This window comes from Stenotrophomonas sp. YJH_SMC_119, from assembly GCF_059368315.1.
The window spans coordinates 54,858-170,200 of record NZ_JCAFRP010000001.1; the positions used below are offsets into that span (position 1 = coordinate 54,858).

Here is a 115,343-nt window from a genome sequence, read left to right on the forward strand (position 1 = left end):
CATGGCGCGGGCGACGGTCGGCGTGTGCATCGGCCTGTGCGTGGCGATCTCGGTCGCGTTCGTCACCGCGCTGGTGCTGGAGCGGCTGGCGCCGACAGCGGTCGATCGCGGCATCCGCTGGGCCTGCTTCGGCAGTTGGGCGGCCTGTGCGCTGTGGGCCGCGCTGCGACGCCCGGCGCAGGCCGCACGCGAGTTGCTGTGGGCGGCGGCGATCAGTACCGCGCTGGTACCGGTGCTGCACGGCGCACTCAATGGTGACTGGCTGTGGCGCGCCGCCGCGCGTGGCCACTGGCCGCTGTTCTGGGTCGACGCCATCGCGCTGGCCATGGCCTTCGGCTTTGCCCGCCTGGCAGTGGCCAGCCAGCGCCGCGCCCGCAACGGCGATCCCAACAGCGTCTGGGCCAACTGAACCTTCGCCGGGCATGCCCCGGCGCTACCTACCGTTGCGCGCAACGCCCCCTGTAGCGTCGAGCTTGCTCGACAGCTGTTGATTTCGCGCCAAGCACCGTCGAGCAAGCTCGACGCTACCCAAGCAGGATCATGCCTCGCCGGGGTAACGACTCACTTCGATCAGGTTGCCATCCGGGTCGCGGAAATACACCGATTCGATCGGCCCCAGCGCGCCGGTGCGCGCAACCGGCCCCTCCTCCACTGCAACGGACTGCGCCTGCAGGTGGGACAGCACATCGACTGTCGCCATGCGCGTGACCAGGCACAGGTCGGCACTGCCCGGCGTGGGCCGCAGCGCATGCGGCTGCAGCGGAGCACTGGCCGCATGCAGATTGATCTTCTGCTGGCCGAACTGCAGCGCGGTACGACCCGCGCCGAAGCGCACGACCTGCATGCCGAGCACGCGCTGGTAGAAATCACAGCTGCGGTCGATGTCGGCGACGGTGAGGACCAGGTGGTCCAGGCGTTCAAGATGGATCATGCCCGCAGCGTAACGCTGCGGGCGTGGCGATGCTGTGCGGGGTTGGGCCAATGGCGTTGCGGCATTGCGCCGGGCATCGCCTGATGCAGCTCAATCGCCGATGCGCGCCTTCTGCCAGGGGCCCAGCATGGCGTTGAGCAGGCTGGCCTGTTCGTCGTCGCCGGTCAGCTCCCACATGAACACCCCGGCCAGGCCCTGCTCGCGGGCGAACTGCGCACGCAGGCCGATCGAGCGCGGGTCTTCATAGCTGATGAAGATCTTCTGCCCGGCGTTGTACAGCCACGGGCTCTGCGCCTGCGGCTGCCAGTGTTTCGTCCAACCCGGCTGATCGAGATAGCGCGCCTTGATCACCCGCCAGTCGCCGGCATCGGCCGGCGCACTGTAGGACTGGTACAGCCCATCCGCTGCATCGCCGGTGACCTTGAAGCCGCGCCCGTAGAACGGTACGCCCAGCACCAGTTTATCGGCCGGCACGCCGTGCTCGCGGTAGTACTGCACCGCGCCGGCCACGTTGTTCCAGCGCCGCAGCTCCGGGGCCAGCGGATCGGCCGGCACTTCATGCAGCGGCGCATTGAAGGTCGACACCGCCGAGAAACCGGTGCCCATGTCGTAGCTCATCAGGTTGATGAAATCGAACACCTTGGCCAACGCCGGCAGGTCGTAGCTCGCTGCTGGATCGTAGGGGCCATCGGTCTGCAGGCGACCGGCGGCCAGCGCGGCGGTCAGCAGCATCGGCTGTCGCTCCTTGCGCCCGTGCGCGTCGAGTGCGACGCGGAACGCCTGCGCGAGCCGGGTCAGGTTGGCGCGATCCTGCGGGCGGTGCGCCAGCTCCTTCGGTCCGCCACTGACCGGGAACTCCCAGTCGATGTCCACGCCATCGAAGCTGCCGGCATGGCGGTCGAAGAACAGCGCCATGCACGAGTCGACCAGGCGCTTGCGGCTGGCCTCGGTCAGCGCTGCATCGGAGAATCCACCTGCGCCCCATCCACCAATTGAGATCAGCGTGCGCAGATGCGGGTGCGCCTTCTTCAGCTCGGCCAGCGCAGCAAAATTCTTCGGCGCTTCGGCGCCGACCGTGCAGCGGCCGTCCTCGATGGTGGAGAACGCGTAGAACAGATGGGTGAGGCGCTCGGCCGGAATGCTCGACACCGGGTAGCGCTCGGCCGAACCACCGGGGTAGTAGGCACCGAAGATCGGTGGCTGCGCGGGCGCCGCATGCACGGCAATGGGCAAGGCACCGGCAATCAGCACGGCAAGGACAGCCACGGTCTGGCGGAACATGGGATCTCCCGGTTCGAAGGCGCAGCCACGTTAGCAAACGGATGGGGCTGTGGGACGGTTGTCGCGGCATGTCGTCCAGTGGACAGGCACGCCGCATCCCTTGACGACATCGGGGCAGACATGCGATTGCCGTCATGCACTGCAGCAGGACACACACCGACGCCGGTCTCCCATGCATCGGCTAAGGTAGCCGCGGACCTCCAACCGTGCATGGACATGAGCACCGACCACAACGACATTGACGACGGCGACCTGCTGGACGACGAAATCCTCGACGAACACCAGGCACTGGAGGCACGCGCCTACGCCGTCTTCCGCGAGGGCGACCTGCAGCAGGCAGTGGCGCTGTTCGGCGAGCTGATCGCACTCGCTCCCGAAGTGCCGTATCTGCATTACATGCGCGGATTGGCGCACAAATACCTGCGCGACTGGGCTGCCTCGCTGCAGGACAACCGGCAATCAGAACAGCTGCGCGGCGAGTTCGATGAAGCCACCGCGTGGAATGCCGGTATCGCCGCCACCGGCGCCGGTGACTGGGCCGAAGCGCGCCGCCAATGGGCCCGCTGTGGCATCACCCTGCCCGAGGGCGAAGGTCCGATCGAGGGCAACTTCGGCGTGGCCTGTGTGCGCTTGGCACCGTGGTCCGATGCCGAAGTGGTGTATATGAGCCGCATTGATCCGGTGCGTGCACGCATCGACAACGTACCGCTGCCCGAAAGCGGCTTCCGCTTCGGCGACATCGTGCTGCACGACGGCGCATCAACCGGCCATCGCACCTACGGCGAGCGCCAGGTGCCGGTGTTCAACGCGATACAGCGCCTGCAGGCATCGGACATGACGACCTTCACCGTGTTCGTGCAGTGTGATTCGGCCGATGACATCGCTGCCCTGGAGGCCATCACGCTGCCAGGCATCGGCATGGTCGAGGACTGGACGGCCACCGTGCGCCGGCTGTGCCGCCGCTGCAGCTACGGCACGCCGCACCAGCATGGTGATGAGGCGCCAGATGAAGACCAATGGAGACGCGAACGTGACCTCGGCGTGGCCGCACAGGGCCGGGCTGCGGTGGAAAAGCTCATGGCGGTGTGGGGCGCTGCAGCCCCCAGCCGGGTGCTGGAGGCCATCGAACAGCGCGAGCACCCGATGAGCGCCCCGGAGCCAGGCCAGGTCTGGTGGCTGGGGGAGGACGAAGAAGGCGCGTAAGTGCAAGGACCAACGGTCCTCATCCACAGGATTCCAGGCAAAGAAAAAGCGGGCCGAAGCCCGCTTTTTCATTTGCGAAAGCGTGAGGACCAACGGTCCTCACCCACCGCACAATCAGCAATACCGATTATTCGGCGCTGGCGGCGTCGCCTTCTTCCACGGCCTTCATCGACAGGCGGATACGGCCCTGCTTGTCGACTTCCAGCACCTTGACCTTGACCACATCGCCTTCCTTCAGCACGTCGCCGACCTTCTCGACGCGATCGCTGGAGATCTGCGACACGTGGACCAGACCGTCCTTGCCCGGCAGGATGGTGACGAACGCACCGAAGTCCATGATCTTGGCGACCTTGCCTTCATAGATGCGGCCCGGTTCGACGTCCGAGGTGATCTGCTCGATGCGGGCCTTGGCGGCCTGCGCAGCGATGGCGTTGACCGAAGCGATGACGATGGTGCCGTCGTCCTGGATGTCGATCTGGGTGCCGGTTTCCTTGGTGATGGCCTGGATGGTCGAACCACCCTTGCCGATCACTTCGCGGATCTTGTCCGGGTGGATCTTGATGGTCAGCAGGCGCGGCGCGTAGTCCGACAGCTCTTCACGCGGAGCGGTCAGGCCGTGGGCCATTTCGCCCAGGATGTGCAGACGGCCAGCCTTGGCCTGCTGCAGGGCCTGCTTCATGATCTCTTCGGTGATGCCTTCGATCTTGATGTCCATCTGCAGGGCGGAAATGCCCTCAGCGGTACCGGCGACCTTGAAGTCCATGTCGCCCAGGTGATCTTCGTCACCCAGGATGTCGGACAGGACGACGAAGCGCTCGCCTTCCTTGACCAGGCCCATGGCGATACCGGCCACCGGAGCCTTCACCGGCACGCCGGCGTCCATCAGGGCCAGCGACGAGCCGCAGACCGAGGCCATCGACGAGGAACCGTTCGACTCGGTGATTTCCGAGACGACGCGGATGGTGTACGGGAAGGCTTCCAGCGACGGCATGACAGCCAGCACGCCGCGCTTGGCCAGGCGACCGTGGCCGATTTCGCGGCGCTTCGGGCCCATCATGCGGCCGCACTCACCCACCGAGAACGGGGGGAAGTTGTAGTGGAACAGGAAGTTTTCCTTGTACTCACCGGCAACGGCGTCGATGACCTGGCCGTCACGGGCGGTGCCCAGGGTGATGGTCACGATGGCCTGGGTTTCGCCACGGGTGAACAGCGAGGAACCGTGGGTACGCGGCAGCACGCCGGTCTTCACGGCGATCGGGCGGACGGTGTCCAGCGCACGGCCGTCGATACGGACCTTGGTGTCCAGCACCGAGTCACGCATGGTGCGGTATTCCAGCTCGCCGAATTCCTTCGACAGCTCGGCCGGGTTCCAGCCTTCGGCGGCCACGCGGCCAGCCAGGGTTTCGAACACGTCCTTCTTGATTGCCGAGATGGCGTCGCGGCGCTGCAGCTTGTCACGCACCTGGAAGGCTTCGCCCAGGCGCGGGCCGATGGCTTCCTTCAGGGCGGAGATCAGCGCGTCGTTCTTGGCCGGGGCTTCCCAGGTCGACGGCTTGGTGCCGGCTTCGACGGTCAGCTCGTTGATCGCGTTGATGACCTTCTGCATCTCGCGGTGACCGAAGGTCACGGCGCCCAGCATCACTTCCTCGGACAGCAGCGCGGCTTCGGATTCAACCATCAGCACGGCGTTGGAGGTACCGGCGACGACCAGTTCCAGCTGCGAGTCAGCCAGTTCGCTGACGGTCGGGTTCAGGATGTACTCGCCGTTCTTGTAACCGACCTTGGCAGCGCCGATCGGACCCATGAACGGGGTGCCGGCCAGGGCCAGGGCAGCGGAGGCACCGATCAGGGCCGGGATGTCGCCGTCCACGTCCGGGTTCAACGACATGACCGTGGCGATGATCTGCACTTCGTTCTTGTAGTCTTCCGGGAACAGCGGACGGATCGGACGGTCGATCAGACGCGAGATCAGGGTTTCCTTCTCGGTCGCACGGCCTTCACGCTTGAAGAAACCACCCGGGATACGGCCGCCGGCGTAGAACTTTTCCTGATAATCGACGGTCAGCGGGAAGAAGTCCTGGCCTTCGCGCGCGCTCTTGGCGGCGACGGCGGTGACCAGCAGTACGGTGTCGTCCATCTTGACGATGACGGCGCCGCTGGCCTGACGGGCGACTTCGCCGGTCTCAAGCGTGACGGTGTGCTTGCCGTACTGGAAGGTTTTGGTGATTTTTGCCACGGAGGGTGTCCTTGGGGATGCTGTCTGCGAATTTGGACCGTCGGCGACCCTTGCCGCCAGCGGGTGGCCGGATCGTTCCGGCCTGAATCGGGGATTGCGGTACTACAAAACAAAACCGCGGCGCATCGCTGCGCCGCGGGGGATTCGTTGCTTAGCGACGCAGGCCAAGCTTCTCGATCAGGGCCTTGTAGCGCTCGACGTCCTTCTTCTTCAGGTAGTCGAGCAGGCTGCGACGGCGGTTGACCATCTGCAGCAGGCCGCGGCGGCTGTGGTGGTCCTTCTTGTGGGTCTTGAAGTGGCCGGTCAGCAGTTCGATGCGGGCGGTCAGCAGCGCAACCTGGACTTCCGGGGAGCCGGTGTCAGCCGAGCTGCGCTTGTTGTCTTCAATGACCTTCTGGGTGTCGATCGACATTTCTTTTTCTCTGTGATGCGTGGCCGGCAGGAACGCGCTTCGCGCACCGCCAGGCTCGCCGTGGACTACGAGGATGAAACCTGCGCCAGGCAGGCTGCCGGAAAACGGCCGCGAAATTGTAACGGTCGGGGGCTTCCGGGACAAGGACCGGGGCTGAACCGCCCGGGCCCGGTCAGAGGTTGAAACGACGCTGCGGGGCCAACAGGCCGCTCTCGTCGACCTGGCCCAGGCCCTGGACAGCGTCGTCCGGACCAAACACCGCCACCAGGCCACGCGGCCAGGACAGATCGCGCTGGCGCTGGCCGACGCAGAAGCGGTGGGCCTGGTCGGCATCCAGGTCGACCCGCGGGTACTCGGCCAGGCCGGCCGCCAGCGGCAGCAGCAGCGCGTCCATGCCCGCCTCGTCACCCGCCTCGACCATCGCCCGCAGCTGGTCCAGGGTGACCATCGCCGGCTCACGGAACGGCTCGACCCAGAGCCGACGCAGTGCGCTGATGTGGGCACCACAGCCCAGCGCCTCGCCCAGGTCGCGGGCCAGGCTGCGGATGTAGGTGCCGGAGCCGCAGGTCACGCGCAGCCGCAACCGTTCCGGCTGCTGCTCCAGCACCTCGATGGCATGTACCTGCACCTCGCGTTCGGGCGCTTCGATGACATCGCCGCGGCGGGCCTTCACATACAGCGGCTCACCGCCCTGCTTCAGCGCCGAATAGATCGGGGCACGCTGGCGGATGTTGCCGGTCAGCGCCGCCAGTGCGGCCTGCAGCGCTTCGGCACTGATGGCCGGCACCGGGCGCTGGAGCAGCACCTGGCCTTCGGCATCGTCGGTATCGGTGGTCTGGCCCAGCACGATCTCGGCATCGTAGGCCTTGGCCGAGCCGAGCAGCAGGCCGGCGATCTTGGTTGCCTCGCCGAAGCACAGCGGCAGCAGGCCGGTGGCCAGCGGGTCAAGGCTGCCGGTGTGCCCCCCTTTCTCTGCGCGGAACAGGCGGCGGGCTACCTGCAGGGCGGCGTTGGAACTCATGCCGGTCGACTTGTCGAGCAGCAGGATGCCATCCAGGCGGCGGAACTGAATTCGGGTCATGGCAGAATTTTGTAGGGTCGAGCCATGCTCGACTGCCGCAGCGCGGTCTGCATCAGACATCGCGCAGCCGGAATGCAACAACGCCGGGCATGCCCGGCGCCACGCGGTTATTCTTCGTCGCTCTCGCGACGCTTCTCCGCGGCCAGCGTATCGGGCAGGTCGCGCAGGAGGTTGTCGATGTGCTCACCACGGTCGACCGAGTCGTCGTAGTGGAAATGCAGCTCCGGCACGTGGCGCAGCTTCATCGCGCGTGCCAGGTCCATGCGCAGGCGGTAGCCCAGCTCCTTCAGGCCGGCCACGGCTTCGGCCGAACGTTCCGGCATCAGCGCGGTGACGAACACCTTGGCATGGGCCATGTCGCGGGTGATTTCCACGTCGGACACGCTCACCGAGGGCAACCCGTGCTCGCGCACGGCGTTGTGCACCAGGGTGCCGAGTTCACGGCGCAGCTGGGCGGAGACACGGTCGGTTCGATGGAAAGTCTTGGGCACGAGGAGCTCTTCGTTCAGTTGTCGCCCGACCAACGGTCGGGCGCTACCTTTGATTCGATTGTCGCCCGACCAACCGTCGGGCGCTACAGGTCCATGGTGGGGCCCGACCGTTGGTCGGGCCACCTTGCAGCATTACAGGGTGCGCGGCACTTCGATACGCTCGAAGCACTCGATCTGGTCACCCGGCTTGACGTCGTTGTAGGCCTTCACCGCGATACCGCACTCGGTACCGTTGCGGACTTCCTCGACGTTCTCCTTGAAGCGACGCAGCGATTCCAGCTCGCCCTCGAAGATCACCACGCTGTCGCGCAGCACGCGGATCGGCTTGTTGCGCCTGACCACGCCCTCGATGACCATCGAGCCGGCAACGGCGCCCAGCTTGGAGCTGCGGAACACGTCGCGGACCTCGGCGATACCGATGATCTCTTCGCGGATCTCCACGCCCAGCAGACCGGAGGCCACCTGCTTCACCTGATCGATCACGTCATAGATGATCGAGAAGTAGCGCAGGTCCACGCCGTTGGATTCGATGATGCGACGGGCCGAAGCATCCGCACGCACGTTGAAGCCGATGACGGTGGCCTTCGAAGCGGCCGCCGAGTTGGCGTCCGATTCGGTGATGCCGCCCACGCCGGAGTGGATCACGTTGATGCGGATGTCTTCGTTGGACAGCGCCACCAGCGCCTGGCTGAGGGCCTGCACCGAACCCTGCACGTCGGCCTTGATGACCAGGTTGAGGACCTGCTGGCCCTCGCCCTTGCCCAGGGTCGCCATGATGTCTTCCATGCGGCTGCCGGCGGTGGCGACCAGGCGCGATTCACGGCGCTTGGTCTCACGCTGCTGGGCAACGTCCTTGGCCAGGCGCTCGTCCTCGACCACCACGAAGTCGTCACCGGCTTCCGGCACGCCGGACAGGCCCAGGACCTGCACCGGGATGGACGGGCCGGCGAATTCCGGCTGCTTGCCGGTTTCGTCGAACAGTGCACGCACGCGGCCGTACTGGATGCCGCACACCAGGTAGTCGCCCTTCTTCAGGCGGCCCTGCTGCACCAGCACGGTAGCGACCGGGCCGCGGCCCTTGTCCAGCGACGATTCGATCACCACGCCCGAGGCGCGGCCTTCGTCGACGGCCTTCAGTTCCAGCAGTTCGGCCTGGATCGAGATGGCGTCCAGCAAGTCGTCGATGCCCAGGCCGGTCTTGGCCGAGATCTCCACCATCTGGGTGTCACCACCGAAATCTTCGGCCACGACCTGCTCGGACAGCAGTTCGTTCTTGACCCGCATCGGGTCGGCGTCGGACTTGTCGATCTTGTTGATCGCCACGATCAGCGGCACACCCGCCGAACGGGCGTGCTGGATCGCTTCCTTGGTCTGCGGCATGACGCCGTCATCGGCGGCCACGACCAGCACCACGATATCGGTCAGCTTGGCGCCGCGGGCACGCATCGAGGTGAAGGCAGCATGGCCCGGGGTATCCAGGAAGCTGATCACGCCCTTCGGCGTATCAACGTGGTAAGCACCGATGTGCTGGGTGATGCCGCCGGCTTCGCCGGTGGCGACCTTGGTGCGGCGGATGTAATCCAGCAGCGAGGTCTTGCCGTGGTCGACGTGGCCCATGATGGTGACCACCGGCGGACGCTGGGTGGCTTCGCCCTGGTTTTCACCGGTCGAGGCCAGCAGTGCGTCCTCGGCGTCGTTGTCGTTGGCACGGATCGCCTTGTGGCCGAGTTCTTCGGTCACCAGCGCGGCGGTGTCGTGGTCGATGGACTGGGTGATGGTGGCCATCACGCCCATCTTGAACAGCGCCTTGACCACCTCGCCGCCCTTCAGCGCGAGCTTCTGCGCCAGGTCGGCCACGGTGATCGTGTCGCCGATCGCCACTTCACGCACCACCGGTGCGGTCGGACGCTCGAAGGCGTGCGGGCCGGCATTGTTGCCACCGCGCGACATGTCGCGACGGCCACCGGCCTGGTTACGGCCGCCCGGCCGACCACGGGTGTTGCTGTTGTTGCTGTTGCCACGACGCGCACGGTCGGCAGCCGACAGGTGCATCTGGCCGGCGAAACGGTCGCCCGGGCCACGCTCGTTGCGCGGCGCGCTGCGGTTGTTGCGGTCGTCGTTGCGCGGCGGCGGCGGCGCACTGCGCGGCGCAGCCGGAGCGGCGGCCGGCGTGCGCGGCGGACGCGGCGCGGTTTCATCGATCGGAGCGCGCTTGGGCTTGGCGGCCGCCAGTGCCTCGGCAGCCTTGGCGGCGGCCGCAGCTTCCTCGGCAGCCTTCTTCTCGGCCTCTGCGCGTTCCTTGGCCGCAATCTCTTCCTCACGGGCACGGACGATGGCTTCGTCGCGCAGACGATCCTTCTCGGCCAGGGCCTGCTGTTCGGCGAGGTTGCGGGCGCGCGACTCTTCCAGCTTGCGCAGGATGTCGGCGCGCTCTTCGTCCGGCGTCATGGCGCGCGCACCATCCTTGACGTAGGTGCGCTTCTGGCGCACCTCGACATTCACGGTCGTCTTGCTGCGACCGGAATTGACCGTCACTTCCTGCTGCTTCCGGCGGTTGAGCGTGATCTTCTTTGCAGACTGATCGCTCTCTTCCGGGGCCTGCTCGGGCTTGCCGTGCGAACGACGAAGGAAGCCCAGGAGCTTCACCTTCTCGGAGCTGGTCACGACCTGGTCGGGACCGCTGAACTTCATGCCGGCACCGGCCAGCTGTTCCAGCAGTTTTTCGACCGGCGTGTTGACCAGTTCGGCAAGCTTGCGGATGGTGGTTTGCTGCGACATTCGGATCCTATGATCTTGTGGGCGCCCCCCCGCATCTGGAGGTGGCGCGGATTCTACGCCCTGAGCGGCTCAGGGCCCTGTTCATTGCCGGCTCATTCGCCGCGTTCCAGTCGGGCGATCTCTTCGGCACGGGCGGCCAGGATCAGCGCAGCGGCGCGCGCCTGATCCAGTCCTTCGATGCCGAAGTCCATGACCTCGTCGGCGGCCAGGTCGGACAGGTCCTCGCTGGTACGCACGCCGTGGCCGGCCAGCGCATATGCGGTGGCTTCGTCCATGCCCTTCAGGGACAGCAGGTCCTGCGCCGGCTGGCCGTCTTCAAGGCCTTCTTCGACTGCCAGGGCCTCATTGAGCAGCGCATCGCGGGCACGAGCGCGCAGCTCTTCGACGATGTCTTCGTCGAAACCTTCCACGGCCAGCAGTTCGCCGACCGGGACATATGCGATTTCCTCGACGGTGCCGAAGCCTTCGCTGACCAGGATGCCGGCGATTTCCTCGTCCACTTCCAGCTTGTCCATGAACAGCTGGCGGGCCGAAGCCTGCTCGGCCTCCGACTTGGCGGTGACCTGGTCCTGGGTCATCACGTTGAGCTGCCAGCCGGTCAGGCGGCTGGCCAGGCGCACGTTCTGGCCGCCCTTGCCGATCGCCTGGGCCAGGCGGTCTTCGGCAACGGCCAGGTCCATCGAGTGCTTGTCTTCATCGACGATGATCGACTGCACTTCGGCCGGCGCCATCGCGTTGATGACGAAGTTGGCCGGGTTGTCGTTCCACAGCACGATGTCCACGCGCTCGCCATTGAGCTCGTTGGACACGGCCTGCACGCGCGAACCGCGCATGCCGATGCAGGCACCGATCGGATCGGTGCGCTGGTCGTGGGCGAGCACGGCGATCTTGGCGCGGTCGCCCGGATCACGGGCGCAGGCCTTGATTTCCACCAGGCCCTGGCCGACTTCCGGCACTTCCAGCTTGAACAGCTCGATCATGAATTCCGGGGCGGCGCGGCTGATGAACAGCTGCGGGCCACGGGGTTCCGAACGGACTTCGGCCAGGTAGCCGCGCACGCGGTCACCGGCGCGCAGCACGTCGCGCGGAATGCCCTTGTCCTTCGGAATGAAGCCTTCGGCATTGCCACCGAGGTCGACATAGATGTTGCCGCGCTCGGCGCGCTTGACCACACCGGTGATCAGTTCGCCGACGCGATCCTTCCACGCATCCACGACCTGCTGGCGCTCGGCTTCGCGCACGCGCTGGACGATGACCTGCTTGGCGGCCTGGGCGGCGATGCGGCCGAAGTCCGGGTTCTCGATCTGCTCTTCGATGTAGTCGCCGACGTCCACGCCTTCGGCTTCGTCGACGGCGTCCATCAGGCGGATCTGGCGGTCCGGCGATTCCATGACCACGTCGTCGGCCACCACTTCCCAGCGGCGGAAGGTTTCGTAGCTGCCATCCTTGTGGTCGATGACCACGCGGGTCAGCACTTCCTCGTCGGGATAGCGCTTCTTCGCTGCCGAGGCCAGGGCGGCCTCGATGGCATCGAAGATCACTTCACGCGGCACGCCCTTCTCGTTGGCGACCGCGTCGACTACCAGCAACAGTTCCTTGCTCATTGGCTCACTCCGCGCGCGGCTTCTTTGCCGCCGGCTCGTTGGAAGAAGAATTCGTGTTCGGCTTCGGACGCTTCGGCGCCGGACCGGTCGGCTTGCTCGGGGCCAGCCCCAGCGCCACCCAGTCGGGCATGATCCGTGCCTTGTCGATGTTGTCGGCCGACACCACCACTTCGGTCTTGTCGACGATGAAGGTGATGGTGCCTGCGGCCTCGTCGGTTGCCTCGATACGGCCCTGCAGGCGACGACGGTTGTCCTGCGGCAGCTTCAGCGTGACCTTGGCCGATTCACCCTGGTGGCGAGCGAACTGCTCCAGGTTGAACAGCGGGCGATCCACGCCCGGCGAGGACACTTCCAGCGTGTAATTGCCGCTGATCGGGTCTTCGACGTCCAGCTGCGCCGACACTTCGCGGCTGACCCGCTCGCAGTCGTCGACATTGATGATGCGCTCGGGCTGTTCAGCCAGCGGCACGTCGATGTAAAGGCGCAGGGTCGCACCGCCGGGGGCCGGCAGATACTCAACGCCCAGCAGCTCCAGGCCCAGCGACACAACGGTCGGGGCGAGCAGATTCGCGATGTCGGTTGCCTTGTCGCTCACAGCCTGCCTTGATCTCTTGGTTGGGTGCCGGCTTTGGCCGGCGTGAAAACATGACGCCCCGGAAACGACAAAGGGCCCGCTGGGCCCCTTTTCCGGAAAGACTCCGGTGACTGGATTCCGGTTGCAACCTGCAGTGCCTGCCGGTTGCGGCCCTCCTTCCGGGTCCGGACTCCCGCCGGGAGGCCGCCTTCAGGGGTACTGCTAGGCCGCTGATGATAGCGGCTGCACCGCGCTGGTGCAAGGTGCGGACCTGGGGTCAGATCCCTTTCCCGCGGAAAAGGGATCTGACCCCGATCACGCAGAAACGACGCAGCCACCCAAAGAAAAACGCCTTCGAAGCAGGACTTCGAAGGCGATCTCTTTACTTGCTCTTTACTTGGTAGCGGGGGCAGGATTTGAACCTGCGACCTTCGGGTTATGAGCCCGACGAGCTGCCAGACTGCTCCACCCCGCATCAGAAGCGGAATTATGAGCGTTGGCTCCAAAAAATGCAAGCTTTCCCTCATTCATCAAACCGGTTGGCGCCGATCTGAAGCTGGTAGCGGGGGCAGGATTTGAACCTGCGACCTTCGGGTTATGAGCCCGACGAGCTGCCAGACTGCTCCACCCCGCACCGGAAGTGTTTGAACTGTTGCCCTACTCTCTTTCGAGGAGGGCTACCGCAACGATGTTCTGGCTGAACCGCTGCAGTGACAACTCAGGCTGCGCATATTACACGAATCGCGCAGCTTTGTGTCAACTTTTATGCAAGATGCGCAAATGCCTGCTGGCACCAGACCATGATCGGGTTCCAGGCCAGGCCCAGCGCCAGCAGCGCCAGCGCGTTCACGCCCAGCACCAGGCCCAGCACGCGGTCGTTGCTGCGCGGCATGGCCTCGCCCACCGGCTCATCGAAGTACATGACCTTGATGACGCGCAGGTAGTAGAAGCAGCCGACCACTGCACACAGCACGCCGAGGATGGCCAGCCACAGCAGGCCCCCGTTGACGGCCGCGCCCAGCACCGCCAGCTTGGTCCAGAAGCCCAGGAACGGCGGAATGCCGGCCAGCGACGCCATGATGCACAGCACCAGGCCGGCCATCCACGGGTTGCGGGCATTGAGGCCCTTGAAGTCCTCGATGTTCTCGGCTTCGAAACCGGCACGCGACAGCGCGATGATCGCGCCGAAGGCGGCGGTGGACATGATGGCGTAGGCCAGTGCGTAGAACAGCGCGGCGGCATAGCCCTGCGCGCCACCACCGGCGATGCCCATCAGCAGGAAGCCGATGTGCGAGACGGTGGAGAACGCCAGCATGCGCTTGAGGTTGCTCTGCGCGATGGCCATCAGGTTGCCGATGACCAGCGAGACCGCGGCCAGGCCGGCGATCAGCAGCTGCAGTTCAGTCGACAGCGGACCCACGCCCATTTCCAGCAGGCGGTAGGCCATGCCGAAGGCGGCCAGCTTCGGCGCCGAGCTGATGAACAGCGCGATCGGTGCCGGGGCACCCTGGTACACGTCCGGCAGCCACATGTGGAACGGTGCGGCACCCAGCTTGAAGGCGACGCCGGCGATCATGAACACCGCACCGGTGATCAGCAGCACGCGCTCTTCCGAGTGCGGGATGGCGTCACGGATGACGTCCAGGTGCAGGCTGCCGGTGGAGCCGTAGATCAGCGACATGCCGTACAGCAGCAGGCCCGAGGCCAGCGAACCCAGCACGATGTACTTCATCGCCGCTTCCGAGGCCAGACCGTTCTCACGGTTGCTGGCAACCAGTGCGTAGGAGCACAGCGCCAGCAGTTCCAGGCCCAGGTAGACCATCAGCAGGCTGCCGGCCGAGACCAGAATCATCATGCCGGCGGTGCCGAACAGGATCAGCACCGGGATCTCGCCCTGGAACAGGTTGCGGTCACGCAGGTAGCGCCAGCCGTAGACCAGGGTCAGGCCGCTGAGCAGCACGATCCCGGTCTTCATCACGTCCGCGGCGGTATCGCGCACGAACATGCCATGGAAGACCTCGCCCTGCCCGCCCACGCCGGTGGCCAGCATGAACAGCACCACGGCCAGCGCAGCGAGCGAGAACAGGTGGGTGAAGATCTTGTTCCGGTTGCTGACGAACAGGTCGAGGATCATCAGGGCGAAGGCGCTGCCGATCAGCACCAGCTCGGGAGCGAGCGGTGGCAGGTCAGCGGCGGTCAATGGCAGCAGCGGCGAGGTGGTCATCATCAAATCCTGGAATTACAGCAGCTTGCTGGATGCGATCTGCATCGCCAGCTTCGCGATCGAGGGCTCCATCAGGTCGGTCAGCGGCTTGGGGTAGATGCCCAGGGCCAGCACGCCGATGGCGAACACGCCCAGCACCAGCCATTCGCGGCCGTTGATGTCCTTCAGTTCGGCCACGTGGCTATTGGCCACTTCGCCGAAGAAGATGCGCTTGTACAGCCACAGGGTGTAGGCGGCGCCGATGATCAGGGTGGTGGCCGCGCCCAGTGCGATCCACGGATTACGCTGGAAGGCCGACAGGATGACCATGAACTCGCCGACGAAACCGCTGGTGCCCGGCAGGCCCGCATTGGCCATGAAGAACAGCATGGCGAAGGTGGCGAACCACGGCATCACATTGACCACGCCGCCGTAATCGGCGATGCGGCGGCTGTGCATGCGGTCGTACAGCACGCCGACACAGGAGAACATCGCACCGGACACGAAGCCGTGCGAGATCATCTGCACCATGGCGCCCTGCAGGCCCAGGCGGGCAGCATCGGCGTTGCCGGCTTCACGCACCAGCCACAGGGCGATGAAGGTGCCCAGGGTGACGAAGCCCATGTGCGCGATCGACGAATAGGCGATCAGCTTCTTCATGTCGTCCTGCACCAGGGCGACCAGGCCGACGTAGATCACCGCGATCAGCGACAGCGCGATCACCAGCCAGGCCCATTCCTGCGACGCGTCCGGGACGATCGGCAGGTTGAAGCGCAGGAAGCCGTAGCCACCGATCTTCAGGGCGATGGCGGCCAGGATCACCGAACCGGCGGTCGGCGCTTCCACGTGGGCGTCCGGCAGCCAGGTGTGGACCGGGAACATCGGCACCTTGACCGCGAAGGCGATCAGGAAGGCGAAGAAGATCCAGGTCTGTTCTTTGGCCGACAGCGGCAGCGCGTACAGGTCGGCCAGCTGGAAGCTGCCGCCCTTCATGTACAGGTAGATCAGCGCCACCAGCATCAGCACCGAGCCGAGGAAGGTGTACAGGAAGAACTTCAGTGCTGCGTAGATGCGGCGCGGGCCACCCCAGACACCGATGATCAGGAACATCGGGATCAGCATGGCTTCGAAGAACACGTAGAACAGCATCGCGTCCGTCGCGGCGAAGATGCCGACGGTGACGCCTTCCAGGATCAGGAAGGCCGCCACGTACTGGTTGACGCGCTTGTCGATGGCGCTCCAGGCGCCGATCAGGGCAAGCACGCTGACCAGGGTCGTCAGCAGGATCAGCGCCACGGCAATGCCGTCCACGCCCAGGTTGTAGCCGATCTTGTACGCCGGGATCCAGGCATGGGTCTCGACGAACTGCAGGCCGTCGATGCCCGCGTTGTAGCCGCTCAGCAGCGAGAGGCTTGCAACGAAGGTGAGCACCGCGACGCCCAGCGACGCCCAGCGGGCAGTCTGTGCATCACGGATCGCAAGGATCAGGGCGCCACCGATGATCGGCAGCCAGATGAGGACACTGAGTAGAGGCCAGTTCGACACGTCTTCTTATTCCGTACAGGTCATCAACGCAGGTAATGCATCAGCACGCCCAGCAGGGCAATCAGGCCGATGATCATCGCGAAGGCGTAGTGATAGAGGAAACCGGATTGGGTACGACGCAGCACGCCGGCTGCAACGTCCACAACACGTGCCGAGAGATTGACCACACCGTCGACGATGTTGCTGTCGATCCAGCGCGAGACCTTGCCCAGCTTGACGCTGCCACCGGCAAAGCCATCGATCCACAGCTTGTCGAAGCCGTACTTGTTTTCCAGCACCGAAACGATCGGGGCGAAGGTCTTGCGTGCCTTGCCCGAGAGGTCCGGCTTCCACAGGTAGAACAGCGCAGCCAGCAGGAAGCCCGCCAGGGTCAGCCAGAACGGCGGCAGCATCATGCCGTGCAGCGCGAACGCGACCGGGCCATGGAACTCTTCACCCAGGAACGCGACGGTGTTCTTGGCCGGATCGTAGAAGTCGACGATGCCGGTGAAGAACGTCTGTGCCTGGCCCTTGATCGCCTCGTGCGCATGGTTGCCGGCCCAGTCGGTGCCGTGCAGCATCGGACCGATGCTGAAGAAACCGATGGCGATCGACGGGATGGCCAGCAGGATCAGCGGCAGGGTCACCACCCACGGGGTTTCATGCGGTTCATGCGGACCGTGGCCATGGCCGTGGTCGTCATGGGCATCGCCATGGTGGGCATCGGCGGCGTGGTGATCGTCATGGCCGTGGCCATGATCGTCGTGCGCGTCGCGGAAACGCTCCTTGCCGTGGAAGGTCATGAACAGCAGGCGGAAGCTGTAGAAGCTGGTCACCAGCACGCCACCCAGCACCGCCCAGTAGCCATAGGTGGCCACCCAGCTGTTCTGCATGTGGGCGTGGATCTCGGCCGCCTCGATGATCGTGTCCTTCGAGTAGAAGCCGGAGAAGAACGGCGTACCAACCAGGGCCAGCGTACCGATCCACATGGTGATGAAGGTGATCGGCATGTACTTGCGCAGGCCGCCCATCTTGCGCATGTCCTGCTCGTGGTGCATCGCGATGATGACCGAGCCGGCGCCCAGGAACAGCAGGGCCTTGAAGAAGGCGTGGGTCATCAGGTGGAACACGGCGGCCGAGTAGGCCGACACGCCCAGGGCGACGGTCATGTAGCCCAGCTGCGACAGCGTGGAGTACGCGACGACGCGCTTGATGTCGTTCTGCACGATGCCGATCAGGCCGGTGAAGAACGCGGTGGTGGCACCGATGAACAGCACGAAGTTCAGCGCCGTCTGCGACAGCTCGAACAGCGGCGACATGCGGGTGACCATGAAGATACCGGCGGTCACCATCGTCGCGGCGTGGATCAGTGCCGAGATCGGGGTCGGGCCTTCCATCGAGTCCGGCAGCCACACGTGCAGCGGGACCTGGGCCGACTTGCCCATGGCGCCGATGAACAGGCAGATGCAGATGACGGTGGCGATCGACCAGATCACCGGCTCGTTCAGCAGCTGCATGCCCAGGATCGTGCCGTCCCAGATCTGCAGCTGGGCGCGCGGGTCAGCCAGCATGCCGGCCTGCGAGAACACCTGCGAATAGTCCAGGGTGCCGAACACCCACAGCACGCCGGCGATGCCCAGCAGGAAGCCGAAGTCACCGACGCGGTTGACCAGGAACGCCTTCATGTTGGCGAAGATCGCGGTCGGGCGCTTGAACCAGAAGCCGATCAGCAGGTACGACACCAGGCCCACCGCTTCCCAGCCGAAGAACAGCTGCAGGAAGTTGTTGCTCATCACCAGGGTGAGCATCGAGAAGGTGAACAGCGAGATGTAGCTGAAGAACCGCTGGTAGCCCGGGTCGTCCTGCATGTAGCCGATCGTGTAGATGTGGACCAGCAGCGACACGAAGGTCACCACCACCATCATCATCGCGGTCAGCTTGTCGACCATGAAGCCGACGTGCGCCGAATACTGGCCGACTTCGAAGAACGTGTAGATGTTCTGGTTGAACGGCTGCGCGCCGCCCCACATCAGCTGGTAGAACGTGTACATCGACAGGCCGCAGGCTACCGCGACGCCGAGGATGGTGATGGTCTGCGCGCCGAAGCGCTTGACCTGGCGACCGAACAGGCCGGCGATGATGCTGCCGAACAGCGGTGCAAGCACCACTGCGATCAACAGACTCTTGGAGAGAGTGATTTCCATCTGTGGATCAGCCCTTCAACGAATCGACTTCGCCGACATTGATCGTGCGGCGGGTACGGAACAGGGTCACCAGGATCGCCAGGCCGATGGCGGCTTCCGCGGCGGCGACGGTCAGGATGAAGAACACGAACAGCTGGCCGGACGGATCGCCCAGCTGACGCGAGAAGCCGACGAAATTGATGTTCACCGACAGCAGCATCAGCTCGATCGACATCAGCAGGACGATGACGTTCTTCCGGTTGAGGAAGATGCCGGCCAGGCTGATGGCGAACAGCACCGCGCCAAGCGCAAGCATGTGGCCAAGGGTAATCACGGCTGGGTCTCCTCGCCGGTGGCCGGCTTGCTGTTGCTGTGCACGACCGGTGCTTCGGCGCCCATCTTGACCATGCGCAGGCGCTGGCCGGCCTTGACCATGGTCTGCTCACCCGGGTTCTGGCTCTTCACGCCGGTACGGCGACGCAGGGTCAGCATCACGGCGGCGACCACGGCCACGGTCAGGATGACGGCGGCGAACTCGAACGGCAGCAGGTATTCGGTGAACAGCGTGCGCGCCAGCCAGGTGACGTTGGAGCTGTCGGCAGCGACCGCAGCGGCGTTGTCGGCCGGGAACGGAGTGACCGCCCTGCCCTTCACGCCGATCAGGATCAGCATCTGCACCAGCATCGCCACTGCCACGATCAGGCCGACCGGCAGGTAGCGCACCCAGCCCTCACGCATCTTGGTGGGATCGATGTCCAGCATCATCACCACGAACAGGAACAGCACCATCACCGCGCCGACGTAGACCAGCACCAGCGCCACGCCGAGGAACTCGGCGCCCACCAGCAGCCACACGCAGGCAATGGAGAAGAAGGTCAGCACCAGGCACAGCACTGCATGCACCGGGTTGCGCACGCTGATCACCGCACCGGCCGAAACCGTTGCCGCGATGGCGAACACCCAGAAAGCGATATTTACCCAATCCATCTCTCGACCTCAGCGGTAAGCGGCATCGGCGGCACGACGCTCGGCGATCTCGTTTTCGAGACGATCGCCAAGGGCCAGCAGCTGCGGCTTGGTAACGATGTTTTCGCCACGGTTCTCGAAGTGGTACTCGAGGATGTGGGTTTCGACGATCGAGTCCACCGGGCAGCTTTCTTCGCAGAAGCCGCAGAAGATGCACTTGAACAGGTCGATGTCGTAGCGGGTGGTGCGGCGGGTGCCGTCCTCGCGCTTGGCCGAGTCGATGGTGATGGCCAGGGCCGGGCACACCGCTTCGCACAGCTTGCAGGCAATGCAGCGCTCTTCGCCGTTGGGGTAACGGCGCAGCGCGTGCAGGCCACGGAAGCGCGGCGACTGCGGGAACTTCTCCATCGGGTACATCATCGTGTACTTCGGCTTGAAGCTGTACTTCAGCGTCAGCCAGAGGCCCGCCAGCAGTTCGAGCAGCAGCAGGCTCTTGAAGTAATGGGTAATCCTGTTCATCACTTTAGACGCCCTTTTGAATCACGCCGAAGAACACCATGACGGCGGTAACCGCGATCCACAGAATGGCCAGCGGGATGAAGACCTTCCAGCCCAGGCGCATGATCTGGTCGTAGCGGAAGCGCGGGAAGCTGGCACGGAACCAGATGTAGGCACTGGCGAAGAAGAACACCTTGACGAACAGCCACGGTGCACCGCCCTTCCAGATCCAGTCGACCAGCGGCGAGACATCGCCGAAGTTGACCCAGCCCTGGACCGGGCTCAGCCAGCCGCCGAGGAAGAAGATCGAGATCAGGAAGCTGATCAGGATCATGTTCGCGTATTCGGCCAGGAAGAACAGCGCGAAGGCACCGCCGGAGTATTCGACCATGTGGCCGGCGACGATTTCCGATTCGCCTTCCACCACGTCGAACGGCGCGCGGTTGGTTTCAGCCACGCCCGACACCCAGTAGATGACGAACAGCGGGAACAGCGGCAGCAGGAACCAGTCGAAGAAGCCGGAGCTGCCGGCCTGCGCCATCACGATATTGCTCAGGTTCAGGCTGCCAGCGGCGATCATCACGCCGACCAGGGCGAAGCCCATGGCGATTTCGTAGCTGATCATCTGCGCCGAGGCGCGCATGGCACCCAGGAACGCGTACTTCGAGTTGGACGCCCAACCGGCCAGGATGATGCCGTAGATGCCCAGCGAGGTCATCGCCAGCAGGTACAGCAGGCCGGCGTTGGCATTGGACAGCACGATCTGCGAATCGAAGGGGACCACCGACCAGGCCGCGAAGGCCGGGGCCAGGGTGATCAGCGGTGCCAGCAGGTAGATCGCCTTGTTGGCGCTGCTCGGCTGGACCACTTCCTTGAACAGCAGCTTGAAGACGTCGGCGAAGGCCTGGAAGATGCCCATGCCCACGTACATCGGGCCGTGGCGGACGTGCATCCAGCCGATCAGCTTGCGTTCCCAGACCACGTAGAAGGCCACCGAGATGATCACCGGAACGGTGATCACCAGGATCTTCAGGATGATCCAGATCAGCGCGCCGATGTCACCGAGGCCCAGCAGCCACTGGTGCAGCGGGTCGACCGCGTTCAACAGCAATTCGTTCATGCAGCCACCACCGTTACGCGAGCGGCACCCAGCGGCGCGGTCGCGCCGTGGCCCGATTCAATCCAGACCGAACCCGCAGCGACGCGGGCGTCGACCACCACCGGCAGGGTGGCCTTGCCGGCATCGGTGCCGACCTTGGCCATCTGCCCTTCCTGCAGCTGCAGGCGAGCGGCATCTTCAGCGTTCAGCACGATGCGCGGGGCGTTGTTGAGCGGATGCGACTGCAGCGCCGGGGCGCGACGGACCACCGCATCGGTGCGGTAGATCGCGGCGGTCGAAGCCACTTCCAGGCCTTCGCCGGCAACCACCGGCTGCGCCGAAGCGGCAACGGTGACCGACACTGGGGCCAGGCTGGCACGCAGGCCGGCCAGGTCGGTGAAGTCGAAACCGGCCAGCGCCATGTCGCCGCCCAGTGCGCGCAGCACGCGCCACCCTTCACGGGCCTCGCCCGGCAGCTTGCCGCCGGCACGGGCCGACTGCTCGCGACCATCGAGGTTGGTCAGGGTGGCGTCGATTTCCGGCAGCGCACCGATCGGCAGGATCACGTCGGCGACGTCGCGGGTCGAGGCACAGGCGAACTGGCTGAAGGCCACCACCTGGGCACCGGCCAGCGCCTTGCGCGCGGCAGGTGCATCGGCGAAATCCAGGCCCGGCTCCAGGCCGTACACCACGTAGGCCTGGCGCGGCTGCGCCAGCATCGCGGCGACGTCCTTGCCGGCCGGCAGCACGCCAGCGCGGGTCAGGCCCACGGCGTTGGCGCCCTGCGGGATGCGGCACAGCTTGGCACCGGTGGCGGCGGCGAAGTCACGCGCGGCGGCGCGGATGGCGGCAGCCTGCGGGTGGTTCTCGGCGATGCCACCAACGATCAGCACGGTGTTGTTGCCGCCCTGCACGGCCGAACGCAGCTCGGCGCTGGCCAGCGCGTCGACGAACTTCGACGGCGCGACGATCTGCTTGCCGGCGATGCTGAAAGCGAAGTCGAAGTCCACCGGATTGACGACGTGGATCTTCGCGCCCTTGGTGGTCTGCGCCTTGCGCAGGCGGGCGTGCAGCAGCGGCAGTTCGTGGCGGATGTTGCTGCCCAGAACGACGATGCGGTCGGCGCCTTCGATCTCGGCCAGCGGCAGGCCGAACACTTCGGCGGTTGCGGCGTCGGAGAAATCGCGGTTGTTGATGCGGTGGTCGATGTTGCTCGAGCCCAGGCCCTTGGCCAGGCGGGCCAGCAGCGCGCCCTCCTCGTTCGAGGTGGACGGGTGCACCAGCACGCCCAGGTTGTCGCCCTGGTTGGCCTTGAGGATCTCGGCGGCCGCAGCCAGGCCTTCGGCCCAGCTCACTTCCTTCCACTCGCCATTGAGCTTGCGCAGCGGCTTGACCGCACGGTCTTCGCTGTACAGGCCTTGGTGCGAGTAGCGGTCACGGTCGGACAGCCAGCACTCGTTCACCGCTTCGTTGTCGCGCGGCACGGTGCGCAGCACTTCGCCGCGACGCACGTGCAGGAACAGGTTCGAACCCATCGCGTCGTGGTAACCCAGCGACTCGCGCGCGGTCAGTTCCCACGGGCGGGCGCGGAACTGGAACACCTTGTTGGTCAGTGCGCCGACCGGGCAGACGTCGACGACGTTGCCGGACAGTTCGGTGGTCAGCGGCTTGCCGTCGAAGGTACCGATCTGCAGGTTCTCACCGCGGTACATGCCACCCAGTTCGTAGGTACCGGCGACGTCGGCGGTGAAGCGGACGCAGCGGGTGCACTGGATGCAGCGGGTCATCTCGGTGGCGACCAGCGGGCCCATGTCCTCATCCGGCACCACGCGCTTGCGCTCGTTGAAGCGGCTGACCGAACGGCCATAGCCCAGCGACACGTCCTGCAGCTCGCACTCGCCGCCCTGATCGCAGATCGGGCAGTCGAGGGGGTGGTTGATGAGCAGGAACTCCATCACCGAGCGCTGGAACTTCAGTGCCTTCTCGCTGCGGGTGGCGACCTTCATGCCATCCATCACCGGAGTGGCGCAGGCCGGCGCCGGCTTCGGCGACTTTTCCACGTCCACCAGGCACATGCGGCAGTTGGCGGCGATCGGCAGCTTCTCGTGGTAGCAGAAGCGCGGAATCGAAATGCCGGCCTTGTCGGCCGCCTGGATGATCATCGAACCCTTGGGCACGACCAGGGACTTGCCATCGATTTCGATGGTCACGTGATCCGGTGGCACGTTCGGGTTTACGGGTTGCGCGCTCATGCGGCGGCTGCCTCCACCTTCTTGCCGTCAACCATCGAATGACCGTTGACGATGTAGTACTCGAATTCGTCCCAGAACTGGCGCAGGAAGCCCTGGATGGGCCATGCAGCCGCTTCACCGAACGCACAGATGGTGTGGCCTTCGATCTGGCCGGCCACCGCCTTCAGCTGGTGCAGGTCTTCCATCGTGGCCTTGCCGGCGACGATGCGCTCCAGCACGCGGTGCATCCAGCCGGTGCCCTCACGGCACGGGGTGCACTGGCCACAGGATTCCTTGTGGAAGAACTGGCTGATGCGGCAGGCGAACTTGACGCAGCAGACGCTGTCGTCGAGCACCACGATCGCGCCCGAACCCAGGCCGGAGCCCAGCGCGCGGATGGTGTCGTAGTCCATCGGCAGGTCCTTCAGCTCGGCCGCGGTCAGCACCGGCATCGACACGCCGCCCGGGATCGCGCCCTTCAGCGTGCGGCCCGGACGCAGGCCACCGGCCATTTCCAGCAGGTCGTGGAATTTGGTGCCGAGCGGCACTTCGAAGTTGCCGCCATTCTGCACGCAGCCGGACACCGAGAAGCACTTCGGACCGCCGTTGGCGGTCAGGCTCAGGCCCTTGAACCACTCCGGACCGTTGCGGATGATCGCCGGCACCGAACCATAGGTTTCGGTGTTGTTGATCGTCGACGGCTTGCCATACAGGCCGAAATTGGCCGGGAACGGCGGCTTGTAGCGCGGCTGGCCCTTCTTGCCCTCCAGCGATTCCATCAGCGCGGTTTCTTCGCCGCAGATGTACGCGCCGGCGCCCAGCGCGCCGTAGATGTCGATGTCCACGCCGCTGCCGAGGATGTTCTTGCCCAGCCAGCCGTTCGCATAGGCGTCGGCCAGGGCCTGCTCGAAGTGCTCGAACGGCTCGTGGTGGAACTCACCGCGCAGGTAGTTGTAACCCACGGTCGAACCGGTGGCGTAGCAGGCGATCGCCATGCCTTCCACCACCGAATGCGGGTTGTAGCGCAGGATGTCGCGGTCCTTGCAGGTGCCCGGCTCGGATTCGTCCGAGTTGCAGAGGATGTACTTCTGCATGTTGCCCTTGGGCATGAAGGACCACTTCAGGCCGGTCGGGAAGCCTGCGCCACCGCGGCCGCGCAGGCCCGAGGCCTTGACCATCTCGATGACCTGCTCCGGCGGGATCTTCTCTTCGAGGATCTTGCGCAGGGCGGCGTAGCCACCGGTCTTCAGGTAGCTTTCGTACGACCACGGGGTGTCGTAATGCAGGGTGGTATAGACCACCTGGTGCGGCAGCGGCGCGGGGCCGACCGGACCCTTGGATTCGTGGTGATGTGCCATGCCCTTACTCCAGCCCGTCCAGCAGCTCGTCGACCTTTTCCAGGGTCAGACGCTCATGGTAGTGACCGTTGATGACCATCATCGGCGCGCCACCGCAGCCAGCCAGGCACTCTTCCTCGCGCTTGAGGTAGACGCGGCCGTCCGGGGTCGATTCACCGTGCTTGATGCCCAGCTTCTTCTCGCAATGGCGCACGATGTCCTCGGCGCCATTGAGCCAGCAGCTGATGTTGGTGCAGATGGCCACGTTGTTGCGGCCGACCTTCTCGGTCTCGAACATCGAGTAGAAGCTGGCGACCTCGTAGGCCCACACCGGCGGCAGATCAAGGTACTTGGCCACGCCGGCGATCAGCTCGTCGGTCAGCCAGCCCTGGTTCTGCTCCTGGGCCGCATGCAGGCCCTGCAGCACGGCAGAGCGCTTGCGGTCCGGCGGGAACTTGGACAGCCAGTGATCGATGTGAGCGCGGGTCTTGTCGCTCAGCACCACCATCGGGTCGACGTCGCGCGCCGCCTCGAAATTACCTGTCGCCTTCATCGGCCGACCTCAGCGAAATGCATAACGTGAAATTCCAGAAACTGCGGCGCCGGCTTGCGCCGGCTGCCTGCAGCGGGCGTTGGCGTGGCGGACGGCATTACCGGTCAACCTCGCCGAACACCAGGTCGTAGGTGCCGATCATCGCCACCACGTCGGCCAGCATGTGGCCGCGCACGATCGAATCGATCGAGGACAGGTGGGCGAAGCCCGGCGCACGCAGGTGCACGCGGAACGGCTTGTTGGCGCCATCGGAGACCAGGTAGCAGCCGAATTCGCCCTTCGGGGCTTCCACCGCCGAGTAGGTCTCGCCGGCCGGCACGCAGTAGCCTTCGCTGAACAGCTTGAAGTGGTGGATCAGCGCTTCCATGTCGTCCTTCATGTCCTCGCGCCTGGGCGGAGCGACCTTGAAGTTCTTCACCATCACCGGGCCCGGGTTGGCCTTCAGCCACGCCACGCACTGCTTGATGATGCGGTTGGACTCGCGCATTTCGGCAACGCGGACCAGGTAGCGGTCGTAGCAGTCGCCTTCCTTGCCCAGCGGGATGTCGAAATCGACGGCATCGTACTTGGCGTACGGGCGCTTCTTGCGCAGGTCCCAGGCCACGCCCGAGCCACGCAGCATCACGCCGGTCATGCCCCACTGGTGCGCCAGTTCCGGCGTCACCACGCCGATGCCGACGGTACGCTGCTTCCAGATACGGTTGTCGGTCAGCAGGGTTTCGTATTCGTCGATGCGCTTGGGGAACTCGACGGTGAAGTTCTCCAGGAAGTCCAGCAGCGAGCCCTCGCGCGAAGCATTGAGCTGCTTCAGCGCCTTGCCCTTGTGCCAGCGCGACTCCTTGTACTTCGGCATGTGGTCCGGCAGGTCGCGGTAGACACCGCCCGGACGGTAGTACGCCGCGTGCATGCGTGCGCCGGAGACTGCTTCATAGCAATCCATCAGCTCTTCGCGCTCGCGGAAGGCGTACAGCATCACCGCCATCGCACCCAGGTCGAGCGCGTTGGAGCCCAGCCACATCAGGTGGTTGAGGATGCGGGTGATCTCGTCGTACATGGTGCGGATGTACTGCGCACGCTCCGGCGCCTCGATGCCCATCAGGGTCTCGATCGCGCGCACGTAGGCGTGCTCGTTGCACATCATCGACACGTAATCCAGTCGATCCATGTAACCGATCGACTGGTTGAACGGCTTGGACTCGGCCAGCTTTTCGGTACCACGGTGCAGCAGACCCACGTGCGGGTCGGCGCGCATGATGGTTTCACCGTCCATTTCCAGGATCAGGCGCAGCACACCGTGAGCGGCCGGATGCTGCGGGCCGAAGTTCATGGTGTAGTTGCGGATTTCCTGCCGACTTTCGGCGGCGTTGCTGGCGAATGCTTCGCCGGCCTGGTGTACGTGGCTCACTTCACTGCCTCCTGCGCGCGCTCACCTTCTGCGGTCTGCAGACGGGCGTCGTCGCGGATCACGCGCGGCACGCCGACACGCGGCTCCACCGAGGTGACCGGTTCGTAGATCACGCGCTTCTTTTCTTCGTCGTAGCGGACTTCGACATTGCCGATCAGCGGGAAGTCCTTGCGGAACGGATGGCCGACGAAACCGTAGTCGGTCAGGATCCGGCGCAGGTCCGGGTGGCCTTCGAAGATCACGCCGTACAGGTCGAACGCTTCGCGCTCGAACCAGTTCAGGCCCGGCCAGATGCCGGTCAGCGAGGACACCACCGGCAGTGCTTCGTCAGGGGCGAAGCAGCGCAGGTGCATCATCAGGTTGTGCTGGTACGAGCGCAGCTGGGCGACCACGGCGAAACGCTGGGTCGGCATGTGCTGCGGGCGGGCGCCGTCGGCGCCATTTTCCTCGGTGGGGAACTCGCCCCACGCGAAGCGGCCCTGGGCCTTGCCTTCGACGCCACGGCTGAAGCCCTGCGAGGACACGTCGGCGGTGTCCCATTCGTCGGAGCCATAACCGAGGTAGTCGACGCCGCAGAGATCCACGGCCTGCTCGAAACCAAACTCGTCACGCAGCGCCAGCGCGGTGGCATGCCACTCGGCGGCAGGCACCTCCAGCGTCACTTCGCCGCGGGGTTCGACCACGATGACCTTCGCACCAGCGAAACGTGCGGAGAGTCGGTCGATGAAGGATGCTTGCTCTGCCATGGGGGCTTGGCGCGCTCTTGTAGTGTGGAAGGGTCAGCGGGCGATGGTCTGTGTACGCCAGATCTTCTTCTGCAGCTGCAGGATCCCGTACACCAGCGCCTCGGCGGTCGGCGGGCAACCCGGGACGTAGACGTCCACCGGCACCACGCGATCACAGCCGCGCACGACAGAATAGGAGTAGTGGTAATAGCCGCCACCATTGGCGCAGCTACCCATCGAGATGACCCACTTCGGGTCCGGCATCTGGTCGTAGACCTTGCGCAGCGCCGGGGCCATCTTGTTGACCAGGGTACCGGCCACGATCATCACGTCGGACTGGCGCGGCGACGGGCGGAACACCACGCCGTAGCGGTCAAGGTCCAGGCGCGCGGCGCCGGCGTGCATCATCTCGACCGCGCAGCAGGCCAGACCAAAGGTCATCGGCCACATCGAGCCGGTGCGCGCCCAGTTCAGCAGTGCATCGACGCTGGTGGTGACGAAGCCCTTTTCCAGCAGCGGGTTGTCGCCTTCCGGCCGCAGGATGTCATCAACCCGGCCTTCCGGCGTGGGGTTGTTCATGAGGCCATCGAGAGTCTGAATCACTCCCATTCCAGCGCTCCCTTCTTCCAGACGTAAATGAAACCGAGGAACAGCATGCCGACGAACAGGCCCATGGTGACGAGCGAACGCGCGCCCAGCTCCATGAAGACCTGGGTCCACGGCACGATGAAGATGATTTCCAGGTCGAAGACGATGAACTGGATCGCGATCAGGTAGTAGCGCACGTCGAACTTCATGCGCGCGTCTTCGAAGGCCTCGAAGCCGCACTCGTACGGCGACAGCTTTTCCAGATCGGGGCGGCGGGGACCGAGGAATCGACCAACCAGCATCAGCGTAATGCCGATACCGGTGGCAACGATCAGAAACAGCAGAGACGGCAAATATTCGGCCAGCACAGCGATTCTCTCTTGCCTCTGCCGCTGCGCCTGCAGGCGCTTTGGCATGGGGGAGTGGACGGGAATCTACCTGGCGCCTTGCGCGCCAGGCGAACCCGCTTTACTTACAAATGGTGCCCAAGAGGGGACTCGAACCCCTACGACCTAAGTCGCTACCACCTCAAGGTAGTGCGTCTACCAATTCCGCCACCTGGGCAAACGATCACATCAGACTATCTTCCCGATGCGCCGCGTATTGTAACCGGCTTCAGTGTTTCTGGGAGCCTTCCGAAGGCTTTTCTTCACCAGAAACCGAAGATTCCGCCTGAGCCGGCACATTCGCGGCCGGAACCGGGGCGGCCGGGACCGCATCAGCCTTCGGAACGGCCGGCAATTCGCCTGCCGGAGCCGCCGGAGCGACCGCCGCCGGGGCGGACATCAAGCCCAGATCCTGGTCGGCCGCCGGACGACTGCCATGACCGGCATACCAGGCCATGAAGAGGCTGATGCCGAAGAACACGACGGCCAGCCACTTGGTCGACTTGGACAGGAAGTTCGAGGCGCCACGCGCACCGAACACCGTACCCGAGGCGCCGGCACCAAAGCCCGAACCCGCCGCCGCACCCGAGCCACGCTGCATCAGGATCAGCGCGATCATGGCCACAGCGACCAGCACGTAGACGACATTGAGGATCAACATCAGCATTGGAAACCGCCCTCGGACAATACTTCTAGGATTAGTTCGCGGCCGCCGCCCTTGCGATGGCCAGGAAGTCCGCAGCCACCAGGGAGGCGCCGCCGACCAGCCCACCATCGACATCCGGCTGCGCGAACAGTTCCCCGGCATTGTCGGGCTTCACGCTACCGCCGTAAACAATGGGCAGTGAATCAGCGATTCTAGCATCGATACGCGCGACTTCGCCACGGATGAACGCGTGCACCTGCTGTGCCTGCTCCTTGGTGGCGGTACGGCCGGTACCGATGGCCCAGACCGGCTCATAGGCGACCACAGCCTGGGCGAAACCGGCCGCGCCAACCAGCTCCAGCACCGGTGCCAGCTGGCTGGCGATGACCGCTTCGGTCTGCCCGGCCTCGCGCTGTTCCAGGGTCTCGCCCACGCACAGCACCGGCACCAGGCCGGCGTGCTGGGCGGCGGCGAACTTGCGCGCGACCAGCTCGCTGCTCTCGTGGTGGTACTGGCGGCGCTCGGAATGGCCGACCAGGCCATAGCGGGCCCCGACCTCGACCAGCATGGCCGCGCAGACCTCGCCGGTGTAGGCGCCCTTCTCGTTGCTGCTCACGTCCTGCGCGCCAAAGGCCAGGCCGGTCTCGCCGAAGTCCTCGACCAGCTCGCCCAGGTACGGCAGCGGCGGCAGGATCACCACGTCCACCCCCTCCAGCGGCAGCCCGGCAGCCACCTGCCCCAGCAGTTCATTGGCGAATTGACGGCTGCCATGCAGCTTCCAGTTTCCGGCGACGATCTTGCGGCGCATGAGCGGGTGGCTCCTGTGTGAAGTCAGCCGGTCATGATACCCGCTGCGGCAAAAATCCGTTTCCTTGTAAGCGGTTACATGGATTTTCAGCCAACGGCGCAGCCCCTCGTGGCGGGGGGGGACGGGGGGGCGGGGTTTGGTGGCTCGCGGAGAGCCAGGCTAGATCCAGGGCTTGGCCGGGCGGGTGGGACTGCGCAGGGGACGCTGCAAGTACGTCCATGTAAGCTCGATCGCCGCATCCATGCGGCTCACGCCCCTGCGCAGCCCCACCCGCCCGGCCTCTGACACAGTCCGGCGGTTCCGCCCGCCACGGAAAGAAAAAAGAAGAGCAAGAGCAAAGGCAAAAGCTGCATTCCGGGTTGCTGCCGGCTGGACCAACCCCTACCCCACTTCGATCCGACAGATCTCATCCACGCAAGGCGTGGATCTACCGTGTCGACCAAGGTCGACACCCACCAACCGTCACCGGGAAACTGTCGAAGGCGGGGAGGTGTGGGTTGGCAGGACCGTTGGCGCCATGGATGGCGCCATCGAGCCCCCAGGGGTGAGGGCGCTTTGCTTGCGAAGCACCGCTTCGCAAGCGCCCGAACGCCCAGCCGCCAGCGGCTGGGCCGGCCTGGGGGTTCGCGGCGTGTCCTGCCAACCCACACCGCCCCGCCCAACACGCAGAAACCCAGAGCCGCTTTGGCTTTGGACTTGCCGGCCAGCGGCCGGCACTGCCGCGGGTGCAGGGTGCAACCCTGCAAAGACAAAGGCCGCCTTTCGGCGGCCTCACTTTTCTTTACTTCAGCTTGATCTCGCGCAGGCGCTCCTCGAGGAAGCCGTGGGCGGTGATCGGCTCCGGGTACCGGCTCGGGTTCTCCGGGGTGATGCACGAGGGCAGCACGTCGATCAGGAAATCCGGGTTCGGGTGCAGGAAGAACGGCACCGAGTAGCGCGGCTGGCGGGCCAGCTCGCCCGGGGGGTTGACCACGCGATGGATCGTCGACGGGTACACATGGTTGGTCAGGCGCTGCAGCATGTCGCCGATGTTGACCACGATGGTGTCCGCGTCCGAGGTGAACGGCACCCACTCGCCCTCATGCGACTGCACCTCCAGGCCCGCGGCGCTGGCGCCGACCAGCAGGGTGATGAAGTTGATGTCGCCATGCGCGCCGGCACGCACGTTCGGGATGTCGTCGGTGGTGATCGGCGGGTAGTGGATCGGGCGCAGGATCGAGTTGCCGAAGTTGGTCTTGTCGGCGAAGAAGTCTTCCGGCAGGCCGATGTGCAGGGCCAGCGCGGACAGCACGCGCGAACCCAGGTTGTCCAGCGCCTGGTACAGGCCGTAGCCGCGCTCACGGAAGCCCTCGACCTCGGTCGGCCACAGGTTCGGCGCCATCACGTCGCGGTACTTGGAGTCGTCGGCGATTTCACGACCGATGTGCCAGAACTCCTTCAGGTCGAAGTGCTTTGAGCCCTTGGCGGTTTCCACGCCGAACGGGGTATAGCCGCGGGCGCCGCCGCTGCCGGCCACGTGGTACTTGCGCTTGACCTCTTCCGGCAGGGCGAAGAAGGCCTTGAAGGCATCGTAGGCCGCGTCGATGTCGGCCTGCGGAATGCCATGGTTGCGGATGCCCGCGAATCCCCATTGGCGGTAGGCCGCGCCCAGCTCGGCCACGAAGGCCTCGCGGTCGCTGTCGAAACGGGTGATGTCGAGGGTGGGGATCTGGCTCACAGCAATTCCTGGCTTGTCATTGGGTCTGGGGGGCCTGCGCATTCATGGCCCGCCTGAACATTGTGACAGATCACCCGGCGGACGCTACTCGATCCTCGGAAACAAATCGATACAATGCGCGACCTGCGCACAATTTAACGAATCCATCACGTTGGCAGCGCAAGCCCCGACCGCGCCTCCCCGACCCGACGCACCATGCCCGACGCCCCAGCCGCCATCGCCCTTCCCTCTGCGGGCCCTGCCCTTCGCTGGCGCCGGCTTGCGTGGTGGTCCCTGTTCGTCCTGGGCAATGCGCTGCTGGCGACGGTGATCACCCTCGGCAACGTGCCGCTGTACGACAACCCGGGCGGCCGCCAGGGCCTGGCCTATCTCGCGATTGCCCTGCCCGGGCACCTGCTCGCCTTCGGCGCGCTGGCCGGCGCGCTGCCACTGCTGCTGGGCCTGTGGCCGCGCAGCGCGCGCACGCTGAGCATCAGTGCGGTACTGCTGCAGGGCTTGTGGTTGTGCCTGCTGCTGGTCGACGCCAAGGTGTTCACCCTGTACCGCTTCCACCTCAATGCCATGGTCCTGAACATGGTGTTCGGCGGCGCCCTGCAGGACCAGGTTGCGTTGTCGTGGAAGACCTGGGTACAGGTCGGCCTGCTGGTGGCGGCCATTTTCACCGCCGAGGGCATCCTGGCCTGGGCGTGCTGGAAGCTGCTGCCGGCCGCGCCCCGCCGGCGCAGGGTGCTGCAGGCCTGGGCGGTGGTCGCCCTGCTGATGGCGAGCGGCCAGGTGGCCACCGCCTACTACGACGCACGCGGCGACCGTGACGTGATTGCCCAGTGGAACTACCTGCCCTGGGCCCAGCCGATCACCGCCAAGAGCTTCATGCGCAGGCTGGGCGTGGTCAGTGAACAGCAGGTCGGCCTGCCCGATCCTCGCCATGCGCAGCTGCTGTATCCGCTGCAGCCACTGCGCTGCCAGAGCCCACAGCGGCCCAATGTACTGATGGTCGTGCTGGAATCGCTGCGCCACGATGCGCTTACTCCGCAGATCATGCCGAACACCTCGGCACTGGCGGCCTCCGCTCGTGTCTACGACCGCCATTTCAGCACGGGCAACGCCACCCGCTATGGCCTGTTCGGCCTGCTCTACGGCCTGCCGGGCGGCTACTGGCAAAGCATGCTTGACGAACAGCGCGGCTCACAGCTGTTCAAGGTGCTGGGCCAGCAGGGGTACGACCTGCATCTGTACGGCAGCGCGCCGATGTACAGCCCGGAATTCGACCGCACTGCATTTGCAGACGTCCGCGACCAGCTGCACCAGGGCCCGCCCGGCCTGGGTTCGGAAGGCCGTGACAGCAGCATCGTAGCCTCGCTTCAGAAGGACATCCGTGCAAGCCAGGCAGCGCACACGCCGTGGTTCGGCTTCGTCTTCCTCGATTCCACCCATGCGCCCTACCACATGCCCGCAGGCTACCCGCCGCTGGCGACCCCGATGGCGCAGGAAATCGACTTCCTCAGGTTCGGTCCGGACCACGACCCGGCCCCGGAACTGAACCGTTACCGGACCGCCGTGCATTACGCCGACAGCCTCGTCGGCACCCTGCTGGACGATCTGCGCGCGCAGGGCCTGGATCAGAACACCATCGTCCTGGTCACCGGCGACCACGCCGAGGAGTTCAACGACCTGAAGCTGAACTACTGGGGCCACAACGGCAACTTCTCCGACTACCAGCTGCAGGTACCGTTCGTGCTGCACTGGCCCGGCCAGGCCAGCGGCCATGAGACACGCACCAGTTCACATGAGGACTGGGTGCCGACGTTGATGCGCCACGCCCTGGGCTGCGAGAACGCACTGAGCGACTTCAGCACCGGCCAGGATCTGCTGGCCGAACCCGCAGGCGAGCGCGCACTGGTGGTGGAAAGCTGGTCACAACGCGCCGTCCGCCATGGCAATGTCATCTACGTGTTCGACAAGTTCGGCAATGCGACGGCGCTTGACCTGCATTACCGCCCGCTCCCGCGCCAGGCCCCGGATGCCGGCGCCGTCCGTACCGCATGGGAAGCGCTGACCCGCTTCCGCAACCGCTGACCACAGAGGATGGATTCCATGAAACGCTCGCTGCGGATCCTGCATACCGAAGCTGCCCGGGGAATGGGCGGCCAGGAGATCTACATCTTCCGCCACATGCAGGTGATGCGTGCGCGTGGGCACCAGGTGTCCCTGCTGTGCCAGCCCGATGCCCGCCTGGCCCAACTCGCACGCGACGATGGCTTCACCGTGCATACCCTGCGCATGGGCGGCCTGGCACGGCTGCTGCGCGGCATCTGGTCGGTGTCACGCCTGGTACGCCGCGAGCGCTACGACGTGGTCAACACCACCAGCCGCCGCGACGCACTGATCGCCGCGGCTGGCGCACGCCTGGGCGGCACGCCACTGGTGGTGCGCTCGCGCCACCTGATGAGTCCGGTCAATTCGTTGCTGACCTATACCGGTCTTCCGCACCGGATCATCACCGTCAGCGATTTCGTCAAGCGGCTGCTGGTCGACCGCGGCATTGCCGCCGAGCACATCGGCATCGTGCCCCCCATGGCGACGCCGCCGCGCTGGGGCATGACCGAGCAGGGCGATCCCTGGGAGAACCTGCAGGCCACCCGCGCACAGGTCCGCGCCGAACTCGGTTTCGCCGAGCGCGACATCGTGGTCGGCTGCGTGGCCGTGCTGCGCGAGCCCAAGGGCCATGCCGAGCTGCTGCGCGCCATGGCGCCACTATGCAAGACCAATCCCGACCTGCACCTGGCCGTGGTCGGCGACGGCGAGCCGGTCATGGGCCGCCTGCAGGCCCTGCGCAGCGAACTCGGGCTGGAGCGCCAGGTGCACCTGCTCGGCTTCCGCAGCGACGCACACCGGCTGATGGCCGGTTTCGACATCTTCGCCCTGGCCACCCACAAGGAAGCCTCCGGGACCGTGTTCCTCGAGGCGGCGCAGGCGGCACTGCCGATCGTCTCGCATCGCGTTGGCGGCGTGCCTGAAATGCTGGTGGAAGGCAGCAATGCCATCCTCACCCGGCTGGGTGATGACGCCGCCCTCACTGGTGCGTTGCGGCTGCTGGTGGATGATCAGGAACGTCGCCGGCAGATGGGCCGCGCCGGTTGGGACTGGATCCGCAGCGCCAAGCAGTTCAGCGCGGCCGGCCACGGAGAGGCCACTGAAAACTACTACCTCCAATGGTTGAAGGAGCTGGGTCATGGCTAACGCCAGAACCGTACCGGTGCTGATGCACCACCATGTCAGCAACTCGCCGGGAATGATCACCGTATCCCCGGAGAACTTCGAGAGCCAGATCGCCTGGCTCGCACGGACCGGCTGGACCTCGCTGACGCTGGACCAGTACGCCGGCTTTCTCGCCGGGAAGCCGGTGCCGCGCAAATCGATCGTGATCACGTTCGACGACGGCTACCTGGACAACTGGGTCTACGCCCATCCGATCCTGCAGAAATACGGCATGCATGCGGTGGTATTCGTGGTCACCGGCTGGATGCACGAAGGTCCGATCCGCCCGCATGCAGGCATCGAAGGCGCCGAGCTGCCGGCCACGCCGGAACATCGCGCCTGCGAGGACCTGATCTACAAGCAGGGCCGCAGCGACGAAGTGATGATGCGCTGGAGCGAAGCGCGTGCGGCAATCGAAGCCGGCACGTTCGAGGTCCACTGCCATACCCACAGCCACACCCGTTGGCTCAAGCGCGATGACCTGGACCGTGCGCAGCGCCGCGAAGGCATCAGCGGCGACCTGGCCATGGCGAAGCAGACGCTGCTGGAGAAGCTCGGCGAAGTCTCCGATACGCTGTGCTGGCCCTATGGTGACTTCGACGATGACTACATCGAAGTGGCACGCGAACAGGGCTTCCGCTACCTGCACACCACCCATCCCTTCGGCCGCAACGTGATTGGCGGCGATCCGGAGCGGATCTATCGCTTCGCGATCCGCAACCGGCCGGCCAGCTGGCTGCGCAAGCGCATCGCATGGAGCTACAACCCGTTGATCGCGCCGATCTTCAACGGCTTCAAGGCGCGGCAGAAGAAGATGGTGCCTGGCCCTTAGGAGGCCACGTTCATCTTGATCGCGGCAGCACCCGTTTTTCGAATGGACTCAAAGGAACAGTGAAGGCAATGAACGTACTGGTGACCGGCGGTGCTGGCTACATCGGCTCGCATGCATGCGTGGAGCTGCAGCAGCAGGGGCACTGCGTGGTCATCGTGGACTCGCTGTGCAACAGCGACGCCAGCGTGGTCGAGCGCATCGGACGGATCACCGGCACGGCACCGGTGTTCGTGCAGGCTGACATCCGGGACCGGCCGCGCATGGCCGCCTTGATGCAGGAGCACGCGATCGATGCCGTACTGCACTTCGCAGCGCTCAAGTCCGTGGGCGAATCCCAGAAGATTCCACTGCAGTATTTCGACAGCAACATCAGCGGTTCGATTGCCCTGCTCGGTGCCATGCAGGATGCAGGCGTGCAGTTGCTGGTCTTCAGCTCTTCGGCAACGGTGTACGGCAACCAGGACCACTGCCCGGTGGCCGAGACCGCTTCAACCTGTGCGATGACGCCCTATGGGCGCACCAAGCTGGTGGTCGAGCAGCTGCTTGCCGACCTGGCGGCAACGGGCCAGGACCTGCATATCGCGACGCTGCGCTACTTCAACCCGGTCGGCGCCCACGCCAGCGCGCTGATCGGCGAGCTTCCGCATGGCACGCCGAGCAACCTGATGCCCTACATCGCGCAGGTCGCCGCCGGGCTGCTGCCGGAGGTCCAGGTCTTCGGGGACGACTATCCGACCCATGATGGTACCGGCGTGCGCGACTACATCCATGTGCAGGACGTCGCCAGCGCCCACGTACTGGCCCTGCAGTTCCTTCGCGACCAGCGGCGCAGCATCACCCTCAACCTTGGCACCGGCCAGGGCCACAGCGTGCTGGAACTGATCCAGGCCTTCGAACTCACCACCGGCGTGCGGGTTCCGTTCCGCATCGTACCGCGGCGCGATGGCGACATCGCGGTCAGCTTCGCCGATGCCTCGCTGGCGCTGCGCGAGCTGGGCTGGAAGGCGCGTCACGATCTCACCGACATGTGCCGGGACACCTGGAAGTGGCAGCGGGCGATGTCACGCACCGCACAAGGTGCAATGCCAGAGCACCTGCCCGCGCGCTGATGCGGGCAGGACCCAGCGGTCGGAAACGCCCGTACACGACGCGTCACAAGGTGCGCAGCCGCAGCTGAACGCGATCGCGGGTCGCGCACGGTTGAGTCCCCCCCCCTACCAGAAAAAAACATGGCCGCAAACGCGGCCATGTCGGGTGCAACACGCGGTATTGCCACGCTGCTCAGGCAGCGGCTTCGCGCACCGCAGCGGACAAGCGATCGAGTGTCTCCTGCATCAGCGTGGCGTCATCGGCTTCGACGGTAACCCGCACCACCGGCTCGGTACCCGACGGGCGCAGGAACGCGCGACCGCGGCCGGCCACCGACTGCTGCGCGGCCGCCAGCGCGGCCTGCACACTGGCGGCCTGCACCGTGGCCTTGGCCGAGACATTGCCCAACCGCACGTTGACCGTTTTCTGCGGCACCCGCTCCAAACCCTTCAGCGCCTGGCGCAGGGTCTGGCCGCCGTTGCGCAGTGCCACCAGTACCTGCAGGGCACTGACAATACCGTCGCCGGTGGTCGCCCGGTCCAGGCACAGCAGGTGGCCCGAGGCCTCACCGCCAAGCACGCCCCCGCCTTCGACCAGCGCCTGGTGCACGTATCGATCACCAACGTTGCTGCGCACGAACGGGATCTGCAGATCGGCGAAAGCTTTCTCCACGCCATAGTTGCTCATCAGCGTGCCGACCACCGGGCCGCGCAGGCGGCCTTCGTCCTTCCAGGCGCGGGCCAGGATGTACAGCAGGTCATCGCCGTCGACCGGGTTGCCCTGGTCGTCGGCCATCAGCACTCGGTCGCCATCACCATCGAAGGCGATGCCGAGATCGGCGCGGGTCTCGCGGACTTTGGCCGCTAGGTTGTCGATATGGGTGGAACCCACACCGGCGTTGATGTTGACGCCGTTGGGCTCGGCACCGATGCCGATCACCTCGGCGCCCAGTTCGCGGAACAGCAGCGGTGCGATCTGGTAGGTGGCGCCGTGTGCGCAATCCAGCACCAGGCGCACGCCACGCAGGTCGAACGCGCGCGGCACGCTGGCCTTGCAGAACTCGATGTAGCGGCCGACCGCTTCGCGCGCGCGCGACGCCTTGCCCAGCTTCTCCGATTCGGCGGTGGTGAACGGAACGTCCAGCGCCGCTTCCAGGGCCAGTTCGGTGGCGTCGTCGAGCTTCTCGCCCTGGGCGGAGAAGAACTTGATGCCGTTGTCGTAATGCGGGTTGTGCGAAGCGCTGATGACGATGCCGGCGTCCACGCCCAGCGTGCGGGTCAGGAACGCCACCGCCGGGGTCGGCATCGGCCCCAGCAGCTGCACGTCGGCGCCGGCAGCGACCAGGCCGGCCTCCAGCGCCGCTTCGAACATGTAGCCGGAAATGCGGGTGTCCTTGCCGATCACCACGATCGGCCGGCGCCCGTCCTGGCCGCGCTGGGCGACCAGGACACGGCCCAGGGCGTTGCCCAGGCGCAGCACGAAGTCGGCCGAGATCACGCCCTGGCCGACCCGCCCACGGATGCCGTCAGTACCGAAGTACTTGCGGCCTCCCATCAAGCCACCTCCGGCGCCGGCTGACGGCCCAGCATTGCCAGCAGATCGGACAGGCGGTCGCGCATCTCGCGACGGTCACAGATCTGGTCGATGGCACCGTGTTCCAGCAGGAACTCCGAACGCTGGAAGCCTTCCGGCAGCTTCTCGCGCACGGTCTGCTCGATCACGCGCGGACCCGCGAAGCCGATCAGCGCCTGCGGCTCGGCGATGTTGATGTCGCCCAGCATCGCGAACGAGGCCGACACGCCACCGGTGGTCGGGTGGGTCAGCACCGAGATGTACGGCAGGCCCGCTTCACGCAGCTTGCCCAGTGCGGCCGAGGTCTTGGCCATCTGCATCAGCGAGAACAGGCCTTCCTGCATGCGCGCGCCGCCACTCTGCGAGAAGCACACGTAGGGGGCACCGATTTCGACTGCGGTTTCGGCGGCCAGCGCGAAACGCTCACCCACCACCGAGCCCATCGAGCCGCCCATGAAGGCGAAGTCGAACGACGAGGCCACCAGTGCACGGCCCTTGAGCAGACCGCGCATGGCGATCAGCGCGTCGTACTCACCCGTGTTCTTCTGCGCGATCTTGATGCGCTCGCTGTACTTCTTCTGGTCCTTGAACTTGAGCAGGTCGGTCGGCCCCAGGCGCGCACCGATCTCGGTAGTGCTGTCGGCGTCGAACAGGGCGGCCAGGCGCGCACGCGCGCGGATCGCCATGTGGTGGCCGCACTTCGGGCAGACCTCCAGGTTCTCTTCCAGTTCCGGACGGTACAACGCGCTGCCGCAGTTGCTGCACTTTTCCCACAGGCCCTCGGGGACACTGCGCTTCTTGCTGGGGGTGTTGTCGGTGCGGATGCCGGACGGCATCAACTTGCTGAGCCAACTCATGCGGGAGGACACTTCCGTTCAGGGCGGCCCGAGGGCCGCAAAGGCGGACAGTCTAGCTCCGCTTTCCCTGCCCGTGCACCCCCTTGCCGGCCACGGAGCCGCCGGAAAAAACCATGCTGGGACGTACGTTTAGGTGCTGGGTCATGCCGGCCGCTGGCCGGCAGCCCCTACGTGCAGACCCATGGGTAGTGCCGGCCGCTGGCCGGCAGCCCCTACGTGCAGACCCATGGGTAGTGCCGGCCGCTGGCCGGCAGCCCCCACGTGCAGACCCATGGGTAGTGCCGGCCGCTGGCCGGCAGCCCCTTACGTGCAGACCCATGGGTAGTGCCGGCCGCTGGCCGGCAGCACTTGCATGTGGCCGTCAGGCAGATGCCGGCCGGCGGCCGGCACGACCGTTACGCGTCCAGCGCCTGCCGCAGCGGGGCCAGAAAGTCTCCAGCACGCTGCGCGGCCTCTTCAGCCGAGCCCGCTTCGGCCAGCACCGCCACCAGTGCACTGCCAACCACCACGCCATCGGCCTGGCGCGCCATCGCCGCAGCACTGGCGGCGTCCTTGATGCCGAAGCCAGCAACCACCGGCACTGAAGCGCGCGCGCGCAGGGCCTGCAGGCGGGCACTGGCGGCATCGCTGTCCAGGCGTTCGGACGCGCCGGTGACACCGGCAAAGCTGACGTAGTAGAGATAGCCACGGGCCAGCGCCAGCAGCTTGTCGGCCCGCGCTTCGCTGGTGGTCGGCGACGCCAGCAGGACCAGTGCCAGGCCGGCTGCATCGAAGGCCTGCTGCGCTTCACCCGCTTCTTCCGGCGGCAGGTCGACCAGCAGTACGCCGTCCACGCCTGCGTCGACGGCGGCCTTGGCGAAGGCCGCGTAGCCATGGATCTCCACCGGGTTGAGGTAGCCCATCAGCACCACCGGGGTCTGCGCGTCGCGCTCGCGGAACTGCGCCACGGCCTGCAGGACGTAGCGGCTGCCAGCCCCCCGTGCCAGCGCGCGCTCGGAGCTGCGCTGGATGGTCGGGCCATCGGCCATCGGGTCGGAGAACGGCACGCCCAGCTCGATCACATCGGCACCGGCCTCAACCAGCGCGTGCATGACCGGCACGGTGGCCTCCAGCGAGGGATCACCGGCAGTGATGAAGGGAATCAGCGCCTTGCGCTGCTGCTCGCGCAGGCGCTGGAAACAGGCATCGAGTCGGGATACAGGCATCTCAGGCACATCCTTCAATCAGTTCAATCGCATCACTGGTCCCCCAGTACATCTGGATGACCTTCCCTTCAAACAGTTCCACCCGGATGCCAAGGGCCGAGCCCGGGTCCTGCCAGGTGAGATACTCGCCCTGCTCACCATCGTAGGCATGCGGGCTGGACACAGGCGGCTTCGGGAACCGGGCAATCGCCTGGGCGCGGGTCATGCCGACGCGCAGGCCGAATGGACCTGGCTGCTGGGTCGGCGCCCCACTTTCCGGATCCAGGCCGAGGTCGAAACGGACCACCCGATCTTCATCGGTCATCATCGACACGCCGGGCGGCAGCCCCTTGCCGTCGTAGTATTCGCAGCTGCCGCCGATGGCTTCGACAGCCCCTTGTGCCGTCCACGGCCCGAAGGCTTTCAGATCGGTCATGTGCTGCCCGATCAATACCTCGCCGGCATGGTCCAGCGCCACCGAGGCCACCGCTGGCGCGTCATCGCTGTCCGTATCGTCCATCGGGGGCGGATCGACGATCGGCGTACGCGCCATCGGATCCAAGTCATCATTGGCGGCGGGCTGCTGCGCCGGCTGCGTGGTGGCCTTGGCGGCCGGCGCCAGTACCGGTGGCTCCGGCGGCTGGCACGCGGCCAGCCCAAGCGCCAGCAGCAGCACGCCGCTGTTCCGCAGCCGCGCGCTCACAGCACCAGCCCTTCGCGCGCAGCGATGGTGTGCACGTCCTTGTCGCCACGGCCGGATAGATTGCAGAGCACGATCTGGTCACGCGGTCGCTCACGCGCCAGCTTGATCGCCTGCGCCAGCGCATGGCTGGACTCCAGTGCCGGCAGGATGCCTTCGGTATGCGCCAGCAGATGGAAAGCCTGCAGCGCTTCCTCGTCGGTGATGCCGAGGTAGCGTGCGCGACCGGTATCGGCCAGGAACGCGTGCTCCGGGCCGACGCCCGGATAGTCCAGGCCGGCTGATACCGAGTGGGTCTCGATGATCTGGCCGTCGTCGTCGCACAGCACATAGGTGCGGTTGCCGTGCAGCACACCGGGGCGACCGGCAGCGATCGAAGCGGCGTGACGGCCGGTGTTGATGCCGTCACCGGCGGCTTCGGCACCGACGATTTCGACCTGGCGATCGTTGAGGAAGGCATGGAACAGGCCGATCGCATTGCTGCCGCCGCCCACGCAGGCGGTGATCGCATCGGGCAGGCGGCCGTACTCGGCCAGCATCTGCTCGCGCGCCTCACGGCCGACGATGGCATTGAAGTCACGGACCATGCGCGGATACGGATCCGGACCGGCGACCGTACCGATGATGTAGAAGGTGTCCTGCACGTTGGTCACCCAGTCGCGCATGGCTTCGTTGAGTGCGTCCTTCAGGGTGGCCGAGCCGGAAGTGACCGGCACCACCGTCGCGCCCAGCAGCTTCATGCGGTAAACATTGATCTTCTGCCGCTCGATGTCGGTGGCGCCCATGTACACCACGCATTCCAGGCCCAGCCGCGCGGCAACCGTGGCACTGGCCACGCCATGCTGGCCGGCCCCGGTCTCGGCAATGATGCGCTTCTTGCCCATCCGCGCGGCCAGCAAGGCCTGGCCGATGGTGTTGTTGATCTTGTGCGCGCCGGTGTGGTTCAGGTCCTCGCGCTTGAGCAGGATCTGCGCGCCACCGACGTGATCGCTCAGGCGCTGGGCGTGATAGATCGGGCTCGGCCGGCCCACGTAGTGCGCCAGATCGCGGTCATAGGCCAGCTGGAATGCGGGATCCTGGCGCGCCTGGTCATAGGCTTGGGCCAGTTCCTGCAGCGGACCGACCAGGGTTTCGGCAACGAAACTGCCGCCATAGCGGCCGAAGTGGCCCTGGGCATCCGGGAAGGCGTGATAGTCGGCAATGGGGGAGGCAGACATGGATACGACCGGTGGTTCAGACAGGTGGATACTCTAGCGCACGGGTCATGACCGGAAAATGGATATTATCTGGCGCATATCGTCAGGAAATCTCACATGAGCCGTTCCCTGCTGCCTCCCCTCAATGCGCTGCGCGCGTTCGAAGCGACGGCCCGCCTTGGCGGCGTTGGGCGCGCCGCGCAGGACCTGCACGTCACCCACGGCGCGGTCAGCCGGCAGTTGAAGCTGCTGGAGGATCACCTTGGCCTGGCGTTGTTCCAGCGGGCCGGCCGTGGCCTGCGCCTGACCGCTGCGGGCACGCGCCTGCAGGCAGCATGCAGCGAGGCCTTCAGCGGCATCGAAGACTGCGTGCGCGAACTGCGGCGGCCGACAGCAGTCCCGGCGCTGGTACTGGGCTGCAGTGGCAGCGTGCTGGCGCGCTGGATGATTCCACGACTGCCAGCATTGCAGGCTGCCCTGCCCGGCGTACGCCTGCAGTGGTCGGCACTGGATGGCAGTTTCACCGAAGCGCAGGCGGCGCTGGACGCGGTGCTGCTGCTGGCGCAGGGCCCGTGGCCACGAGGCTGGCAGGTACGCGAGCTGGCGCCGGAACGGGTCGGCGTGGTGGTGGCGCCGTCGCATCCGGCCGCGCAGCGCCTGCGGCATGCACCGCCGTCGGCGCTGCTGCAGGAGACGCTGCTGCACACCAGCTCACGGCCGCAGGCATGGCCGGCATGGGCACAGGCGCACGATCTGGACGTGTCGAAGCTGCAGCTGGGCACCGCCTTCGAGCACCTGTACTACCTGCTGGAAGCCGCGGTAGCCGGGCTGGGCCCGGCGATCGCACCGGAACCGCTGGTGGCCGAAGACCTGGCCGCAGGCCGGCTGGTCGCACCGTGGGGATTTACCGCCACCGGCGGCTTCTGGGTGCTGGCGCGGCCGGATGGCCCGGCCGATGCACGGGTGGACGCCCTGGCCGACTGGGCAGCAGCACAGCTGCGATGAGACAAGGCTCCGGGTGGCGTTCGCCCCCGAAGTCGGCAACACAAGCCTCAGCGACCGCCCATCGCGACCCGCTGCTGCTCCTCATGCACCCGCTGCTGGTGCGGCGGATCTGCCAGCAGCTTGGCACTGGTCTGCTCCAGCGGCGGTGGCGCCTGAGCCAGATCGATGGCGGTGCGGAAGCCCGGCGTCGTGCCCATCACGAACGCCTTGCCATCCTGCGCCGTGATGCTCTGCAGCTTGTCGGCCGCATCGATACCGTAATTACATTCCGTTGGAAAACACGTCGAGCACGTCCGCACTGACCCAGCCCTGCGCGCAGTTCCCGGCGTAATGTCCCGGCGCCGCCACATGGCAGGCCTCGCCCCCCGTGTTCGCCAGGCCAGTGATCGGCCTGTCGCCATAGGTGTCACACAACGTGTTGCCCTTGCACTTGCCGACCGTTGCTGCGGGAACCGCCACGACGTAATAGAACAGCGGATTCTGTCCGGTACGCCCGATGCCCTGCACGCAGACCAGCTGCCCCTTCGACAGCTTTGCGGTCACGCTGGCCTTGCTGCCGGCAGATGGCATCGCATTCAACGTCTCCACACCCTTGGCGTCGGCTACGCCCGCGAAGAAGCCCTGGTCACCACAGTCCGGCGACAGTTCGACATCGTAGAAATCACCGCTGTCCACATCGCCGGCCGTGCAGCCGCTGCCCGTACTGGCGTTGCTGCATTTCACGCCACTGGCCTGGATCAGCGCCGCCAGGCCGTCGGCAGCCGGTGCTGTGGCGGGTGCGCCTGCCGGTGTGGCAGCGGCCGGTGCCGATGCAGTCGGGGCGGACGAGTCACCGCCCGCACACGCGCCCAATGCAAGCAGCAGGCCGGGCATGATCGTCAGGCGGGCCAGGTGGATACGGTGGGAAGAGAGATGGCGCATATCCATTGCGTCCTCGTTCGAAAGCCAAGGCGTATCTCAGGGGTGCGGCCAGCGACACGCACACCGCATCGCACCCAGCCAGGTCAGGCCGGGCCCATTGTGTCCGATCAGATGCTCGGGAGTGTCGACTTCCTGGCGCTGGATCCTGAATTACCCGAAAGTGGGATGCTCACCGCATTCAGTAGACGTCCGCCTTCATGGCACGGCACGCGACAGGCAAGAACACAGACCCGGCGGAATGCACCGTCGGCGATGACGTTCCGGGTGCGCCCTCAGGGGGCGCGGATCACTCCAGGACCGTGCAGTCCGCGCGGCGCACTTCCTCGACGAAGGTGCGCATCCTGTAGCCGTCCTTGATGCCCGGCTCCAGTTCGATGCCGCTGGACACGTCCACGCCCCAGGGAAGCGTGGCCAGCACAGCGTCGTAGACGTTTTCCGGGTTCAGACCACCGGCCAGCAGGAACGGCCGGTGCAGGCCGGTCGGGATACGGCCCCAGTCGAAGGCCACGCCGGTACCGCCGCCGCCGCCGGGAGCGTGGCTGTCGAACAGGAACCCCGCCGCGCTCGGGTAACGCAGCTGCAACGTGCGCGCATTGACCTCTTCCCGCCCCCCCATGGCGATCGCCTTCAGGTAGGGCATGTTGAAGCTGCGGCAGAAGCTCTCGTCTTCCTCGCCATGGAACTGCAGCAGGGTTGGCCGCACCGTGCGCAGCACCTCGCGCACCTCTTCCTTGCTGTTGTTGCGGAACAGGGCCACCACATCGACCATCGGCGCGATCGCCTGGCGCATCGCGCGTGCTTCGGCAGGCGCAACCCGGCGGCTGCTCTCGCGGGCAAAGATGAAACCCACTGCGTCCACGCCCAGCTCACCGGCCAGGCGGACATCGCCGGCACGGGTCATGCCACAGAACTTGATGCGCGTGCGGTAGTAGGAGCGGCTCATAGCGTGACCTCGGCGGGCAGATGCCAGTTGTCGGGGTACAGGGGCCCAAGGAACACCAGGCCCTGCGGCGGTGCGGTGGGACCGGCTACGGTGCGATCGCGCCCGGCCAGCAGTTCGGCGATCCATTCCACCGGCTTTTCACCGCTGCCCACCAGGATCAACGATCCGACGATATTGCGGACCATGTGATGAAGGAATGCATTGCCCTGCACGGCCACTTCAATCACTTCGCCCTGGCGGCTGACCTGCAGTGATTGCAGCTCACGCCGCGCATGCAGCGCCTGGCACTGCACGGAGCGGAACGCGCTGAAGTCATTTTCGCCGATCAGGGCCTGGCCGGCGGCGTGCATCAGCGTCTCGTCCAGCGCCCGGCGCTCCCAGCTGAGGGTCTGCCGGTCCAGCGCCGGCCGCACCTCGCGGTTGAGCAGGCGGTAGCGGTAGCGGCGCGCGCGTGCCGAGAAGCGGGCGTGGAAATCGTCGGCCACCGGCACGCACCAGCGCACCGCGATCGAGCGCGGCAGGCGGGTGGTGGTGCCCAGCATCCAGGCGCGCGGGTCGCGCACCACGTCGGTATCGAAATGGACGACCTGGCACTGGCCATGCACGCCGGCATCGGTGCGGCCGGCGCAGACCACCTGCAGCGGCGAATCGGCAACCGACGACAGGGCCTGCTCAAGGCTGGCCTGCACGCTGGGACCGCCCTCGCCCAGGTTCTGCCAGCCCCTGAAATCGCTGCCGTCGTATTCGACGCCAAGCGCGTAACGCATGTGCTACCTCGATATTGCGTATGGGACGGCGCTCAGGCCGGATCGCGTTCGGACCAGACCGCCAGTTCGTTGCCACCGGGCTCGACGAACTGGAAGCGGCTGCCACCGGGGAAGGAAAACACCGGGCGCACGATCTCGCCGCCGGCGTCGCGCACGGCGGCCTCGACCGGTGCCAGTGCGTCGGCATACAGCACCAGCAGCGGTGCGCCGCTGTCGCTGGCCCGCTGCGGCTGGCCGCGGAAGAAGCCGCCCTGCAGGCGGCCATCGTCGAACGCCGTGTAGTCGCTGCCGTAATCGACGAACGACCAGCCGAACACCTTCTCGAAGAAGGCGCGGCTTGCGGCCGGGTCGCTGGAAGCGAATTCAACGTAGTCGATGCGACGCTCGCGGCTCATGGCAGGGTCCTTGTCGGCAGGTTCGGTCACGGCAGGCGGGCCAGCAGTTCGCGGGCCTGGGCCTGGCTGTGCAGGTCACCGCCTTCGGCGACTTCCAGCAACAGGGTGCGCGCAGTCTGCGCGTCGCCCAGATCGAGGTAGGCAATGGCCAGTTCCAGGCGCTCCTGGCCGGCACGCGGCGACCAGCCCGCGTCGCCGGCGGGCGCGGCCGCGCTCGGCGCGATATCGTCGGAATGAGAGGCCTCGACGCTGCCATGGTCGATGCTGTCGATGGCTTCCGGACGTACGGTATCCGCCGGAGCCTCGTTCTCATGCGCGTCAGCCGGCAGATCGAACACTCCGCGGAACTGCGGCTGCTGTTCGGCATGCAGTGCGTAGTCCGGCACCGCCACTTCGGCCGGCGCCTGCGGTACAACGCGTTCGTCCTGCAGCGGCTCGGCGACGACAACCTCGTCGCCGGTGGTTGCGGAATCGTCCCAGCGCGGCAGATCGGTCACCGCTTCGGGCAATGCCACCGCGTCCTCGTCGCGCAGTGTCTCGGCCTGCCATTCGGCCCGCACCGCGTGCTCGGCAACGGGTTCGGCGACCACCACGTCGTGCACTTCGGTTTCGGTCGCCCAGGCAGGCATCGCCGGTTCCTGGCGGCCATTGTCGGCAACAGCCGACGACCACGAGGACTGCTCGGCCAGCGTATCCAGCGCCGCACCTGCCGGCACCGCTGCGGCCAGGCCGGCGGCATCGTCTTCCTCACGCAGCGGCGGCAGCGGCGACGGCTTGCGACGACGCAGCAGCCAGGCCGCGCCCGCCGCCAACAGCAGCACCGGCAGCCCCAGCCAGTACCACGGCGTTGCCGCATCACGGGAACCCGGCGCCTGTGCCAGGCGCTGCTGCGCGGCGGCCAGGTCGTTGTCCTTCATCGCGATCAGCGACTGCTGCTGTTCCTTCAGCTTCTCCAGATCGGCCACGCGCTGCTTCAGTTCACCGATCTCGGCATCGCGGGTGGCGATGTCCTCACGCGCCTGGCGCAGTTGTTCATTGCCCAGCATGTCACCCTCGCTGCCGGCAGCGGTGCCGGTGGTTGTGCCCGCATGCGCGGCGTCGGACGCCAGCGCCGGAGCGATCTCAAGTCGTGCCCCGTTGGCGGCAGCCGGGGAAGAAGCGTTCGCGGTTGCCGCCTTGGCGGCCGGCGCGACCGCACCCGCCGGTTGCGGCACGGTACGCGCCTGCCGCCATTGCGCAGCGTGCTCGCGCACCAGCGCGGTGGCCTCGGCGGCATCGACAGCGGCAAGCGCATCGCTGCCCGGCACGCGCAGCACCGCGCCCTGCTTGAGCAGATTGACGTTGCCACGGATGAAGGCTTCGGGATTGGCGCGCAGCAGGGCGATCATCGCGCGGTCGCGGCTGACCTGGTTGCCACGCGCCACCGCGCTGGCGATCTGCGACAGGGTCTGACCGCGCTGTACGGTGACGCTGCCATCGGCCGCCGGTGCAGCGACCGGCGCGGAGGCCGCACGCGGGCGTGCCGGTGCAGGCGCCACCGCAGGTGGCGGCGTAGTGGGCTCCTCTGCCGCTGGCACCGTTGCCGAAGCCGGTGCAGGTTCGCGCACGATGGTATTGGAGAGCGTGCCTGCCGGCGCGACGATCTCCGGCTCGGCCACGGCCAGCGCGCTGGACGGCGCGTCGACCAGCGCGGAGTACTCGCGCACCAGGCGGCCCTGGCCCCAGTCAGCTTCGATCAGGAAGCTCAGCGATGGCGTCTCCACCGGGGCCTGCGAGGTGACGCGCACCACCGCCCTGCCCTGCGCATTGCGGGTCAGCTCGAACTGCAGCTCGCTGACCAGCCCGGTCGGCCGTTGCAGGCCGACGCGTTCGAAGGTGACCGGCGAGGCCAGCGCCACGCGCAGGTTTTCCAGTTCGGACGGGTCCGCCGACACCACCGGGATTTCGGCCAGCAATGGCTGCCCCGGCTTGGACAGGACACGGATGTCTCCCAGGCCCAATGCGAGTGCCGAACTGCTGGCCAGGGCCAGCAGCGCGGTGGAAAGATAGAGGAGCGGGCGCTTTGCGCCCCTGGCCCGTTTATTCATGGGCGACACTATAAAGCGTGCGGACCGGGGTCCGCACCCACCGGAAAGACCCTTGAGGTAGTGCCGGCCGCTGGCCGGCATGCACTCCGGCACATGGATCACGGCAATGCCGGCCAGCGGCCGGCACTACCGGTGAGGCAACCGCTGTGATCAGCGCTGCTCGGCGGCGACCAGCTCGGCCAGCTGCACGGCATTCAACGCCGCGCCCTTGCGCACGTTGTCCGACACGATCCACAGGTTCAGGCCGCGCGGGTGCGAGAGGTCCTCGCGGATGCGGCCGACGTACACCGCGTCCGTGCCCGAGGCGTGGGTGACCGGGGTTGGGTAACCACCGGCTTCGTGACGATCCACCACTTCGATGCCCGGCGACTGCTCCAGCAGCGCGCGCGCTTCGGCGACGGTGACCTTGTCGCGGGTCTCGATCGCCACCGACTCGGAGTGGCCGTAGAACACCGGCACGCGCACCGCAGTCGGGTTCACCAGGATGCTGTCGTCGCCGAGGATCTTGCGGGTTTCCCAGATCAGCTTCATTTCTTCCTTGGTGAAGCCATTGTCCTGGAAGTCGTCGATGTGCGGGATCAGGTTGAAGGCGATCTGCACCGGGAAGCGCTGCGGATCGATTTCCTGGAAGCTCAGCAGCTGGCCGGTCTGCTTGCCCAGTTCCTCGGTAGCCGAACGGCCGCCGCCGGACACCGACTGGTAGGTGGAGACGTTGATACGCTCGATGCCGTACTTGCGGTGCAGTGGCGCCAGCGCCACCAGCATCTGCATGGTCGAGCAGTTCGGGTTGGCGATGATGCCGCGCGGACGGTTGGCCACCTGTTCCGGATTGACCTCGGACACCACCAGCGGCACGTCATCGTCGTAACGGAAGGCCGAAGAGTTGTCGATCACCACCGCACCGGCAGCGGCGAACTTCGGTGCGTATTCCTTGGACACACTGCCACCGGCCGAGAACAGCGCGATCTCGACGCCGCTCGGATCGAAGGTGGCCAGGTCCTGGACCGTGACCTTCTGGCCGTTGAATTCGATCTCGCCGCCGGCCGAACGCTCGGAAGCCAGGACGCTCAGGGTACCGACCGGGAAACCACGCTCGGCCAGGATCGACAACATGGTCTCGCCGACCGCACCGGTGGCACCGACGACGGCGACGTGGAAACTGCGCTGTGCATTGCTCATGGGGGAACTCTCACGAAAACGGGAATGGGGAAGAAACACGCACGACAGCTGGGTTCGGGGAACCTCCTCAAGCGGGGCGCGCGGAGGTTCCCTATCGTTTCCCGGTTTTTTTGCCCAGCGTCACGCGCGCGGCCATCGCCGCATCAGCGTTGATCGCGCTCGGCATGCGCGACGGGCCGCCGTCCAGGCCGAGCCCGGCAACCAGATTATCCACGGCCAGCTGTACCATCGCCGTGCGCGTGGCCAGCGAGGCGCTGCCGATGTGCGGCGTGAGCACGACATTGCGCAGCGCCAGCAGTTCGGGGCGCACCGCCGGCTCACCCTCGTAGACATCCAGGCCGGCAGCGGCCAGACGGCCTCGGGCAAGCGCGTCGGCCAACGCCAGTTCGTCGACGATGCCGCCGCGGGCGATGTTCACCAGGGTGGCTGAGGGCCTCATCTTCGCCAGCGCAGCCGCATCGATGATGTGATGCGAGGCCGGCGTGTAGGGCAGCACGGTGACCAGGTGGTCGGACTGCGCCAGCAGCGTGTCCAGGTCGACGTAGGTCGCGCCGAGCGCAGCCTCGGTCTCGGCCGGAAGGCGCGAACGGTTGTGGTACAGCACCTTCATGCCGAAACCATGCGCGCCGCGGCGGGCGATGCCCTGGCCGATGCGGCCCATGCCGAGGATGCCCAGCGTGCTGCCATGGATGTCTGCGCCAAGCATGGTCTGGAACGACCATTGCTGCCACTGGCCTTCGCGCAGCCAGCGCTCGGATTCGGTGATCCGGCGCGCGGTCGCCATCAACAGGGCGAAACCGAGATCGGCGGTGGTTTCGGTCAGGACGTCCGGCGTGTTGCTGGCGAGGATGCCGGCTGCGCTGAGCGCATCGACATCCAGGTTGTTGTAGCCGACGCCGACATTGGCGATCACCTGCAGCTGCGCGGCGTCGGCCACCTGGGCCGCACCGATGCGCTCGTTGAGGGTGATGATCGCGCCGTCGACGCCGTCCAGCTGTTCGGCGACCTGCTCGGGCGACCAGGCGGTGACCGCATCGGTGCTGCGCAGCTGCACGCGATCGCGCAGCGGCGCGATGGCCGCGTCGATCAGCGGCTGGCTCACCCACACGGTCGGCCGCGTGTCAGCCATCGATCTGCCCGGGAATGCGCGGGGTGATCGTGCCGACATCGCCGCACTGCGCGCGATGGCGCAGCGCCTGGTCCATCAGCACCATCGCCACCATCGCCTCGGCGATCGGGGTGGCGCGGATGCCGACGCAGGGATCGTGGCGACCGGTGGTGACCACCTCGACCACGTTGCCGGCGGTGTCCAGCGACGGGCCCGGCAGGCGCAGGCTGGAGGTCGGCTTCAGGGCGATCGAGGCGACCACCGGCTGGCCGGTGGAGATGCCACCGAGGATGCCGCCGGCGTGATTGCTGGCGAAGCCCTGCGGGGTCAGCAGGTCACGGTGTTCGGTGCCCTTCTGTGCGGCGCTGGCGAAACCGTCGCCGATCTCAACGCCCTTCACCGCGTTGATGCTCATCAGCGCGGCGGCCAGTTCGCCATCGAGCTTGCCGTAGATCGGCTCGCCCCAGCCCGGCGGCACGTTGTCGGCGACCACGTCCACGCGCGCGCCGACCGAATCACCGGACTTGCGCAGCGCATCCATGTACGCCTCCAGCTCGGGCACCTGTGCGGCATGCGGCCAGAAGAACGGATTGTCTTCCACCGCCGACCAGTCGAAACCAGCCGGGGTGATGTCGCCCAGCTGCGACAGGTAGCCGCGCACGGTCACGCCGAAGCGTTCGGCCAGCCACTTCTTGGCGACCACGCCGGCGGCCACGCGCATGGTGGTCTCGCGCGCCGAGGAACGGCCGCCACCGCGCGGGTCGCGGATGCCGTACTTGTGCCAGTAGCTGTAGTCGGCATGACCCGGCCGGAACTGCTGGCCGATGTTCGCGTAATCCTTGCTGCGCTGGTCGGTGTTGCGGATCAGCAGCGCGATCGGCGTGCCGGTGGTCAGGCCCTCGTACACGCCGGACAGGATCTCGACCTCATCGGCCTCGCGGCGGGCCGAGGTGTGCCGGCTCTTGCCGGTCGCGCGACGCTGCAGGTCATGGCCGAATTCGGCCGCGTCCAGCGCCAGCCCCGGAGGGCAGCCATCGATCACGCAGCCGATGGCCGGCCCGTGCGACTCACCGAACGTGGTGACGGTGAACAGCTTGCCGAACGAATTGGAGCTCACGGGCGCTGCGCCGCCAGTTCGGTGATGCGCGCGCTGTGGGCGATCAGCTCGCGGCACTCGACCGCGAAGATGCCCATCTGGCCGACCTTGAACTCGATCCAGGCGAAGTCGACTTCCGGCAGCAGCTTGATCAGGTGCTGCTCGGATTCGCCCACTTCGCAGATCAGCAGGCCGTCCTCGCTCAGGTGCAGCGGGGCGTCACGCAGGATCTTCAGCACCAGGTCCAGGCCGTCGTCGCCGGCACGCAGGCCCATTTCCGGCTCGTAGGAGTATTCCTGCGGCAGGGCATCGGTTTCGTCGTTGGTGACGTACGGCGGATTGGTGACGATCAGGTCGTAGTGGCGGCCGGTCAGGCCGTTGAACAGGTCCGACTTGAGCAGAGTGACGTTGTGCGCCTGCAGGCGCTCCTTGTTTTCTTCGGCCAGCGACAGTGCATCGTCGCTCAGGTCGACGCCGTCCACTTCCCAGTTCGGATAGTAGTGACCCATCGCAATGGCGATGCAGCCCGAGCCGGTGCACAGGTCCAGCGCACGGCTGACATCGCGGCCGGCCAGCCACGGCTCGAAGCCGCATTCGATCAGTTCGGCGATCGGCGAGCGCGGCACCAGGGCGCGCTTGTCGCTCTTGAAGCTCAGGCCGGCGAACCAGGCCTCACCGGTCAGGTAGGCGGCCGGGATGCGTTCGTCGATGCGACGCTGGAACAGCTCCAGCACGCGCAGCTTCTCGGCCTGCAGCAGGCGCGCCTGGCCATAGGCCGGGCCGAGGTCATGCGGCAGGTGCAGGCTGTGCAGCACCAGCTGGGTGGCCTCGTCCAGCGCGTTGTCGTAGCTGTGCCCGAAGGTCAGTCCGGCTTCGTTGAAACGGCTGGTGCCGTAGCGGATCAGATCGATGATCGTGTGGAGTTCGGCGGCCGTTTCAGCGGTCATGGCGGTACTGCGGGCAAAGTGGCCCCCGATTATAGGGGCTGGCGCCCGTGGCGGCATCCGTTGCGGCGGAAACGATTCGGGCCACAGCCGGTATGATGGGGCCCACTTCGCGCGGGAGCCCCCATGTTCAATCGCAACGCCGGCATCATCCTGCTGATCGCCCTGGCGGCGGGTCTCGGTCTGCTGGCCGCCCAGCAGCTGTTCGCGCCGAAGCCGCCGGCCAATGCCCCGGCCACCGAAGCGATCACGCTGTACCCGCAGCCGCGCGAACTGCCCGACTTCAACCTGGCCCAGTCCGACGGCACCCGCCTGATCCCGGGCGAACTGAAGGGCCACTGGACCCTGGTATTCCTGGGCTTCACCTTCTGCCCGGACGTCTGCCCGACCACCCTGGCCGAGCTGGCCGGCGCGCAGAACCAGTGGGAAGCCCTGCCCGACAGCCTGCGCCCACGCGTGTTGTTCATCTCGGTCGACCCCGACCGCGACAGCGCCACCCGCCTCGGCGAGTACGTGCACGGCTTCCACAAGGACACCCTGGCCGCCACCGCTGACGTTCCCTCGCTGGAGCGCTTCGCCACCTCGTTGGGCTTCGTGTTCCAGAAGGTACCGGGCAAGCATTTCGACGAGAACCCCGAGGATTACACCGTCGAGCATTCGGCCAGCCTGGCCGTGCTCGACCCGCAGGGCCGCCTTGCCGGCCTGGTACGCCCCCCGTTCAACGCGCCGGCCATTGCCCGCGACCTGCAGAAGCTGACCGAGAAAACCGCCCCATGAGCCTCACCACCGCCCTGACGTACGCCCTGCCACACCGCCTGCTGTCCTCGATGGCGCGTTCGCTGGCGTACTCGGACGATCCGCGCGTATCGCGCTGGCTGATCGACACGGTCACCCGCAAGTTCAACGTCAACCTGGACGAAGCGGCCAACCCGGACCCGCGCAGCTATGCGACCTTCAACCAGTTCTTCACCCGTGCGCTGAAGCCGGGCGCGCGCGTGGCTGACGCCGATCCGCGCAGCCTGGTGATGCCGGCCGACGGCCGCATCAGCCAGCTGGGGAAGATCGAGGCCGGCCGCATCTTCCAGGCCAAGGGCCAGTCATTCACCGCTGCCGAACTGCTGGGCAGTGACGAGGACGCCAAGCCATACAACGATGGCCTCTACGCCACGGTGTACCTGTCGCCGCGCGATTACCACCGCGTGCACATGCCGTGGACCGGCACCCTGCGTGAGACCGTGCACGTGCCGGGGCGCCTGTTCAGCGTTGGTCCGGCGGCAGTGAACGGCGTACCGCGCCTGTTCGCCCGCAACGAGCGCCTGGTCTGCCACTTCGACACCAACTTCGGGCCGATGGTCAGCGTGATGGTCGGTGCGCTGCTGGTGTCCGGGGTGGAAACCGTGTGGAGCGGCGAGGAGATTCCGCACTATGGCGACCGCATCACCCGCAAGGACTACCGCGGCCAGGGCATCAGGCTGGAGCGCTTTGCCGAGATGGCGCGCTTCAACTACGGCTCCACCGTGATCGTGCTGCTGCCGCCAGGCGTGGCTGACTTCGCCCCGCAGTTGGGCGCTGAAAGCCCGGTGCAGCTGGGCCAGGCGCTGGCCAGGCTGCGCTGAGGCTTCGGTAGTGCCGGCCGCTGGCCGGCATCTCCGCTGATCCAACGCGTCGAGCATTGCCGGCCAGCGGCCGGCACTACCGGTACGCGCGTTACTGCAGGGACGGGGCCGGACCGACGTCCATGCCGTCGTAGTCTTCCACGCCCTTCTCCGCGGCCAGCGCTGCGAATTCCTGGTTGCGGCGGTCAAGCGAGGCTTCGTCGTGGATCTCGACGCGCTCCACATGCAGCACGTGGAACGGCGCGTCGCCCTCTTCCGGATCCTGTTCGAACAATTCCACGAAGGTGTAACCCTGCGCCTGCAGGTGCTGCGCCAGTGCCTGCAACGGCTCGGCAGTGGAGTGCACGAAGAAGTACCCCCACAGCAACGGGCCGGTGATGTCCCAGTCGGTGTTTTCGCGGAGGTTGGCGAACAGGTTGCGGGTGTCTTCGAGGTCCATGCGGATTCCAGGGTAGGGGATTACTTGTCGCAGCCCTGCAGCTTCAGCGTCTGGCCGTGGCGCAGGCTGTAGGCCGGGGCCTTCAGGCCGTTGGCACGGGCCAGGGTGGGCACGTCGCACTGGAACTTGGCCGCGATGGCGCCCAGGGTTTCACCCCGGCCCACCTTGTGGCTGCGCACCGGCTTCGGGCGCGCCGCCGGGCGCGGCGTGGCCACCGGAGCGACCGGCGTGGTCGGCACGCTGGTGGACGCGGCCGCATCGGCCACCGGCACCACGCCGCCCACGGCCACGCTCCCGGTGTAGCTGGTCGCGGTCGGGCGCTTGATTGCTGCGTTCAGATCGGCGGTGATCAGCGTCCGGGCCAGGTCGGCACGCGGGCCACTGACGCAGTTGCGCTGGTACAGGCCGGCGATGCGGGTGGTGGCATTGATCAGCGTGCCGGCCGGGATCCAGCCATCGGCCTCATAGCGCGGGTTGAGGTTGCGCAGCGCGCGCATGTAGCCATCGCGGGTGCCGTGGCTGCCCAGGCAGATGGTCAGTTCGTAGATGGTGGTCGACTTGGCCAGGCGCAGCGTGGCCGGTTGCGCGCTGATCTTCGGGAACTCCACGCCGTATTGCTGCGGGTGCAGGAAGATCCAGGCCGCGGCGATCACCATCGGCACGTAGTCCTTGGTCTCGCCGGGGAACTGGTTGTAGACGCTGTCGGTCCAGAAGCTCTGCCCGGCGCTCTGCTTGAAGACGCGCGCGGCGCGGCCTTCGCCACCATTATAGGCGGCCACCGACATTTCCACGTTGTTGTTCAGTTCGCGCAGGCGTTCGTTGAGGTAGCTGGCGCTGGCTTCGGCGGCGCTGCGCGCGTCAAAGCGGGTGTCGAAGCCGGTGCCGTCCGGGCCGAGGCCGAAGCGGCGGCCGGTGGCCGGCATGAACTGCATCAGGCCCGCCGCGCCGGCGCGCGAGGAGGCATGCACGCGGCCGTTGGATTCCTTGGCCATGATGCCGAACAGCAGCGCTTCGGGCAGTCCACGCTTCTCCCACTCCGGCCACATCACCGCACGCAGGTTCTGGTAGTTCTCGTAGCTGGTCAGCAACGCCGGGCGCATGTCGGTCAGCCAGCGGCGGATGCCGGCCTGCACCGCCGGGTTGTATTCGACCATGCTGTCGAAGGCGTGCCGCTTGTCGTTCAGCAGCGCGGCAGCGCGCGCGGCCTCCGGTACGTCGGCGGTAAGCGGGCCGATGTGGTCGGGGTCGGCTTCCAGGCGATCACCGCCCTCGTCGGCCACGTCATCGCTGGCGGCCGCGTCGGCGTCGTGCTTGAGCAGGCGCTTGTAGCTGGCCAGCAGGGTGCCCATCTGGCAGCCCTTCTGCTTCACGCAGTCGTTGAGGACATCTTCCATGTCCTCCAGCGCGGCGTCGGCTTCGTTGCTGCCCTTGGGGTCGGCATTGGCGACCAGCAGCAGCGCATCGCTGTAACGCTTCTCGGCGACGGTCATGCGCTGCTGCAGCGCATCCACCTTCACCTTGTCCCGGGCCGAAACCCGCTGCGCATGGGCGTCGGGCGCCAGGGAAACCAGGCCGGCCAGGGCCAGCAGCGGCCAACCGCGGGAAATCAGGACAGGAACGGGCATTGATGGCACTGTGTGCGAAACAGGCAGGCAGAGTAGCGGCGCCGCCAAGGTCCGGGCAAGCCGACCTTCGGACCGTCACCGCCGGCGGTTAACATTGGGCTATTCACCACAAGGGCTGGACCATGGATCCGATTCTGCTCGGCAAAGGCATCACCGACGATGTGGCCGTCACCCTGCTGCCGAAACTCGGCAACCGCCACGGCCTGGTGGCCGGCGCCACCGGTACCGGCAAGACGGTGACCCTGATGACCCTGGCCGAGGGCTTCTCGCGGCTGGGCGTGCCGGTGTTCCTGGCCGATGTGAAGGGCGATGTGTCCGGCCTGGCGGTGCCCGGCACCGGCGCCGAGAACCTGCTCAAGCGCGCCGCCGAGATCGGCGTGGCCGACTACGCACCGGCCGCCAGCCCGACCATTTTCTGGGACCTGTACGGCAAGCTGGGTCACCCGGTGCGCACCACGGTCAGCGAGATGGGCCCGACCCTGCTGGCGCGCATCCTCGAGTTGAACGACACCCAGTCCGGCGTGCTCGACATCGTGTTCAAGCTGGCCGACGACCGTGGCCTGCTGCTGCTGGACATGGATGACCTGCGCGCGCTGCTCGGCCTGGTGGCCGAGGAGCGCAAGGACATCTCCACCGAGTACGGCCTGGTCAGCGCGCAGTCCATCGCTGCGATCCAGCGGTCGGTGCTGCGCCTGGCGCAGGATGGCGGCGAGAACTTCTTCGGTGAGCCGGCCCTGGAACTGGCCGACATCATGCGGGTCAATCACGACGGCCGCGGCATGATCGGCATCCTTGCCGCCGACCAGCTGGTGCTCAAGCCGAAGCTGTATTCCACCTTCCTGTTGTGGCTGCTGTCGGAGCTGTTCGAGCAGCTGCCGGAGGTGGGCGACCTGGACAAGCCGAAGCTGGTCTTCATCTTCGACGAAGCGCACCTGCTGTTCGACGATGCACCGCCGTCGCTGGTGCAGCGCATCGAGCAGGTGGTGCGCCTGATCCGCTCCAAGGGCGTGGGCGTGTACTTCTGCTCGCAGTTCCCTGATGACGTGCCGGGCAACATCCTCGGCCAGCTCGGCAACCGCGTGCAGCATGCGCTGCGTGCATTCACCCCGCGCGACCAGAAGGCAGTGAAGACTGCTGCCGAGACCTTCGTGCCGAACCCGAAGCTGGACGTGGCCAAGGTGCTCAGCCAGCTCGGTACCGGCGAAGCGCTGGTGTCCACGCTGCAGGACAAGGGTGTGCCGATGCCGGTGCAGCAGACGATGATCGCGCCGCCGCGCTGCCGGATGGGGCCGATCACCGACGCCGAGCGTGCCCAGGTGCGTGCCGGCAGCCCGGTCGGCAGCCGCTACGACACCGCGATCAACCGCGAATCGGCCGCCGAACTGCTGGCCCAGCGTGCGCAGAAGACCGTCGAACAGGCGCAGGCACCGGCCGCGCGCAGCCGCGAGCAGGACGAAGCGCAGGAAGGCGGTTTCGGCCAGGCGATCAAGGACGCGATCTTCGGCACCAAGCGCCGCCAGGGCATGATCGAAACCATGGCCAAGCAGACCACGCGCACCGTCGGCACCAAGCTGGGCAACCAGATCGTGCGTGGCATCCTGGGTGGCATCTTCGGCGGCAAGCGCTGATCCGCCACTACTGGGGTCGGATCCCTTTCCTGCGGAAAGGATCCGACCCCATCGTTCCCCTGAAAAGAAGTCGCACCACATGTCGCGTTGGCGTCCCCCTGCAGAAAAGAGTACCGCCCTGATCACCGCCTCCGGCCATGCCCGGCTGAAGGCCGAGCTGGATGACCTATGGCGTGTGCGCCGCCCCGAGGTGGTGAAGGCACTGGCCGCGGCCGCTGCGGAAGGCGACCGTTCGGAAAACGCCGAGTACACCTATCGCAAGAAGCAGCTGGGCGAGATCGACCGTCGTGTGCGCTACCTGACCAAGCGGTTGGAATCGCTACGCGTGGTTGATACCACGCCGACCGATCCGCTGGCGGTGTTCTTCGGCGCATGGGTGGAACTGGAGAACGTGGACAGCGGTGAGACCAGCCGCTATCGCATTGTCGGGCCGGATGAGACCGATGCTGGGCTGGGTTGGATCAGCATCGATTCCCCCCTGGCGCGTGCGCTGCTGAAGAAGCGGCTGGATGATGAATTTTCGGTGGAACTGCCCGGCGGCCAGTTCACCTTCGCGGTGATCAGCGTGGAATACGAACCGCTGTAGCGTCGACTGTCAGTCGACCACCGCGCGAAGCGCGGCACAAACCTCCGCAGCCGGACGGTAAGCGCACCGTGCTCCTCATCGCGGTTGATGACTCGCCGAAGCCTTCTGTCGGGCGTTCACGGCCTCGGAACGAAGAGCAGTCGACTGACAGCCGACTCTACATAGCCCCGTGCAACGGCGGCGGGTACTGGCGGCCGGCACGCAGCGGGCGGAAGTACGCGGCATCTGCATAGAAGGCGGCATCCTGTCCCTGGTGCCAGCCCGGGATTCCCGCCAGCGGCAGCGGACGCAACTGCAGGGGATCGGTCACTGCCCTGCCCTCGACGATGGCCGAAGCCACTGCGTCAACGCAGGCATCATCGACTTCGCCGTGCACCACCACGCACTTGCCGACCAGCAGGCGCCCCGGTAGCAGCGCGTGCTCCATCAGCGCGTGCCCGAATATCGCAGCGATAGCGATGTCACCACTCTGCCAGCGCGCAGGCTCGAACAACGCCGGCCAATCATGCACGTCCCATGCGGCCAACACGTCCTCATCGCGCACACGCACGATCACACCGGTTTCGTCGAACTGGGTCAGCGCGGCCTGCGCGCGATTGCGCTGGCCCGGCGGCATGGATGCGATATGCCTGCACTGCTGCACATTGAGCGCCTGCTTGAGCTGCGGGTAACGGGCCCACACCAGTGCATTGAACAGGTCATGCCAGTTGTCGACGCGGGTGGCGATGCGCCCCTGTGCGATGCGGGCTTCGTAGTGCAGGCCGTCGGCCAGCAGCGCGGCATCCTGCTCGACCAGATGCTTGCCGGGCAGCGCGAGGCGTGCCTCGAGCGCTGCAATGGACGGCCACTCGGGGCTGGCCAGCAGGTCATGGACGTCGCGCAACCCGGCAAACACCGGGTGCGCGAACACCTGCGGATCGACCGCCGCACGCGGCGGCGGCACGAAGCGGCGGACACCGCTGCCGTCACCGGCGGCGGTCGTCGCTGCGGTCACAGCATCTTGAGATCGAATGCCGGGCGGGTAGCGGCCGGCAGCGCATCACCGTACAGGTCGTGCTCATCGCTCTCGGTGATTTCCACGTCGACGAACTCACCCACGCGCAGCGGCACCTGGTCGGCATTCTGGATGTGCACCAGGCCGTCGATCTCCGGCGCATCGGCCTTGGAACGGGCCACGGCGATGTCACCTTCGATGGCATCGACCAGGCACTGCTGCACGGTACCGATCTTGGCTTCCAGGCGTGCGGCGGAAATCTGCGCCTGCTTCTCCATGAAACGGGCCAGGCGTTCCTGCTTCACTTCTTCCGGCACGGCATCGGGCAAGTCATTGGCGGTGGCGCCCTCGACCGGCGAGTAGGCGAACGCACCGACGCGATCCAGCTGTGCCTCGTCCAGGAACGACAGCAGTTCTTCGAACTCGGCCTCGGTCTCGCCCGGGAAGCCGACGATGAAAGTCGAACGCACGGTGATGTCCGGCGCGATGCGGCGCCAGTTCTGCACACGCTCCAGGGTCTTCTCGACCGCACCCGGACGCTTCATCAGGCGCAGGATGCGCGGGCTGGCATGCTGGAACGGAATGTCCAGGTACGGCAGGATGCGGTTCTCGGCCATCAGCGGCACCACCTCGTCCACGTGCGGGTACGGGTAGACGTAGTGCATGCGAACCCACGCATCCAGCTCGGACAGACCTTCGCACAGTGCCTTCAGGCGGGTCTGGTAGGCCTTGTTGCGCCACATCTTCTCGGCGTACTTCACGTCCACGCCATAGGCCGAGGTGTCCTGCGACACCACCAGCAGCTCGCGCACGCCACCACGCACCAGGCGCTCGGCCTCACGCAGCACCTCGTCGACCGGGCGCGAAACCAGCTTGCCGCGCATCGACGGGATGATGCAGAAGCTGCACTTGTGGTTGCAGCCTTCGGAAATCTTCAGGTAGGCATAGTGGCGCGGGGTCAGCTTGATGCCGTAGTCCGGCACCAGGTCCACGAACGGATCGTGCTTGGGCGGCAGTGCTTCATGCACCGCTTCCATCACGCTCTGGTAGTCCTGCGGGCCGGACACCGCCAGCACGTTCGGGTAGGCCTCGCGGATCTGCTCCGGGCGCTTGCCCAGGCAGCCGGTGACGATGACCTTGCCGTTCTGGTTCATCGCCTCGCCAATCGCGTCCAGCGACTCGGTCACCGCCGAATCGATGAAGCCGCAGGTGTTGACCACCACCACGTCGGCCGAATCGTAGGACGGGACGATGTCGTAGCCCTCCGAGCGGAGCTGGGTAAGGATGCGCTCGGAATCGACAAGGGCCTTCGGGCAGCCAAGGCTGACGAAGCCGACTTTGGGGTTCAGCTGGGACATGGAATCGCGGGACTCTGGGGGCCTGGGCCCCTGCCGGCATGGCAGGGGTTCCTGGGGGCCGGGGCCTGAAAGGGCGCCAGTATACCGGGGTTGGCGGCCGGGCTCTGAACGGCCAGCCGCCCGATCGCGCACAGCCGCTGACACCGCGCTAACCCTCGCAGCACCGACAATGCAGTCCTGTCCCTGCAACGAGAGTAGATGAAGATGGCCGAGTGGATCACCCTGGATACGCACCACGGCCCCGTCCGGGCCTGGCAGGCACTCCCCGAGGGCACCGCGCGAGGCGGGCTGGTGGTGGTGCAGGAAATCTTCGGCGCCAACCCGCACATCCGCGGCGTGGCCGAGCGCTTCGCCGCCGAGGGCTATGCGGTGCTGGCACCGTCGTTCTTCGACCTGGTCGATGGCCCCGATGCCGACCCGGACGCCCTGCCCTACGACGCCGACGGCGTGAAGCAGGGCCTGGAACGGGTCAGCGCGCTGGGCATGGAGAAGGCGCTGGAAGTGGTCCGCGCGGCAGCCACCCGGCTTGCCCCCTACGGCAAGGTCGGCACCGTCGGCTACTGCTGGGGCGGTACGGTAGCGATGCTGTCCGCAGTGCGCCTGGGCCTGCCCTCCGTCAGCTACTACGGCGCGCGCAACGTCCAGTTCCTCGATGAGACGCCGAAGGCGCCGGTGATCTTCCACTTCGGCGCCCAGGACCGCAGCATCCCGCCGGAAGCGGTCCAGGCCCATCGCGAGAAGCTGCCGCAGATGGCCACCTTCGTCTATCCGGCCGACCACGCCTTCAACCGGGAGGTCGGACATGCGTATGATCCAGACAGCGCCGCCCTGGCGCTGCAACGCACCCTGGACTTCTTCTCGGAGCATCTTGGATGAGCGAATTCGAACTCGATTCACGCCTGGCCACCGATAGCGTGCTGGTGGCCGAAGGACCGTTGTCGCAAGTGCGGCTGATGAACGACGAACGATTCCCGTGGCTGGTACTGGTACCGCGCCTGGCCGGGGTCACCGAGTGGATCGAGCTGGACGGCGAGCAGCAGGACAAGCTGCGCACCGAGCTCAACCGCGCCTGCAAGGCCCTGAAGGGCGCCGACGGGGTGGAGAAGATCAACATCGGCGCGTTGGGCAACATCGTGCGCCAGCTGCACTTCCACGTGATCGGCCGCCATGACGGTGATCCGGCCTGGCCGGGCCCGGTCTGGGGCAGCGGTCCCGCGCACCGCTACGAAGCGGCCGCACTGGACCAGCATGTCGCCTACTGGAAGGAACGGCTAGGATATCCGGCCCACACCTGAGCCTTCGCCGACCCGATGCGATTCAACCTCGTTGCCGCCATCCTGCTGATCCTGATCGGCCTGTTCATGCTCGCCAGCAACCTCGGCTGGACGCACCTGAACCTGTCCAAGCTGCTGCTGACCTGGTGGCCGGTGGCGCTGGTGGGTGTCGGGATCGCGATGCTGTTCGGGCGCGGAAAATAACGAAGGCGGCGCATTGCGCCGCCCTCGTTCATGCAGAGCCGAGCCATGCTCGGCTGCCCCGCCTTGAAGCCGAGCATGGCTCGGCTCCACAAACCGCCTGCAATCTTCAGGTCCGCGGCAGGGTCACACCGGTCTGGCCCTGGTACTTGCCGCCACGATCGCGGTACGACGTCTCGCAGATGTCATCGGCCGCGGCCTGGAAGAACAGCATCTGTGCAACGCCTTCGTTGGCGTAGATGCGCGCCGGCAGCGGCGTGGTGTTGCTGAATTCCAGGGTGACGTGGCCTTCCCATTCCGGCTCCAGCGGCGTCACGTTGACGATGATGCCGCAGCGCGCATAGGTGCTCTTGCCCAGGCACACCACCAGGGTGTCGCGGGGGATGCGGAAGTACTCGACGGTACGCGCCAGCGCGAAGCTGTTCGGCGGAATGATGCACTCGTCGGCGGTGATGTCGACGAAGCTGCCCGAGTCGAAATGCTTGGGATCGACGATGGTCGAGTTGATGTTGGTGAACACCTTGAACTCGCGCGAGCAGCGCACGTCGTAGCCATAGCTGGACGTGCCGTAGCTGACGATGCGCTCGCCGTTGGCCTGCTTGACCTGCCCGGCCTCGAACGGCTCGATCATGCCGTGCTGCTCGGACATGCGGCGGATCCAACGGTCACTCTTGATGCTCATGCTTTGTCCTGGGGGATACGAGGGGCGCGAGGATTCTAGCAGGGGGCCGGGCATCGCCGACGGCACCGGCCGAGGTGCTTACAGCAGCGACGACAGGATCGGAATCGACGCCCGCGGGCGCTTGCCCACTTCCTCGATCAGGCGCTGCGCGGCATGGCGGTAGGCCTGCGCCGGCACCGAATCGGGCTGCGCCACGGTGATCGGGGTACCGCTATCGCCCTGCTCGCGGATGCCGATCTGCAGCGGCAGCGATCCCAGCAGCGGCACGCCGTACTGCGCGGCCATGCGCTCGCCACCGCCCTCGCCGAACAGATGCTCGACATGCCCGCAGTTGCTGCAGGTGTGCACGGCCATGTTCTCGACAATGCCCAGCACCGGCACCTCGACCTTCTCGAACATCTTCAGCGCCTTCTTCGCATCCAGCGTGGCGATGTCCTGCGGCGTGGTGACGATCACCGCACCGGCCAGCGGGATCTTCTGGGTCAGAGTCAGCTGGATGTCGCCGGTGCCCGGCGGCAGGTCGATCAGCAGGAAATCCAGGTCATCCCACAGCGTGTCGTTGAACAGCTGGGTCATTGCCGAGGTGGCCATCGGACCGCGCCAGATCATCGGCGTGTCCTCTTCGATCAGGTAACCGATCGACATCGTGTCCACGCCGAACGCGCGCAGGGGCTCGATGCTCTTGTTGTCGGGACTTTCCGGCCGCCCGGACAAGCCCAGCATGGCGGGCACGCTGGGGCCGTAGATGTCCGCGTCCAGCACGCCGACACGTGCGCCCAGCTGCTGCAGCGCCACGGCCAGATTGACCGCGGTGGTCGACTTGCCCACGCCGCCCTTGCCGGAGCCGACCGCGATGACATTGCGGATGCGGGCATGTGGCGTCAGTCCCTTCTGGACCTGGCTGGCATGGGGGCGGCGGGGGGAACTGTTCACAACGGGCACCAGCTGTATCAGGGGGAATAACCCAACATCATACAAGCTGGACGTAGCCTGACTGAAATTCAGGATTGCTACAGATTCGTGCACAGATTGTTAAGTTCATGTTACGTTCCTGAAGCACTGTTTTGGGCTGCGGAGCTGGTTTCCAGCGCGCACGATGGCGCATGCGCAGTGCCGATTTTTGTTTTTGCTCTCTATTGGAACTACATGAAATACGCAAGCAACACCGCACGTCGCAACACGCTCGCCGTCGCCCTGATTTCCGCCCTGATGGCCGCCGCCCCGGCAATGGCCCAGGACAAGGCGACCAACCTGGACAAGATCACCGTCACCGGTTCGCTGATCCCGCAGACCCAGGTTGAAACCCAGACCCCGGTGATGTCCATCACCGCCGAAGACATCCAGACCCGCGGCTTCAGCAGCGTTGCTGAAGTGCTGCAGCAGTCCTCGCTGACCACCGGCGGCCTGCAGGGTGGCCAGACCTCGGGTTCGTTCACCCAGGGCGCTGAAGCAGCCGGCATGTTCGGCCTGAACCCGGGTTACACCAAGTACCTGATCAACGGCCGCCCGATGCTCTCGTATCCGGCGCTGTACAACGGTAGCGACACCTTCAACAACATCAGCGGCATTCCGATCGACATCGTCGAGCGCATCGAAGTGCTGCCCGGTGGCCAGTCCTCGCTGTACGGCTCGGACGCGATCGCCGGTGTGGTCAACATCATCCTGAAGGAGCGCATGGACGGCGGTACGATGACCGTCCGTGGCGGCACCTACACCGAAGGCGGCGGCAGCAATATCCGCTTCAGCGCAGCCAAGGGCTTCAACGCGTTCGACGACCGCTTCCACGCGCTGGTCAACGTGCAGATCGAGAACGGCAGCCCGATCTGGGGCTACCAGCGTGACATCACCAAGCAGAACAACCCGGTCGGCTACACCGCGCAGGTGCCGTCGAACGACTTCGCCGTCATCACCAATGCAGACAACAAGCTGCTGATGATGGACCCGAGCCGCTGCGCCAACGTGGCAGGCCTGTACGACGGCACCACCGTCGTCGGCAAGCGCGCGTCGGGCGAGTCCTGCGGTTCGGTGTACAGCGCCGGCTACAAGACCCTGAAGAACGGCAAGAACAGCGGCCAGTTCTACTCGTCGATGACCTTCGACGTGAACGACAACTTCCAGCTGTTCGCCGACGTGCTGTACAGCAAGGAAAAGACCGAGTTCACCTCCGGCTCCAGCGCCCTGTGGTGGGGCACGAAGTCGGTCATGGGTGGCTTCTACGACCAGGGCGCAGGCAAGGTCGTGAACCTGCAGCGCGCCTTCGCGCCGGAGGAGATCGGCGAGGGCGACTACAACAACATCCTGAACTCCGATGAGAGCCGCGCCTACCAGGTCACCCTGGGCGGCAAGGGCATGGTCGGCGACTGGGATTACAGCGCCAGCTTCACCCGTGGCGAGTACCGCCTGGACCAGAACCGCTTCGTGCGCTGGAAGGACAAGATCGAGGACTTCTTCGGCCAGACCGTGCTGGGCCCGCGCCTGGGCACCTACACCGACCCGAAGGACCCGACCGCCACGTTCGGCATCTACAACCCGAACTACGCTGCCTTCTACTCGCCGATCACCCCGGACCAGTTCGCCAGCTTCACCGGCTACGGCACCCACCGCAGCAAGACCTGGCAGAACCTGGGTCGCGTGCAGGTGACCAACGGCTCGCTGTTCAGCCTGCCGGGCGGTGACGCCGGCCTGGCCGTCGTGCTGGAAGGTGGCAGCGAAGGTTGGGACTACTCGCCGGACCAGGCCTTCGTCGACGGCAACGTGTGGGGCACCACCGCCGTCGCGGGCGCCGGCCACCGCAGCAACTACGCGGTCACCAGCGAACTGCGCATGCCGCTGCTGGAGAAGCTGACCGTCAGCGCCTCGGGCCGTTATGACGCTTTCAAGATCGCCGACAAGACCGTCGACAAGGCCACTTACAGCATCGGCCTGGAATTCCGTCCGATCGAGAGCCTGCTGCTGCGCGGCAAGTACGGCACCGCCTTCCGTGCACCGACCCTGTCCGATGCCTTCCAGGGCATGAGCGGCTCGTACTCGTCCGGCCAGAATGACTACTACCGCTGCAGCCAGCTGGGCTACGGCCTGCGTGACGAGGCCTGCTCGTTCTACAAGAACACCTCGGTGTACAGCGAAAAGTCCGGCAACCCGGACCTGAAGCCGATCACCGCCGACGTGTGGAGCGCAGGCGTGGTGTGGGCCCCGGTGAGCAACTTCTCGCTGTCGGCCGACTACTACAACTGGAAGATCAAGAACGAAGTCAAGACCCTCAGCACCGACCAGCTGCTGCTGGCCGAGTACCAGTGCCACAACGGGCTGCCGAACAACACCTCGGCCAGCTGCCAGAACGTCACCGACTGGGTGTCGCGCGATGCCGGCGGCAACCTGACCCGGGTGTACACGCCGAAGCTCAACGTCGCCAGCCAGAACCTGGAAGCGGTGACGGTGGCGGCCAAGTACCAGCAGGATATCGGCCGCTTCGGCTCGCTGATGTTCTCCGGCAACTACACGAACATGCTGAAGCGTGAAGTGCAGCCGATGCCGGGCGCCGCCAAGCTCGACCTGCTGAGCGATCCGTACAACATGTGGTACTACGACAACTTCGCCAAGGTCCGTGGCGATCTGTCGGTGGCCTGGAACATCGCCAAGTTCACCACCACCGTGTACGCCAACTACGTTGGCAGCACCCCGAACTACCTGGCCTACACCGGCCGCAGCTACGGCTATGTCCACTCTTCCGGCGCCAAGGCCGGCAAGTGGGGTTCGTACACCACGTACAACCTGAGCATGAACTACCAGGCACAGGACGATCTGGTCCTGTCGCTGATGGTCAACAACGTGTTCAACAAGCTGCCGGAAGGCCAGCGCTACAACTACCCGGGCAACGAATCGACCCCGTTCAATGACGGCTTCTACAGCGTCTACGGCCGCCAGATCTCGGCCCAGGTCAAGTACAACTTCTGATCCCGTCGTTTTCCGGACTTCGTGTCTGGACCAGGCCCCGCTTCGGCGGGGCCTTTTTTTTCCTTCTATGCGGCATGGGGAAAGCCCGCGACGTATCGATTGTTAATGTCAGTTGAATTTATCAAATATTCATTTTCCCTGCTTTCCGATAATCCGGAAAACGGCAGAAATGCCTGTGGAGAAGGGGCTTTTCACGAAGCGCGCAACCGTCCGTCACCGACCGTTACAGAACTGCGCAAGGCACGTTAAGCGTGTGTTACGTTGACGCTACGCCGCTAAACCGCATAGGCAAAGCAGCTGAACAGAATCGAAATCCCAGGAAAGGGATACACGCGTCATCACGATCACACGGAGTAATCGCATGTCTCGTCGTCGCTTCGCATTCTCGCACCACCCGCTCACCCACGCCGTCGCCTGCGGCTTGTTGCTGGCCGGCAGCAGCGCCACCGTACTCGCCCAGGACAGCAGCAAGGCCGCGACCAACCTCGACCGGGTCACGGTCACCGGCTCGCTGATCCCGCAGACGCAGATCGAAAACCAGACGCCGGTGCTGACCATCAGCGCCGAGGCGATTCAGGCGCGCGGTTTCTCCAGCGTTGCCGAAGTGTTGCAGCAGTCCTCGTTGACCACCGGCGGCCTGCAAGGCGGCCAGACCTCGGCATCCTTCACCCAGGGTGCTGAAGCGGCTGGCATGTTCGGCTTGAACCCGGGCTACACCAAGTACCTGATCAACGGCCGCCCGATGCTCTCGTATCCGGCGCTGTACAACGGCAGCGACGCGTTCAACAACATCAGCGGCATCCCCATCGACATCGTCGACCGCATCGAGGTGCTGCCCGGTGGCCAGTCATCCCTGTACGGTTCGGACGCGATCGCCGGCGTGGTCAACATCATCCTCAAGGAACGCATGGACGGCGGCACGCTGAACGTGCGCGGCGGCGCCTATTCCGATGGCGGTGGCGCCAGCTTCCGCGTGAGCGGCGCCAATGGCTTCAACAGCAAGGACGATCGCTTCCGCGCCTTGGTCAATGTGCAGTATGAAAAGACCAACCCGATCTGGGGTTACCAGCGCGACATCACCAAGCAGAACAATCCGCATGGCTACACGCGCCAGCTGCCCTCGAACGACTTCCTGGTCTTCGACGCGGATACCAATGATTTCCTGATGATGGATCCGAACAACTGCGCCGGCGTTTCCGGCCAGTTCGGCGGCACCACCATCCTCGGTACGCGCCGCGCTGGACAATCCTGCGGCTCCGCGTTCGGCGCGGGTTACAAGACGATCAAGAACGGCAAGGAAAGCAGCCAGCTCTATTCGTCGCTGACCTACGACGTGAATGACAACCTGCAGCTGTTCGGCGATGTCCTCTACAGCTACGAAACCGTCAAGTACAACACCGGTGCCGGCTACAACTACTGGGGCACGGACATCAGCATGGGTCCGTTCTTCGATCAGTCCAGTGGTCGCTATCTGGGGCTGCAACGCGTGTTCGCACCCGAAGACATCGGCGGCATCGGCTACCGCGACATCATGAATACCGACCGCAGCAAGTCCTATCAGGTCACGCTGGGCGCACGCGGCGCGATCGGCAGCAACTGGGACTACGAGGCCAGCATCACCCACGGCGAGTACAAGCTCAACGAGCGTGGCTATGCGCGCTGGAACGACCCGATCAACAACTGGTTTGCCGACAACGTGCTGGGACCGGTGCTGGGCCAGACCGACGACGGCTACAACATCTACAACCCGAACTGGGGTGCTTTCTATTCCCAGCTGCCGCAAGGGGCCTTCCAGAGCTTCACCGGCTTCACCACCAGCCGCAGCCGCACCTGGCAGACCCAGACCCGCGCGCAGATCACCAACAGCTCGCTGTTCAAGCTGCCCGGTGGCGACGCCGGCTTTGCCGCCGTGGTTGAAGGCGGCAGCGAAGGGTGGAACTACACGCCGGACGTGCGCCTGACCGACGGCACGGTGTTCGGTACCACCTCGGTGGCGGGCAACGGCCATCGCAGCAACTACGCTGTCACCAGCGAACTGCGTCTGCCGTTGCATGACATGCTGACGGTCACCGCTTCCGGCCGCTACGACAACTTCAAGATCGCCGGCCATACCGTAGACAAGCCCACCTACAGCATCGGCCTCGAGTTCCGCCCCTTCGAAAGCCTGCTGGTCCGCGGCAAGTACGGCACCGCGTTCCGCGCCCCGTCCCTGCCCGATGCCTTCCAGGGCAAGAGCGGCTACTACGCCAATGGGTCCAAGGATTACTACCGCTGTGGCCAGCTCGGGTTCGATCCGTCCAACACGGTCGACTGCCGCTACGGCAGCGTGTCGGTGTTCGGCACCCAGTCGGGCAATCCGGAGCTGAAGCCGATTACCGCCGATGTGTGGAACGCGGGCCTGGTGTGGGCGCCGATCAACAACCTGTCGGTGTCCCTGGACTACTACAACTGGAAGATCAAGAACGAGGTCAACACCCTCAGCTCCGACCAGTTGCTGCTGGCCGAGTACTACTGCCGCAACGGCCTGACCAACACCGCTGGCGCCACCTGCGAGGAAGTGGCCAACTGGGTCACCCGTGATGCCACCGGCGCGCTGGAGGAGATCTACACGCCGAAGCTGAACGTGGCACGGCAGAACCTCGAGGCGGTCACTGCCAGCTTCAAGTACGTGCAGGACATCGGTCGCTTCGGTTCGCTGCAGTTCTCCAGCAACTACACCAACATGCTCAAGCGTGAACTGCAGCCGCAGCTCAACGACCCGTTCCTGGATCTGCTGGGCAACCCGTACGCAATGTGGGTGTACGACTCCTACGCCAAGGTCCGGGCTGACGGCTCGATCGGCTGGGCGATCGACAAGTTCACCACCACGCTGTACTTCAATTACATCGGCCGCACGCCGAACTACCTGTCCTACCTGGGCCGTGGCTATGACTATGTCGATCCGACGTCCGGCTACAAGGCTGGCAAGTGGGGCTCTTACACGACGTACAACCTGAGCGTGAACTACCGCGCGATGGACAACCTGACGTTCTCGCTGATGGTCAACAACCTGTTCAACAAGGTACCGGACAACCAGCAGCACTCCTACGCGGGCAACATCGACGTGCCGTACAACAACTCGCTCTACAACGCCTACGGGCGCGCTATCTACGTCCAGGCCCAGTACGACTTCGGCAGGAAGTAAGCACAGCCGCAGGATGGTGGGAGCCTCTCATCGAGGGGCCTCCCTGCGGAAACCGGATGCTTGCCCGCAAGGGCATCGGTGCTGCTCATCGCACCTGGAGCGTTACCCTGAACAGCGCCTCCCATGACTGAGGCCGCCCTGAGACCCGATGTCCCGCATCGGGTCTTTTCCGTTTCTGGCCCTTGCGCCCGCCCATGACCTTCGACACCCTTGCAGGCCAGGCCGGCGGCGTATCGTTCGGCCCACGGCCGTCCCCGCGGCCCTTCACTGACTCACTCGGCCTGGAGGCCATCAAAGTGACCCGTACTCCCAAGATCGTGCTGCTGACCCTGGCCGTTTCGGCCGCGCTGGTTGGCTGCGGCAAGAACGAAACCCCGGCCAAGGATGCCACCGCCTCCACGCCGGCTGCCGCCGAAGCCACAAACTACACGCTGGACGAGAGCAAGCTGCCGGCCTACAACGCCTTCCAGCCCAGCGACCTCGATACCAGCAAGGACGCCTGTGGCGCCTTCGGCGACTACGTCAACAGCAAGTGGCTGGCCGCCAATGAAATCCCGGGCGACCGCACCAGCTGGGGCGCCTTCACCATCCTCGACGAGCGTTCGGTGGCCGTGCAGCACCAGCTGGCCGAACAGGTCGCGCAGGTGAAGACCCCGAACCACATCGAGAAGATCGTCGGTGACCTGTGGGCCACCGGCATGGACGAGGCCAAGATCAACGCCCAGGGCATCGAGCCGCTGAAGGCCGACCTGACCGCGATCGATGGCCTGCAGGACAAGGCGGCCATCGCCAACTACCTGCGCACCAGCGCCGCCAAGGGTGACAACGTCCTGTTCGGCTTCGGCGCCGAAGCCGACTTCAAGAACTCGGCCGTGAACATGGCCTACGCCAGCCAGGGCGGCCTGGGCCTGCCGGACAGCACCTACTACACCGATGCCAAGAACGCCGACAAGCTGAAGGCCTACCAGGCGCACGTCGCCAAGGTGCTGGAGCTGTCCGGCGTCGCCGCTGCCGACGCTGCCAAGCAGGCCGAGGACGTGGTCAAGTTCGAGACCCGCCTGGCCAAGGCGTCCAAGTCGCGTGTCGAACTTTCGCGCAACGTCGAGCTGTACTACAACCCGGTCACCGTGGCCGACGCGGACAAGCTGACCCCGAACTTCAGCTGGACCGAGTTCTTCAAGTCGCAGGGCGTGGCCGCACCGGAGAAGTTCTCGCTGGCCATGCCGGCCTTCCATGAGGAAGTGAGCAAGGCGCTGGGCGACACCGATCCGTCGGTGTGGCGTGCCTACCTGCGCTTCCACACCGTGGACAGCGCCTCGCCGTACCTGGCCGATGCCTTCGTGCAGGAGAACTACGAGTTCTACGGCAAAACCCTCAACGGCCAGAAGGAGCAGAAGCCGCGCTGGAAGCGTGTGCTGGGCACCATCGAGAATGACGCCGGTGAAGCCTTTGGCCAGCTGTACGTGAAGGTGGCCTTCTCGCCGGAAGCCAAGGCGAAGATGGAAGAACTGGTGAAGAACCTGGCCACCTCGCTGAAGGACCGCATCCAGGGCCTGAGCTGGATGAGCGATGAAACCAAGGCCAAGGCCATCGCCAAGTGGGAAACCTTCACCCCGAAGATCGGCTACCCGGACAAGTGGCGTGACTGGTCGGGCCTGCAGACCCAGCGCGACAGCTTCCTGGGCAACGTGCGCGCGGCCAACGAGTTCAACTACAAGTTCAACCTGTCCAAGATCGGCAAGCCGGTGGACAAGACCGAGTGGGGCATGACCCCGCAGACGGTCAACGCCTACTACAACCCGCTGCAGAACGAGATCGTGTTCCCGGCCGCCATCCTGCAGCCGCCGTTCTTCGATCCGAAGGCCGACGACGCACTGAACTACGGCGGCATCGGCGCGGTGATCGGCCACGAAATGACCCACGGTTACGACGACCAGGGCGCACGTTTCGGGCCGACCGGCAACATGGAAGACTGGTGGACCGCCGCTGACAAGAAGAACTTCGAAGGCCTGACCGGCAAGCTGGTCAAGCAGTTCGACCAGTACAAGGTCGACGGCCAGGCGGTGAACGGCCACCTGACCCTGGGTGAGAACATCGCCGACCTGGGCGGCCTGGCTACCGCCTACGATGCCCTGCAGAAGGCCAGCGCCGGCAAGGAAGACCCGAAGGTGGACGGCTTCACCCGCGACCAGCGCTTCTTCTTCAACTGGGCCACCGTGTGGCGCACCAAGTACACCCCGGAGAACGCCAAGGTCCGCCTGGCGACCGACCCGCACGCCCCGGCGCAGTTCCGCGCCATGGGTGCGCCGTCGAACCTGCCGACCTTCGCCGCCGCGTTCCAGTGCAAGGCCGGTTCGCCGATGGCCCGCAGCGGCGACCAGCAGGTGGTGATCTGGTAAGCCGTGAAGAGCGATCAGAACGTCCACTCAACCTGAATAAAATGTGAGTTTTTGGCGCCATCCGGCGATGTCGGAAGGCTCTTGAAGGCCCGGACCTGGTTCCGGGCCTTTTTTGTGATCGACGTCAAGCCCTTGTGCCACAAGGGGTTAGCGCAGATCTGTGAAAAAAACATTACGAATCGGTTGCGCCCATGTGAGTTCATCTGTTATTCATTGATTCAGGGGTCTGTTCAACCCCTGTTAATTTTCAATATTCAATTTCGGGGAACTCGATGAGCAAGCATTCCAAGCAGCTGCGTCGCGCGGGTCTGACTGTGGCGCTGGGCCTGTGCCTGGCGGGCGCCGCACACGCCCAATCCGTGACCGGCAACATCTATGGTTCTGGCGAGCCTGGCAGCACCGTGACCGTCCAGAATCTGGGCACCGGCTTGAGCCGCACCGTGACCGTGGACAAGAACGGCCGCTACCGTGCAGCTGACCTGCCCAACGGCAACTACAAGGTCACCCTGCAGAAGAACGGCGAGGTCGTGGCGACCCGCGACTCCGTGCAGGTGATCATTGCCAGCGGTACCGACGTCTCCTTCGGCGCGGGCGGCAATGTGCAGAATCTGGACCGCGTGGAAGTAACCGCTGCAGCTGTTCCGCGCGTGGACGTTACCCAGATCGACACCCGCACCGTGTTCACCGCCGAGCAGATCAACAAGATCGCCGTCGGCCGTGACATTGCCAGCATCGCCCTGTTGGCACCGAGCGTGGTGTCCAACTCCGCCTATACCGCCAATGGCAATACGGTACCGAGCTTCGGTGGTGCAGCCTCCTCCGAGAATGCCTATTACATCAACGGCTATCCGGTCACCAATCCGCTGACCTCCATCGGCTTCACCACGCTGCCCTTCGATGCCCTGGCCCAGCAGCAGACGCTCACGGGCGGCTATGGTGCCGAGTTTGGTCGCGCCACCGGTGGTGTGGTGAACGTGGTCACCAAGCGCGGCTCCAACGAGTTCCATGCCGGTGCGTACACCTACTGGAGCCCGGAATCGCTTCGTTCGGACCCCAAGGACCTGTACTTCCCGAATACGGGCTTCTACGGCGATGACAACGCCGACCCGACCAAGCGCACCGACGGCAAGCTGTACCAGACCCGCAAGAAGTCCCAGAGCTGGACCCAGAGCAGCGGCATCTATGCCAGCGGCCCGATCGTGCAGGACAAGCTGTTCTTCTACGCAAACGTCGAACTGACCAAGCGACAGGGTGAAGGCGTGGCCTCCACATCGCAGGCAGCGGCGACCACCACCAATGCATGGCAGGAGTACGAGTACGAGTACCCCCGCTGGGCTGCGAAGATCGACTGGAACATCACCGACAACCATCTCCTTGAGCTGACCGGTGTATCCGACGTCACCAAGTACTACAGCGATGGCTACACCTACGACTACGCCACCGGAACCCCGGGCAACGTCCAGAACGCAGGCACCTACAACGAAGACAAGGCACGTCTGTACGTCGGCAAGTACACCGGCTACCTGACTGACGACCTGACCATCTCGGCCCTGTACGGTACGCAGAAGGTCGATCACAGCCAGTCGCCCTGGGGCTACAACCCGGCGTGCCCGCGCACCTCGTCTTCGGCCACCACGCGCGCACCAGGCATTCCGGCTGCCAACTACGCAGGTTGCTGGACTGCGGCTACCGTCAACGTCCCGGGCGCCTATGACGAAACCAAGGGCTTCCGCTTCGACGTCAACTATCGTCTGGGCAACCACGACCTTCGCGCGGGTCTGGACAACATGGAAGCGGAGTCGTTCACCGGTAGCGAATACGGTGGCGGTTTCGTCTGGGTCTACTCGCGCACCAACAACCCGAACGCCGCCATTGACGCCTCCCATGGCGTAGGCTCCCCGGCCGCAGCCGGCGGCCTGGGCAACCAGGGCTACTACGTGCGCCAGCAGTACTACACCCAGATTGCTCAGGTGAAGACCAAGCAGAGCGCGCAGTACATCGAAGATCGCTGGCAGGTTACCGACAACCTGTTGCTGCAGCTGGGCCTGCGCAACGAGACCTTCAAGAACTACACCAGCGCCGGTGAGGTGTACGTCAAGCAGGACAACCAGTGGGCTCCGCGCCTGGGCGCTGTCTGGGACGTCCATGGTGATTCGACCCTGAAGCTGTTTGCCAATGCCGGCCGTTACCACCTGGCACTGCCGAACAACGTCGCCGTGCGCGCCGCTTCCGGCTCTCTGTACACCATGGAGTACTTCACCTACACCGGCGTCGCCGCCGATGGTACGCCGACCGGCCTGGTGAACGTGCCCGTGGACCAGAGCAAGGGCTACACCTGCCCCGGCAAGCCGAATGCAATCTCGTCCAACCTCGAATGCGGTGACGCTCCGGATCCGCGCACCGTGGCAGCCGTGAACCTGAAGTCCCACTATCAGGACGAGTACATCATCGGCATGGAGCAGGTGCTCAACAGCAACCTGACCTGGGGTGCGAAGTTCACCTACCGTGACCTGAAGAGCGCAATCGACGATACCTGCACACCGGCGCTGGGCGGTGGCTGCTTCATCTTCAATCCGGGTGAATCCAACACCTTCTGGCAGGAGCAGGCAGACGGCAGCTTCGAGCAGGTGACCTATTCAGCAGCAGAGCTGAACCTGCCCAAGCTGAAGCGTCGCTACTACGCACTGGACCTGTTCCTGGAAGGCTCGATCGGCGAGAAGTTCAACGGCAAGATCAACTACACCTTCTCGCGCAACTACGGCAACACTGAAGGTCAGCTGGCTTCCGACCTCGACACCGGTACCGGTGGCCAGACCGACGTGTCGGCCACGCAGGACTGGGACCTGCCGCAGCTGATGGTCGGTGCAAACGGCCGACTGCCGAACCACCGTGCACACCAGATCAAGGCATTCGGCGCGTACCAGATCAGCGAAGAATGGCGCGTGGGTGGTTCGTTGCTGATCGATTCGGGTCGTCCGCGTTCCTGCACCAGCTTCTACCCGACTGCAGACCAGGGCCTGTACAACGGCGCCTACTATCACTTCTGCGGCCTGGCAGGCAGCGGTACCGCTCCGGGCTCGGCAGGCTACATCCCGCCGTCCAGCGACTACGCTTTCTCGGCACGTGGCAGCAAGGGTGACACGCCGTGGAACTACACCCTGAACCTGTCGCTGGCTTACACCCCGCTGTGGGCTGACAAGAAGCTGACCCTCCAAGCCGACGTACTCAACGTGCTGAATCGCCAGGAGCCGACGTTCTACTACAGCAATTACGCAACCGATCGCGTGACGCCGGATCAGCGCTACAACCAGCCTCTGGGCTACACCGCACCGCGTCAGGTTCGCCTGTCGGCTCGTTACGACTTCTAAGCAAGTCGAGCGAATGTTCCACTCTTGGGTGTGGGGTCGTCTGCACGGCCCCCAGCCATCTCTCCTCCCCCTGCTTCGGCAGGGGGATTTTTTTATCCGGAAGGTTGCATTCCCGGTCCCTCATCCCGGGCAGCTTCCCGGCTTGCTATAGTGCGCGCGCCCTCAATCCATCACGGATTCGTTCCACATGCCCAATTTCCGTCCGCTTGCCATCGCCCTGGGCATCAGCCTGGCGACCCTGGTCCCGACCCATGATGCGTTCGCCGTCGCCAAGAAGAAGGCCGCGCGCGCCCCGGCCGTCAGCGCCCAGTGCAGCGACTTCTATGACGCCACCAACGCAGGCTGGCTGAAGGCCAACCCGGTGCCACAGACCGGTGCCACCACCGCGCTGGGCCAGCTGGTCGACCGCAGCCGTCAGCAGCAGCGTGAACTGCTCGACGCAGCGATGAAGGCGCCGCAGGGCAACGTGCAGAAACTGCTGGGCGACTTCTGGGCCAGCGGCCTGGACGAAGCCGCCGTGGAAGCCGACGGATCCAATCCGATCGCCCCGCTGCTGACCCGCATCAACGCGATCAAGAAGGCCAAGGATGTGCCGGCCTCGATCGCCGCGCTGCACCAGGTCGGCATCCCGGTGGCCTTCAACTTCGGCCCGGACGTGGACCTGAAGGCGCTGGACCGCCACATCGGTTACTTCATGCAGGGCGGCATGGGCCTGCCGGACCCGGCGTTCTATACCCGCACCGACGCCGACACCGTGGCGCTGATGGGCCGCTACCGCAATTACGTCAAGCAGATCCTGGCACTGACCGGCACTCCGGCCGCGAAGCTGGATGCCGAGTCGCAATCGGTGATCGCACTGGAGACCGAACTGGCGCGCAACGCGCAGTCGCTGGCCGGCATCAACAACCCGTTCAACAACTACGCGCCGATCTCCACCAAGGAGCTCAACAGCCGCTACCGCAACCTGCAGCTGGATGCCTTCCTGAAGGCCCAGGGCGTGGACGACGATCTGGTCTCGCTGGCCGACCCGGGCCTGTTCAAGCAGCTCGATGGCATGGTCACCAAGCTCAAGCCGGACCAGTGGAAGGCCTACCTGCGCTGGCGCGTGGGCGACTCGATGGCGCCCTACCTGTCCAAGGCCTACCGCGACGCCGAATTCGAATTCCGCGGCCGCGTGCTGCGTGGCGAAACCCTGCCACCGCAGCGCTGGGAAGACGTGCTGGAGGCGATCAACGTGGCCGCCGGCCCGATGCTCGGTCGCGAATACGCCGCCCGTTACCTGTCGGCCGAAGACCGTCGCCAGGCCGCATGGATCGTCGACAAGGTGCGCGAAGTGCAGATCGAAGCGGTCAAGAACAGCAGCTGGATGAGTGCCGAAGCCAAGACCGAAGCGCAGGCCAAGCTGGCCGCGCTGAAGATCGAGATCGGTACCCCGCTGCGTGATCTCGACTACAGCGTGCAGCCGATGGGCCGTGGTTCGTTCGGCGGCAACATGCTGATTGCTTCAACCTGGCGCCATCGCGAGGAAATGAAGCGCATCGGCAAGGGCAACGCCGACCGCCGTTGGGACGTGCTGCCGCAGCAGCCTTCGCTGGCCTACGATCTGGCCCAGAACCGCCTGATCGTCACCGCTGCGATCCTCCAGGGGCCGGTGTTCAACGCCAAGGCCGACGCTGCCGACAAGTTCGGCAGCTTCGGTGGCCTGGTCGGCCACGAGCTGACCCGCGCGATCGATGCCAAGGGCGCGCTGGTCGACGCCAAGGGCGAACTGCGCAGCTGGTGGACCCCGGCCGACAAGACCGCCTGGACCCTGCTCGGCAATCGCGTGGCCGCGCAGTACAGCGCGTACGACTTCCCGGGCGTGAAGGGTGCCAAGGTCAACGGCACGCTCACCCAGGAAGAGAACCTGGCCGACATCGCCGGCCTGGAACTGGCTTGGGCCGCGTACACCGCGCAGGAGCCGAAGGCCAAGCCGGCACAGCAACAGGGCTTCTTCCGCGCGTGGTCGGCGTTGTGGGCGCAGCAGCTGTCGCCGAACGAGGCCGTGCGTCGCCTGACCGCCGACATCCGTGCACCGGGCCTATGGCGCAGCAACGGCACGCTGGCCAACCTGCCGGCGTTCGGTGCCACCTTCAGCTGCAAGGCCGGCCAGCCGATGCAGCGCAGCGAAGCCGAGCAGATCAAGGTCTGGCGCTGAGCTAACTGCTGCAACTGGCAATGCAGAGGGCGCCTTCGGGCGCCCTTCTTTTTGCGGGTGCAGCACGATCCCGGCTTAACACCGGGCGTGCTATCGCTGCGGCTTCGTCCATCGCGGAGCCCCGAAATGGCACACAAGAACACCATCTGTGTCTGGTACGACAACGGCGCGCTCGAGGCCGCCACCTTCTATGCCAGCCTCCTGCCCGACAGCGCGGTGACCGCCGTGCATCACGCACCTGGCGACTACCCCGACGGCAAGGAAGGCAATGTGCTGACCGTCGAATTCACCGTCTGCGGCATTCCCTGCGTCGGCCTCAACGGCGGCAGCGCGTTCAAGCACAGCGAAGCGTTCTCCTTCCAGATCCAGACCGAGGACCAGGCCGAGACCGACCGCCTGTGGAATGCGATCGTCGGCAACGGTGGCCAGGAGAGCCAATGCGGCTGGTGCAAGGATCGCTGGGGCATCTCCTGGCAGATCAGCCCGCGCATGCTCATCGAAGCGGTGACCAGCAAGGACAAGGCACTGGCCAAGCGCGCCTTCAACGCGATGATGCCGATGAAGAAGATCGACATCGCCACCATCGAAGCGGCGATAAAAAAAGGGGACGGAGGGTATTAAGTCGTTTCTGCCCATCGCTGCCGACCTTGTGCGAATTGCGACTTAATCCCCTCCGTCCCCTTTTTTTGAGGTGCTGATGTCCTGGGATGCAATCATCATCGGTGGTGGCCACAACGGCCTGGTCTGTGCGGCCTATCTGGCGAAGGCCGGAAAGAAGGTGCTGGTCCTTGAACGGCGCGGCGTGCTCGGCGGAGCGGCGGTCACCGAGGAGTTCCATCCCGGCTTCCGCAACTCGGTGGCGTCGTACACGGTGTCGCTGTTGCAACCGAAGGTGATCGAAGACCTGCAACTGCATGCGCATGGGCTGCGCATTGTCACGCGCCCGGCCAACAACTTCCTGCCATTGCCCGACGACCGCTACCTGTTGTCGGCACCTGGCCGCACCCAGGCCGAAGTCGCTGGATTCTCCGCTCGGGATGCACAGCGCCTGCCAGCGTACGAAGCACGCCTGGAGATCTTCGCCGATGTACTGCGCGCGTGGGCTCTCCGCGCGCCACCGGACATCGGCGTCGCCGGCGGCTGGCGCGGCCTGCCCGCACTTTGGCAGATGGGGAAGCTCGGCCGCGAACTGGCGGCGCTGGATGCACCGCTGCGGCAGGAGCTGCTGGACCTGTTCACGCTGTCGGCGGCGGAATACCTGGACCGCTGGTTCGAGAGCGAGCCGATCAAGGCGCTGTTCGGCTTCGATGGCATCGTCGGCAACTATGCCAGTCCATACACACCGGGCAGCGCCTACGTGTTGCTGCATCACGTGTTCGGCCAGTGCAATGGCGTGAAGGGTGCATGGGGCCATGCGATGGGTGGCATGGGCGCGATCAGCCAGGCCATCGCCAGCGCGGCGCGCGAGGCCGGGGCCGAGCTGCGCGTGGATGCCGGCGTGCGACGGGTACTGACCGAACAGGGCCGCACCGTGGGGGTGGAACTGGCCAACGGCGAAACCCTGCGTGCACGCGCGGTGGTCGCCAACGTCAATCCGAAGCTGCTGTACAAACAGCTGCTGGAGCCGGCGCAGGTACCGGCTGCCACACGCGAACGCATGACGAACTGGCGCTGCGGTTCCGGCACCTTCCGGATGAACGTGGCGCTGTCGCGGCTGCCGGAGTTCCGCGCCCTGCCCGGTCCGGGCGATCACCTCAGTGCCGGCATCATCATGGCACCCAGCCTGGACTACATGGATCGCGCCTGGCTGGATGCGCGCCGCGACGGTTGGTCGCGCGAACCGATCGTGGAAATGCTGATACCCAGTACGCTGGACGATTCACTGGCACCGCCCGGGCAGCATGTGGCCAGCCTGTTCTGCCAGCACGTGGCGCCGGTACTTACTGATGGGCGTCACTGGGATGACCACCGCGGGACGGTAGCCGACCTGATGATCGCCACCGTTGAACGCTATGCGCCCGGCTTCGCTGACAGCGTGCTCGGTCGTCAGGTGCTGTCCCCGCTCGATCTGGAACGCACCTTCGGCCTGGTCGGCGGCGACATCTTCCACGGCGCACTGAGCGCCAACCAGTTGTTCTCGGCGCGGCCGATGGTCGGCCAGGCGGGCTATCGCGGCGCCCTTCCCGGCCTGTATCTGTGTGGGTCGGGTACCCATCCCGGCGGTGGTGTTACCGGTGCACCGGGGCACAATGCGGCGCAGGTGGTGCTGCGGGACCTGTAGCGGTGTGCCGACCAACGGTCGGCACCTACGGTGTCAAATGATCCTTCGGATCATTTGACGCTGCGCAGATGGTTCGGGCGCTTCGGTGGGCCGGGCGGGCGGCGCTTGTTGAACGGCGGCTGCCCGCGCCAGTAACGGATCAGCAACCAGCCGAACAGCATGCCGCCCAGGTGCGCGAAATGGGCCACGCCCGGCTGCCAGCCGGTCATGCCCAGCACCAGTTCGCCCACGCCGAACAGGATCACGAAGGTCCGCGCCTTCATCGGGATCGGCGGGAACAGCAGCATCACCCGCTGGTTGGGAAACAGCATGCCGTAGGCCAGCAGCAGGCCAAACACGCCACCGGAGGCGCCCAGCACCGTCGCCGGGTTTTCCAGCAGCGTGCCCACCAGCAGCTGGCAGACGCCTGCACCAGCCACGCACACCAGGTAATACAGCAGGAAGCGCTTCTCGCCCCAGGTCTGCTCCAGCGGCGCGCCGAACATGAAGACCGCCAGCATGTTGAAGAACAGGTGGCCGAAGCTGCCATGCAGGAAGCCATAGGTCAGCAGCTGCCACGGCTGGAAGTTGCCGCCCGGCGAGAACGCATCGAAGCCCTGCTGCAGCGGTTGCAGCATGAACGGCTCGAAGGTCTGCATGCCGAGCAGGAACGGCTGCTGCAGCAGGAACAGGATCGCATTGGCGATCAGCAGGGCCTTGGTGACGGTTGGCAGTCGCGGGAACATGGGAGTACCGGCATGGAACGGCCTCCATCATAGCCGCAGCACCGTGTCTTGTTGGCGGCCCTCAGGTCCGGCCTGTTCAGTCGCCAGCGGTGCTCAGCCCGGGCCCCACACAGCGGCATCCAGTGCCGCTGCCGGATCAGCCGCCGGCATCCGCACCCGGCCGTTCTCCACCACCACGCCCTCCGCGCGCAACCGCTGTGACTGCTCGCGCCATCCGGCCGACCCTTCTTCCATGGCAATTCGCCCATCCGAGCGCAGCACGCGGTGCCAGGGCAGGTCCGGGTCGTCGTTCTGGCCCAGGATGCGCGCGGTCAGCCGCGCACGCCCGGGCAGGCCCGCGCGCATCGCTACCTGCCCATAACCCATCACCTGCCCTACGGGGATCGCGCGGATCACCGCCAGGATGCGCGCACGCGCCTGCTCGGGTGTCAGCGCCGCAGGCGGGTCACCAACAGTACGCCGATCAGTACCAGCACGGTGCCGGCGATCTGCGCCGGCCCCATCGGTTCGTCGAGCAGCCATAGGCTCATCACGATGGTGGAAACAGGGCCCAGCATACCGACCTGCGCGGCCAGCGACGAACCCACGCGCTGCACCGCCAGCATGATCGCCAGCACCGGCAGCACCGTGCACACGGTGGCATTGACCAGCGACAGCCATTGCACTGGCGCCGGTGCCTGCCACAGCAACGGCAGCGGATGGGTCACCGCGAAATGCAGCAGGACCAGCACGCTGGCCACGCAGCTGGCATAGGCGGTCAACCGCACCGCGCCGATGCGTGCGACCACCTGCCCACTGCCGAACAGGTACAGCGCGTAGCTGAGCGCACTGCCCAGTACCAGCAGGCTGCCGACGATGATCTGCCCGCCCTCGCGCTGCAGATCGTGGCCGAAGGCGAGCAGCACGCCGAGGTAACTCAGCACCAGCGCGCCGATCTGCCACCGACCCGGCCGCTGGCGCGTCAGCAGCACGTTGATCAGCAGCACCAGGGTCGGGTTCAAGTAAAGAATCAGGCGCTCAAGGGTCACGCTGATGTACTGCAGGCCCTGGAAGTCGAGCAGACTGGACAGGTAGTAGCCGGTGAAGCCCAGCCACAACACGCGGGCACGGTCGGCCCAGGACAGCGGCTCGGCCCGGCGCGCGGCCCACAGTGCCATCAGCACGAACAGCGGTAGCGCCATCAGCATGCGCAGGGCGAGTAGCGTGGTGGCATCCACGCCGTGACGCAGGCCGAGCTTGACGATGATGGCCTTGCCGGAGGCGGCGATGGCGCCGATCGCGGCCAGGCCGATGCCTCCCAGCGCGATGCGTGGGGAAGCGGTGGCGATACGGGAAGCGGGGCTGGACATCAGGACGACGGCGGGCCGCACGGGGCGGCCAGGGAAGGCGCAAGGGCGTCCATTGTCGCATGGGTGCGCCTGGTGACCTGGAGAGCCGAGCCTGCGCTCGGCTGCACGGAACGCAGCCGGGCATAGGCTCGGCTCTAAAACCGTCCAGCTCAGCGCATCAGCACGACTTCCTCGGCCGAGGTCGGGTGGATCGCCACGGTGTCGTCGAACTGGGCCTTGGTCGCGCCCATCTTCACCGCCACCGCAAAGCCCTGCAGGATCTCGTCGGCCGCTTCGCCCAGCAGGTGGATGCCCACCACCCGTTCTTCCGGACCGGCACAGACCATCTTGAACAGGCTGCGCTGGGTGCCATTGGCCAGCCCCTGCAGCATCGGACGGAAACGGCTGTGGTACACGCTCACCTGATCGAACCGCGCGCGCGCCTCTTCTTCGCTCATGCCCACCGCGCCCAGCGGTGGATGCGAGAACACCACGCTGGCCACGTTCTCGTAATCCATCTTCGACTGCGGGCGGCCACCGAACAGGCGGTCCATCAGCCGCCGCGAAGCGGCCACCGCCACCGGGGTCAGGCCGACCTTGCCAGCGATGTCGCCCACCGCGTGCACGCTCGGCACACACGTGGTCTGCCATTCGTCCACCTGCACCTGCTGGTGTTCGCCGATACCGATGCCGAGCGCTTCCAGGCCCAGATCGCGGCTGTTGCCACGGCGGCCGGTGGCAAAGAACACCGCGTCGAACACGCTGTCGAGCGGGCCATCATGGCCGAATGCACGTACGCGTTCGCCATCGCGCTGCAGTTCGCGCAGGCGATAGCCGAAATGGATGCGCACGCCCTGCTGCTTCAGGTTCTCGGCCAGCTGATCGGTCAGCTCGTAATCGAAGCGATCCAGCAGCCGCTGGCCACGCACCAGCAGGCTCACCTTGCTGCCCAGTGCCTGCAGCAGGCCGGCCAGCTCCACCGCGATGTAACCGCCACCGATGATCGCCACCTCGGCCGGTGCCGCGCGCAGATCGAAGAAATCATCGGAGACCAGGCCCAGTTCGGCACCGGGGATGTCAGGCCGCAGCGGGTGCGCGCCGGTGGCGATCAGGATGTGTTCAGCGCTGTAACGCACGCCATCGCTGCAGGCCACGGTATGCGCATCGAGCAGATGACCGCGCGCCGGAACGCGCACCACGCCGGTTTCGTCCAGGCGCTTGTGGTAGCTGGTGTGGATGTTGCTGATGTAGGCCTGGCGATGGATCACCAGCTCTTTCCACGACAATGCCGGGCGTGCCTTGACATCGAAACCCATCGCACTGGCCAGGCCGATGCGCTCGTGCAGGTCGGCCGCCAGCCACATGGCCTTCTTCGGCACGCAGCCGACGTTGACGCAGGTCCCGCCCAGTTCACCAGGCTCCAGCAGCGCCACGCGCTTGCCGTGCTGCGCGGCGCGGATCGCGCCAGCCAGGCCGGCGGAACCACCGCCAAGGACGATCAGGTCGTAATCATAGGGTGCAGTGCTCATCGGAATCGCTCGGGTCGGTAAGGGGCAGGATCGATCGCTGGCGTGCGGCCGCAGACGAGATCGGCGATCAGCTGGCCGGTGCCGGCGCTCATGCTGATGCCGAGCATGCCATGCCCCGCTGCAAGCCAGACGTGAGGATGCGCGGGCGCGCGGCCGATCAACGGCACGTCGTCCACGCTCATGGGGCGCCACCCGCACCACTGCTCCTGCAGCCGCGCACCACGTGGCGCGCGCAGGTAGTGGTCGGCGGCCTGCTGCAGGGCCTGCAGGCGGGTCGTGCGCAGCTGCGGATCGGCACCGGCGAATTCCATGGTGCCGCCCAGCCGCAGCGCTTCGCGCCAGGCGATCACGAACACGGAATGGTCCTTCAGCACGACTGGACGCTGCGGCACCTGCGCCGGTCGTGACCAGGTCAGCGAGTAGCCCTTGCCGGGTTGGATCGGCACGCGCAGATCCAGTTGCCGCGCCCAGCGCGGTGACCACGGCCCGGTCGCCAGCACCAGCTCGCGCGCCTGCAGCATGCGTTCACCGGCACGCACGCGCACACCCTGCGCGTCGGCGCTGAAATCCTCCACGTCCGACTGCTCTTCGATCACCACGCCCTGTGCCCGCAGCACGCGCGCCAGTTCGGCGGTGTAGCGGTCCGGACGCAGCTGGGCATCGCCGGGGAAGTGGATCGCACCGGCAAGGCGATCATGGAACGCCGGATTGTCGCGCGCGTAGTCGGTGCCATCGATGCGCGCCGAGGCAATGCCCTGTGCGTTCAGCGCCTCACAATCGGCAGCGTGGTGATCGAAATTGCGGGCGTCACCGAACACATAGTCCAGACCGCGCGCCTCGAACTCGCAGTCCAGCGCATGCGTCTGCACCCACTGCGCCAGGCGCAGCCGTGAATCATTCAACAATGCGCCGCGTGCCCGCGTGGCGTGCAGCCAGTCGCGTGCGTTGCAGCGCGCCCCGAACTGCAGCAGCCAGCGCCACAATGCTGGGTCCAGGCGTGTACGCACGTACAGCGGCGCACGCGGATCGAGCATCCAGCGCAGCGCGCGCAACGGCACGCCAGGCGCTGCCAGCGGTGGCGCGTGGCTGGGGGTGATGGTGCCGCAGTTGCCATGCGAGGTCGCGCCGCCGACACGCCCACGGTCGATCACGCGTACCTGCCGGCCCTGTGCACGCAGCGCGAGTGCGACAGCCAGTCCAATGGCACCGGCGCCGACCACGATCACATCCTCGCGCGCGCCCTGCATCGATCAGCCCTGGCCGGCCTCGCGCCGCATCGGCGGCCACTGCCGATAGGTCATCGCGCGCCACAGCCATTCCATCGGCCCAAAGCGGAAGCGGCGCAGCCATACGTGCGAGATGCCCACCTGCACGGTGAACAACAGCAGCGCGAACATCAACTGCACGCTGCGTGGCATCGTTTCGAACGCGCCCAGGCCGTAGTGGTAGAACAGCCAGGTGCACAGCAGCGACTGGCCGAGGTAATGGGTCAACGCCATGCGCCCGACCGGCGCCAGCCAGCCCAGCCGCGCGCGGCAGTGTACGATCCAGGCCAGGTAACCCAGGCACATCGGCAGGCCGCCGATCGTCACCAGCGCCATCGCCGCCGTAACCGGCAGATCGTAAGCGCCCGGCGCCAGATACGGCTTCCAGGCAACACCCAGCAGCGTGACCAGCAGGCCGAAGGGCAGCGCCCCCCAACGCAACACCGCATACAGCCGCGGGAAGCGATCCGGCGTGGCCAGCGCGCCGCTGCCAGCAAACCAGCTGCCGATCAGGAACATGCCCAGCACCTCCGGGCCGGTGATCAGCATCGCCCCCATCGACGTGCCGAACTCGCTCAGCCGCTGCGCATTGGCCTGCATCCAGCTGCCCTGCCCGTACACCAGGCGCTGCAGATCGATGCTCTGCTGCGCGTCGGTGAGCATCTTCCGCACGTCCTCCGCCGAAGCCATCGACACCATCGCGCCGACCAGCAGCATCATCGCCACACCGCCGAGATAGACCGTTACGCCCATCCACGGCAGCCAGCTGCGCGGCGCCTCGCGGCAGGCCAGCAACGGCAACGAGACCAACGCGTACATCACCAGGATGTCGCCGGACCAGACCAGCAGCGCGTGGCACAGGCCGATCAGCAGCAGGCCAGCGCTGCGGCGCAGGTAGAACGGGGTGAAGTCACGCCCGGCCGCCTCGGCGCGCTGCGCCATCACCGCGAAGCCGGCGCCGAACAGCAACGAGAACAGGGTGAAGAACTTCCCCTGCACGAATACGTAGACAAAGGCATCGGCCCAGTAGTCGATACCCTGCCAATGCACGTCGATGCCGGTGAAGGCCAGGTCCAGCGGTCCGCTGAAGGCCTCGATGTTCATCAGCAGGATGCCCAGCAGCGCAGCACCGCGCAGCACGTCCAGCACGGCGATGCGTTCGCCGGAAGCCACCGGCTGCAGGGAAGGAGAAGCGGCGTTCACGGGGCGTCCGTCGGGCAGGTCCGCCATTATGCCGCCGGCCCGCGTGCCATGGATGGCCGCGCCGTGTTCCAGAAACGCAATGGCCCGCCGAAGCGGGCCGTTGCTGCCATCATGATCGCGCTGCGATCAGTGGTGGTGACCGCCGTCGCCGTGGACGTGGCCGTGGTCGATCTCTTCCTTGCCGGCTTCGCGCACATCGACGATTTCCACGTCGAAGTGCAGGTCCTTGCCAGCCATCGGATGGTTCAGGTCGACGTCGACGACGCTCATGCCGACCTTCTGCACGGTCACCGCACGCGGGCCGAAGTTGGTCTGCAGCACGACCTGCTGGCCCGGAGCCAGCTTGGTGTTGCCGAAATGCTTCTTCGGCACGCGCTGGGACAGGCCCTCGCGGCGCTCGCCGTAGGCATCGGCTGCGTTGACGTCAACGCTGAAGGTCGCGCCGGCTTCCTTGTCCATCATGGCGTTTTCCAGGCCCGGGATGATGTTGCCGTGGCCGATCAGGATCGCCAGCGGCTCGCCGCGGTCCTTGGACGATTCGATCGGCTCCTGGCCGACTTCGGAAACGGTGTAGTGGAAGCGGACAACGCGGTCTTTTTCGATCTTCATGCGCAACTCTGTCTGGATCTGCCGGAGGCAGGCGGGTTGGGGCGGGTTGTCGCCCGGCGGGGACGCCGCCATCATGACGGCCAATCCCAAGGTGGCGCATTATCCGGAGAACATGCACATCACGCCAGTTTCGTCCGGCCTGCGCCGGCTCCTCGCCCCGGCCCTGCTGCTGGCCCTGCCCGTGCTGATGACCGCCTGCGGCGGCGGCAAGGCCACCCGCCCCGCTCCGCCCCCGCCGACCGCGAACTGGCCGAAGACCGTACCGGACAACCCCGAGGCGGCCAACTCGGTGCTGATGCGTGCCATCAGCCTGGTCGGCACCCCCTACCGCTATGGCGGCAACACCCCGGATTCCGGCTTCGACTGCAGCGGCCTGGTGGCCTATGTCTATCGCGAGATGCTGGACCTGAAACTGCCGCGCACCTCGCGCGACCTAGCGGCGGTACAGGGTCCGAAGATCGATCCGCAGCGCCTGGCCACCGGCGACCTGGTGTTCTTCGGCAGCCGCGGCAGCGTCACCCATGTCGGTATCTATGTCGGTGAAGGGCGTTTCGTGCATGCGCCGAGCACCGGCGGCACCGTGCGCCTCGACTCGCTCAGCGGTCCCTACTGGAAGGACCACTACACAGGGGCGAAACGCGTCCTTCGCTAAAATGAACAGGCGATATGTTCAAAACTGTGACGAACATCACCATGCAACTAACGAATTACTAACGGAATTTTTAACTTATCCGCGCTTTTACAGGGCATGATGCCCCATCGTTTTTTTCCTGTGACCGACGCGTGACGACTGACGACCTGAAAAGCGAAGGCCAGACTTCCGTATCTTCACGTAGTGCCCGCCCGCTGTTGCTTGGCCTGGCACTGTGTCTGACCAGCCTTCCGGCCTGGTCGCAGACTGCTCCGAACCGTTCCGATGTGAGCCCGGCCCCGGTGGCCGAGAGCACCGCCCGACCGGCCGCCAAGGCCGAGGCTGCCGCTCCGCAACGCAGCCGCGTCGACGCCGCCGCCAGCGCTACCCTGGCCGCCCTGCTGCCTCACCTGGCCGCCAACGACACCATTCCGCTGATGGACCGCTCGGCCGTGGTGGCCGGTGACCTCAGCCGCCTCCTCGCCAACTACGACACCAGCAGCGCTGCCAATGGCAGCGTTGTCGGCACCGCGGCCGACAATGGCAAGGTGCAGTCGCTGCTGCGTCGCGCGATGACCCTGCTGGGCACCCCATACCGTTGGGGCGGCAGCAACCCGGACAGCGGCTTCGACTGCAGTGGTCTGGTCGGCTACGTGTTCCGCTCGGCCCTGGGCATTGAGCTGCCGCGCGTCTCGCGCGAAATGGCACATGACGACAACGCCGAACTGATCGACGACCGCACCGCGCTGGCCGCCGGTGACCTGGTGTTCTTCGGCCGCAAGGGCCGCGTCGATCACGTCGGCATCTATGTGGGTGATGGCCGCTTCCTGCACGCACCGAGCTCGGGCAAGGACGTGCGCGTGGACACCCTGCTCAGCGGCTACTGGGGCAACAAGTTCATGCAGGCCCGCCGGGTCGATCTCTGATCTGGCCGGTTGGCGCTACCACGCCGCCTGACACGAGAAAGCCGCTGCCCTGCAGCGGCTTTTTTGTTAAGCCCGCGCAATGGTGGGTAGCTGCCGATCTTGGTCGGCACCGCCTCCATCCACGCGTGGCGTGGATCTACCAGACCCGGCTTGACCGCCACCGCGCCAGCCAGCTCCCAGACAAAAAGCCCGCCGTTCAGGGCGGGCCTTTCATCTCCACGCAACCTCAGCCGCGTGGCGGCGTCGGATCGGGGTCGTCCACACCCACATTGCTGGACGGATTGTCATACACCGCCTGGTCGAGCAGCCCGGTTTCCTTGGCCACGATCACCGGCACCAGCATCTGGCCGGTCACGTTCGTCATCGTGCGCATCATGTCGAGGATGCGGTCGATGGCATACAGGTAGCCGATCGTCTCCAACGGCAGGTTGGCCGCGCTCAGCACCACCGTAGCCATGATCACCGCGGTACCCGGAACACCGGCCGTACCGAAGCTGCCCAGCACCGAAGCAATCAGCACCACCACGTACTGTTCAGGGGTCAGCGGCACACCGCTGTACTGCGCGATGAACACCGCGCACAGCGCCGGGTAGATGGCACCGCAGCCGTCCATCTTGATGCTGGCGCCCAGCGGCACCGCAAACGAACCGTAATCCTTGTTCACGCCCAGGTTGTGGGTGATCGAACGCAGTGCCACCGGCATCGCCGCGAAGCTGGAAGAGCTGACGAACGCAACCTGCATGCCCGGCGCCGCACCACGGAAGAACTTCAGCGGGTTCAGTCCGTGCGCCAACAGCAGTGCGCTGTAGACCACCACGATGTGCAGGGCGCAGGCCACGTACAGGGCCAGCACGAAATGCCCCAGCGGCAGCAGCTTCTCGAACCCGTAGCTGCCGACCAGGCCGGCGATCAGGCCAAAGGTGCCGATCGGGGTGACTTCCAGCACGAAGCGGGTCACCTGGATCATGATGTCGCTCATCTGGCCGACCAGCTTGCGCGCCTCGGTCACCTTCTCGCCGAGCTTGACGATGGCGAAGCCGACCAGGCCAGCGAAGAAGATCACCGGCAGGATCGAGCCACGGCCGGCGGCCAGCACGGTTTCGCCGGCCGCGTTGACCTTTGTGCCGATACCAGACAGCGCATAGAAGACATTGGCCGGTACCACGTCCAGCAGCACCTGCACCACACTGGGCACTTCGCGCGGCACGTAATTGCTGGCCATCGTCAGCTGCAGGCCACCGGCGCCGGGCTGCAGCACGGTGCCCACGCCCAGTCCGACGCACACCGCCAACGCAGCAGTGATCACGAACCACAGGAAGGTGCGGCCACTGAGCGCGGCAACCGACTTCTGGCCGTGCAGCGAGGAGATCGCATTGATGACCGCGAAGAACACCAGCGGCACGGCGATCATCTTGATCAGGGTGACGTACAGCTCGCCAAGCGGGCCGAACCACGTTTCCGCGGCCGGGCCGAGCGCCCAGCCGGCCAGCGCGCCGAGCACGAAGCCACCGACCACGCGCTGCCAGAATGGAATCCGCAGCCAGGCAGAGACCAGCTTCATAGGCAATCCAGAGGGAAGGAAGGGATGCTGGCACGATAGCCCATCAACGGCTGGGGAACGACCGCCCGACCGGCAAATCAGTGTGTCATCGGCGTGCCTTGCGAGGGCGGGCATAATGAACGTCCCGTTACAGTTTGTGAGATCCCAGCGTCCATGCGCCGTTCCGTCTCCCTGTTGGCCGCCTGCGCCACCACCCTGCTGCTGGGCGCCTGCGCCAGCACCACCCCCGCCACTGCCCCGGCCAGCCTCAAGGTCGCCGTCGACCCCGTCGCCCACCCGGCCGGCGAGACCCCGCAGTGGTGGTACCGCAGTGGCGCCGCCCAGGCCGCCGCCAACGGTGCGATGTCCGGCAAGGCCAAGAACGTCATCCTGTTCCTCGGCGACGGCATGAGCTTGACCACCGTGGCCGCCTCGCGCATCTACGAGGGCCAGCAGAAGGGTGGCTCCGGTGAAGAGAACCTGTTGTCCTGGGAGCGCTTCCCGGCCACGGCATTCAGCAAGACCTACAACACCGATTCGCAGACGCCCGATTCGGCCGGCACCATGACCGCCATCACCACCGGCGTGAAGACCCACATGGGTGCGATCGGCGTCAGCGCCGGCAGCCGCACCGACTGTGCCGACAGCCTGTCCAAGGGCCTGCTGACCTGGCTGCAGCTGGCCGACAGCGCCGGTCTGGCTACCGGCGTGGTCTCCACCGCGCGCCTGACCCATGCCACCCCGGCCGCCACCTACGCGCACTCGCCCGAGCGCAACTGGGAAAACGACACCGACCTGACCGAAGCGGCCAAGGCGGCCGGCTGCAAGGACATCGCCCAGCAACTGCTGTCGACCTCACGCTATGGCCGCGGCCCCCTGGTCGCCCTCGGTGGCGGCCGCGGTGAATTCACCACCGTGGAAGAGCGCGATCCGGAATACGACGACAAGGTCGGCCAGCGCCTGGATGGCCGCAGCCTGGTGCAGGAATGGCAGCAGGCGCACCCGCAGGGTGCCTACGTGTGGAACAGCAAGCAGCTGGCCGCCGCCGCCAACGCACCGGCCATCCTTGGCCTGTTCGAGCCGGACCACATGCGCTACGAGTACGAGCGCCCGCAGGATCCGGGCGGCGAGCCGAGCCTGGCCGAACTGACGGCCGCAGCGATCAAGAATCTGGCCAAGCACCAGGAAGGCTACGTGCTGATGATCGAAGGCGCGCGCATCGATCACGCCAACCACAGCGGCAATGCCTACCGTGCACTGACCGAGACCGTGGCCCTGTCCGACGCAGTGCGCGTGGCCAACGAACTGACCTCCGCCGACGACACCCTGATCATCGTCACCGCCGACCACTCGCACACGCTGAACTTCGTCGGCTACCCGGCACGTGGCAACCCGATCCTGGGCAAGGTGAAGGACAAGGGCGGCGAAGACGGCGCCGGCAAGCTGGACTACGCGCTGGACGGCACCGGCCAGCCGTACACCACGCTGAGCTACGCCAACGGCCCGGGCCACACCGGCAGCAGCAACCAGCAGCCGGCCGGCCCGAAGCGTTACCCGCACAACCCGAGCAGCTTCGAACCGGCCAACGGCCGCCCGAATCTGCGCGAGGTCGACACCGAGCATCCGGACTACATGCAGGAAGCACTGGTGCCGATGAAGTCCGAATCGCACGGTGGCGAGGACGTCGGCATCTGGGCACGCGGCCCGGGCAGCAAGGCGATCCGCGGCACGCTGGAACAGAACGCGATCTATCACATGATCGTGCAGGCCACCCCGGCCCTGCGCGAGCGCCTGTGCCAGGCCGGCACCTGCGATGACAAGGGCGTGCCGGTGCAGCTGCCGGCACCGACCGCGTTCGAGCGCAAGGCCGAGGCCAAGTGATCGCACGGCAGGCCCGCCCTGACGCTGCCAGCGGCCGCTTCGCGCGGTCGCTGGCCCTGCTTGGCGTGCTGGTCAGCGCCACTGCAGCGGCACAGGCACCGGCATGCAAGCTGCTGACCGACGAACACGGGTTGTGGCCACTGCCCAACTGCGAGGTGATCGATCACCGGCCGAAGATCAGCGCCGACACGCTGAAGGACCTGAATTACGACGACCACGGCCTGGCAGTGGTGTACGCCGACCAGGGTTTCCACTACGTCGACCGCAAGGGCCGCAGCCTGCCGGTGCTGACCTGGGACAACGGCCCGGAAACGCCGCAGGAAGGCCTGCTGCGCGCCCGCGTCGGCAACCGCGTGGGCTACTTCGACCTGACGTTCCGCCAGGTGGTGCCCGGCACCTTCGATTTCGCATGGCCGTTCCAGGACGGCGTGGCCGAGGTCTGCAATGGTTGCCGTCGTGGTACGCCGGATGCCGATGGCCACACGCCGATGGAAGGCGGAGAGTGGTTCCGCATCGACCGTTCGGGTCGTCGGGTGAAGTAGGGTTTTTGGCAGGGCTGCGCCCTGCACCTGCAGACGCCAAAGCAAGATCAAAAGCGGCTCTGGTTTCCTGTGAGTTGGGTGGGGCGGTGTGGGTGGGCAGGACACGCCGTAAACCCATCCCTGGGGGCTCGATGGCGCCATCCATGGCGCCAACGGTCCTGCCCACCCACACCGCCCCACCCCCGACAGTTTTCCGGTGACGGTTGGACCATCCACGCTTTGCGTGGATCGTATCTGTCAGATATCGAATTGAATCCGGGGTCAGATCCGTTTTCCGCAGGAAAACGGATCTGACCCCATGAGCAACCCGACAGTTCGCAGGAAACTGTCGAAGGCGGGGTGGGTCCGGTTGCGGGAGTGTCCGCGGCATGGATGCCGCGGCCAAGCCCCCAAGGACGGGTTTACGGCGTCTCCCGCAACCGGACCCACCCCGCCTACCCTCAGGAAACCAGCTTCTGCTGTTGCTGTTGCTGTTCCTCTGGATCGTAGCGGGTGCAGGGCGCAGCCCTGCCGAGCAACCCTATACTTGCCACCGTGACTGCCTTCCCTGCCCTCGTTCCGCTGGATGCGCCGCTGCTGGTGGGCTACAGCGGTGGCGTCGACTCCACCGTGCTGCTGCACTGGCTGTGGCGCTGCGCGCAGACTTCCGGCACCGCCCTGCGCGCGGTGCACGTGCATCACGGCCTGCAACCCGATGCGGATGACTGGGTGCTGCACTGCCGGCAGCAATGCGACGCCTGGGGCATTGAGCTGGCCGTGCACCGCGTGCAGGTCGAGAACGGCACAGGCCTGGGCACCGAAGGTGCCGCGCGACAGGCACGACGTGCCGCGTTCGCGGCTGAGCTACGCGAAGGCGAAACGCTGGCACTGGCGCAGCACCAGGACGACCAGGCCGAGACCTTCCTGTTGCGCGCCCTGCGCGCTTCTGGCGTCGATGGCCTGGCGGCGATGTCCACGCACAGCCGCCTTGGCGAACATCCCTTGTGGCGCCCGCTGCTGGCGGTACCACGCAGTGCACTGCTCGACTACGCGCGCCAGCACGCGCTGCGCTGGATCGAAGACCCCAGCAACGCGGAAGACCACGCCGATCGCAACTTCCTGCGCCTGCAGGTGTTGCCGTTGCTGCGCCAGCGCTGGCCGCATGCGGCTGCAGCATTGGCGGGCAGCGCGACGCATTGCCGGCAGACCCGCGAACTGCTGGACGAGGAAGACGCCGAGCTGATCGCGCATCTGGAAGTGGCACCGCGCGTGCTGTCACTGGAACTGCTGCGCCAGATGTCGCCGCGCCGCGCAGCACGCGTGCTGCGCGCGTGGGTGCTGGGCCATGATGCGGCACCGTTGCCGGCCTCGGTGTTGCAGCAGGCGCTGGAGGAGCTGTTGCCGGCCGACACCGACCGCCAGGCGCGTGTGCGCTGGCAGCAGCACGTGATCCAGCAATGGCGCGACCACGCCTATCTGCTGCCGGCCCGGCTGCCCTCGCTGCCCCTCGACTGGCAGGCCGAGTGGGATGGCCGTGCACCGCTGCCATTGCCCGACGGTGGCCAGCTGAGCCTGCTGGGCGCCGGCGCTTTCGAACAGCCACTGCAGGTCCGTGCACGCGCGGGCGGCGAGCGCATCCTGCTGCAGGGTCGCCAGCATTCGCACGCGCTGAAGGACTGCCTGCAGCGCGAGCACCTCGCCCCCTGGCGACGCGCGCAGCTGCCGTTGATCTTCGATGGCCCGCAGTTGCTGGCCGCCGCCGACGTGGTCATCGCCGCGCCCTTGCAGGCCTGGTTGCAGGCCAACGAGGCACAGCTGCGGTGGCGTCCCGGCGGCTGGTGAATTGACCCCCGCGCGCGGCCCGTCCACACTTGCCGCATGGCCAAGAAGTCCCCCGAAAACGCCTCCCCCGTCGCCCAGTTCGAGCAGTCGCTCGAATCGCTGGAGCAGCTGGTGGAGCAGATGGAAACCGGCGAGCTGAGCCTGGAAGCTTCGCTCAGTGCTTACGAGCGTGGTGTCGGTCTGTACCGCCAGTGCCAGCAGGCACTGGAGCAGGCCGAACTGCGCGTGCGCCTGCTCAGTGATCCGGCGCAGCCGGAAGCCTCCGAGCCCTTCGACCCGCCCAGCCATGACGGCTGAGGTTCTGTTCGCGCGCTGGCGTGACCGTATCGAAAGCCAGCTCGATGCCGCCCTGCCCTCGCCTGCCGAGGCGCCGCAGCGCCTGCATCAGGCCATGCGCTATTCGGTGCTTGGTGGCGGCAAGCGCATGCGGCCCCTGCTGGTCTACGCCAGTGGTCACCTGTTCGGTACGCAGCCGGAAAGCCTGGATGCGGCGGCCATGTCCGTCGAGCTGATCCATGCCTATTCGCTGGTGCATGACGACCTTCCGGCGATGGATGACGACGCCCTGCGTCGCGGCAAGCCCACCACCCACGTCGCCTTCGACGAAGCCACCGCGATCCTTGCTGGCGACGCCCTGCAGACCCGCGCCTTCGGCCTGCTGGCCGATGCGCCGCTGCCGGCCACGTTGCGCGTGGCCTGCCTGCAGACCCTGGCCCACGCCTCAGGCGCGTCCGGCATGTGTGGCGGCCAGGCGCTGGACATCGATGCCACCGGCCAGCAGCAGACGCTGGCGGCGCTGACCCGCATGCACGCGCTGAAGACCGGCGCGCTGATCCGCGCGGCAGTGCGCATGGGCGCGCTGTGCGGCCAGGCCCACGAACCGCAGCTGGCCCAGCTCGACAGTTTCGCCGATGCACTCGGCCTGGCCTTCCAGGTCCGCGATGACATCCTCGATGTCGAAGCCAGTTCCGAACAGCTGGGCAAGACTGCCGGCAAGGACCAGGCGCAGGACAAGAGCACCTTCCCCGCCCTGCTTGGCATGGACGGCGCAAAGGCCCAGCTGCACGAGCTCGCAGCGCGCATGCAGTCGATCCTGGCCAGGTATGGCGAGGAAGCCGACGCGCTGCGCGCGCTGGCGACGCTGGCGGTGGAACGCGATCACTGATCGCTGCACGCGGCCCGGCATTCCCCGCACACGAAAACGCCCGGCAGTGCCGGGCGTTTTCAGTTCCGCGTGCAGACGATCTTACTTGATCAGGCGCAGCGCGAACGGGTAGCGGTAGGCTTCGCCGTTGTTGGCCTTGACCGCAGCGATGATGCTGAACACCAGGCTGATGATGCCGACGATCGGGGCCAGGAACACGCCGATGATCACGATGGTGAGGATCATGCTGATGACCATGGCGATGGTCACGGTGATCTGGAAGTTCAGGGCTTCCTTGGCCTGGTCGGTCACGAAGGCCTTGCCAGCATCGTCCTTGTTGATCAGCCAGATGATCAGCGCGCCGATGAAGCCGGTGAAGATGCCCAGCAGGTGCGCGGCCAGGGCCATGGTGCGCTGGTCGGCCGGAACGTCGGCGGTGGCCGGTGGCGGCGGCGGGACGTTATCGAATTCACTCACGACAAAACTCCTTTTCATTGGGTGGTCTTGACCAACCAGCACCCAGCTGATTGCGTCAGGCGGGCATAGCTTACGCCATCGACGGCATCAATCATTACCTGCGATGGTCATCCGCCCCAACAGGATCGAACCGGTCCGGATGTGCGAACGGGGATCGACGTCGCTGCCGACCGCCTCGATGCTGCTGAACATCTCGCGCAGGTTGCCCGCGATGGTGATGCCGTCCACCGGGTACTGGATCTCGCCGTTCTCGACCCGGAAGCCACCCGCGCCACGCGAATAGTCGCCGGTCACGCCGTTCACGCCCTGCCCCATCAGCTCGGTCACCAGCAGGCCATCGCCCATCTGCCGCGCGATGTCCTGCAGCGGGCCGGCATTGGCCGCCAACTGCAGGTTGTGCACGCCACCGGCGTTGGCGGTGGTCTGAAGGCCCAGCTTGCGTGCCGAGTAGCTGCCCAGCACATAGCGCTGCAGCACGCCGTCGCGGACCAGAGCCGAGGCCCGGGTGGCCACGCCGTCGCCGTCGAAGGCTGCCGAGCGCAGGCCACGGCGCAGGTGCGGCAGCTCCTCGATCTGCATCCATTCCGGGAACAGGCGCTGGCCAACGCTGTCCAGCAGGAAGCTGGCCTGGCGATACAGAGCACCGCCGGACACCGCCGACAGCAGGTGCCCGACCAGGCTGCGCGCCACTTCCGGGGCGAACAGCACCGGCATGCTGCCGGTGGCCAGCGATCGTGGCTGCAGGCGGGCGACAGTGCGCTCGGCGGCACGACGTCCGACCAGGTCGACGTCCTCCAGGTCCTCGCGAGCCAGCGCACTGGTGTACCAGCCGTCACGCTGCATGCCATCGCCCTGCCCGGCGATCAGCGCACAACCGACCGAATGGTGGGTGCCGCGCTCACGGCCGATGAAACCATGCGAATTGGCATAGACCGACAGGCTCTGCATGCTCGACACCGAGGCGCCGTCGGAATTGCGGATCTGCGCATCGGCCTCACGGCCTGCGGCTTCGCAAGCCAGGGCCAGGTCCACCGCCTCGTCGGCCTGCAGCGCCCACGGGTGCCAGCCGTCCAGGTCCGGGAAGTGGGTGGCCATCAGGGCCGCCTCGGCCAGGCCGGCGGCCGCGTCATCTTCGGTATGCCGGGCGATGGCGCAGGCCTGCTCGACCGTGGCCGCCAGGCTGGCCTCGTTCAGGTCGCCGGTGCTGGCGCTGCCCTTGCGTTGGCCGAAATACACAGTGACGGCGATGCCGCGGTCGCGGGTGGACTGCACGGTTTCGACCTCGCCGAGGCGGACATTCACCTCCAGCCCGCGGTCTTCGCTGCAGCTGACTTCAGCCTGGCTGGCGCCCAGCGCGCGGGCGCGGTCGAGCAGCTGCTGGGAGAGGTCGGCCAGCCGTTCCAGCCGGGCCGGGCTGTCGTCGCCGACGGCGGCTTCAGGGGCGATCACGTTCAATGCTTTATCCTGTACGGGTTGGGCCCGGCATCACGCCGGGCGACTTTTTTTGAAATCAGGTATGGACGATGCGCGGACGCGACGAAGAAACCGGTGAATTCCACGACAAGAGCCGCAGCCAGAACCGGCGCGACGCGCTCGACGTCCTGGCCCTGGGCGAAAAACTGGTGTCGCTGACACCGGCCCAGCTGGCGCGCCTGCCGATCCCGGAAGACCTGCTGCCGCACATCGCCGAGTGCAAGCGCATCACCGCGCACATCGCCCACAAGCGCCAGCTGGCGTTCCTGGCCAAGCACATGCGCCGCGAAGAAGAAGCCACGCTGGATGCGATCCGCGATGCGCTGGATGCCAACAGCGAAACCGGCCGCCGCGAAGTGGCGATGATGCACCGCGTGGAAGACTGGCGCGAGCGTCTGCTGGCCGAGGGTGACAAGGCGCTGGCTGCACTGCTGGACGACTACCCGCAGGCCGACCGCCAGCAGCTGCGCACGCTGGTGCGCAATGCGCAGGCCGAGAAGGCCAAGAACAAGCCGCCGCGCGCCTACCGCGAGATCTTCCAGGTGCTGCGTGCCCTGATGCTGCCGGCCGCGCTGGGCCTGAAGGCCAGCGCCGAAGACGCCGACCCCGTCGAGAGCGACGAAGCCGACGAGGACTGAGTCCACGCCGGCCGGGGCGGTGGCGCTGGCCATCGCCCGGCTCAGGCCTGGGTACCGCCGACGGTGATGCCCTCGATCAACAGCGACGGCTGGCCGACACCCACCGGCACGCTCTGCCCGTCCTTGCCACAGATACCCACGCCCTCGTCCAGGGCCAGGTCGTTGCCGACCATCCGCACCTTCTGCATGGTTTCCGGACCGTTGCCGATCAGGGTCGCCCCCTTCACCGGCGCGGTGATGCGGCCATCCTCTATCAGGTAGGCCTCGGTGGCCGAGAACACGTACTTGCCGCTGGTGATGTCGACCTGGCCGCCGCCGAAGTTCACTGCATACAGGCCCTTCTTCACCGAGCGGATCATTTCCTGCGGGTCGTGCTGGCCGGCGCGCATGTAGGTATTGGTCATGCGCGGCATGGTCAGGTGCGCGAACGATTCGCGACGCCCGTTGCCGGTCGGTGCCATGCCCATCAGGCGTGCGTTGAGGCTGTCCTGCATGTAGCCGACCAGGATGCCGTCCTCGATCAGCGTGGTGCACTGGCTCGGGTGGCCTTCGTCGTCGATGTTGAGCGAACCGCGACGCCCGTCCAGGGTTCCATCGTCGACGATGGTCACGCCCGGTGCCGCCACGCGTTCGCCGATGCGGCCGGCGTACACGCTGGTGCCTTTGCGGTTGAAGTCGCCTTCCAGGCCGTGGCCGACCGCTTCATGCAGCAGCACGCCGGGCCAGCCAGGTCCCAGTACCACCGGCATCACGCCGGCCGGCGCCGGCACGGCGTCCAGGTTCACCAGCGCCTGGCGCAGGGCCTCGCGCGCAAACGCTTCCGGGCGGCCATCAGCGAACAGTTCCCCGTAGCCATAGCGGCCACCGCCACCGGCATAGCCGGACTCGCGGCGGCCGTTGTGTTCGACGATCACCTGCACGTTCAGGCGCACCAGCGGGCGCACGTCAGCGCCCAGCACGCCGTCGCTGCGCGCGATGAGCACCGTGTCCACGCCGCCGGACAGGCTCACCATCACCTGCTTCACGCGCGGGTCGGCGGCACGCAGGTAGCCGTCCAGGCGCTTCAGCACCTCGACCTTTGCCTCGTTGCCGACGCCATCGATGGGATCCAGCGCCGGATACAGCGCGCGTGAATTACCGCGCAGCAGCGAGCGCCCGGACTGCGCGCCACCCTCGCGCGAAATCGCACGCGCCGACTGCGCCGCGGCCAGCAGCGCGTCGGCATGGATGTCGTCGGAGTAGGCGAATCCGGTCTTCTCGCCGGACATCGCCCGTACGCCCACGCCTTGCTCGATGGAATGGGCGCCGTCCTTGACGATGCCGTCTTCCACGCTCCAGCTCTCGCGGCGGGCGTGCTGGAAATAGAGGTCGCCGAAGTCCACACCGGGGCCGAGCAGCTGGCCGAAGGTGCGCTCCAGGCCAGCGGTATCCAGCCCGCCGGGGCGCAGCAGGCGATCTTGGGCAAGCGTCAGGGCGATATCAGTCATGGTTCTCGATCTGGGGGTGCTGGGGCGCTCAGGCAAGCCCCGTGAACAGGAGGTCCACGCTCAGCGTGAGCGTGGCAGGTCGGTAACGGGCGGCAGAACGGCCGGGGCCGGGCGCGGCGCGGGCGCTGGCGGGGTCTTGTCGCGGCTGCGTTCGATCACTTCCACCTTCGGCTCCTTCCATGGACCGGTCACCTTGTAGGTGCGGGCGCCGATCTCGCCGAGCGGTTTGGACAGTACCGCATTGGTGGCCGCGCCGAGCGCCGCGCCCACCGGGCCACCGGCCACCGCGCCGACCACCGTCAGCAGGTTGCCGGCGCGCGGGTTGACATCGATGGTCTGGTCGAACCGCTGGTTGCGCAGGTCGGCCTGGCCGCGGATGGTGATGTTCGCCGCCGGGCCCTCGATCAGTACCTTGTCGGTGCGGGCCATGCCCTGCCCGAACTGCACGCTGCCGTCGACCTGGTTGAACGCGAAGCCCTTGGAGAAGAAGTCGCGGAAGTCGAACATCAGGCGCCGCGGCAGCTGGGTCACGCTGAGCAGGCCCAGCACACGGCCAGCGCCCGGCTCCAGCTCCAGCAGCTGGCCATTACGCGCGTGCAGATCAAGGCTGCCCTGCAGATTGGCCAGCTGGAAGTCCGACGGCCCCCCGCTCCAGGAGGCCTGCAGCTGCGCCTGGCCAGAGCCGCCACGCAGCTGGCCGCCGTAGTCGAGGTTCTGCATCAGGGCGCCCAAGTCCTCGCTGCGCACCTGCGCGGTCAGCTCGGTGCGGGCACCACCGGTGCGACCCAGCCAGCGACCGCTGATGTCGATCTCCTGATCGGGCGCGCGGAAGCGCAGCTCGTCCACGTTCAGGCCATTGGCCAGCGGCCGCGTACGCAGCACCGCCTGGCCCAGCACCACCTTGCCGAACTTCAGGTCGGCAATGTCCAGCGCGAACGGCGGCAGCTTGGCCGGGTCCATGTCGTTGGCGCCGGCCTGCACCCGGGCTGGCGCGGCCGCGCCCGGCGCCGGCGGCAGCGACTGCCAGTGCACACGGTCGAGTCGGCCACTGATGGTGCCTCCTTCGGCGTTGGGTACGGTCAGGCGACCGGCCAGCGAAGGTCCCTCCAGGCGCACGTCCAGCGCCTGCGGTCCCGGCTGCAGCTGCAACCGGGTCTGCTCGAAGACGCCGCCGATCAGCATCAGCTTGCCGACCTGCACGTCCACTGCACGCAGCGGCATGCCGTCATCGTCGTTGCCACCACGGGCCAGACTGATCCACTCCAGCGCATCCAGAGTCGGGCTGCGGCCATTGACGGACAGTCCGCTGGGCGGCGGCTCGCGATCGGCATGGTCGCTGCCCAGGGTGACCTGCACACCGGTGCGGTTGTTGTGGCTGCGCGCGGCCAGGGCCAGACGCTGGCCAAAGGCCACATCGATGCGACCAGCGCCCATCGGCAGCTGCGCGGCCACCGTGGTCGCCAGCGGCTCGGTGGCCGGCTTGTCCAGCGGTGCCGGCAAGTCCAGGCGGGTTCCTACCAGATCCGAACTCAGGCGCAGTTCGCTGGGCGGTGCGGGCGCTCCCGGTGCGACTTTGGGCAGGTTGACCGCGATGGTCCAGGGCGAGTTACCCGCGATATAGGGCTTGAGCCACGCCATTTCCGGGGCGCGGTCAATCAGCACACCGGCATCGAGGTTGGCCGTCAGCTGCGACTCGAACGCCAGCCTGCTGTCGTGCACGTAGCCGCCGGCACGCAGGCTCAAGCGGCCGTCCTGACCGAGGTGGCGCACCGCCAGTTCCTCGGCACCGAAGCCACCATTGCTGTAGCGCGCCTGCCCATGCATGTTGTCGAAGGCCAGCTGGAAGCGCTTGTCCACCAGCTTCACACCATTGAGGTCGACCGTGCCCTGCAGGTGACCGCCGCCTTCATCGTGGTGCAGCGGCTGCAGCAGGTCGAAGGTCACATGCGCCGGGCCCGCAGCCGTGAGGTTGTCCAGGGTGTCGCCATAGTCCTTGTGCAATGGGCTCTGCCGCAGCATTGCCAGCAGTCTGCCGGCCTCGCTCTGCGCATCGGCACGCACGTACAGCGGCTGCTGCCCGAAGTCCTGGATGCCCGCCTCGAATTTCTGCACCGCTACACCGGCCAGGTCCCCGCGCCCATGCATGTCGAAGCCGGGGCCGATGAAGGCGATATCGGCGTCGACCTGGCGCATCAGCGGCCAGTCGTGCTGGAAGCGGATGTCGCCGTTGGCGATATGGCCGGTGGCCTCGAAGCGGCCATCGTTGTTGTCGAACGGCCAGTCGTCCAGGTCACCGCTGACCAGGCCGATGCCATTGCGCACCTGGCCGCCGGCCAGCGCCATGTCCAGCCAGTCGGTGGCGCCCTTGCTCATCTTGGAGTGGATCCAGAAGCGCTTGGCCGCCGTCATCGGCACATCGTCCAGCTTGGCCGCCAACTGCAGCCAGGGCCGCGTGCCGTCGCCCTGGAACCAGACACCACCGCGCACATCGGCCGCGTAGTCGGTGCCTTCCACGCGCATCGCCGCAGTGCCGATACGCCAGCCACCGGCCTCGTCACGCCAGCCCACGATCTGGCCCGCCAGGTGCAGGTCATGCCGCACGCCGAAGCCGGTGGGCCAGTCGAACTGCAGCTGCCGTTGCGGTTGCAGCTGCAGGCTGAAGCCATCGGCGTCGCCCTCGAAATGTCCCCCCAGGCCGCGCAGACCCGGAGAATTGCCAACGCTGGCAAAGCCCAGCGACTGCAGCTCGCCCTGTGCCCGCAACGGGCCATCACGTTCGCCGGCCAGTTGCAGCTCTCGCACATCCAGCTGCGGTTTGGACAGGAACAACCAATGGCGCAGGCCTGGCTCGAGGCGATCACTCAGCGCCAGCGCACGCAGCGCCGTACCGGCCTGTACTTCGCCGGAACTCACCCGCAGCTGCCTGCCAACCTGCAACTGCAGGCCATCGAGCTGTTGTTCGCCGTCTTCGGTCTTCAAACGAAGGCGCGGTACCTGCAGCGCCCAACCATCGGCCTGGCGCTGCCAGCGCAGGCGCGCCTGCAAGCGCTGCAGCTGCAACCGCGGCGTTGCCACGTCGGGCATCGGTGCACCGTCGACGCGCACGTCACGCAGGTCCGAATCGGTGGTCAGCGCCACCGGCGCGAAGTCGCGCAGGGTCAGCCACAGGTTCAGCTCACCCTTGCCTTCGCGCAGGCGCACGCCACCAGCTGCCAGCAACGGCGACCAGGCATGGAAATCAACAGGATCGGCACCCAACCAGGCCTGCCCGTTGCCGCGCGCGCGGTCCACGTCCAGCACTGCGGTCAGCGGCAGGGCATCGGTCTGCGCCCAGGCACGCACGCCCACACGCAGGCGGTCGCCATTGACGCGCAGGCGCAGATCGATACGCGGCAGGGTGGTATCGATACCCAGTCCCGGTGCATGCACACCCAAGCGGCCATCGATCACCTGCAGCTCGCCCAGCCGGCGCAGCGCGTCCAGCGGGTCACCGCCCGTGTCTGACTTCGGCAGGCCACGCACCGACCAGCGGCCGTCCTTGCCCTGCTGCAGGTCCAGTGCCAGGCCACGCAGGCGCAGCTCGGTCAGCGAGCGACCAGGCAGCATCCCGCTGTACATTGACACCAGCACTTCGGCCTCGCCGATGGCCAGGCCCTGACCGGCGCCGATGCGCAGGCCCTTCAGCTGCAGCAGCGGACCACGCCGGGTCCAGGCCGTCTGCAGCTGGTCGAAATGCACCGGCTGGCCGGCACGCTCACTCAGCCAGGCGGCAATCCTGTCGGGGTGACGCTCGGCCAGCGGCAGCAGCTGGCTGAGGGTACCCACCAGCAGTGCCAGCCCGACCAGGCCTACCGCGCAGGCGGCAATGAAATGACGGCGGATCCTTCGCAGTCGCAGGCGCGGCGGCGCGCTCATCGGCCACCGCCGGCCTGCGGCCGGCGAGGATCAGAGCAGAACGACATCGAATTGCTCCTGCAGGTACTGCTCGTCCGCCTGGAAGCGGATGCTCTTGCCGAGGAATTCCTCCAGCTCGGCCACCGCCGAGGATTCCTCGTCGGTGATGCGCGCGACCACCTTGGTCGAGGCGATCACCAGCAGGCGTGCGGCATCGAACTGGCGCACGGCACGGGTGATCTCGCGGAAGATCTCGTAGGTCACCGTTTCGGTGGTCTTGATGCTGCCACGGCCACTGCACTGCGGGCACGTTTCCGACAGCTGGCGCTCCAGGCTTTCCACCGTGCGCTTGCGCGTCATCTCCACCAGCCCCAGCGGCGAGAAGTCGTACACCGTGGTCTTGGCATGGTCGCGGGCCAGCGCCTTTTCCAGGGTGCGCAGCACCTGGCGGCGATGCTCGGCATCGTCCATGTCGATGAAGTCGATGATGATGATGCCGCCCAGGTTGCGCAGGCGCAGCTGGCGGGCCACCGCCTGTGCCGCTTCCAGGTTGGTGCGGAACACCGTCTCTTCCAGGTTGCGCTGGCCGAGGAACGAACCGGTATTGACGTCGATGGTGGTCATCGCCTCGGTCTGGTCGATCACCAGGTAACCACCGGATTTCAGCGGCACCTGCTTGTCCAGCGCACGGCCGATCTCGTCCTCCACCCCGAACATGTCGAAGATCGGGCGATCGCCTGAATACAGTTCCAGCTTCTCGGCCAGCACCGGCATGTACTTGGCCACGAACGCCTGCAGCTGCGCGAAGGTTTCCTTCGAGTCCACCTTCACCTTGTCCACGTCCTTGCGGATCAGGTCGCGCACCGAACGCAGCGGCAGGCTCAGGTCTTCATAGATGTTGCTGCACGAGGCCGCTTCGCGGCCGCGGCGCTCGACCACGTTCCAGACCCGCGACAGGTAAGCGATGTCCTCGGCGATGGCCTCGGCCGGCTGGCCCTCGGCATTGGTACGCACGATGTAGCCGTAGCCGCCATGCTGCGCAGACAGCTCGGTCACCAGGGCCTTCAGGCGGGCGCGCTCGGCTTCATCCTCGATGCGCGCGGACACCCCCACCACCTTGGATTGCGGCAGCAGCACCATGTAGCGCGACGGAATGCTGATCTGGGTGGTCAGGCGTGCGCCCTTGGTGCCGATCGGGTCCTTCACCACCTGCACCACGATGTCCTGGCCGTCACGCAGCAGCTCGACAATGGGCACGCTGGCCGGCGGCGGCAGGGTCGTGTTCTCGGTGTCTGCACTGGCCACCGGGGCCGGGCGCACCACGTCGTTGGCGTGCAGGAACGCGGCGCGCTCCAGGCCTACCTCGACGAACGCGGCCTGCATGCCGGGCATGACCCGCTGCACCTTGCCCTTGTAGATGTTGCCGACCACACCCCGGCGCCAACCGCGCTCGATGTGCAGTTCCTGCAGCATGCCGTTCTCGATCACCGCGACCCGGGTCTCGCGCGGGGTCACATTGACCAGGATTTCCTCAGACATCGGCAGCCTCCCTGGCGGCATCGGCAGTGGGGGCCAGCACGCCACAGCGCGCCAGCAGACGATCGGTATGCAGCAATGGCAGCCCCATGACGCCGGAGTAGCTGCCGGAAAGATGTTCGATCCAGCGCTCGGCCCCGCCCTGGATGGCGTAGGCCCCGGCCTTGTCCAACGGCTCGCCGGTGGCGACATAGGCGGCGATGTCGGCGGCGGCGATCGGGGCGAAGGTCACTTCGGAAATGACCAGTTCGCTGTCCAGCCCGTCGGCGCCGACCACCACCACCGCAGTCATCACCTGGTGGGTGCGCCCGGCCAGGCGCGCCAGCATCGCGCGGGCGCCGGCGGCGTCGGCCGGCTTGCCGAACACTTCACCGTCCAGCACCACCTCGGTGTCCGAGCCGAGCACCCGCGCCTGCGGATCATCGGCCAGCATCCGGGCCAGGCCGGCGCGCGCCTTGTCGGCGGCGACCCGGCACACATACTGTTCGGCGCTTTCAGCGGGCGCGCGCTGCTCGACGACCTCCAGGTCCAGGGCCTGGAAGGGGCGTCCGAGTCGGGCCAGCAACTGGTTGCGTCGGGGGGAGCGGGAAGCAAGATAGAGCATCGGCACAGCATAACCTGAGGCCGCCACCTGAATCGTCGGCAACCCGTCCCGGAACGCGTTGAACCCCGAACGGGCTCACAGCGCGTTCATCGCTACGACACCACCCTCAACGGCACAACAAGGAGTTCTCCATGCGCCTGACCGCCACCCCGCTGCTGCTTGCCCTGTCCCTCGCCCTTGGAACCTCGATGACTGCCCATGCCGCCCCGTCGTCGCCGTCGATCGCCGCCGCGGCCGAAGGCACGCTGCTGAACATCTCGGCCAATGCCGAAGCCACCCGCGTACCGGACGTGGCCACCCTGTCGGCCGGCGTGGTCACCCAGGCCGTCGATGGCAACAGCGCCATGCGCCAGAACGCCCAGCAGATGGACAAGGTACTGGCCGCGATCAAGGCCGCCGGCATCGCCGAGCGCGACGTGCAGACCAGCGGCGTCAGCCTCAACCCGCAGTACCGCTATGCCGACAACGAAGCGCCGAAGATCACCGGCTACCAGGCCAGCAACACGGTCAGCCTGAAGGTCCGTGACATCGCCAAGCTCGGCAAGGTGCTGGACGCGCTGGCCGCTCAGGGCGCCAACCAGATCAACGGCCCCAGCTTCGAGATCGACCAGCCGGAACCGGTCTATGACGAAGCGCGCCTGGCCGCGCTGAAGAAGGCCCAGGCCCGCGCCCAGACCTATGCCAAGTCGCTCGGCCTTCAGGTGCGCCGCATCGTCAGCATCTCCGAGAATGCCGGGGGTGGTTACCGCCCGATGCCGATGATGCGGACCATGGCCGCCGGCGCGGCGATGGACAAGGCCACGCCGGTCGCCCCGGGCGAATCCACTGTGTCGGTCAATCTGGACGTGGTGTTCGAGCTGGGTCGCTGATCCCATCCGTTCCGGTAGACAGAGGCGGGTCCCGCAGGGGCCCGCCTTTTTCATGGGCCGGGGCGGCTGGCTGAAGGCCAGCCCAACGGTCCTGCCCCTGCCTCTAGGCAGTGGCTGGGGCCTGGCGTTAATGATTGGCTGCCAGCCGCGTGCGGCAACCCCGCCACGGGCCCTGGTGCGTTGAGGACTTCGTCACTGGCATGGAGGTGGACCATGGTTCGTACGTATCCCGTTGCATCCCCGCACTTCGACCCCGCCCGCGTTGCCGCCTGGAGCGCGGCCATCGCCCTGCACCTGCTCGCGTTCCTGTTGCTGCTGATCCCGGCGACCTACCAGGCCGTGCAGGTCCCGCGTGACAAGACCACGGTCAGGCTGATCGAGAAGATCCCGCCAACGCCGCCCCCACCGGTGCTGCAGGAACCGAAGGAAGTCGCCCGGGTCGTGCCGAAACCGCAGGCACAGCCGGCGACACCGCCACTGCCGGCCCCAACCGCGACCGTGGAGGAAACGCAGGGCATCATGCTGCCGGCCGCCGAACCGGCCCCGCCGCAACTCGCGCCGAGCATCGACACCCATGCACCGCTGGCCGGCGCCCAGCTGCAATACCGCAGTGCCCCGCCACCGGCCTATCCGGTCGCCGCACTGCGCAACCATGAGCAGGGCACGGTGCTGCTGCGGGTGGAGGTCGACAGCAGCGGCCAGCCGGTCGCGGTCAGCATCGAGCGCAGCAGTGGCTCGCGCCACCTGGACCAGGCTGCGCGCCAACAGGTGCTCAAGCGGTGGCGCTTTGAACCGGCCCAGCGTGATGGTATAGCGGTACCGGCCATCGGTTTGGTGCCGGTGCAGTTCTCGTTGCCGGACTGACGACCCGGGCCGGTCCGACCGCCTGTCGGACCGGCCTTCGAGACCGAACTGCCAAACTCGGCAAAGTTCCAGTTCAAACGTTACGGATTAAGCAAAATTTCACGACTTCGTCACCCGTCGGAAACCTAGATTGGCCCGTCCCGGATACTCCGGAGACAGCCCTCAACGCTACGGTTTTCCAGTTAGGAGAGAAGCTGTGAAACACCTGATCCAACGGCCCGCCAGCCGCCGCCGCTGCACCCTGGCATCGTCCATCACCCACATCCTTACCGGCGGCACATTGCTGCTGGTTGGCGCCGCGGCTTCCACCTCCGCCTTCGCGCAGGAGAAGGCCACCAACCTGGACCGCATCACGGTTACCGGTTCGAACATTCCGCGCACCAACACCGAAACACCGTCCCCGGTGCAGGTGGTGACCCGCCAGGAAATCGACCGCACCGGCAAGACCACGGTCGCCGAATACCTGCAGACCCTGACCGCCGATGGTTCCGGCTCGATCCCGAAGACCTTCGGCAACGGCTTTGCCGGCGGTGGTGCCGGCATCTCGCTGCGCGGCCTGGGCGCGGGTTCGACCCTTGTCCTGTTGAATGGTCGTCGCATGGCCACCTACGGCCTGGCCGATGACGGCCAGAAGGTCTTCACCGACCTGAGCACCATCCCGCTCGACGCCGTTGAACGCGTGGAAGTGCTGAAGGACGGCGCCTCGGCGATCTATGGCTCCGATGCCATCGCCGGCGTGGTCAACATCATCCTGCGCAGTGATTTCCAGGGCGCGATCCTTCGCGGTTCCTACGGCCTGTCCGGCGACAGCGATGGCGACGCGAAGAAGGCGACCCTGACCGCCGGTACCGGCGATCTGGCCACCGACGGCTGGAATGCCTTCTTCAGCCTGGATGTCGCAAAGACCGACGCGATCAAGATCAGCGATCGCAAGAACCGCAAGTGGATCGGTACCGGCGATACCCGCCCGTGGGGCTATGGCAACAACGCCCAGTTCCTCGGCGGCGCTTTCCTCAGTGGAAAGACCCGCGGCGGTGTTGGTCCGAACGGTTCGGTGTACGACGATCGCAATGTGACCGAAGAGAATCCGGCCTTCCTGGTCGCTTTGCCCGGTTGTGCTGGTCTTACCACGATTCCGGGCCAGACAGAGGCATCCGCGCAGGCGCAGGGCTGCTTGTGGGATCCGAACCAGCTGTATCGCGATCTCACCCCGGAAGAGAAGTACGTCAACGTGTTTGGACGTGCCAGCTTCGCCTTTGGTGAAGGTGGTGAGATCTACACCGAAATCGGCTACTCAAAGAAGGAAACCACCTTCAGCAACACCCCGTCTGGCGTTTCAGGCGGCTGGGGCTATCCGGGTGGCCCGGTCAACGCCAACAGTGGCGACGGCGCTACGGTGCTGGGACCGAATCATCCAGATAATCCGATTCCGGGCCAGGCCTCGCGCCTGCGCTATTCGGCCTGGGATGTCGGCCCGCGTGTAACCAACAACACCAACGAGTTCACCCGCTTCCTGGTCGGCGTCAAGGGCAACTGGGGCGACTGGAGCTACGACACCGCGTATCTGCACTCCGGCACCGACCTGGTCAACAAGCGCACCGGCTTCCTCAACTACGACAATGTACGTTGTGCACTGGCCAACCCAAACTGCGCTGGTGGTGTTTGGCGCATCGGTGACAATGCCGGTATGAACTCGCAGGCCTTGTACGACTTCATTTCGCCGGATATCAGCGCACGTGCGAAGTCGAGCCTGGACATGTTCGACTTCACCGTGTCGCGCAGCCTGATGGACCTGAAGGGTGGCCCGCTGGGCCTGGCGCTGGGTACTGAATGGCGCAAGACCAGCAACAGCCTGACCCCGCAGACCTACACCGACCAGGGCCAGATCATCGGCCTGGGCTACTCGGCCTACGACGGCACCCAGAACGTGTACGCCGGTTACGTCGAGCTGTCCGCACCGGTGCTGGAAACCCTGGAACTGTCCGGTGCGGTGCGCTACGACAAGTACGAGAGCGGTGAAGGCAAGGCCACGCCGAAGATCGGCATCAAGTGGACGCCGGCCGATTGGATCGCACTGCGCGGCAGTTATGCGGAAGGCTTCCGTGCACCGAACCCCGCCGAGAACGGCGATGGTGGTCTGGCAGCATTCTCCAATGCGTCCGACCCCGTGCGTTGCCCGGGCGGCAATCCGGCACCAGGTGCAAACGACGACGACTGTGGCGCTCTGCCGGTCGCCATCATCACCCGCCCGAACAAGGACCTGAAACCGGAAGAGTCCAAGAGCTATTCGGTGGGTATCGTCCTGCAGCCCACGTCCACGACTTCGCTGACCATCGATGCCTGGCAGATCAAGCGCACCAACGAAATCGCCCAGGGCAGCACCTCCGAAGCCATTGCCGCCGGCAACGTGTTGCGTGACAACAACCTGCTAAATGGCGTACCCGGTACCGGCAGCATCCTGGCGGTCAACACGCAGTACATCAATGCCGCATCGACCCGGGTCCGGGGTATCGATACAGATATCCGCCAGACCTTCGATATCGGCCCAGGTCAGCTGGAGATGGACCTGCAGTGGAGCCATGTGCTCAAGTTCGAGCGCACCGATGCCGACGTGACTGTCGACTACGCCGGTACCCACGGCAACTGCGACGTGACCAACTGCATCGGCACGCCAAAGGACCGCATCAACTTCGGCACCACCTGGAGGCAGGGTCCGTGGAGCGTCAGCGGCGTTGCCAACTACATCTCGAAGATGGACAACAAGGACTTCCGTGGTCCGAACGGCTCCTACCTCTTCGCGTATGCAGACGGTACGGACGTCAAGAAGATCTCCTCGTTCACCACCTTCGACCTGTCGGGCCGCTGGAACATCACTGAAGCCTTCGAGCTGAACGCCTCGGTGCAGAACGTGTTCGATCGCATCGCGCCGCTGGATCCGTCCACCTACGGCGGTGTCAATTACAACCCGCTGCACTTCAGCGGCGCCATCGGCCGTTACTTCACTGTCGGCGCCAAGTACACCTTCAAGTGATACCGTTCAACGCACCACCTTCGAAGGCCCGGGCATCTGCCCGGGCCTTCGTCGTTGCGGCCCCTTGCGTGCATGTTCACGGGCACACCGCTACCGTGGGTCAGCGGCATCAGCGCCGCAGGGGACATCATGGCCGCGACATCACAACGCCTCGGGCTGCCCGCGTTGACCGCACTGGTGGTCGGCTCGATGGTCGGTGCCGGCATCTTTTCATTGCCGCAGAACGTGGCGCGCAGCGCCGGTCCGGCGGCGGCGCTGCTCGGCTGGGCGGTCAGCGGCGCCGGCATGCTGATGCTGGCCTTCGTGTTCCAGGCCCTGGCCAACCGCCGGCCGGATCTCGATACCGGCATCTACGCATACGCGCGCGAAGGCTTCGGCAACTACATCGGCTTCTCCGCCGCGTGGGGCTACTGGGTTGCCTCGGTGCTCGGCAACGCCAGCTTCTTCGTGCTGATCTTCAGTGGCCTCGGCCACTTCATGCCGGTCTTCGGTGAAGGCAATACCCCGGCCGCCGTGGCCGCTTCGTCGCTACTTCTCTGGACCGTGCACCTGCTGGTACTGCGCGGCCTGCGCACCGCCGCCATCGTCAACGGCCTGGTAACGGTGGCCAAGCTGCTGCCTATCACGTTGTTCCTGATCCTGGCCGCCGGTGCCTTCCGCATGGATGTGTTCCGCGCCGATTTCCTGGGCGCGCCCGCACTCGGCGATCTCGGCCAGCAGCTGCGCGGCATGATGCTGGTGACCGTGTGGGTATTCATCGGCATCGAAGGTGCCAGCATCTACTCGCGGCGTGCGGCCCGTCGCGCCGATGTCGGCCGCGCCACGGTGATCGGCTTCCTCGGCGTCTGGCTGCTGCTGGTGCTGGTCAGCCTGCTGTCGATGGGCGTGCTGTCGCAGGCCGAACTGGCGGGGTTGCCCAATCCGTCGATGGCTTACGTGCTGCGCGCCATCGTCGGCGAGTGGGGCGCGACGGTGATCATCGTCGGCTCGATCATTTCGGTACTCGGCGCGCTGCTGGCCTGGGTGCTGCTGTGTGCCGAAGTGCTGTACGCCGCTGCAGGCGACGGCACCATGCCGGCCTTCCTGGGACGCGAGAATGCGCGCGGCGTGCCCGCCAACGCGCTGTGGCTGAGCAATGGCTTGATCCAGCTGTTCCTGCTGCTGGTGCTGGTCAACTCCGGCAGCTACACGGGCCTGGTGCTGCTGGCGGCCTCGATGAGCCTGGTGCCCTACTTCCTGTCCACCGCGTTCGGCGTGCAGCTGGCGTGGCGCGGGGACGCCTATGCGGGTGAACCGGGCGTGCGCTGGCGTGATTTCGCGGTGGCGCTGCTGGCCAGTGCCTACGCGTTGTGGCTGGTGTATGCAGGAGGCCTCGACAACCTGCTGCTGTCGGTGCTGCTGTATGTGCCCGGCGTGGTGGTGTTCGCACTGACCCGGCTGCAACGCGGTGAGCAGGTATTCACGCGTTGGGAATGGGTGTTGTTCGGCGCCATTCTGGTGGTGGCCATCGCTACGCTGGTGGCGTTCTCCAGAGGTGAGCTGGCACTGTAGAATCGAGCGCGGGCTCGGCTCTACAACAACGCAAAAAAAGACCTGCATCTTGCGATGCAGGTCTCTTCAAGGTGGCGCCCGAAGTTGGACTCGAACCAACGACCCCCTGATTAACAGTCAAGTGCTCTAACCGGCTGAGCTATTCGGGCAGACGACTAGTATAACCACTCTTCACGCGCGATGGTAGGGGTGATTCGCAATCATTGCGGCGGCCCGGTACAACTGCTCGGCCACCACCAGGCGCACCAGCATGTGCGGCAGCGTCAATGGTCCAATCGACCACTTTTCGTCGGCCAGCGCGGAAACTTCCGGCGAATGCCCTTCCGGGCCACCGATCAGGAAGGCAAGGTCCCTGCCCTGCCCACGCCAATGCTCCAGCCGCTGCGCCAGCTGTTCGGAACTGAGCTGGCGGCCCGGCACATCCAGCGCCACCACATAGGCATTCTTCGGCAGTGCGGCGATCACGCGCCTGCCTTCGTCTTCGGTGGCGCGGCGCGCATCGCGGCCCTTGCCGCGCAGGCCGGGCTCGATTTCCACCAGCTCGAACGGCAGCCAGTGCGACAGCCGCTTCTGGTACTCGGCGAAGCCCTGCGCCACCCAGCTGGGTGCGCGTTCGCCGGTAGCAATCAGGCGGGCTTTCATCAACGGTCCTCCAAAACGTCGACGGCGCCATCGGCGCCGTCGAAGGGATGCATCAACGTGCGGCTCAGGCCACTTCGTCGTCGCTGGACGGCGGCTGGTCACCAACGGTCCACAGGCGCTCCAGGGCATAGAACTCACGCACGCGCGGCAGCATCACATGCACGATCACGTCGCCCAGGTCGACCAGTACCCACTCGGCTTCGCGCTCGCCTTCAACACCCAGCGGCATCACGTCGAGATTCTTGGCAAAGCGCACGACTTCATCGGCGATCGACTTGACGTGGCGGGTCGAGGTGCCCGAAACGACGATCATGTAGTCGGCAACGCTGGACCGGCCGCGCACATCGATCTCGACCAGGTCCTTGGCCTTCAGGTCTTCGGTGGCTTGGCGGACGCTGGCCAGCAGTTCCGGCACGGACGGCGGCGGGCTGGGCAGATCGACCTTGATGGTCTGGGGCTGGGTCTGGTTGCTCAAAGTGGATCGACTCGATAAACGTGGGGGCGATTATACGGGCAAGCCGGGGCGGCGGCATTCACGGCGTAGGGGAGCGGTACAGGCCATGGGCGGCCACATAGTCGGCCACGGCCGGCGGCAGCAACGCCCGCCAGGGGCCGCCGGCGGCGATCTGCGCACGCACGGCACTGGCCGATTCCTCGCGCAGCGGATGATGCAGGCGCAGGATGCGCCCGGCCGGACTGGCGAACAGGGCCTGCTCGTTGTCGGCCCAGCGCCCTTCCAGGGCGCGGCCAAGTTCGCCATCCACCGAGGCCTGAAGGGGACTGCCCGGGCGCTCGGCCACCACGAAATGGGCCAGCCCGAACAGTGCCTCCCATTCATGCCAGCGGGTCAGGCCCAGCAGGCTGTCGGCCCCGACCAGCCAGGCCAATGGCCGGCTGGGGCCCAACTCGCCGCGCAGTTCGCGCAGGGTGTCGACGGTATAGGACGGGCGGCCGGGAAAGCGTATGGCGCGGTCCAGTTCACGATGGTCCAGCAGCAGGCCTGGCTCATCGCCGATGGCCAGCGAGAGCATGGTGAAGCGCTGGTCAGCGGTTGCGCCCGGCACCGCGCGATGCGGCGGATCAGCCGCTGGCAGCATGCGCACAGCGACCTGCAGTTCGTCACGGGCAGCACGCGCGATGGCGAGGTGCCCGAGGTGCACCGGATCGAAGGTGCCCCCGTAATAGATCCGCAGGCTCATCACTCAGGCCCGCGCCAGCAGGCGCACGGCACGCGGTTCGGCCACGGCCACCAGCAGGCGCTCCAGCGCCAGCCAGGCATCACCGTCGGCGCGCCCCTTGGCGATGCGGTCGACCAGTCCGGCCTCGGCCACGAAACGCTCCCAGCGCTTGCCCTCGGGGTGCCGCTGCAGCGCACGCTTGTAGGGCGCTTGCCGCGATTCCCAGATGCCGCGCGATTTCATTTCGGCGGCCAGATTGCCGCCACGCGCCTGTACCCGGGCCAGGCCGGCACCAGCCAACAGCTCGCGGATCACCATTGGCATCAGTGCGGCCACCGCCTCGCCTTCGCCGCGCAGGCCCGCCAGCATGCGCAGCACCGCCGGCGGCTGGCCGGAGAACGTGGCTTCCAGCAGCCGGAAAACGTCATAGCGGGCGGCGTCGGCCACCAGCGATTCCATCCGTTCCACGTCCAGCGGCTGGCCGTCGGCCAGCAACGCCAGCTTGTCGATTTCCTGCGCAGCGGCCAGCAGGTTGCCCTCGACCCGCTCGGCCAGGCGCTGCACGGCGGCCGGATCGGCACGCAGGCCCTTGCCACGCAGGCGGCGCTCGATCCAGTCCGGCAGTTCGTGCGGCTTGATCGCCCACGCCACCGACAGCACGCCGATGCGATTGACTGCCTCGGCCCACTTGCCCTGGTGGGCCTTGCTCCATTCGCTGGCGGTAATCATCAGCACCACGTCCGGCGCCGGGTTGGCGCAGAACTGGCTGATCACCTCGGCCCCGTCCTTGCCCGGCTTGCCGCTGGGCAGGCGCACCTCGACCAGGCGGCGGGCACTGAACAGGCTGGGCGCGTTGAAGCTGGCGTCGAGCTGGTTCCAGTCGAAATCACGCCCATCGGCGTCGAACACTTCCCGCTCGGCGATGCCGGCGGCGCGTGCGCGTGCACGGATGGCGTCGGCCGCCTCAAGCACGCGCAGGGTTTCCGGGCCGGCAATCAGGTAGACCGGCGCCAGCGGGGTGTCAGCGCCCTGGCTGGCCAGCTGCTCCGGACGCAGTTCCATCGTCGCGACTCAGTGCTTGGCTGCGGGAACCGGCTCGGCCGGCTCCGCCCCTTCGATCGGCTTGGCCTTCGGCGCCGTCAGGCTGCCGCCCTTCTCGATCTCGGCGCGCACCACGCTGTCGATGCGGCGGATGATCGACGCGGACATTTCCCGTCGCAGCTCATCGGCCAGGATTTCGCGTTCGGTGGTGGTACCGGTGGCGTCGGTCGGCGGCGACACGTAGTCGCGCGACAGTTCGATCACCTGCTGCGGCACCAGCTCGCTGCCATCCTCGCGACGGAAGATGAAGATCACCGCATAGCGCAGGCTGTACTCCTGCGCACGGCCCTGCGAGTCGATGGCGATCGGCAGGTCGCCCCAGCGTTCGGACAGCACCTGGAGCTGGGTACTGGGCCCCTTGCTGTCCTCGTCGGCCAGCTTGGCACCGGAAGCCAGCAGGCTGCGATTGAGCAGCTTGACCAGTTCGCTGTATGGCGCGGTGGAGACCACCTTCACCGGCGCCGTGTCGGTCGGC

General features: G+C 66.2%; 99 protein-coding genes, 4 tRNA genes and 1 pseudogene (2 of these 104 cut by a window edge). 34 read left to right on the forward strand and 70 right to left on the reverse strand.

Features of this window, described 5'->3' with window-relative positions; all coding sequences use genetic code 11:
* Window positions 1-409, forward strand: partial view of a PepSY-associated TM helix domain-containing protein gene (locus AC5P6S_RS00300; protein WP_005414066.1) — the end only. 1,151 nt of this gene lie to the left of the window's left edge; the window shows 409 of its 1,560 coding nt (coding positions 1,152-1,560); the start codon falls outside the window, past its left edge; the stop codon is at window positions 407-409.
* Window positions 410-538: 129 nt separating this feature from the next.
* Here the strand turns inward: AC5P6S_RS00300 and AC5P6S_RS00305 are convergent, their stop codons facing one another.
* The gene (locus tag AC5P6S_RS00305) at window positions 539-931 is read right to left on the reverse strand and encodes a VOC family protein (RefSeq protein WP_005410442.1); all 393 of its coding nucleotides are present in this window, start codon (window positions 929-931) and stop codon (window positions 539-541) included.
* Between the two features lie 90 nt (window positions 932-1,021).
* Entirely contained in the window at window positions 1,022-2,212 is a 1,191-nt protein-coding gene (locus AC5P6S_RS00310) for a glycoside hydrolase family 18 protein (protein ID WP_495204424.1), read from the reverse strand.
* A 216-nt stretch (window positions 2,213-2,428) separates the two neighbouring features.
* Between AC5P6S_RS00310 and AC5P6S_RS00315 the strand changes: the two genes are divergently transcribed.
* A complete protein-coding gene (locus AC5P6S_RS00315) occupies window positions 2,429-3,415 on the forward strand; it encodes a tetratricopeptide repeat protein (RefSeq protein ID WP_223846433.1) in 987 nt (328 codons plus the stop codon).
* 127 nt (window positions 3,416-3,542) lie between these two features.
* Here AC5P6S_RS00315 and pnp read toward each other — a convergent pair whose 3' ends face one another.
* The 27 genes from pnp to AC5P6S_RS00450 form a co-directional block, all read right to left on the reverse strand.
* Window positions 3,543-5,651 (reverse strand): polyribonucleotide nucleotidyltransferase, encoded by a 2,109-nt coding sequence (gene pnp / locus AC5P6S_RS00320; RefSeq protein ID WP_005410444.1) that lies wholly within the window; start codon window positions 5,649-5,651, stop codon window positions 3,543-3,545.
* A 151-nt stretch (window positions 5,652-5,802) separates the two neighbouring features.
* A complete protein-coding gene (gene rpsO / locus AC5P6S_RS00325) occupies window positions 5,803-6,063 on the reverse strand; it encodes a 30S ribosomal protein S15 (RefSeq protein WP_005410445.1) in 261 nt (86 codons plus the stop codon).
* A gap of 172 nt (window positions 6,064-6,235) precedes the next feature.
* Window positions 6,236-7,144: a tRNA pseudouridine(55) synthase TruB gene (truB, locus tag AC5P6S_RS00330; protein ID WP_065183994.1), complete on the reverse strand. Its 909-nt coding sequence runs from the start codon at window positions 7,142-7,144 to the stop codon at window positions 6,236-6,238.
* A gap of 107 nt (window positions 7,145-7,251) precedes the next feature.
* A complete protein-coding gene (rbfA, locus tag AC5P6S_RS00335) occupies window positions 7,252-7,635 on the reverse strand; it encodes a 30S ribosome-binding factor RbfA (RefSeq protein WP_019660575.1) in 384 nt (127 codons plus the stop codon).
* Between the two features lie 132 nt (window positions 7,636-7,767).
* Complete coding sequence (gene infB, locus AC5P6S_RS00340) at window positions 7,768-10,413, reverse strand: translation initiation factor IF-2 (protein WP_012480878.1); 2,646 nt, start codon at window positions 10,411-10,413, stop codon at window positions 7,768-7,770.
* Window positions 10,414-10,505: 92 nt separating this feature from the next.
* Window positions 10,506-12,017 carry a transcription termination factor NusA gene (gene nusA / locus AC5P6S_RS00345; protein WP_005410449.1) on the reverse strand — a complete coding sequence of 504 codons (1,512 nt, stop codon included), beginning with the start codon at window positions 12,015-12,017 and terminating at the stop codon, window positions 10,506-10,508.
* A gap of 4 nt (window positions 12,018-12,021) precedes the next feature.
* Window positions 12,022-12,612, reverse strand: coding sequence for a ribosome maturation factor RimP (gene rimP, locus AC5P6S_RS00350; protein WP_005410450.1), 591 nt, complete (start codon window positions 12,610-12,612; stop codon window positions 12,022-12,024).
* Window positions 12,613-12,989: 377 nt separating this feature from the next.
* Window positions 12,990-13,066 (reverse strand) — tRNA-Met (locus AC5P6S_RS00355).
* Window positions 13,067-13,148: 82 nt separating this feature from the next.
* Window positions 13,149-13,225: transfer RNA gene (locus tag AC5P6S_RS00360), tRNA-Met, on the reverse strand.
* Between the two features lie 129 nt (window positions 13,226-13,354).
* On the reverse strand, window positions 13,355-14,815 hold the full coding sequence (gene nuoN / locus AC5P6S_RS00365) for an NADH-quinone oxidoreductase subunit NuoN (RefSeq protein WP_049397768.1): 1,461 nt from the start codon (window positions 14,813-14,815) through the stop codon (window positions 13,355-13,357).
* Window positions 14,816-14,830: 15 nt separating this feature from the next.
* On the reverse strand, window positions 14,831-16,339 hold the full coding sequence (locus tag AC5P6S_RS00370; RefSeq protein WP_005410452.1) for an NADH-quinone oxidoreductase subunit M: 1,509 nt from the start codon (window positions 16,337-16,339) through the stop codon (window positions 14,831-14,833).
* Window positions 16,340-16,362: 23 nt separating this feature from the next.
* Window positions 16,363-18,522, reverse strand: a complete 2,160-nt coding sequence (nuoL, locus tag AC5P6S_RS00375; protein ID WP_005414069.1) for an NADH-quinone oxidoreductase subunit L — start codon at window positions 18,520-18,522, stop codon at window positions 16,363-16,365.
* Window positions 18,523-18,529: 7 nt separating this feature from the next.
* Window positions 18,530-18,835: an NADH-quinone oxidoreductase subunit NuoK gene (gene nuoK / locus AC5P6S_RS00380; RefSeq protein WP_005410454.1), complete on the reverse strand. Its 306-nt coding sequence runs from the start codon at window positions 18,833-18,835 to the stop codon at window positions 18,530-18,532.
* Window positions 18,832-19,488 carry an NADH-quinone oxidoreductase subunit J gene (locus AC5P6S_RS00385; protein WP_010486441.1) on the reverse strand — a complete coding sequence of 219 codons (657 nt, stop codon included), beginning with the start codon at window positions 19,486-19,488 and terminating at the stop codon, window positions 18,832-18,834. The genes nuoK and AC5P6S_RS00385 overlap by 4 nt, the downstream gene beginning before the upstream one ends.
* Before the next feature lie 9 nt (window positions 19,489-19,497).
* A complete protein-coding gene (nuoI, locus tag AC5P6S_RS00390) occupies window positions 19,498-19,986 on the reverse strand; it encodes an NADH-quinone oxidoreductase subunit NuoI (RefSeq protein WP_005410456.1) in 489 nt (162 codons plus the stop codon).
* Window positions 19,987-19,990: 4 nt separating this feature from the next.
* On the reverse strand, window positions 19,991-21,085 hold the full coding sequence (gene nuoH / locus AC5P6S_RS00395) for an NADH-quinone oxidoreductase subunit NuoH (RefSeq protein ID WP_005410457.1): 1,095 nt from the start codon (window positions 21,083-21,085) through the stop codon (window positions 19,991-19,993).
* A complete protein-coding gene (gene nuoG, locus AC5P6S_RS00400) occupies window positions 21,082-23,316 on the reverse strand; it encodes an NADH-quinone oxidoreductase subunit NuoG (protein WP_262247709.1) in 2,235 nt (744 codons plus the stop codon). Before nuoG ends, nuoH begins: the two co-directional genes overlap by 4 nt.
* Window positions 23,313-24,653 carry an NADH-quinone oxidoreductase subunit NuoF gene (gene nuoF / locus AC5P6S_RS00405; RefSeq protein ID WP_010486436.1) on the reverse strand — a complete coding sequence of 447 codons (1,341 nt, stop codon included), beginning with the start codon at window positions 24,651-24,653 and terminating at the stop codon, window positions 23,313-23,315. The genes nuoG and nuoF overlap by 4 nt, the downstream gene beginning before the upstream one ends.
* Before the next feature lie 4 nt (window positions 24,654-24,657).
* Window positions 24,658-25,185 (reverse strand): NADH-quinone oxidoreductase subunit NuoE, encoded by a 528-nt coding sequence (nuoE, locus tag AC5P6S_RS00410; RefSeq protein WP_005410460.1) that lies wholly within the window; start codon window positions 25,183-25,185, stop codon window positions 24,658-24,660.
* A gap of 97 nt (window positions 25,186-25,282) precedes the next feature.
* On the reverse strand, window positions 25,283-26,590 hold the full coding sequence (locus AC5P6S_RS00415) for an NADH-quinone oxidoreductase subunit D (RefSeq protein ID WP_005410461.1): 1,308 nt from the start codon (window positions 26,588-26,590) through the stop codon (window positions 25,283-25,285).
* Window positions 26,587-27,336 carry an NADH-quinone oxidoreductase subunit C gene (locus AC5P6S_RS00420; protein ID WP_005410462.1) on the reverse strand — a complete coding sequence of 250 codons (750 nt, stop codon included), beginning with the start codon at window positions 27,334-27,336 and terminating at the stop codon, window positions 26,587-26,589. Before AC5P6S_RS00420 ends, AC5P6S_RS00415 begins: the two co-directional genes overlap by 4 nt.
* Before the next feature lie 33 nt (window positions 27,337-27,369).
* A complete protein-coding gene (locus tag AC5P6S_RS00425) occupies window positions 27,370-27,924 on the reverse strand; it encodes a NuoB/complex I 20 kDa subunit family protein (RefSeq protein WP_005410463.1) in 555 nt (184 codons plus the stop codon).
* Window positions 27,915-28,271, reverse strand: a complete 357-nt coding sequence (locus AC5P6S_RS00430; RefSeq protein WP_005414075.1) for an NADH-quinone oxidoreductase subunit A — start codon at window positions 28,269-28,271, stop codon at window positions 27,915-27,917. Before AC5P6S_RS00430 ends, AC5P6S_RS00425 begins: the two co-directional genes overlap by 10 nt.
* A gap of 111 nt (window positions 28,272-28,382) precedes the next feature.
* Window positions 28,383-28,467, reverse strand: a tRNA-Leu gene (locus AC5P6S_RS00435).
* 51 nt (window positions 28,468-28,518) lie between these two features.
* The gene (secG, locus tag AC5P6S_RS00440) at window positions 28,519-28,956 is read right to left on the reverse strand and encodes a preprotein translocase subunit SecG (protein ID WP_005410465.1); all 438 of its coding nucleotides are present in this window, start codon (window positions 28,954-28,956) and stop codon (window positions 28,519-28,521) included.
* A gap of 31 nt (window positions 28,957-28,987) precedes the next feature.
* Window positions 28,988-29,743, reverse strand: a complete 756-nt coding sequence (gene tpiA / locus AC5P6S_RS00445) for a triose-phosphate isomerase (RefSeq protein ID WP_005410466.1) — start codon at window positions 29,741-29,743, stop codon at window positions 28,988-28,990.
* 781 nt (window positions 29,744-30,524) lie between these two features.
* Window positions 30,525-31,502 carry an isopenicillin N synthase family dioxygenase gene (locus AC5P6S_RS00450; RefSeq protein ID WP_005410467.1) on the reverse strand — a complete coding sequence of 326 codons (978 nt, stop codon included), beginning with the start codon at window positions 31,500-31,502 and terminating at the stop codon, window positions 30,525-30,527.
* Window positions 31,503-31,655: 153 nt separating this feature from the next.
* Here AC5P6S_RS00450 and AC5P6S_RS00455 point away from each other — a divergent pair, with 153 nt between their 5' ends.
* The 4 genes from AC5P6S_RS00455 (at window position 31,656) to galE (ending at window position 36,659) form a co-directional block, all read left to right on the forward strand.
* A complete protein-coding gene (locus AC5P6S_RS00455; RefSeq protein WP_495204425.1) occupies window positions 31,656-33,536 on the forward strand; it encodes a DUF3413 domain-containing protein in 1,881 nt (626 codons plus the stop codon).
* An 18-nt stretch (window positions 33,537-33,554) separates the two neighbouring features.
* Window positions 33,555-34,700: a glycosyltransferase family 4 protein gene (locus AC5P6S_RS00460; protein WP_005410469.1), complete on the forward strand. Its 1,146-nt coding sequence runs from the start codon at window positions 33,555-33,557 to the stop codon at window positions 34,698-34,700.
* Window positions 34,693-35,550, forward strand: a complete 858-nt coding sequence (locus AC5P6S_RS00465; RefSeq protein WP_005410470.1) for a polysaccharide deacetylase family protein — start codon at window positions 34,693-34,695, stop codon at window positions 35,548-35,550. The genes AC5P6S_RS00460 and AC5P6S_RS00465 overlap by 8 nt, the downstream gene beginning before the upstream one ends.
* Window positions 35,551-35,618: 68 nt before the next feature.
* Window positions 35,619-36,659 carry a UDP-glucose 4-epimerase GalE gene (gene galE, locus AC5P6S_RS00470; RefSeq protein WP_049397007.1) on the forward strand — a complete coding sequence of 347 codons (1,041 nt, stop codon included), beginning with the start codon at window positions 35,619-35,621 and terminating at the stop codon, window positions 36,657-36,659.
* Window positions 36,660-36,831: 172 nt separating this feature from the next.
* Here the strand turns inward: galE and glmM are convergent, their stop codons facing one another.
* The 5 genes from glmM to trpB all read right to left on the reverse strand — a co-directional run bounded on the left by glmM (window position 36,832) and on the right by trpB (window position 42,169).
* Window positions 36,832-38,193, reverse strand: coding sequence for a phosphoglucosamine mutase (gene glmM, locus AC5P6S_RS00475; protein ID WP_049397008.1), 1,362 nt, complete (start codon window positions 38,191-38,193; stop codon window positions 36,832-36,834).
* Entirely contained in the window at window positions 38,193-39,068 is an 876-nt protein-coding gene (accD, locus tag AC5P6S_RS00480) for an acetyl-CoA carboxylase, carboxyltransferase subunit beta (RefSeq protein ID WP_005410473.1), read from the reverse strand. Before accD ends, glmM begins: the two co-directional genes overlap by 1 nt.
* A 395-nt stretch (window positions 39,069-39,463) precedes the next feature.
* Window positions 39,464-40,273: a tryptophan synthase subunit alpha gene (trpA, locus tag AC5P6S_RS00485; protein WP_185695140.1), complete on the reverse strand. Its 810-nt coding sequence runs from the start codon at window positions 40,271-40,273 to the stop codon at window positions 39,464-39,466.
* A 1-nt stretch (window position 40,274) separates the two neighbouring features.
* The gene (locus tag AC5P6S_RS00490) at window positions 40,275-40,955 is read right to left on the reverse strand and encodes a hypothetical protein (protein ID WP_049397012.1); all 681 of its coding nucleotides are present in this window, start codon (window positions 40,953-40,955) and stop codon (window positions 40,275-40,277) included.
* Entirely contained in the window at window positions 40,952-42,169 is a 1,218-nt protein-coding gene (gene trpB / locus AC5P6S_RS00495) for a tryptophan synthase subunit beta (protein ID WP_005410476.1), read from the reverse strand. The genes AC5P6S_RS00490 and trpB overlap by 4 nt, the downstream gene beginning before the upstream one ends.
* A gap of 96 nt (window positions 42,170-42,265) precedes the next feature.
* Between trpB and AC5P6S_RS00500 the strand changes: the two genes are divergently transcribed.
* Complete coding sequence (locus AC5P6S_RS00500; RefSeq protein WP_012480889.1) at window positions 42,266-43,153, forward strand: LysR family transcriptional regulator; 888 nt, start codon at window positions 42,266-42,268, stop codon at window positions 43,151-43,153.
* A 47-nt stretch (window positions 43,154-43,200) separates the two neighbouring features.
* On the opposite strand, the pseudogene AC5P6S_RS00505 reads toward AC5P6S_RS00500, so the two are convergent.
* The 10 genes and pseudogenes from AC5P6S_RS00505 to prmB form a co-directional block, all read right to left on the reverse strand.
* Window positions 43,201-43,410, reverse strand: a pseudogene (locus AC5P6S_RS00505) (peptidoglycan-binding protein); the annotation flags it as partial.
* Between the two features lie 4 nt (window positions 43,411-43,414).
* On the reverse strand, window positions 43,415-44,080 hold the full coding sequence (locus AC5P6S_RS00510; protein WP_012480890.1) for a hypothetical protein: 666 nt from the start codon (window positions 44,078-44,080) through the stop codon (window positions 43,415-43,417).
* A gap of 280 nt (window positions 44,081-44,360) precedes the next feature.
* Window positions 44,361-45,017, reverse strand: coding sequence for a phosphoribosylanthranilate isomerase (locus AC5P6S_RS00515; protein ID WP_005410480.1), 657 nt, complete (start codon window positions 45,015-45,017; stop codon window positions 44,361-44,363).
* Entirely contained in the window at window positions 45,014-45,784 is a 771-nt protein-coding gene (gene truA / locus AC5P6S_RS00520) for a tRNA pseudouridine(38-40) synthase TruA (protein ID WP_005410481.1), read from the reverse strand. The genes AC5P6S_RS00515 and truA overlap by 4 nt, the downstream gene beginning before the upstream one ends.
* Before the next feature lie 32 nt (window positions 45,785-45,816).
* Entirely contained in the window at window positions 45,817-46,179 is a 363-nt protein-coding gene (locus tag AC5P6S_RS00525; protein ID WP_005410482.1) for a VOC family protein, read from the reverse strand.
* A gap of 26 nt (window positions 46,180-46,205) precedes the next feature.
* On the reverse strand, window positions 46,206-48,266 hold the full coding sequence (locus AC5P6S_RS00530; RefSeq protein WP_495204426.1) for a FimV/HubP family polar landmark protein: 2,061 nt from the start codon (window positions 48,264-48,266) through the stop codon (window positions 46,206-46,208).
* Window positions 48,267-48,416: 150 nt separating this feature from the next.
* Window positions 48,417-49,445: an aspartate-semialdehyde dehydrogenase gene (locus AC5P6S_RS00535; protein WP_049397021.1), complete on the reverse strand. Its 1,029-nt coding sequence runs from the start codon at window positions 49,443-49,445 to the stop codon at window positions 48,417-48,419.
* A gap of 91 nt (window positions 49,446-49,536) precedes the next feature.
* Window positions 49,537-50,574 (reverse strand): 2-hydroxyacid dehydrogenase, encoded by a 1,038-nt coding sequence (locus AC5P6S_RS00540; protein WP_043034819.1) that lies wholly within the window; start codon window positions 50,572-50,574, stop codon window positions 49,537-49,539.
* Window positions 50,567-51,670 (reverse strand): chorismate synthase, encoded by a 1,104-nt coding sequence (gene aroC / locus AC5P6S_RS00545; protein ID WP_049397023.1) that lies wholly within the window; start codon window positions 51,668-51,670, stop codon window positions 50,567-50,569. Before aroC ends, AC5P6S_RS00540 begins: the two co-directional genes overlap by 8 nt.
* On the reverse strand, window positions 51,667-52,596 hold the full coding sequence (gene prmB, locus AC5P6S_RS00550) for a 50S ribosomal protein L3 N(5)-glutamine methyltransferase (RefSeq protein ID WP_005410487.1): 930 nt from the start codon (window positions 52,594-52,596) through the stop codon (window positions 51,667-51,669). The genes aroC and prmB overlap by 4 nt, the downstream gene beginning before the upstream one ends.
* Before the next feature lie 123 nt (window positions 52,597-52,719).
* On the opposite strand from prmB, the gene AC5P6S_RS00555 reads away from it, so the two are divergent.
* Together AC5P6S_RS00555 and asd are read left to right on the forward strand one after the other, a co-directional pair.
* A complete protein-coding gene (locus AC5P6S_RS00555; protein WP_005410488.1) occupies window positions 52,720-53,370 on the forward strand; it encodes an SCO family protein in 651 nt (216 codons plus the stop codon).
* Window positions 53,367-54,209 (forward strand): archaetidylserine decarboxylase, encoded by an 843-nt coding sequence (gene asd / locus AC5P6S_RS00560; RefSeq protein ID WP_049397025.1) that lies wholly within the window; start codon window positions 53,367-53,369, stop codon window positions 54,207-54,209. Before AC5P6S_RS00555 ends, asd begins: the two co-directional genes overlap by 4 nt.
* Window positions 54,210-54,300: 91 nt before the next feature.
* On the opposite strand, the gene AC5P6S_RS00565 is transcribed toward asd, so the two are convergent.
* On the reverse strand, window positions 54,301-54,648 hold the full coding sequence (locus AC5P6S_RS00565) for a ribonuclease E inhibitor RraB (RefSeq protein ID WP_005410490.1): 348 nt from the start codon (window positions 54,646-54,648) through the stop codon (window positions 54,301-54,303).
* A gap of 20 nt (window positions 54,649-54,668) precedes the next feature.
* The gene (locus AC5P6S_RS00570; protein ID WP_044570661.1) at window positions 54,669-56,273 is read right to left on the reverse strand and encodes a transglycosylase SLT domain-containing protein; all 1,605 of its coding nucleotides are present in this window, start codon (window positions 56,271-56,273) and stop codon (window positions 54,669-54,671) included.
* A 122-nt stretch (window positions 56,274-56,395) separates the two neighbouring features.
* On the opposite strand from AC5P6S_RS00570, the gene AC5P6S_RS00575 reads away from it, so the two are divergent.
* Window positions 56,396-57,901, forward strand: coding sequence for a helicase HerA-like domain-containing protein (locus AC5P6S_RS00575; protein WP_012480897.1), 1,506 nt, complete (start codon window positions 56,396-56,398; stop codon window positions 57,899-57,901).
* 79 nt (window positions 57,902-57,980) lie between these two features.
* The gene (gene greB / locus AC5P6S_RS00580) at window positions 57,981-58,487 is read left to right on the forward strand and encodes a transcription elongation factor GreB (protein WP_012480898.1); all 507 of its coding nucleotides are present in this window, start codon (window positions 57,981-57,983) and stop codon (window positions 58,485-58,487) included.
* Between the two features lie 157 nt (window positions 58,488-58,644).
* On the opposite strand, the gene AC5P6S_RS00585 is transcribed toward greB, so the two are convergent.
* Both AC5P6S_RS00585 and rimO read right to left on the reverse strand, forming a co-directional pair.
* Window positions 58,645-59,481: a DUF3025 domain-containing protein gene (locus AC5P6S_RS00585; protein WP_012480899.1), complete on the reverse strand. Its 837-nt coding sequence runs from the start codon at window positions 59,479-59,481 to the stop codon at window positions 58,645-58,647.
* Window positions 59,478-60,839, reverse strand: coding sequence for a 30S ribosomal protein S12 methylthiotransferase RimO (rimO, locus tag AC5P6S_RS00590; protein ID WP_012480900.1), 1,362 nt, complete (start codon window positions 60,837-60,839; stop codon window positions 59,478-59,480). Before rimO ends, AC5P6S_RS00585 begins: the two co-directional genes overlap by 4 nt.
* Before the next feature lie 204 nt (window positions 60,840-61,043).
* Between rimO and AC5P6S_RS00595 the strand changes: the two genes are divergently transcribed.
* The 3 genes from AC5P6S_RS00595 to AC5P6S_RS00605 are packed head-to-tail and all read left to right on the forward strand — an operon-like array spanning window position 61,044 to window position 62,317.
* Window positions 61,044-61,715: a dienelactone hydrolase family protein gene (locus AC5P6S_RS00595; RefSeq protein ID WP_012480901.1), complete on the forward strand. Its 672-nt coding sequence runs from the start codon at window positions 61,044-61,046 to the stop codon at window positions 61,713-61,715.
* On the forward strand, window positions 61,712-62,134 hold the full coding sequence (locus tag AC5P6S_RS00600; RefSeq protein ID WP_005410497.1) for an HIT domain-containing protein: 423 nt from the start codon (window positions 61,712-61,714) through the stop codon (window positions 62,132-62,134). The genes AC5P6S_RS00595 and AC5P6S_RS00600 overlap by 4 nt, the downstream gene beginning before the upstream one ends.
* A 15-nt stretch (window positions 62,135-62,149) precedes the next feature.
* A complete protein-coding gene (locus tag AC5P6S_RS00605; RefSeq protein ID WP_005410498.1) occupies window positions 62,150-62,317 on the forward strand; it encodes a LiaI-LiaF-like domain-containing protein in 168 nt (55 codons plus the stop codon).
* Between the two features lie 106 nt (window positions 62,318-62,423).
* On the opposite strand, the gene dcd is transcribed toward AC5P6S_RS00605, so the two are convergent.
* Together dcd and apbC are read right to left on the reverse strand one after the other, a co-directional pair.
* A complete protein-coding gene (gene dcd / locus AC5P6S_RS00610; protein WP_005410499.1) occupies window positions 62,424-62,996 on the reverse strand; it encodes a dCTP deaminase in 573 nt (190 codons plus the stop codon).
* Between the two features lie 78 nt (window positions 62,997-63,074).
* Window positions 63,075-63,929: an iron-sulfur cluster carrier protein ApbC gene (apbC, locus tag AC5P6S_RS00615; RefSeq protein ID WP_005414099.1), complete on the reverse strand. Its 855-nt coding sequence runs from the start codon at window positions 63,927-63,929 to the stop codon at window positions 63,075-63,077.
* A gap of 213 nt (window positions 63,930-64,142) precedes the next feature.
* On the opposite strand from apbC, the gene AC5P6S_RS00620 reads away from it, so the two are divergent.
* The 8 genes from AC5P6S_RS00620 (at window position 64,143) to AC5P6S_RS00655 (ending at window position 80,379) form a co-directional block, all read left to right on the forward strand.
* Window positions 64,143-66,950, forward strand: a complete 2,808-nt coding sequence (locus tag AC5P6S_RS00620; protein ID WP_012480903.1) for a TonB-dependent receptor plug domain-containing protein — start codon at window positions 64,143-64,145, stop codon at window positions 66,948-66,950.
* Window positions 66,951-67,055: 105 nt separating this feature from the next.
* Entirely contained in the window at window positions 67,056-67,199 is a 144-nt protein-coding gene (locus tag AC5P6S_RS00625) for a hypothetical protein (RefSeq protein ID WP_158230141.1), read from the forward strand.
* A gap of 112 nt (window positions 67,200-67,311) precedes the next feature.
* Complete coding sequence (locus tag AC5P6S_RS00630) at window positions 67,312-70,134, forward strand: TonB-dependent receptor domain-containing protein (RefSeq protein ID WP_012480904.1); 2,823 nt, start codon at window positions 67,312-67,314, stop codon at window positions 70,132-70,134.
* A 296-nt stretch (window positions 70,135-70,430) separates the two neighbouring features.
* Entirely contained in the window at window positions 70,431-72,533 is a 2,103-nt protein-coding gene (locus AC5P6S_RS00635; protein ID WP_044571427.1) for a M13 family metallopeptidase, read from the forward strand.
* A 272-nt stretch (window positions 72,534-72,805) separates the two neighbouring features.
* The gene (locus AC5P6S_RS00640) at window positions 72,806-75,901 is read left to right on the forward strand and encodes a TonB-dependent receptor (protein ID WP_012480906.1); all 3,096 of its coding nucleotides are present in this window, start codon (window positions 72,806-72,808) and stop codon (window positions 75,899-75,901) included.
* A 187-nt stretch (window positions 75,902-76,088) separates the two neighbouring features.
* On the forward strand, window positions 76,089-78,098 hold the full coding sequence (locus AC5P6S_RS00645; protein ID WP_012480907.1) for a M13 family metallopeptidase: 2,010 nt from the start codon (window positions 76,089-76,091) through the stop codon (window positions 78,096-78,098).
* A 126-nt stretch (window positions 78,099-78,224) separates the two neighbouring features.
* A complete protein-coding gene (locus tag AC5P6S_RS00650) occupies window positions 78,225-78,719 on the forward strand; it encodes a VOC family protein (protein WP_012480908.1) in 495 nt (164 codons plus the stop codon).
* Between the two features lie 76 nt (window positions 78,720-78,795).
* Complete coding sequence (locus tag AC5P6S_RS00655) at window positions 78,796-80,379, forward strand: phytoene desaturase family protein (protein ID WP_044570669.1); 1,584 nt, start codon at window positions 78,796-78,798, stop codon at window positions 80,377-80,379.
* 50 nt (window positions 80,380-80,429) lie between these two features.
* Here the strand turns inward: AC5P6S_RS00655 and AC5P6S_RS00660 are convergent, their stop codons facing one another.
* The 7 genes from AC5P6S_RS00660 to AC5P6S_RS00690 all read right to left on the reverse strand — a co-directional run bounded on the left by AC5P6S_RS00660 (window position 80,430) and on the right by AC5P6S_RS00690 (window position 87,038).
* Window positions 80,430-81,104 carry a rhomboid family intramembrane serine protease gene (locus AC5P6S_RS00660; RefSeq protein WP_005410509.1) on the reverse strand — a complete coding sequence of 225 codons (675 nt, stop codon included), beginning with the start codon at window positions 81,102-81,104 and terminating at the stop codon, window positions 80,430-80,432.
* A gap of 93 nt (window positions 81,105-81,197) precedes the next feature.
* Window positions 81,198-81,536 carry an MGMT family protein gene (locus tag AC5P6S_RS00665; RefSeq protein WP_224119427.1) on the reverse strand — a complete coding sequence of 113 codons (339 nt, stop codon included), beginning with the start codon at window positions 81,534-81,536 and terminating at the stop codon, window positions 81,198-81,200.
* Window positions 81,533-82,453 carry a DMT family transporter gene (locus AC5P6S_RS00670; protein WP_005410511.1) on the reverse strand — a complete coding sequence of 307 codons (921 nt, stop codon included), beginning with the start codon at window positions 82,451-82,453 and terminating at the stop codon, window positions 81,533-81,535. Before AC5P6S_RS00670 ends, AC5P6S_RS00665 begins: the two co-directional genes overlap by 4 nt.
* Before the next feature lie 149 nt (window positions 82,454-82,602).
* On the reverse strand, window positions 82,603-83,961 hold the full coding sequence (gene gorA, locus AC5P6S_RS00675; protein WP_201861800.1) for a glutathione-disulfide reductase: 1,359 nt from the start codon (window positions 83,959-83,961) through the stop codon (window positions 82,603-82,605).
* Window positions 83,958-85,208, reverse strand: coding sequence for an NAD(P)/FAD-dependent oxidoreductase (locus AC5P6S_RS00680; protein ID WP_227843508.1), 1,251 nt, complete (start codon window positions 85,206-85,208; stop codon window positions 83,958-83,960). The genes gorA and AC5P6S_RS00680 overlap by 4 nt, the downstream gene beginning before the upstream one ends.
* Before the next feature lie 3 nt (window positions 85,209-85,211).
* A complete protein-coding gene (locus tag AC5P6S_RS00685) occupies window positions 85,212-86,456 on the reverse strand; it encodes a DUF418 domain-containing protein (protein WP_024956344.1) in 1,245 nt (414 codons plus the stop codon).
* A 99-nt stretch (window positions 86,457-86,555) separates the two neighbouring features.
* Window positions 86,556-87,038: an FKBP-type peptidyl-prolyl cis-trans isomerase gene (locus tag AC5P6S_RS00690; RefSeq protein ID WP_012480915.1), complete on the reverse strand. Its 483-nt coding sequence runs from the start codon at window positions 87,036-87,038 to the stop codon at window positions 86,556-86,558.
* Window positions 87,039-87,111: 73 nt separating this feature from the next.
* Between AC5P6S_RS00690 and AC5P6S_RS00695 the strand changes: the two genes are divergently transcribed.
* Entirely contained in the window at window positions 87,112-87,690 is a 579-nt protein-coding gene (locus AC5P6S_RS00695) for a C40 family peptidase (protein ID WP_005410516.1), read from the forward strand.
* A gap of 131 nt (window positions 87,691-87,821) precedes the next feature.
* A complete protein-coding gene (locus tag AC5P6S_RS00700) occupies window positions 87,822-88,595 on the forward strand; it encodes a C40 family peptidase (RefSeq protein ID WP_495204427.1) in 774 nt (257 codons plus the stop codon).
* 226 nt (window positions 88,596-88,821) lie between these two features.
* On the opposite strand, the gene AC5P6S_RS00705 is transcribed toward AC5P6S_RS00700, so the two are convergent.
* Window positions 88,822-90,156 carry a dicarboxylate/amino acid:cation symporter gene (locus AC5P6S_RS00705; protein ID WP_005410518.1) on the reverse strand — a complete coding sequence of 445 codons (1,335 nt, stop codon included), beginning with the start codon at window positions 90,154-90,156 and terminating at the stop codon, window positions 88,822-88,824.
* Window positions 90,157-90,309: 153 nt separating this feature from the next.
* Here AC5P6S_RS00705 and AC5P6S_RS00710 point away from each other — a divergent pair, with 153 nt between their 5' ends.
* The 5 genes from AC5P6S_RS00710 to AC5P6S_RS00730 all read left to right on the forward strand — a co-directional run bounded on the left by AC5P6S_RS00710 (window position 90,310) and on the right by AC5P6S_RS00730 (window position 95,544).
* A complete protein-coding gene (locus tag AC5P6S_RS00710) occupies window positions 90,310-92,016 on the forward strand; it encodes an alkaline phosphatase (protein WP_005410519.1) in 1,707 nt (568 codons plus the stop codon).
* Entirely contained in the window at window positions 92,013-92,558 is a 546-nt protein-coding gene (locus AC5P6S_RS00715; RefSeq protein WP_012480918.1) for a WG repeat-containing protein, read from the forward strand. The genes AC5P6S_RS00710 and AC5P6S_RS00715 overlap by 4 nt, the downstream gene beginning before the upstream one ends.
* A 534-nt stretch (window positions 92,559-93,092) precedes the next feature.
* Complete coding sequence (tilS, locus tag AC5P6S_RS00720; protein WP_196769506.1) at window positions 93,093-94,379, forward strand: tRNA lysidine(34) synthetase TilS; 1,287 nt, start codon at window positions 93,093-93,095, stop codon at window positions 94,377-94,379.
* Window positions 94,380-94,415: 36 nt separating this feature from the next.
* Complete coding sequence (locus AC5P6S_RS00725) at window positions 94,416-94,676, forward strand: exodeoxyribonuclease VII small subunit (RefSeq protein ID WP_005410522.1); 261 nt, start codon at window positions 94,416-94,418, stop codon at window positions 94,674-94,676.
* On the forward strand, window positions 94,666-95,544 hold the full coding sequence (locus tag AC5P6S_RS00730) for a polyprenyl synthetase family protein (RefSeq protein ID WP_012480920.1): 879 nt from the start codon (window positions 94,666-94,668) through the stop codon (window positions 95,542-95,544). Before AC5P6S_RS00725 ends, AC5P6S_RS00730 begins: the two co-directional genes overlap by 11 nt.
* Window positions 95,545-95,625: 81 nt before the next feature.
* Here AC5P6S_RS00730 and AC5P6S_RS00735 read toward each other — a convergent pair whose 3' ends face one another.
* Window positions 95,626-96,000 (reverse strand): DUF4870 domain-containing protein, encoded by a 375-nt coding sequence (locus tag AC5P6S_RS00735; RefSeq protein WP_005410524.1) that lies wholly within the window; start codon window positions 95,998-96,000, stop codon window positions 95,626-95,628.
* A gap of 87 nt (window positions 96,001-96,087) precedes the next feature.
* A complete protein-coding gene (pmbA, locus tag AC5P6S_RS00740) occupies window positions 96,088-97,455 on the reverse strand; it encodes a metalloprotease PmbA (RefSeq protein ID WP_065183446.1) in 1,368 nt (455 codons plus the stop codon).
* A 68-nt stretch (window positions 97,456-97,523) separates the two neighbouring features.
* On the opposite strand from pmbA, the gene yjgA reads away from it, so the two are divergent.
* Window positions 97,524-98,111, forward strand: coding sequence for a ribosome biogenesis factor YjgA (gene yjgA / locus AC5P6S_RS00745; protein WP_012480922.1), 588 nt, complete (start codon window positions 97,524-97,526; stop codon window positions 98,109-98,111).
* A 41-nt stretch (window positions 98,112-98,152) separates the two neighbouring features.
* Here the strand turns inward: yjgA and tldD are convergent, their stop codons facing one another.
* Genes tldD through AC5P6S_RS00765 form a run of 4 tightly spaced genes read right to left on the reverse strand, consistent with a single transcriptional unit; the run spans window position 98,153 to window position 105,632 of the window.
* Window positions 98,153-99,598: a metalloprotease TldD gene (gene tldD / locus AC5P6S_RS00750; protein ID WP_012480923.1), complete on the reverse strand. Its 1,446-nt coding sequence runs from the start codon at window positions 99,596-99,598 to the stop codon at window positions 98,153-98,155.
* Window positions 99,599-99,658: 60 nt separating this feature from the next.
* Window positions 99,659-103,513: a YhdP family protein gene (locus AC5P6S_RS00755; protein ID WP_495204428.1), complete on the reverse strand. Its 3,855-nt coding sequence runs from the start codon at window positions 103,511-103,513 to the stop codon at window positions 99,659-99,661.
* 30 nt (window positions 103,514-103,543) lie between these two features.
* A complete protein-coding gene (gene rng / locus AC5P6S_RS00760; protein ID WP_005410529.1) occupies window positions 103,544-105,031 on the reverse strand; it encodes a ribonuclease G in 1,488 nt (495 codons plus the stop codon).
* Complete coding sequence (locus AC5P6S_RS00765; protein WP_065183444.1) at window positions 105,024-105,632, reverse strand: Maf family nucleotide pyrophosphatase; 609 nt, start codon at window positions 105,630-105,632, stop codon at window positions 105,024-105,026. Before AC5P6S_RS00765 ends, rng begins: the two co-directional genes overlap by 8 nt.
* Before the next feature lie 131 nt (window positions 105,633-105,763).
* Between AC5P6S_RS00765 and AC5P6S_RS00770 the strand changes: the two genes are divergently transcribed.
* From AC5P6S_RS00770 to AC5P6S_RS00785, 4 genes are all read left to right on the forward strand, one after another.
* The gene (locus tag AC5P6S_RS00770; RefSeq protein WP_065183443.1) at window positions 105,764-106,501 is read left to right on the forward strand and encodes an SIMPL domain-containing protein; all 738 of its coding nucleotides are present in this window, start codon (window positions 105,764-105,766) and stop codon (window positions 106,499-106,501) included.
* 213 nt (window positions 106,502-106,714) lie between these two features.
* Window positions 106,715-107,365, forward strand: a complete 651-nt coding sequence (locus AC5P6S_RS00775) for an energy transducer TonB (RefSeq protein ID WP_012480926.1) — start codon at window positions 106,715-106,717, stop codon at window positions 107,363-107,365.
* Between the two features lie 196 nt (window positions 107,366-107,561).
* Window positions 107,562-110,396 carry a TonB-dependent receptor gene (locus AC5P6S_RS00780; protein WP_012480927.1) on the forward strand — a complete coding sequence of 945 codons (2,835 nt, stop codon included), beginning with the start codon at window positions 107,562-107,564 and terminating at the stop codon, window positions 110,394-110,396.
* 129 nt (window positions 110,397-110,525) lie between these two features.
* Window positions 110,526-111,947, forward strand: coding sequence for a basic amino acid/polyamine antiporter (locus AC5P6S_RS00785; protein WP_012480928.1), 1,422 nt, complete (start codon window positions 110,526-110,528; stop codon window positions 111,945-111,947).
* A gap of 72 nt (window positions 111,948-112,019) precedes the next feature.
* Here AC5P6S_RS00785 and AC5P6S_RS00790 read toward each other — a convergent pair.
* The 6 genes from AC5P6S_RS00790 to AC5P6S_RS00815 all read right to left on the reverse strand — a co-directional run.
* Window positions 112,020-112,096, reverse strand: a tRNA-Asn gene (locus tag AC5P6S_RS00790).
* Window positions 112,097-112,118: 22 nt separating this feature from the next.
* A complete protein-coding gene (rlmH, locus tag AC5P6S_RS00795) occupies window positions 112,119-112,589 on the reverse strand; it encodes a 23S rRNA (pseudouridine(1915)-N(3))-methyltransferase RlmH (protein WP_005410535.1) in 471 nt (156 codons plus the stop codon).
* Window positions 112,590-112,653: 64 nt separating this feature from the next.
* Window positions 112,654-113,064, reverse strand: a complete 411-nt coding sequence (rsfS, locus tag AC5P6S_RS00800; protein WP_005410536.1) for a ribosome silencing factor — start codon at window positions 113,062-113,064, stop codon at window positions 112,654-112,656.
* A gap of 58 nt (window positions 113,065-113,122) precedes the next feature.
* Window positions 113,123-113,791, reverse strand: coding sequence for a nicotinate-nucleotide adenylyltransferase (nadD, locus tag AC5P6S_RS00805; RefSeq protein WP_005410537.1), 669 nt, complete (start codon window positions 113,789-113,791; stop codon window positions 113,123-113,125).
* The gene (gene holA, locus AC5P6S_RS00810) at window positions 113,792-114,829 is read right to left on the reverse strand and encodes a DNA polymerase III subunit delta (protein ID WP_012480930.1); all 1,038 of its coding nucleotides are present in this window, start codon (window positions 114,827-114,829) and stop codon (window positions 113,792-113,794) included.
* Window positions 114,830-114,838: 9 nt separating this feature from the next.
* On the reverse strand, window positions 114,839-115,343 hold the 3' portion of the coding sequence (locus AC5P6S_RS00815) for an LPS-assembly lipoprotein LptE (protein ID WP_005410539.1). 80 nt of this gene lie beyond the right edge of the window; 505 of the gene's 585 nt are visible here — the last part of the coding sequence; its start codon lies beyond the right edge, outside the window; its stop codon occupies window positions 114,839-114,841.

Excerpts from the sequence above, each read along its gene's own strand:
- AC5P6S_RS00555 (WP_005410488.1), top strand. The coding sequence starts at position 52,720 with ATGTTCAATCGCAACGCCGGCATCATCCTGCTGATCGCCCTGGCGGCG.
- AC5P6S_RS00670 (WP_005410511.1), bottom strand. The coding sequence starts at position 82,453 with ATGTCCAGCCCCGCTTCCCGTATCGCCACCGCTTCCCCACGCATCGCG.
- AC5P6S_RS00685 (WP_024956344.1), bottom strand. The coding sequence starts at position 86,456 with ATGGCGGACCTGCCCGACGGACGCCCCGTGAACGCCGCTTCTCCTTCC.
- nuoF (WP_010486436.1), bottom strand. The coding sequence starts at position 24,653 with ATGGCACATCACCACGAATCCAAGGGTCCGGTCGGCCCCGCGCCGCTG.
- AC5P6S_RS00645 (WP_012480907.1), top strand. The coding sequence starts at position 76,089 with ATGCCCAATTTCCGTCCGCTTGCCATCGCCCTGGGCATCAGCCTGGCG.
- AC5P6S_RS00385 (WP_010486441.1), bottom strand. The coding sequence starts at position 19,488 with ATGGATTGGGTAAATATCGCTTTCTGGGTGTTCGCCATCGCGGCAACG.
- AC5P6S_RS00535 (WP_049397021.1), bottom strand. The coding sequence starts at position 49,445 with ATGAGCAATGCACAGCGCAGTTTCCACGTCGCCGTCGTCGGTGCCACC.
- trpA (WP_185695140.1), bottom strand. The coding sequence starts at position 40,273 with ATGCCTGTATCCCGACTCGATGCCTGTTTCCAGCGCCTGCGCGAGCAG.
- rpsO (WP_005410445.1), bottom strand. The coding sequence starts at position 6,063 with ATGTCGATCGACACCCAGAAGGTCATTGAAGACAACAAGCGCAGCTCG.
- AC5P6S_RS00605 (WP_005410498.1), top strand. The coding sequence starts at position 62,150 with ATGCGATTCAACCTCGTTGCCGCCATCCTGCTGATCCTGATCGGCCTG.
- glmM (WP_049397008.1), bottom strand. The coding sequence starts at position 38,193 with ATGGGAGGCCGCAAGTACTTCGGTACTGACGGCATCCGTGGGCGGGTC.
- tpiA (WP_005410466.1), bottom strand. The coding sequence starts at position 29,743 with ATGCGCCGCAAGATCGTCGCCGGAAACTGGAAGCTGCATGGCAGCCGT.
- AC5P6S_RS00690 (WP_012480915.1), bottom strand. The coding sequence starts at position 87,038 with ATGAAGATCGAAAAAGACCGCGTTGTCCGCTTCCACTACACCGTTTCC.
- AC5P6S_RS00575 (WP_012480897.1), top strand. The coding sequence starts at position 56,396 with ATGGATCCGATTCTGCTCGGCAAAGGCATCACCGACGATGTGGCCGTC.
- nuoN (WP_049397768.1), bottom strand. The coding sequence starts at position 14,815 with ATGACCACCTCGCCGCTGCTGCCATTGACCGCCGCTGACCTGCCACCG.
- AC5P6S_RS00710 (WP_005410519.1), top strand. The coding sequence starts at position 90,310 with ATGCGCCGTTCCGTCTCCCTGTTGGCCGCCTGCGCCACCACCCTGCTG.
- AC5P6S_RS00530 (WP_495204426.1), bottom strand. The coding sequence starts at position 48,266 with ATGAATAAACGGGCCAGGGGCGCAAAGCGCCCGCTCCTCTATCTTTCC.
- holA (WP_012480930.1), bottom strand. The coding sequence starts at position 114,829 with ATGGAACTGCGTCCGGAGCAGCTGGCCAGCCAGGGCGCTGACACCCCG.
- AC5P6S_RS00540 (WP_043034819.1), bottom strand. The coding sequence starts at position 50,574 with ATGGCTGACACGCGGCCGACCGTGTGGGTGAGCCAGCCGCTGATCGAC.
- AC5P6S_RS00640 (WP_012480906.1), top strand. The coding sequence starts at position 72,806 with ATGAGCAAGCATTCCAAGCAGCTGCGTCGCGCGGGTCTGACTGTGGCG.
- nuoE (WP_005410460.1), bottom strand. The coding sequence starts at position 25,185 with ATGAAGGCGACAGGTAATTTCGAGGCGGCGCGCGACGTCGACCCGATG.
- AC5P6S_RS00600 (WP_005410497.1), top strand. The coding sequence starts at position 61,712 with ATGAGCGAATTCGAACTCGATTCACGCCTGGCCACCGATAGCGTGCTG.
- AC5P6S_RS00730 (WP_012480920.1), top strand. The coding sequence starts at position 94,666 with ATGACGGCTGAGGTTCTGTTCGCGCGCTGGCGTGACCGTATCGAAAGC.
- yjgA (WP_012480922.1), top strand. The coding sequence starts at position 97,524 with ATGCGCGGACGCGACGAAGAAACCGGTGAATTCCACGACAAGAGCCGC.
- nusA (WP_005410449.1), bottom strand. The coding sequence starts at position 12,017 with ATGAGCAAGGAACTGTTGCTGGTAGTCGACGCGGTCGCCAACGAGAAG.
- AC5P6S_RS00660 (WP_005410509.1), bottom strand. The coding sequence starts at position 81,104 with ATGTTCCCGCGACTGCCAACCGTCACCAAGGCCCTGCTGATCGCCAAT.
- secG (WP_005410465.1), bottom strand. The coding sequence starts at position 28,956 with ATGCTGATGTTGATCCTCAATGTCGTCTACGTGCTGGTCGCTGTGGCC.
- prmB (WP_005410487.1), bottom strand. The coding sequence starts at position 52,596 with ATGACCGCTGAAACGGCCGCCGAACTCCACACGATCATCGATCTGATC.
- AC5P6S_RS00525 (WP_005410482.1), bottom strand. The coding sequence starts at position 46,179 with ATGAGCCGCGAGCGTCGCATCGACTACGTTGAATTCGCTTCCAGCGAC.
- nuoL (WP_005414069.1), bottom strand. The coding sequence starts at position 18,522 with ATGGAAATCACTCTCTCCAAGAGTCTGTTGATCGCAGTGGTGCTTGCA.
- AC5P6S_RS00765 (WP_065183444.1), bottom strand. The coding sequence starts at position 105,632 with ATGCTCTATCTTGCTTCCCGCTCCCCCCGACGCAACCAGTTGCTGGCC.
- truB (WP_065183994.1), bottom strand. The coding sequence starts at position 7,144 with ATGACCCGAATTCAGTTCCGCCGCCTGGATGGCATCCTGCTGCTCGAC.
- AC5P6S_RS00755 (WP_495204428.1), bottom strand. The coding sequence starts at position 103,513 with ATGAGCGCGCCGCCGCGCCTGCGACTGCGAAGGATCCGCCGTCATTTC.
- truA (WP_005410481.1), bottom strand. The coding sequence starts at position 45,784 with ATGCGTTACGCGCTTGGCGTCGAATACGACGGCAGCGATTTCAGGGGC.
- AC5P6S_RS00450 (WP_005410467.1), bottom strand. The coding sequence starts at position 31,502 with ATGCGCAGGCCCCCCAGACCCAATGACAAGCCAGGAATTGCTGTGAGC.
- AC5P6S_RS00565 (WP_005410490.1), bottom strand. The coding sequence starts at position 54,648 with ATGGACCTCGAAGACACCCGCAACCTGTTCGCCAACCTCCGCGAAAAC.
- nuoH (WP_005410457.1), bottom strand. The coding sequence starts at position 21,085 with ATGAACGAATTGCTGTTGAACGCGGTCGACCCGCTGCACCAGTGGCTG.
- AC5P6S_RS00595 (WP_012480901.1), top strand. The coding sequence starts at position 61,044 with ATGGCCGAGTGGATCACCCTGGATACGCACCACGGCCCCGTCCGGGCC.
- trpB (WP_005410476.1), bottom strand. The coding sequence starts at position 42,169 with ATGTCTGCCTCCCCCATTGCCGACTATCACGCCTTCCCGGATGCCCAG.
- rng (WP_005410529.1), bottom strand. The coding sequence starts at position 105,031 with ATGTCTGAGGAAATCCTGGTCAATGTGACCCCGCGCGAGACCCGGGTC.
- AC5P6S_RS00315 (WP_223846433.1), top strand. The coding sequence starts at position 2,429 with ATGAGCACCGACCACAACGACATTGACGACGGCGACCTGCTGGACGAC.
- AC5P6S_RS00655 (WP_044570669.1), top strand. The coding sequence starts at position 78,796 with ATGTCCTGGGATGCAATCATCATCGGTGGTGGCCACAACGGCCTGGTC.
- AC5P6S_RS00420 (WP_005410462.1), bottom strand. The coding sequence starts at position 27,336 with ATGGCAGAGCAAGCATCCTTCATCGACCGACTCTCCGCACGTTTCGCT.
- asd (WP_049397025.1), top strand. The coding sequence starts at position 53,367 with ATGAGCCTCACCACCGCCCTGACGTACGCCCTGCCACACCGCCTGCTG.
- AC5P6S_RS00305 (WP_005410442.1), bottom strand. The coding sequence starts at position 931 with ATGATCCATCTTGAACGCCTGGACCACCTGGTCCTCACCGTCGCCGAC.
- AC5P6S_RS00455 (WP_495204425.1), top strand. The coding sequence starts at position 31,656 with ATGCCCGACGCCCCAGCCGCCATCGCCCTTCCCTCTGCGGGCCCTGCC.
- AC5P6S_RS00310 (WP_495204424.1), bottom strand. The coding sequence starts at position 2,212 with ATGTTCCGCCAGACCGTGGCTGTCCTTGCCGTGCTGATTGCCGGTGCC.
- nuoI (WP_005410456.1), bottom strand. The coding sequence starts at position 19,986 with ATGAACAGGATTACCCATTACTTCAAGAGCCTGCTGCTGCTCGAACTG.
- AC5P6S_RS00510 (WP_012480890.1), bottom strand. The coding sequence starts at position 44,080 with ATGGATATGCGCCATCTCTCTTCCCACCGTATCCACCTGGCCCGCCTG.
- infB (WP_012480878.1), bottom strand. The coding sequence starts at position 10,413 with ATGTCGCAGCAAACCACCATCCGCAAGCTTGCCGAACTGGTCAACACG.
- AC5P6S_RS00515 (WP_005410480.1), bottom strand. The coding sequence starts at position 45,017 with ATGAGCCGCTCCTACTACCGCACGCGCATCAAGTTCTGTGGCATGACC.
- AC5P6S_RS00460 (WP_005410469.1), top strand. The coding sequence starts at position 33,555 with ATGAAACGCTCGCTGCGGATCCTGCATACCGAAGCTGCCCGGGGAATG.
- accD (WP_005410473.1), bottom strand. The coding sequence starts at position 39,068 with ATGAGTTGGCTCAGCAAGTTGATGCCGTCCGGCATCCGCACCGACAAC.
- AC5P6S_RS00775 (WP_012480926.1), top strand. The coding sequence starts at position 106,715 with ATGGTTCGTACGTATCCCGTTGCATCCCCGCACTTCGACCCCGCCCGC.
- AC5P6S_RS00785 (WP_012480928.1), top strand. The coding sequence starts at position 110,526 with ATGGCCGCGACATCACAACGCCTCGGGCTGCCCGCGTTGACCGCACTG.
- AC5P6S_RS00620 (WP_012480903.1), top strand. The coding sequence starts at position 64,143 with ATGAAATACGCAAGCAACACCGCACGTCGCAACACGCTCGCCGTCGCC.
- AC5P6S_RS00680 (WP_227843508.1), bottom strand. The coding sequence starts at position 85,208 with ATGCAGGGCGCGCGCGAGGATGTGATCGTGGTCGGCGCCGGTGCCATT.
- AC5P6S_RS00695 (WP_005410516.1), top strand. The coding sequence starts at position 87,112 with ATGACGGCCAATCCCAAGGTGGCGCATTATCCGGAGAACATGCACATC.
- AC5P6S_RS00500 (WP_012480889.1), top strand. The coding sequence starts at position 42,266 with ATGAGCCGTTCCCTGCTGCCTCCCCTCAATGCGCTGCGCGCGTTCGAA.
- AC5P6S_RS00465 (WP_005410470.1), top strand. The coding sequence starts at position 34,693 with ATGGCTAACGCCAGAACCGTACCGGTGCTGATGCACCACCATGTCAGC.
- AC5P6S_RS00570 (WP_044570661.1), bottom strand. The coding sequence starts at position 56,273 with ATGCCCGTTCCTGTCCTGATTTCCCGCGGTTGGCCGCTGCTGGCCCTG.
- rimO (WP_012480900.1), bottom strand. The coding sequence starts at position 60,839 with ATGTCCCAGCTGAACCCCAAAGTCGGCTTCGTCAGCCTTGGCTGCCCG.
- greB (WP_012480898.1), top strand. The coding sequence starts at position 57,981 with ATGTCGCGTTGGCGTCCCCCTGCAGAAAAGAGTACCGCCCTGATCACC.
- AC5P6S_RS00425 (WP_005410463.1), bottom strand. The coding sequence starts at position 27,924 with ATGGGAGTGATTCAGACTCTCGATGGCCTCATGAACAACCCCACGCCG.
- gorA (WP_201861800.1), bottom strand. The coding sequence starts at position 83,961 with ATGAGCACTGCACCCTATGATTACGACCTGATCGTCCTTGGCGGTGGT.
- AC5P6S_RS00625 (WP_158230141.1), top strand. The coding sequence starts at position 67,056 with ATGTCAGTTGAATTTATCAAATATTCATTTTCCCTGCTTTCCGATAAT.
- AC5P6S_RS00650 (WP_012480908.1), top strand. The coding sequence starts at position 78,225 with ATGGCACACAAGAACACCATCTGTGTCTGGTACGACAACGGCGCGCTC.
- AC5P6S_RS00770 (WP_065183443.1), top strand. The coding sequence starts at position 105,764 with ATGCGCCTGACCGCCACCCCGCTGCTGCTTGCCCTGTCCCTCGCCCTT.
- rlmH (WP_005410535.1), bottom strand. The coding sequence starts at position 112,589 with ATGAAAGCCCGCCTGATTGCTACCGGCGAACGCGCACCCAGCTGGGTG.
- dcd (WP_005410499.1), bottom strand. The coding sequence starts at position 62,996 with ATGAGCATCAAGAGTGACCGTTGGATCCGCCGCATGTCCGAGCAGCAC.
- AC5P6S_RS00630 (WP_012480904.1), top strand. The coding sequence starts at position 67,312 with ATGTCTCGTCGTCGCTTCGCATTCTCGCACCACCCGCTCACCCACGCC.
- tldD (WP_012480923.1), bottom strand. The coding sequence starts at position 99,598 with ATGACTGATATCGCCCTGACGCTTGCCCAAGATCGCCTGCTGCGCCCC.
- galE (WP_049397007.1), top strand. The coding sequence starts at position 35,619 with ATGAACGTACTGGTGACCGGCGGTGCTGGCTACATCGGCTCGCATGCA.
- nuoG (WP_262247709.1), bottom strand. The coding sequence starts at position 23,316 with ATGAGCGCGCAACCCGTAAACCCGAACGTGCCACCGGATCACGTGACC.
- AC5P6S_RS00705 (WP_005410518.1), bottom strand. The coding sequence starts at position 90,156 with ATGAAGCTGGTCTCTGCCTGGCTGCGGATTCCATTCTGGCAGCGCGTG.
- AC5P6S_RS00725 (WP_005410522.1), top strand. The coding sequence starts at position 94,416 with ATGGCCAAGAAGTCCCCCGAAAACGCCTCCCCCGTCGCCCAGTTCGAG.